Consider the following 115,343-nt stretch of genomic DNA (forward strand, 5'->3'; position numbering starts at 1 on the left):
CTGCTTTAGGGATTGCATTTCAAATTCGTGATGATTTACTTGATGTTATTGGGGATGAAGCATTAATCGGTAAACACACTGGTAGTGATGAAAAGTTAAATAAATCAACTTATGTATCCCTATTGGGATTATCTGGTGCTAGAAAAGCTTTTTATGAGAAATGTGATGAGGCAAAAGAAGCGTTGAATCAAGTCAAATTAGAGTTAAAACGCCCAATAATTGATTTGACAATATTAGATGAAATACTAAAAGAATTGAAGGAAATAGAATGAAAGAAAAAGTAGGAAAAGAACGTGTTGATGTTCTTTTAGTGCAACAAGGACTGTGTGAAACAAGAGAAAAAGCAAAACGGACAGTCATGGCTGGTTTAGTTTGTGATGAAAAAAATATTCGTTATGACAAGCCTGGAGAAAAAATTCCGATTGCAACTGAACTTAGATTAAAAGGACAAGTAATGAAATATGTGTCTCGTGGTGGTTTGAAATTAGAAAAAGCAATTGAAGTATTTAATATTGATTTTTCAAACCGAACCTTATTGGATATTGGGTCATCAACTGGAGGATTTACTGATGTTGCCTTACAAAATGGGGCGATGATGAGTTACGCTTTGGACGTCGGCTCTAATCAACTTGCATGGAAATTAAGACAAGATGAACGTGTTGAAGTCATGGAAAAAACGAATTTTAGATATGCTAAGTTATCGGATTTTAAATTAGGTCAACCAAATATTGCCACAATTGATGTTTCGTTTATTTCATTAAAATTGATTATTCCAGTCTTACGAAACATCATTTCGGAAGATGGAGAAGTTGTGGCATTGATTAAACCACAATTTGAAGCAGGAAAAGAACAAGTGGGAAAAAAGGGAATTGTTCGAGATAAAAAAGTGCATATGGATGTATTAAATAAAATGATTAGTATGATGACGGAATCTCAATTTGACGTAGTGAAGTTAGACTATTCTCCAATTACTGGTGGGGAAGGGAATATAGAGTTTCTTGCTTACTTAAGACCTTGCCAAACAACCGGAAATTATTTGGGACGTGAAATAATAGAAGAGTTAGTAGAAAGAGCCCACAATCACTTGAATGAATAAGAGAGGTCAGGCTGAGTATGAGAAAATCCGAACGACAAAAACTAATAAAAAAAATAATATTTGAAGAAAATGTTGGGAAACAAGAAGAGTTAGTTATAATGTTAAAAGATCGGGGTATACCTGTCACACAAGCAACTGTATCAAGGGACATTAAAGAATTAAATTTAATTAAACAAGTTGATGAAAATGGGGTTTTTAAATATTTTTTACCTAAAAATGACACAGCTGAAAAGCGTCGTTTAGAAAAAATGATGGGAACATCATTTATCAGTATTGATACGATGGACAATTTAGTGAATCTTCAATTAGAGCCTGGAGTTGGGGTGATTATTGGTAAGTTAGTCGAATTTGTTTATGAAGAAAGTTTATTTACTGTTGTATCTAACGATGATAAATTACTCATTATTACGCGAACCCATGAACAAGCGCGTATGTTAGAAAGAGAAATTTTATCTATGACATAATGGAGTGATGACTGATATGATTCAAGAGTTAACAGTTCAGGATTTTGCGATTATTTCTAATTTAACAATTCCTTTTCGAGAAGGTATGACCGTCTTAACAGGTGAAACTGGCGCGGGAAAATCAATTATTATTGATGCAATGGGACTTATTGCTGGTGGTAGAGGATCAATTGATTATATACGAGATGGGGCAGAAAAGTGTCGTATTGAAGGGTCTTTTTTTGTGTCAGATAATGAAGATGTAGCAACTTTTTTAGAAAAAAATGGAATAGAGCCATCAGATGGACAATTGGTGATACAGCGTGAAATTTATCGTACTGGACGAAATAATTGTCGCATTAACGGACAACTTGTTACTACAAAAATATTACGAGAAATAGGACCATATATAGTAGATATTCATGGTCAAAATGAACATCAAGAATTAATGCATGTTTCTAATCATTTGCATTTATTAGATCAATATGGCATGAAACAATTAGGTAATGAATTAACAGTTTATCAAGAAAAATTTAAGAACTACATGTCTCTTAAAGAGCACGTCAACCATTTATTAAATAATGAAAAAGAATTTGCTCAACGAATGGATATGTTAACGTTTCAGTATAAAGAAATAGAATCCGCACAGTTGACGGATGGAGAAGAAGAAACATTAATTGAAGAACGACGTAAATTAATGAATTTCCAAAAAATTATGGATTCATTAAAGAAAACCTATCAATATTTAGATAATGAAGAATTAAATGCTGTCACATTAAGTGGTGCTGCGATGACTGAAATGGAACAAATAGAAACGATTGATGAGGAGTATTCTGAAACAACAGAACTATTAAGAACAGCTTATTATTCCTTGCAAGAAGCAACCGGGAGAGTTAGTAGTTCTTTGGAGCAGCTAGAGATGGATGATGAGCGACTGATTGTCATTGAAAATAGACTAGATGTCATTAGACAGTTGAAAAGAAAATATGGTGATAGCGTTGGTGAAATATTAGAATACTTTAAAGGTATATCAGAGGAATTGTCGGAAGAATTAGGAAATACAACGGATGTTAATAAATTAACAGAGAAATTAGAACAGGACAAAAATGAGTTAAATAAATTAGCTAAAAATATTAGTCAAATACGTCGTAGTGTTGCAAACGTATTAGAAAAAAATATCATGAAACAATTAGCGAGCCTTTACATGGAACAAGCAATCTTTAAAGTTGATTTTATAGAGACTGAATTAACAATAAATGGACTAGATAAAATTGAATTTTATTTATCTACTAATGTTGGTGAATCTCCTAAGCCATTAACAAAAATTGTTTCAGGTGGAGAATTATCTCGTATTATGTTGGCTTTAAAAACTATTTTTTCTGCCACACAATCAGTGACAAGTATTGTATTTGATGAGGTAGATACGGGCGTTAGTGGAAGAGTAGCTCAAGCAATTGCTGAAAAAATTCATCAAATAGGAAAATATTCGCAAGTTCTTTGTATTACCCATTTGCCACAAGTTGCAGCTATTGCCGATACGCAATATTTTATTAGAAAAGTAGTTAAGGATAATCGTACGCAAACAATCGTTAATGAATTAACAAAAACCGAAAGGGTCAATGAAATAGCAAGAATGTTATCTGGTGCAGATGTTACTGAGTTAACCAAAGAGCATGCTAAGGAATTATTAGCTTTAGCAAAAAAAGGCCACTAACTGATTAAATGTTAGTGGTCTTTTTTAGTTAAATAATTCCTAAGGCTGCTAAAGAGGTTAAAACTAAGCCGCCAATTGTTACAATAAGCATAATCCATATTACAACTTTAGTTATTTTATTAAATGTTGATTGTGGTTTTTTATCCATTATGTTGTATTCACTCCAATATTATAGTTATTATGCTATATTTTACAATGAGATTTATAAAAATAGCAAGAAAATCAATAAAATGTAAAAAAATGCTTAAATAAATTGAAAGACAGCAGAGTAATGCTTATAATAGAATTAATTAAATGTCTACGAAGGGATAAAAAGAATGCCAAATTTTACAGTTGCACTATTTTTTTGGTACTTATTTCCAGTTATAGTGATTATTGCAAGTAATTTACTTGTAAAAAAAACAAATATTGATAAAAAGTATGGTATAAAAACACCGGATATAGCAACACCGTTCTTTTTTATAGGGCTTCACTTTGTATCCGTAGGAACGTTAGGTAAAAGCTTTTTAGCATATGTCTTTTTAATGATTTTTTTCATAGGGATGATTGTTGCAATTATGCTTGCTTATTATTTTCATGATATCAATTATCGACGCTATTTTAAGATTTTGTGGCGGATTGCTTTTTTAGTAACATTAATGATTTATGTTGTTTTGATTATCGGTAGTATTATTTTATTTTTAAAACGTTAGTATGCATCTTCTATTAGGTAGAAGATGCTTTTTTGATAATTATTTAAAATCTATGATAAATTATAATTTTTTTTATAAGAATGTGGTAGAAAGTGGGGTAATGTGGTAGACTGAAATTATTGAGTGGCGTTGTGAGGTGACCTAGTTATGTTTATGGGAGAATTCCAGCATAATATTGACTCAAAAGGACGTCTAATCGTTCCCTCTAAATTAAGAGATTCTCTTGGTGAACGATTTATTGTTACCAGAGGAATGGATGGCTGTTTATTTGGTTATACACTAGAGTCTTGGTCTCGCCTAGAAGAGAGTATGAAAAACATGCCACTTACTAAAAAAGATGCTAGGACATTCGTTCGATTTTTTTATTCCGCAGCAACAGAGTGTGAAATAGATAAGCAAGGACGTATTAATATTCCTATTAAATTAAGACAATTTGCAGGATTAGAAAAACCTTGTATCATTATAGGGGTATCCGATAGAATCGAAATTTGGAGCGAAAATCGCTGGTTAGCATTTTCTAAAGAGGCTGAAGAAAATTTTGATGATATCGCAGAAAGCCTTATTGATTTTGGAATATAAGTAAAAATGGAGAATGAAAATGTCAGAAACATTTAAACATATTACTGTTCTATTAAAAGAAACAGTAGATGGATTAAACATAAAATCAGATGGAATATATATAGATTGTACATTAGGTGGTGCTGGGCATAGTCAATATCTGTTGTCCCAGTTATCCAATAAAGGCCATTTGTATGCCTTTGATCAAGATGAACGTGCAATTGAACACGCTAAAAAATTTTTATTAGATGAAGTAGAACAAAATAAAGTAACGTTTGTTAAAAGTAATTTTCGTTATCTAAAAGAAAAAATGAATGAATTAGGTGTCCAACAAGTAGATGGAATTCTTTATGATTTGGGTGTGTCATCACCTCAGTTAGATGAAGCAGAAAGAGGATTTAGCTACCATCAGGATGCACCATTAGATATGAGGATGGACCAAACAAATTATTTAACGGCTAAAGAAGTTGTAAATGAATATACTTATGAACAATTAGTTAAAATATTCTTTAGATATGGTGAAGAAAAATTTTCAAAACAAGTGGCTCGCTTGATTGAAAAACGACGGATTGAAAAACCAATTGAAACAACGGGAGAGCTAGTTGAAATTATTAAAGAAGCTATACCAGCACCTGCTAGACGAAAAGGTGGACATCCAGCTAAACGTATTTTTCAAGCGATTCGTATTGAAGTAAATAGTGAGTTGGATGTTATTAGTGAAACACTTGAACAAGCCATTGATTTACTGAAACCAACTGGTCGAATTAGTGTCATCACATTTCATTCATTAGAAGATAAGCTAGTGAAAAACATTTTTAAGGAATACAGTACACCTCAAGACTTGCCACCTGGACTGCCTATTATACCAGTTGAATATCAACCTGATATAAAATTAATTAATAGAAAACCAATCGTGGCCTCAGATGAAGAGCTTGGGATGAATAATCGATCTCGTAGTGCTAAATTACGTATTATCGAAAAAATAGCTCCTGAAAGGGTGGATTAACATGTCTCTGCCAGAAAAGCAAAGTCCATTTACATATAATGATTCTCCAGTTAACTCACCTGTTAGTAAGGAGAATAGTACATTGGAAGAAGTGCAACCCCCAATAATTCCACAGAGTAAATTGAAAAAAGTGACTAAATTAGAAAAGTTTATTTTCACTGTATTTATTGCAACATTTTTATGCTTGGCGGTTGCAACTATTCGAATGACAACCTATATTAACCGTGAGGAAGAAGCTATTTCTTCTCTTCAGGCAGATAGCAAACAGATGCAACAAGATATTGAAACTCTTGATCAAGAGAAAAATGAGTTGCAACGAACTGAACGTTTGAAAAAAATTGCCGAATCTGCTGGAATGCAAATGCGTGATGAGAATATAAGGAAAATAAAATGATGAAAAAAATAAAAGAATTTTTTAGAAAAATAAACAAAAAAATACAAGAAAAAAGTTTAACACCAGCAGGCAATAGAAAAAAAGTGGGGGTTATCCTGTTTTATGCTTCTATTGCTGTTTTTGTTTTAATTTCTTTACGTTTCGTTTACATCATAACAGTTGGTAAGGTCGGTTCGCAAAGTCTTGATTCTGAAAGACAAAAAATATATCAAGGAAGTAGCGTTATAAAAGCAAAACGTGGAACCATTTTCGATCGTAATGGGCTGCCACTTGCTGAAGATGCTACTTCTTATTCGTTATACGCAGAACTTGACAAAAACTATAAAGGGATTAATAACGTGGAGCTTTTTGTGCATGATAAAGATCATGATAAAATTGCTGATATTTTAAATAAGTATACTGGAATTGATAAAAAACTTGTTTTAGAACAATTAACACCTAAGAAAAATAAAGACGGTAAGTTAATTACTAATGTAGAATTTGGTTCTAAAGGAAAAAATCTAAGTTTAGAAACTAGAAACAATATTGAGGAAGCATTAAAAAAAGAGAATATTACTGGTATCTATTTTAAGGAGCACCCTGACAGATTATATCCGAATGGAAAATTTGCTTCTTATTTCATAGGATATGCACAACCAGAAGATACGGATAAAGAAAATAGTAAATTAAGTGGTAAAAATGGACTAGGTATAGAAAATACCTATGATAATGTGTTAAAAGGAGAGGATGGATTTAAGTACTATCAAAAAGATAGCAAGGGAAATGAACTTCCTGGGACAGAAGTCATTGATAAAAAAGCTAAAGATGGACAAGATATTTATACAACGTTAGATACTAACTTACAAACAAGGCTAGAAGATGTGATGGATAGTGTGAATGAAAAAGCTAAACCAGAGGATATGACAGCTATTTTAATGGATGCTAAAACTGGTGATATTTTAGCAGCGTCACAACGACCAACTTTTGATCCACAAACAAAAGAAGGATTATATAAAGAAAAAGGGCAACCTGATCCTGTTTGGGAAAATTTACTTGTTCAACGACCGTTTGAGCCTGGTTCTACGATGAAAGTTTTTACTGTTGCAGCAGCCATTGATTCGGGAAAATTTCCATATAATGAGACATTTACCTCAGGACGAACTCAGTTATATGATGCCACAATTAGTGATTGGGTACCGGCTGGAAAAGGACAGTTGACGTATAGACAGGCATTGGCTTGGTCAAGTAACGTTGGTATGGTTAATTTGGAACAAAAAATGGGTTCAATATGGCCAGAGTATTTGGAACGTTTTGGATTTGGTCATTCAACTGATTCTGGATTACCGCTTGAGGCAACAGGAAGTATTAGTGATAAAAATCCTGTTGATATGGCAATGACAGCTTTTGGACAAGCTATTTCTGTGACAAATATGCAGATGATGCAAGCATATACAGCTATAACAAATGAGGGTAAAATGTTAAAACCGCGATATATTAAGAAAATAGTGGATAAAGATGGAAAAGAAAAAGAAATTAAAACAGAAGTGGTAGGAGAACCAATAAAAGCTGCAACAGCAAAAACAGTTCTTGAATACATGCAAGATACTGTCAATGACGAAATATATGGGACTGGGTATGGTATTTATAATATTGATGGTGTGAATGTTTCTGCGAAAACAGGAACAGCCCAAATATTTGAAAATGGCCAACTTTTAACAGGAGCCAATGATTATATTTATTCAGTAGTTCAAATTGCACCAACAGAAAATCCAGAATATATCATGTACGTTACAATGAAAAAACCAGTGATTACTGGTGAATTCGGGTCACCATCAGAATTAATTTCAGAAATATCAAACGGTATGTTAAAACATGCTTTTAAGGTAGATACCACAACGGATAAAGGAGAATAACATGAACGGAGTAGAATTATTAATACCATTATCATTGGCAGTGGCTTTTGTATTGATGGTTATGCCACTATTTATAGGTTATTTTAAAATGAAGAAAATGGGACAAGCGATTCGTGAAGAAGGTCCTGAAGGTCATCTTGCAAAATCAGGGACACCAACTATGGGAGGAGTTGTTTTTTTAATAAGTATTTTGTTAACTTCTCTTATTGTTGGTGCTTGGCAAAAAGAAATGACATTTTCTTTTTGGAGTATTTTATTTATTTTGTTTTTATATGGACTATTAGGATTTCTTGATGATTTCATTAAAGTGTTTAAAAAAAGAAATTTAGGATTAAATTCAACACAAAAATTAATTGGTCAAATTATTGGTGGGATTATTCTTTACGCTGTGATGAAATCAAATAGTGTAACAGATGAATTATTTATCCCATTGATTGGAAATGTTAATTTTGGCTTTTTATATGGATTGTTTGCTGTGATTTGGTTGGTCGGATTTTCAAATGCAGTGAATTTAACAGATGGTATTGATGGTTTAGTATCTGGTTTAGGTATGATTTCTTTTGGAACCTATGCTATTATTGCATACAAACAAGAACAATTTGCTATTGAATTGATTTGCCTAGCAACTGTTGGAGCGCTTTTTGGCTTTTTAATTTTTAATAAAAAACCAGCAAAAATTTTTATGGGAGATGTTGGTTCTCTTGCTTTAGGTGGTATGTTAGCCACTATTTCTATTTTACTTCATCAAGAATGGACACTTTTATTAATCGGTTTAGTGTATGTTATAGAAACACTTAGTGTCATGTTACAGGTAGCATCATTTAAATTAACAGGCAAACGTATTTTTAAAATGTCTCCAATACACCACCATTTTGAATTAAGTGGTTGGTCAGAATGGAAGATAGACATTGTTTTTTGGATAGTAGGATTAGTGATGTCAGCATTGACATTGGGCATTTTATATAATTAAGGAGATATCAAGGATGAAACAGTCAAAGCGTTATGCAAATGAAAAAATTTTAGTATTAGGGTTAGCTAGAAGTGGTGTTGCCGCTGCTAAGTTATTGCATGAATTAGGGGCATTTGTTACAGTCAATGATGCGAAAAAATTAGAAGATAACAAAGAAGCTCAAGAATTATTAGAAGCAGGTATAACAGTTATTACTGATAGTCATCCTTTAGATCTTCTTGATGAAGGATTTTCTCTTATTGTGAAAAATCCTGGGATTCCTTACACGAATCCTATTCTCGAGAAAGCAATAAAAAAAGAAATTCCAATTATTACAGAGGTGGAATTAGCGTATCAAGTCTCAGAGGCACCTTTTATTGGCATTACAGGAACAAATGGTAAAACAACAACAACAACCATGATTAAGCAAATATTTGATACGTATCAACCTAATAAGGCACTTTTAGCTGGGAATATTGGTTTTCCAGCAAGTGATGTTGTATTAAAGGCTACAGAAGATAATGTATTAGTAACAGAATTATCGAGTTTTCAACTAATGGGAATTGATGAATTTACGCCTGAGATAGCAGTTATTACTAATATTTATGAAGCTCATATTGATTATCATGGCTCAAGAGAGGAATACGTTAAAGCTAAATGGCGCATTCAAAAAAATATGACAGAGAATAATACATTAATTTTAAATGCTGATTTACCTGAAATCGTTAAATTATCCAAACAATCTAAGGCAACCGTGATTTATTTTTCAGTATCTAGAAAAGTTAATGGAGCTTATTTGGAAAAAGATTGGTTAATGTATCAAGGTGAAAAAATTATAGAATTAAATGAATTAGGTGTTCCAGGTTCGCATAATGTTGAGAATGCTCTAGCAGCAATTTGTGTAGCAAAAGTTTCAAATATAGATAACGAGTCAATAAAAAAAAGTTTGTCACTCTTCTCAGGTGTTCCTCATAGAACAGAGTACATTGGGACATATAATGGAATCAAAATATACAATGATTCAAAAGCGACTAATATTTTAGCTGCTAAAAAGGCAATTAGTGGATTTGATAATGAAAAATTAGTATTAATTGCTGGAGGGCTTGATAGAGGAAACTCTTTTGATGGATTTATACCAGCTATTGAGCAACTAAAAGCTATTGTATTATTAGGCGAGACAAAAGATAAATTAAAAGAAGCAGCCAAAAAGGCGCAAGTATCAGAAATTATTTGTGTTGATAACATGAAAGAAGCAGTGAAAGAAGCCTTAAAAGTTGCACAGTCAGAGGATACGATTCTTTTGTCGCCGGCATGTGCTAGTTGGGATATGTATCCTAACTTTGAAACTCGTGGAGAAGAATTTGTAGCAGAAATAACTAAACAAGTAGGGAATTAATGATGAGAGTACTAGTATCAGGTGGAGGAACAGGTGGACATATTTATCCAGCTATTTCTATCGTTCGTTATATTAAAGAAAAATACCCAGATTCAGAATTTTTATATATTGGAACAGAAAAAGGGCTAGAAAGTCAGTTAGTGCCTAATCAAAATATTCCATTTAAAACAATTGAAATTCAGGGGTTTTATAGATCACTAACGTTAAAAAATTTTAAAACAGTGTATTTATTTTTAACAAGTATTAAGCAAGCTAAAAAATATATTAAGGAATTTCAACCTGATATTGTGATTGGAACAGGTGGATATGTTTGTGGATCGGTTGTTTATGCAGCGAGTAAATTAAATATTCCCACAATTATTCATGAACAAAATAGCGTGGCGGGTATGACGAATAAGTTTTTATCAAAATATGTTGATAAAGTAGGAATTTGTTTCACTGATGCAGCCGAGTATTTTCCAAAAGAAAAAGTTGCACTAGTAGGGAATCCTCGAGCTCAAGAAGTGATGATGGTAGACAAAAAAAAGGTGTTAGAGGGGTATGGTTTGGATTCTGATAAGCCCACTATCGTTATCTTTGGTGGCAGCCGCGGAGCTCAAACGATTAATAACGCGATGAAAGAAGCATTACCACTATTTAAAGGAAAACCATACCAGGTATTATATGCTTCTGGGACTATTTATTTTGATGAGTTTAAAGAAAAAGAAGAGCTAATTAAGCAATTAACTAATGTAACAGTAGTGCCATATATTGATAATATGGTTGACGTTTTAATCAATGTAGAAGCACTAGTTGGGAGATCAGGTGCGACTAGTATGGCAGAAATTACGGCATTAGGATTACCTTCGATATTGGTTCCCAGTCCTAATGTTACGGATGATCATCAAACGAAAAATGCAAAAAGTCTTGTTGATAATCAAGCAGCATTGATGATTAAAGATAGTGAATTGACAGGAAAATTATTGGTTGAACAAGTGGATAAATTAATGTTAGATGATCAATATAGACAAACTATGGCAAAAGCATCAAAAGCTGAAGGGATTCCTGATGCAATGGATCGCTTGTATGGTTTGATTCAGGAACTAACCTAATTTAAGGAGGGCTAGTAAGGGATGTCAAACAAAAAAGAGGATGATAAAGGGGAAAATCGAGGTAATCATCGATTGATAAAATCATCAAAAAAAGAATTGAAAGATAGTAATAAACAAGGAACACTTTCTACGAAAAGGAAAACAATCAATAAACTATCTCCATTTCAAGGTTTAACTCCTAATGAGGAAAAACGTCTAACTAGAAGATTAACGAGTATTTTAATTACCTTAACAGTGGGAATACTTATTACTCTTTATATTATTTCTCCTTTAAGTAAATTACAAAATATAGAAGTGACTGGAATCGACAAAGCAGATAGTCAAAAAATTATAAAATCAAGTCACCTTAAATTAGGTGATGGATTATGGCCTCAGTATTTTAATAAATCAAAGGATATGAAAAGAGTGATAAAGGAAAATCCAAGAATCAACACAGCGACATTAAGGATTAAACAATTTAATCATTTTGATATACATGTAACAGAATATGAGGTCCTGGCTATTTTATTAAGAAATAATAAAATGTATCCTGTTTTATCTAATGGAAAAATTTTGAGTGAAACAGCAAAAGAATCAGAAAAAAAATTGCCACAGTTAATTGATTTTAAAGAAGGAGAAGGATTGGATTCATTTTTGACATCATATGAAAAATTTTCGCCAAAAATGAAATCAGAAATTAGTTCTATTGAGTCACAGGCCACTCAAAAAAATCCTTTTAGAATTAAATTAAATATGAAGGATGGCAATCAAGTAATTGGATTATCAACAACAATTGCGGATAAATTAGTTTTTTATGACAAAATTTCGGCAGAAATGAAGTCAAAAGGTGTTATTGATATGGAAGCGGGTAAAACAGGGATATTTTCATATCCTTTAGAAACACAAAATAGCGACTCAAGTGAGGGGTTATCGGACGAAAACTCAATGGAGAGTGTAAATAATGGTTTTTAACGTTCAGAAAAAAAACTAGCAAATATAGTATTCTTCTTTATTTCATAGTACTATTTATGATAGAATAGTGTGAGGTATTATGCATATAATAAAGGAAGACTTTGTTAGAATTATAGGAGGGAAGACCTTTCATGGCAAAAACAGGAATATATGTAAGTCTTGATATCGGTACAACATCAATAAAAGTTGTTGTAGCTGAGTACATAGAAAATCAAATTAATATTATTGGCGTAGGAAATGCAAAATCAAAAGGATTGGATCGTGGTATTGTTATCGATATAGACAAAGCTGTTCAATCCGTTCAAAGAGCAATTAAACAAGCAGAAGAAAAATCAGGTGTTCAAATTAAAAGTGTTAGTGTAGGTATTCCTGCTAATCTTTTAGAAGTAGAAAAATGCGAAGGCATGATAGCTGTTAATAATGAATCAAAAGAAATAACTGACAAAGATGTTAAAAATGTGGCATCAGCAGCAGTTGTTCGTTCAACACCTCCAGAACGTCAAGTCATTACTTTAGTTCCTCAAGAATTTAAAGTAGATGGTTTTGAAGGAATAAAAGATCCAAGAGGTATGATTGGTGTTCGTCTAGATATGAAGGGATTATTATATACTGGACCTAAGACAATTGTTCACAACATTCAAAAATGTGTTGAAAAAGCTGGATTGGTGATTGATGAAATGGTCATTGCTCCTTTAGCTTTAGCTTCATCTATTCTTTCGGATGGAGAAAAAGATTTTGGAACAACTATTATTGACATGGGTGGTGGACAAACAACTACCTCTGTGATGTATGAACGTGAATTAAAATTTTCACACGTTGAACAAGAAGGTGGAGAGTTTGTAACCAAGGATATTTCTGTTGTTTTAAACACATCATTAACTAATGCGGAAGCGTTAAAAATCAACTATGGATATGCTTATCCAGAAAGAACTTCACCGAATGAAGAATTTCCTGTTGATGTCATTGGTAAAAATGAACCTGTCAGAATTGATGAACGCTACTTGTCAGAAATTATAGAAGCGCGTGTTGAACAAATTTTTTCAAAATCAAAAATGATGTTAGATAGCATTGATGCACTTAATTTACCAGGTGGTGTTATTTTAACTGGTGGAGCCGCAAGCTTGCCAGGAGTAGTCGAGTTAGCAGCGGATATGTTTGGAACAAACGTTAAATTGTATGTTCCAAATCATATGGGATTACGTAATCCTGTATATGCTAATGCAATTGCTATTGTTGAGTATGTCGCACAACTTGATGAGGTTTATCATGTGACTAAATTAGCCGTTACTGGTGATAAAAAACGAACAGCTAAACCTGTTCGTGACATTTCAGTAGAGACTAAACAACATGAAAAAGCTGTACAACAAGCACAAGAACCTGTTACAGATATGTCTGTCAATGAACCTGTAAAAGAGAAAGAAGAAGGTTTTGGCGGTAAAGTAAAAGGTTTCTTATCCAATATATTTGACTAATAGTCTAGGAGGAAACAAATAATGGAATTTTCATTAGATAATACTGTAAATACTGGCGCGGTAATTAAAGTTATTGGTGTCGGTGGCGGTGGCGGTAACGCAGTAAACCGTATGATTGATGAAGGAGTAAAAGGCGTAGAGTTTATCGTTGCAAACACAGACGTTCAAGCACTACAACATTCTAAAGCAGAAACTGTCATCCAACTAGGACCTAAATTTACAAAAGGATTAGGTGCTGGATCGTTACCAGATATTGGCGAAAAAGCTGCATCTGAAAGCGAAGATTTAATTGCTGAAGCATTAAAAGGTGCTGATTTAGTATTTATTACTGCTGGAATGGGTGGTGGTACCGGTACAGGTGCAGCACCTGTAGTAGCTGGAATTGCTAAAGAACAAGGAGCTTTAACAGTCGGTGTTGTGACACGTCCGTTTAGCTTTGAAGGTCCAAAACGTAGTCGTTTTGCAGCTGAAGGAATTTCAGCTTTAAAAGAAAATGTGGATACTTTGGTAATCATTTCTAATAATCGTTTATTAGAAATCGTTGATAAAAGAACACCAATGTTGGAAGCTTTTAGAGAAGCTGACAATGTATTACGTCAAGGTGTACAAGGGATTTCTGATTTAATTACATCTCCTGGCTATGTCAATTTAGACTTTGCAGATGTTAAAACAGTGATGGAAAATCAAGGAACCGCTCTAATGGGAATTGGTGTTGCAAATGGAGAAGATCGTGTGATTGAGGCTACTAGAAAAGCTATTGCCTCTCCGTTGCTTGAAACATCTATTGAAGGTGCTGAACAAGTGCTATTAAATATCACTGGTGGGGCAGATATGACTTTATTTGAAGCACAAGATGCGTCTGAAATTGTAGCGAGTGCCACAGGTGGAGATGTAAATATTATTTTAGGAACATCAGTTAATGATCAATTAGGTGATGAGATTGTTGTTACTGTCATTGCAACAGGAATTGATCCAGGAAAAAAAGAACGTCAAGCGATGGGAAGAAATAATGTGACTACACCAAATGGAATGGTTCAACAGAGACAAGCAAGATCAGTTCAAGAACCTATTCGTGAAGTTCCAGAAATGGATTCATCACGCACAGCACAAACAAGTGCATTTGGTGATTGGGATTTAAAACGTGAACCATCGACTCGTCAAGTCCCAGATGAAACACAGTTTGAAACAATTGACAGAAAAGATTATGATAATGCTAACCAGGATTCTGATCATCCTTTAGAAGCGGAAGATGAATTAAGTACACCACCTTTCTTTAGAAGAAAAAAATAAGAGGTGACTTAGATTGGTCCTGCAAAAACTGGAACAAAACGTTGAGTCAATTCAACAAGATGTTGAGCAAGCTTGCCAAATCGGTCAAAGGTCAGTCGATAGTGTGACTGTCATTTGTGTCACTAAATCAGTTGACAAAGAGACAACAAAACAAGTTGTTAATTTAGGATTTGAACATTTAGCTGAAAATAGGATGGAAAAATTGTTAGAAAAGCAAGAGTATCTATCAGATAATAAACAGATTAAATGGCATTTTATAGGAAATTTACAACGGCGAAAAGTTAAATCAGTCATTAATAATATTGATTACTTTCATGCATTAGATAAAATATCATTGGCTGAAGAAATACAAAAAAGAGCAATAAAACAAATTAAGTGTTTTGTTCAAGTAAACGTTTCTGGAGAGATTTCCAAACAAGGAATCTCTCCGGAAAATTTAATAGATTTCATTAAGGATTTAAAAGATTTTGATAGAATTGAAGTTATTGGTTTAATGACCATGGCTCCTATTGATTCAAATCTTAACGAATTATCTCAGTATTTTGACCAATTAAAATTATTACAAAACAAAGTTGCAACAGAAAAACTTGACCATGCACCATGTACAGAATTAAGTATGGGTATGAGTCAAGATTTCATACCAGCTATAGAATCTGGAGCAACTTTTGTAAGAATTGGTTCGAGATTTTTCGAATCTTAGGGGAGAGGTGATAGAGTGAAGTTATTCAATAAAGCTGGTGAAAGATTTTCCGATTTTTTTGGCGTTTCTGATGATGAAAGTGATGCATTTGTTGATGAAGAAGTGACGATTGATGAAGAATCATCTGTTCTTGAGCCAGAACCTAATATTAGAGAAACAAATAATTTAGAGGATGCGCTTGATGATGTTGCTAGTATGAATCATGCTATCAGCCATAATGAAGAAGAACCAGAAAAAAATGTTAAAATTTCTGCAACAGAAAACCAGTATACTAATAAAAAAGTAGTTGAAATGAATACCTATCAACCTACCTCAAATGGAAATAAACGTATGGTGGTTGCTAGACAACATAGAAAAGTATCGGTTTATGAGCCTAGAGATTACATTGATTGTAAACAAATTGCTCAAGCTTTGTTTAGAAAAGAGATTATTATTTTGTCTTTTAAATTAATGAATGAAAGCTCTGCCAGGCGTGTTGTAGATTTTATGACAGGGACTGTATATGCTATTGATGGAGATATTCAACGCTTAGGAGATGAAATGTTTATCTGTACTCCTGCCAACGTAGATGTCGATTCAAGCATTACTCGAAATATCATAACAAACCATTTAACAGAATATTAAGGATGTGTTAATTTGATTATAGCTTTAATCTCTAAAGCCATAACCCTATATACTTATGTTTTAGTGATTTATGCTTTATTATCATGGTTTCCTGGGGCGTATGATTCAAAAATTGGTCAATTTATCATACGAATTTCAAGACCATATTTAAGTATGTTTGATCGCTTGAATTTGAGTATTGGTCCAATTGATTTTACAATTATTGTTGCAATATTTGTTTTACAATTAGCTGGACAAGGTTTAATTTTAATATTAGCAAGATTAGTTTATATGATTTAAAGAATGGATGTGAGTTTTTTGCAAGCTAATGTGTATCAGCATTTTCGCAAGGACGAACATCCTTTTATTGATACTATCGGTAATTGGATGGAACAAGTTGAGATGCAATACGCACCCGTTGTAACTGAATTTTTAAACCCACGTGAGATGTTTATTTTAAAGACATTGGTAGGTAAAAGAGACGATATTTTATTGTCTTTTTTTGGAGGATTTGAAGATTCTGAGAGAAAATGTGCCATACTTTATCCAAGTTATTACAATCCTAATGAAACAGATTATGAAATCTCAGTTTATGAAATAAAATATCCTATTAAGTTTGGTAAATTAACTCATGGAAAAATTTTAGGAACATTAATGAGTACTGGAATAAAAAGAGAATTCATTGGAGATATCATAACAAATGGAGAACAATGGCAAGTTTTTATAAAAAAATCTATTTCTAACTATATTACTCAACAAGTTGACAAAATTGGTTCATTTGGAGTAAAATTTGACGAAGTAGGTTGGCAAGATATTTTACAACCGACTGATGAATGGTTAGATGAGACTCTAACAATCTCTTCACTTAGAATTGATAATATTATTTCAACAGTATATAATGTATCTAGACAACGTGCTAAACTGATTGTAGAATCAAAGAAAGCTAAGGTCAATTGGACCGAAGTAGAGCGTGTTGATTTTCCAGTAGATTATTTAGATATTGTGTCAGTTCGAGGACTAGGAAGAGTTCAACTATTAGAAACACTAGGGAATACTAAAAAAGATAAGATAAGATTAAAAATTAGAGTTTTAAGAAAGTAGCAAGGAGTGTAAAAATGGGAATTAAACCAATTGATATTACGAATAAAAGTTTTAATAATAAATTTAAGGGATATGATCGTGATGAAGTAGATGACTTTTTAGATCAAATCGCTTTAGAAGTTGAAAAATTAACCCAAGAAAATCGTTCTTTAGAAAAAGAAGTAAAACAGGCAAATGATAAATTAAGTTATTTTAATGAATTAAAAGATTCATTAAACCAATCAATTATTGTAGCTCAAGATACTGCGGATAAATTAAAAGAAAATGCTATTAAAGAGTCTGATTTAGCAATTCAAAAAGCTCAAGCTCAATCTGAAGACATTTTAGCACACGCTAATAAAATGTCTGATGAGTTGATTTCTGGTGCGGCAAATAAAGCAAATCAAATTTTATCTGAAGCAAGTGAACGTGCTCGTCAATTGGCTGTTGAGACAGATGATTTGAAAAAGAAAACCCGTGTTTTCCATAGAAACTTAAATGTATTATTAGAATCACAGTTACAAATTGTGCAAAGTGATGAGTGGGATGAAATCCTTAAACCATTTGGTGCTTATGTTGACAGTAGCCATCAAGCATTTAAAGAAGTATTAGATGCTGTTGAAGCAGCAAATGGTCTTGAAGCAACTTCACCAGCTATTAATATTAAACCTAATTTTGATAATGTATCTCAATCAAAAACAGATATTAAGGTAAGTGCGACACAAGAAATGCCTAATCAGCCTGTTCAGCAACAAAAAGAAGAAAAAAGTGAAGAAACAAAAAAATTAAATAAAGTGGAACGTTCATCACGTTCAAAAGTTAAATAATAAAGTTAGATGTAAAATAGAAAAGCTTAATTTATTCTGAAAGTGAGTTAGGGATAGTGGAAACCTAGTGAGACACTGAATTAAGAAAGATCCTTTACAAAAAAGAAATCTGAAATTATAGTAAGATTTCTCGGTGAGAATCGTTACAATCTACAGGAGAGTATAGACTTATGTCTGTACTGAATTTTGGGTGGTAACACGATAGCTTCGTCCCTTTTTAAGGGACGAAGCTTTTTTGTATATAAAAATAAAATAAGTGAGGATGATAGATAAAATGAAAATGAAAGAAACGCTTCATTTAGGAAAAACAAGCTTTCCAATGCGTGGAAACTTACCAGTAAGAGAAGTTGAATGGCAAAAAGAATGGGAAGAAAAAGATATTTATGGTCAAAGACAAAAATTAAATGAAGGGAAACCAACTTTTATTTTACATGATGGTCCTCCATATGCTAATGGAAATATCCATTTAGGACACGCACTAAACAAAGTAAGTAAAGATATTATTGTTCGATTTAAATCAATGTCAGGTTTTCGTGCCCCATTTGTTCCAGGTTGGGATACACATGGCTTACCAATTGAACAAGTATTAACCAAAAAAGGTGTTAAACGCAAAGAAATGCCTAGAGCAGAATACTTAGAAATGTGTAAAGAATATGCACTTAGCCAAGTTGATAAACAACGTAATGATTTTAAACGCTTAGGTGTATCAGGAGATTGGGATAACCCATACATTACTCTAACACCAGATTATGAAGCAGCTCAAATTCGAGTATTTGGAAAAATGGCTGAAAAAGGATATATCTATAAAGGATTAAAACCAATTTACTGGTCTCCATCTAGTGAATCTTCGTTAGCAGAAGCAGAAATTGAATACAAAGATGTAAAATCAGCCTCTATTTATGTTGCATTTGATGTGAAAGATGGAAACGGAGTATTAGATAATGATACGAGTTTTGTTATTTGGACAACCACACCTTGGACTCTTCCAGCAAATTTAGCGATTAGTGTAAATCCCGAATATGTTTATGTCGTGATTGAAGCAGATGGTAAAAAATTTGTCGTAGCAAAAGAGTTACTTGAAACAGTGACAAAAGAAATTGGTTGGGAAACTGTTTCAGTTATTAAAGAGATTAAAGGGGCAGAGCTAGAAAATCTGACAGCTCAACACCCATTTTATGATAGAGAATCACGTTTGATTTTAGGTGATCATGTAACTCTTGATGCAGGGACTGGCTTGGTTCATACGGCTCCTGGACACGGGGAAGATGACTACATTGTATCTCGTAAATACGGTATCGATGTTATTTCACCTGTAGATTCTCGAGGATGTTATACAGATGAAGCACCTGGATTTGAAGGTATCTTCTATGATAAAGCTAATCCAATGATTACTGAAATGCTAGAAAAAAGTGGTCATTTATTAAAATTAGATTTCTTTACTCATAGTTACCCACATGATTGGCGTACAAAAAAACCTGTTATTTATCGTGCAACGCCACAATGGTTTGCATCAATTGATAAATTTAGAGGCGATATTCTATCTGAAATTGAAAAAGTAGATTGGATTATTCCTTGGGGGAGAACGCGTCTATATAACATGGTTCGTGATCGTGGCGATTGGGTTATTTCTAGACAACGTGCATGGGGTGTACCATTACCTGTCTTTTATGCAGAAAACGGTGAGGCGATTATTACACCAGAAACAACAGAACATGTGGCGAATTTATTTGCAGAACACGGGTCAAAAATCTGGTTTGAAAAAGAAGCCAAAGAATTATTACCAGAAGGATTTACTCATCCTGGTAGTCCAAATGGCGAATTTACAAAAGAAACTGATATCATGGATGTTTGGTTTGACTCTGGTTCATCACATGAAGCAGTGTTAAGAGGCAGAAGTGATTTATCATTTCCAGCTGACTTGTACTTAGAAGGATCTGACCAATACCGTGGATGGTTCAACTCAAGTATTACAACAAGTGTGGCAATTAATGGCGTTGCACCATATAAAGCAGTTCTTTCTCAAGGATTTACATTAGACCCACAAGGACGTAAACAAAGTAAATCTTTAGGAAATACGATTGAGCCAAATAAAGTAACCAATCAAATGGGTGCAGATATTTTAAGACTTTGGGTCTCAAGTGTGGATTATGAATCAGATGTGAAAGTGGATATGAATACGTTAAATCAAATTGCTGAAGTTTATCGTAAAATTCGTAATACAATGCGTTTCTTATTAGCAAACACATCTGATTTTGATGTGAATAAAGACCGTGTTGAATATGATGAATTACGTTCGGTTGATAAATATATGATGATTCGCTTAAATGATACAATCAAAACTATTCGTGATAAAGGGTATGACAATTATTCATTCTCGACTGTTTATAAGAGTCTAGTTAACTTCTGTACAAATGACTTGTCAGCATTCTATTTAGATTTTGCCAAAGATGTTGTCTACATTGAAGCAGGAGATAATCATGAGCGTCGTGCAATGCAAACTGTCTTTTATGATATTTTAGTGGCTTTAACAAAATTAATGACACCAATTTTACCATTTACGTCAGAAGAAATTTGGTCTCATTTACAAGAAGAAGAAGAATATGTGCAGTTATCTGAGCTTCCTGGTTATGACACTTATCCAGATCAAGATTCAATCATGGAATTATGGGATGGATTCATGGAAGTGAGAACACATGTCTTAAAAGCTTTAGAAGAAGCTAGAAATAATAAATTAATTGGTAAATCATTTGAAGCAAAAGTGACTATCTATCCAAATGAGCCAACTGCTATGTTGTTAGATGCATTAAATACTAATTTGGCACAAGTATTGATTGTTTCAGATTTAGTTGTTGAAAAATCAACAACTGATGTACCAGAAACTGCTATGAAATTTAATGATGTCTCTATTTTAGTGGAACCTGCTCAAGGTGAAACGTGTCAACGTTGTCGTGCAATCAAAGAAGATGTAGGTAGTCATCAAGAATTACCGACATTATGTAATCGATGTGCTGAAATTGTTGAAGTAAATTATCCTGAAGCTGTAGCAGAAGGCTTAGAGTAAAACTAAATAAATAAGCCTCAAATTATCAGTAGATAGTTTGAGGTTTCTTTATGAAAAGTTAAGGAATTTAAATAAGGGAGAAGTATGATGAAAAAATTAAATTGCTTGGTGTTAAGTGCAACGATTTTAGTGACATTAACAGGTTGTGGAAGTGGTAAAAAGAACCAAACAGTAGAGTCAACGCAATCAAGTGCAACTGTTAATATCACACTAAAGGAAGATCATAAAGAAATTGATTCAAAAGAAGTTAGCGTGAAAGATGAGACTGTTTTATATAATGTATTGAAAGATAACTATGATATTGAAGATACAAAAGGGTTTATCACATCCATTGACGGTTATAAACAAGATGAAAAAGAAAATAAGTATTGGTTATATACAGTCAATGGTAAACAAGCTGAAAAAGGGGTTCAAGAAACAACAGTATCTGATGGTGATAATATTGAGTTTGATTTATCTAAATTGGATTAATAGGAGACTAACTTGAAGCATATTAACACACAATCATTAACAATGATGGCTTTACTGACAGCATTTTGTGTAGTCGGTAGATTATTAATGGTTTTTATACCAAATGTTCAACCGATTACGGCAACACTTATTTTAGTGACACTTTATATGGGAAGACTTGAAGCAATTGTGATTAGTTCGCTTTCTATTTTAATTACAAATTTTTATTTAGGTATGGGAGTTTGGACAATTGCCCAAATAGTATCTTTTTGGTGTGTCATTTATCTAGTAGTCCTATTAGATAAATGGACTAACGTAAAAAATAACAAGGTATTACAACTTATTTTGTGCCTGATATCCGGTCTAGGGTATGGCTTTCTCATATCGGTGATGTTAGCACCGATATTTGGCGTAACAAACTTTTGGGCATATTATGTGACTGGTATGAGTTTTGATATCATGCATGCTTTCGGAACAATGTTTTTTTATATCTTATTAAAGAGTCCTTTTATTTATCTAATGAATAAAGAAATGAAAAAAAGAGGTAGCTGAGCTATCTCTTTTTTATTTGGTCGATGATCGAATAACTAAGTCTTGCGTAATGGGAATAGGTGAAAAAGTTAAGTTTTTTAATTCACTATAAAGATAGTTAAAACAATTGGTCGCTTGAGTTTCTAAATGACAGTCGACGGTAGTTAAGTGAATAATTTCGCTGATAGCGTTATTATCAAAACCCATAATACCAATATCTTTAGGGATAGAATAATCTAAAAGCTGCAATTCAGAGATACATTCAGCCGCAATGAAGTCGGTATAAAACACAAGGCAGTCAGGTCTATTTGATGTTTCATGCCATTTTTTTGCAATGTTTCGTCCAATTTGATAAGGTTTAGTGTTTAAAAAAATCCATTCCTCTTTTTTTTCTAGCTCTGGGTGTTGCTCATAAAAATAATCAAGAGCATTGATTCGAGCAAGGGTATTTTTATTATTTTTATAACCTAAAATGTGCCCGATATTTTTATAACCTCTGCTAAGTAAAAATTCAAGAGACATTAGATAACTGTCGTACTGATTGACATAAGATGAATAAATATCAGGAGAATCAATTCGATGCCAAGTCGAGATGGGGCCAAATTTTCGATAAGGTTTAATATCATCCCAAGAGTTACTTCTAGTGAATATAAAGACAGCATCCACTTGCTTATATTTCATTAAATTTAACGCATCTATTTCCTTTGCTTTATCTCCACCAGTAACATATAAGTTGACATAGAAATCATATGTTAATGCCGTTTTTGTGAAAGCATTTAAAAAGATACTGGTATATTGATTAAAATCATAGGAGATGAAGGCAATTGTTTTTGTTAAACCAGCTTGTAGATTTCTTGCGATCATGTTGGGAATATAACCAAGTTCGTCCATGGCTTTTTCAATTTTGAATCTTGTTGCTTCGCTAACATATCCTTTATTTGAAACAACGCGAGAAACAGTCGATTTTGAAACACCTGCTTTTTTTGCTACATCAATAATTGTTGTCATATAAAGACCTCCATTTACAAAAATTATACCAAAAAAAACTTGACATGGGAATGTTCCCACAAGATAGAATGAACATACAAACAATATAAGGAGGAAATACAATGGGATTTAGACAAGATTTTTTATGGGGTGGCGCAACAGCAGCCAATCAATGTGAAGGAGCATATCGTGAAGATGGTCGAGGATTAGCGAATGTGGATTTAGCTCCAGTTGGACCAGATCGTGCAGCAGTTATTACTGGAGAGATGAAAATGTTTGAATTTGATGAACATCATTTTTATCCAGCCAAAGAAGCCATTGATATGTACCATCGTTACAAAGAAGATATTGCGTTATTTGCAGAGATGGGATTTAAAACATATCGCTTATCCATCGCTTGGTCTCGTATTTTTCCAAAAGGTGATGAAAATGAACCAAATGAAGCAGGTTTAAAATATTATGAAGACTTATTTAAAGAATGTAAAAAATATGGGATTGAACCATTAGTTACGATAACTCATTTTGATTGTCCAATGCATTTAGTTGAAAAATACGGTGCATGGAGAAGCCGTGAATTAGTCGGTTTTTATGAAAATCTGTGTCATGTTATTTTTAATCGTTATAAAGGTTTAGTAAAATACTGGTTAACGTTTAATGAAATTAATATGATTTTACATGCCCCATTTATGGGAGCAGGGCTTTATTTTGAAGAGGGTGAAAATAAGGAACAAATCAAGTACCAAGCTGCTCATCATGAATTACTAGCTAGTGCGATTGCCACAAAAATTGCCCATGAAGTTGATCCAGAAAACAAGGTAGGATGTATGCTTGCTGCAGGAGCAAACTATGCTTATACTAGTAAACCTGAAGATGTTTGGGCGTCAAGAAAAGCTGATAGAGAAAACTATTTCTTTATTGATGTTCAATCTCGTGGGGAGTACCCGTCTTATGCGCTAAAAGAAATGGAACGAAAAGGTATTACCTTACCAATTCAAGAAGGCGATTTAGAATTATTGAAAGAGCACACTGTTGATTTCGTGTCATTTTCTTATTATTCATCAAGATTGCAATCGACGGATCCAGCGGTGAATGAACAAACGAGTGGTAATATCTTTGAGTCACTTAAAAATCCTTATTTAGAGTCAAGTGAGTGGGGATGGCAAATTGATCCACTAGGATTAAGAATCACGTTGAATGATTTATACGATCGCTATCAAAAACCATTGTTTATTGTAGAAAATGGATTAGGTGCTGTGGATACACCAGATGAAAATGGTTATGTTGTAGATGATTACCGTATTGAGTATTTAGCAGAGCATATCAAAGCGATGAGAGATGCCGTAGAAATTGATGGGGTTGATTTATTAGGCTATACGACTTGGGGATGTATTGATTTAGTCAGTGCGGGTACTGGTGAAATGAAAAAACGTTATGGATTTATTTATGTAGATCGTGACAATGAAGGAAATGGAACACTTAATCGTAGTAAGAAAAAATCATTTGATTGGTATAAAAAAGTCATTGCAACAAATGGAGAAGATTTGAGCAATAGCTAATTGTTAAGAAGGCTTCAGATTTTTTCTGAAGTCTTTATTTAAATAAAGTACATTTATTGTTTACAAGAAAGCGGAAACATGTTATTATCTGTATGTAAAGGATTGTAACTGCTAAGCAGGCAAGACCTAAATTGAATGAAATAGTGAACGACAAGATTAGTCTCAGTATATATCTGGGCTTAGTTTGCGTAGACTATTTTAGTCAGTTTAGGTCTTTTTTGCATTTAAAAATGTAAGGAGGAATTATTATGGCAAAGCTTTCTAATAGAGAGTTAGCGACACAAGTTTTAGAATTAGTTGGAGGAAAGGAAAATGTGAGTAGTGTTGTTCATTGTGCAACACGCCTACGATTTAAATTAAATGATGAATCGATTGCTAAGACTGAAGAGATAAAAAAAATACCAGATGTTATCCAAGTCGTTCAAAGTGGAGGTCAATATCAAGTTGTAGTAGGAAGTAGAGTATCAGATGTCTTTAATGAATTACTAGATGTATCTGGGCTTGGAGAGCCAACAGAAGAAGAGAAAAAAGATAGTAACATTTTTAATAAATTTGTTGATATTATATCAGGTGTTTTTACACCATTTTTAGGAGCACTGGCAGGAACTGGAGTATTAAAAGGGCTATTATCTATTTTATTATTGACAGGTGTTTTAACAGACAAGTCAGGAACTTATCAAATTCTTTATGCAGCATCAGATGGGTTAATGCAGTTTTTACCATTTGCAGTGGCCTTTACTGCTGCTAAAAAATTTAAAACAGATCCTTTTATTGCCTTATCAATAGCAGGAGCTCTATTATACCCATCTATCACACAAATGGCAGGAGAGCAAGCGTCTCTTTCATTTTTAGGAATTCCAGTTATTATTAGTCCAACAGGATACATGCAAACAGTGATTCCAATTATTTTATTTGTTTGGTTACAAAAATATATTGAGAAATTTATGAAAAAAATTATTCCTGAATTTTTAAAAATTATTTTAGTTCCAATGTTTACTATTATGATCATGGTACCGTTAACTTTTGTTGCAATAGGGCCTTTAGGTACAATTATTGGAACAGGATTAGGAACAGCTTATACAGCAGTCTTTAATTTTAGTCCTATATTAGCAGGTGCAGTTATGGGTGGCTTATGGCAAGTGTTTGTAATGTTTGGGATGCATTGGGGTCTTATTCCAATAGGATTGAATAACTTAACACAATATGGTTTTGATACTTTAACACCAATGTTATTGGGAGCTGTTTTAGCTCAAGCAGGAGCTGCTTTTGCGGTATTTTTGAGAACAAAGAATGAAAAACGAAAAGCATTGGCACTTTCAGGAACGTTGACTGCTGTTTTTGGTATTACTGAACCGACTGTTTATGGTGTGACTTTACCTCTAAAAAAACCATTTATCGCTGCTTGTATCGGTGGAGCGGTTGGTGGAGCAGTTATCGGCGGAGCTGGTGTTAAACTATTTGCTAGTGGTCTAGTGAGTATATTATCAATACCTGGCTTTGTGAGTACGATTGAGGGTGTTGAATCAAACGTTATGATGGGAATTATTGGAGGTATTGTATCGATTGTTGTGGCATTTGTTATGACATTGGTTATTGGTTTTGATAAAGAAGTAGAATCAACTGATGAGGAATCAAATAATGTATCATCTGGTACATCAAGTCAATCAGGATCACGAGAAGAGTTAGTTTCTCCTGTAACAGGTGAGGTTGTTCCATTATCTGAAGTCAAAGACGAAGTATTTTCTTCTGGTGCGTTAGGAAAAGGTATCGCTATTAATCCAACTATCGGTGAGTTATATGCACCAGCAACAGGAGAAATTACCACTGTATTTCCAACAGGGCATGCAATAGGTATGATAACAAATGATGGTTCTGAGATACTGATCCATATTGGTATGGATACTGTTGAGTTAGACGGAAAAGGATTCGATATTAAAGCTAAGCAAGGGGATAAAGTAAATCAAGGTGATTTATTAGGATACTTCGATATTGATTATATTAAAGAAGCAGGAAATCCTGTTGTCACGCCAATAGTAGTTACAAACTCAGATCAGTTTTTAGATGTCCTTACATTAGATCAAAAAGATATTGTATCAGGAGAAGAATTATTAGTGGTAATCAAATAACGATGTTTTTATGGTATGGTAATTAATTCTGTAAAAAAACATTTATAGGATGTATAATAAAATGAGGATTGATGACAATATCACTGATTTAAGAAAAGGACACAAGAGATGATTATAAAAAAAATTTTAAATAATAATGTGGTAATTTCTGATAATAAAGAATCTCAAGAAGTTGTTGTGATGGGCAAAGGTATTGCGTTTAATAAAAAAGTTGGAGATAAAATATCTTTAATTGCTATTGATAAGATGTTTGTTAATCATTCAGGAAGCGAAAGACAAGAGATGGAAAAATTGGTCGAAAAAATACCACCTGATATCATCGAAGTATCTAAAGAGATTATGTTATTAGCAGAAAAAGAGATTGGTTATAATTACTCTGAGAAATCTTATTTAAGTTTGACGGATCATTTGTTTTATGCTATAGAACGGGCTCGCGAGAAGATTTCACTTCCTAATCCATTATTATTTGATATAAAAAAATTTTATCCCAAAGAATTTAAAGTTGCTTTAAAAGCGGTTGAAATTGTGAAGGATAAGCTAAATGCGGACATGACAGAAGAAGAGGCAGGTGTGATTGCACTACATTTAGCTAATAGTGTGACAGATTATCAAGATATGGCAACAACAATGAAAAACACAGAGATTGTCAAAAATATATTAAATATTGTTAGACGATATGTTGGATACGAGTTTGATGAACACTCAACAAACTATCAAAGAATGGTGACTCATATTCAATTTTTTGTTCAACGAATAATAAATAATGAATTAAGTGAGGAAACAGATGATTTTTTGTATGAATTAGTTCAATCAAAATACCCAAAAGCCTTTCAATGTAGTTTAAGGGTGAAAGACTATCTTTTAACTAAGTATGATGTTCCCATTAATCAATCAGAAATAATCTATTTAACGATTCATATCAATAAGGTAATGGATGATAATAAAGGATAAAGAAGGAATACAAGTATTTATTCTTTCAGATTGAAGACAAACTAACTACCCATGTCTTACTATTTCAACATTAATAGTCACTCCGTTTCTCTATTTTATCAAAAAAGACAAAGTATCGAAATTTGTCAATACTTTGTCTACAGTCTAAGTAGTCTCTTATATTAAGAGACTACTTTTTTATTTTCTATTCGTTAATCTAATGAGTTATCTGGTGGGATATTTTTTTCTAGTGCTTGAATTTCTTGTTCTAAAATGTTAATATCCTGTTTCTTTTTAGCTAAGGTTTCTTTCTTTTCTTCTAAGGTTTCTTCTTTATCTTCTAATGGTGATTTTATTAGATAGTTCCATAAGATAGCAAACAGCGTTCCAATAAATGTATCAATGACACGGTCGATAGCATATGTAAAAGAGCTAGTTTTGGGAATAGAGAAGCATAAGAACAATAATGTCGCGACACCACCAATAATTCCTTTTTGATTTTTTAAACGAGTCGAGACAGTAATGGTGACTAAAACAAAAAATGGCACAAGGAAGATTTCTCCAATGGATTGATTAGGGAGTTTTAGTAAACAAATATAGTATAAAATTCCAGCAATTCCGCCAATGGTGTTGCCAAGTATTCTTGATTTTCCAAAACTCATGGTGGTTGACATATCTTCACGTAAAGCAAAAACAGCAGCTAGTGTGGCTACCATTGGGGAACCACGATGTGTTAAGTGAAAAAAAATAATGCAACACATAACAGCAATTGAGGTTTTAAGTGTTCGCAAGCCAATTCGATATTTTCCAATAACCATCTGATGAGCATTCTCCTATTTATTATGATTTGTCGGAACGGAACGTTGGTAATCATTTATTAATTTAGTGGTATACGACATATTTTGTAACGTTTCATTTGTGACGATTAAAGTTGCACCATTTGCTCTATCAATAGCAGAGAATAAAGCATCGGCTGTCTCATTTGCTACGTCATCATATAATTTTTTTTCTTGTGATAAACTAGTTTCAATATAAAGCTGAAGAGATTCAATATTATTGATGATAATCTCTAAACTACCCTGAATTGACACTAATTTAGTATTATCTACATCAACTGCCTTTTTGGAAATAATATTTTTTAGTTCTTTATTATAGGACTTAATTAGTTTATTATCTTTTTTTAAAGTCGATAATAATTTTTCACGTTCTTCATAACTTTTATTTAGACTGCTTGTTTCATTACCTAAAATATTGGTTATTTTTTTTTCATGGATATCTTTATCATAGGTTGTTGAAAAATTTTCAATAAGTGTATTTAAAGAGGAAATAGTTGCTTTTTCTTCTTTTAGTTGTTGATTGATATTTTTTGTGACGGTGACTGATTGATCCAATTCTTGTGTAATACCGCACGCACTTAAAGTAAACAAAAATAAAAATATGACTAAAAATGGTTTAATACGTGTCATAGAGTAACCCTCCTCAATATATCCCTATAATAAACGAAAGAGAAGTATTTTTCTAGTATTTGACGGGAAACAAATTTTGACTTTAAATAGAGTAAGGATAAAGTGTGAAAAGAGGAATAATATGAAAATTGGATTACGTACCATAAAAACTGCTTTAACAGCATCTATCGGGATTTGGTTAGCAAGCTATTTGGGGTTTAAATACGCCTCAACAGCAGGGGTCGTGGCGATTTTAAGTGTGACAAATACGAAACGTTCATCTGTTAAGATAGGACTTGGTAGGCTGTTAGCATTTATGCTAGCAACAATTATGGCTTATTTCTGGTATCACGTAATAGGATATAATCCATTAGCCTATTGTTTGCTATTATTATTTTATATTCCGATTGCTGGTAAATGGAAAATGCCTGAAATTGTCCCAATCAATTCAGTTCTAATGACTCATTTTTTAAATGAAAAATCAATGGCTCCGTGGTTAGTTTTTAATGCATTTGGTTTGTTGTTTATCGGGGTGACCTTAGCACTTATTGCTAATTTACATATGCCTAGTGTAAAAGAAGATATCGAAGAAAATAAACAGGTAGTTGATAAAACAATCCAAAAATTATTGATGCAGTTTTCAGAGATGCTTTATAGAAAAGATGTAGAAAATGAATGTAATGCTTTACTTGAAGGATTATCTAAATCGATTAAACAGGGAAAGCAATTATCAAAACGTCATATGGAAAATCAGTTGTTATCACAAGATGAGTATTACTTAAGTTATTTTGATATGAGATTACGTCAATTTGAAACATTAGAAGATATGAATGAGTTAATTAAACAAATTGATGTCGATAAAGATGTCGCAGAAAGTGTGGAAACGTTACTATTAAATATCGCAGAAACTTATGCTGAAGACAATAATGCGTTATCTTTAAAAGAAGATGTATTAGAAGTATTCCAAATGTATGAAACAAAATCATTACCAACATCACGAACAGAATTTGAAAACCGTGCGAAATTATATCAATTGTTATTACAAATTCAAACATTTATTGATATTAAAGTAAACTTTAGTCAAATGAATGAAAAAATGTTGTAGTTTTTCTAAACTTGTCTGGGTAAATGATGTATTTGATTCAAAAGTTTTATTAAATATAGTAGAATGAAAAGAGATATTATATTATTTAGTTGATTTAATAGATAAGAAAGAGGATGACGTATATGCATCAAGCAATGGTTAATATTATGTTAGATCGTATAAGAGATCAATTTATTAGTGAAGACACCTTTTGTAAAAATATTTTAGAACTACCTATAGAGATATGGTCAGATTGGAAAAAAGGTTTAGTACAGTTACCAAATGATAAGATGCAAAAGATTAAAAATTTATTTTCTGACTATGAATGGATGTTGATCCAAAAAATTGTCAGTCAGACAATTATGTTTCCAGAAAAAAGAAATTATGCAAGTGTCGAATATAAACGTTTAAAAACAGTGATTGCTAATACATGGATTAAATCAGGTGTAGCAAAAGTTGAATTAATTACCCAACAGCGTTTTAGTGATAGAGAATTGTTAAACGTCCCACAAAAACATGTAGTTGTTCTACGTGTTGTGATGAATTATGGTGAATGGGGATATGATGACATACTAGAATTCTTTATGCCAGGAATTGTCCAACAACAAATAGAGGAATCAAAAGTTGATTTAATTGAATGGCTAGATGAAAATTTGACAGATACTTATGCAGAAGAAAATACTCAACATAAGGGAAATGACTAGTATTCATGGCTAAAAAAATATTCATCGGTATTATCAGTTGTTTTATTGCACTGGGATTATGGGTTAAAGTTGGGGATAACCAAAAAGCAGTAGAAAAAACAACTCAAACAGATCAGATAAAAGAGCCAGTTCAATCTACAGCAAAATCAGATGAGACGTATCCAGGAAACACAACAGATTGGGATCTTATTTTAGTTAATAAAGATAATAAGATTGAAAAAGAACCAACTAATTTAAAAGAATTACCTAATGGTGAAAAAATTGATAGTCGTATCTTTGGTACATTTAATGCAATGGTGAATGCTGCTGACAAAAAAGGATTTAAAATAGTGACTATCTCAGGCTATCGATCCGTAGCAGAACAAAGGGCGATTGTAGAGCGAGACATTGCAAGCTATAAAGCACAAGGCTTTTCTGATGAAGAAGCAAAGAAAAAAGCAATGGAATATTTAACAGAACCAGGATTGAGTGAACATCATACTGGTTTAGCTATTGATATTTTGGATCAAGATTGGTACAACAAAGGTAATATGCTAGAAGGTGAATTTGGTGATACAGATGCTGGAAAGTGGATTGAAGAAAATGCTTGTCAATATGGGTTTATTGTTCGCTATGAAAAAGGTAAAGAGTCAATAACAGGTATTAATTATGAGCCATGGCATATTCGTTATGTCGGTAAAGCTAATGCCTTATATATGAAAAAACACAACTTGTCGCTAGAAGAATATGTTGAAATGATTAAAAAGTAGGTAATTTATGGCGAAAAAATATACAAGAAGATATGGCAATCAACGTAAAGTAACGTTACCCTTAATACTAAGTTTGTTACTTTTAATGGTTGGATTAATTGTTTTTTTATTAAGTCTAAGAGGATTAAGTGATACCACTCCAATGACACAATCAGATGTGTCAAATTCTACAGATAAACAGGCTTTTATTGAAGAAATTGTTCCGGTTGCTAAAGAGATGCAAGCTAGCCATGGTATTATGCCAAGCATTGTTTTAGCTCAAGCTATTTTAGAATCAGATTGGGGAACAAGTGAGTTAAGTGCTAAATATAATAATTTATTTGGTATTAAGTCTTTTAGTGCCAATGATCATTCAGTAAAACTGGAAACAAAAGAGTATAAAGATGGTAAATGGGAAACTATTAAAGCAAACTTTAAAGTATATGCTAGTTGGTCTGATTGTATTAGAGATCATACGTTGTTGTTTGTACAAGGCGTGGATTGGGACCCTTATTTATATCAAGGGGTGTTATTAGCAGATGATTATCAAACTGCAGCTAGAGCTTTACAAGTTGCTGGATATGCTACAGATCCAGGCTATGCTGATAAGTTAATATCTCTCATTGAAGAACATCATTTAAATCAATATGATTGATAAATTGAACTTTAATATTTTGATTAAAGTTCAATTTATTTATGGAGGAGAAATAATTATGAATAGAGAAAAACGTATTGCCCCTGAAATTGTCACAAATTTAAGAAAAGATTTAATCAATGTCCCAAACGTCATTCGAAATTGTTCAGGAATAAGAATTTATGGAAAACGAATTAAATCAATCTGCTATTCAACTGATATAGCTATTATTCGTAATATTGATGCAGATGCTGTGATAGCCGTTTACCCATTTACACCACATCCAACGATTACTAAAGCAATTATTGAAGCAGCAGATGTTCCTGTTTTTTCGGGTGTTGGTGGTGGTTTAACTCAAGGAAATCGCTCAGTTAATATGAGTATGTTTGCAGAAGCAAATGGTTCTCTAGGTGTCGTTGTGAATGCACCTACACCTAAGGAGACAATTTATGATATCTCACAGACCATTGATATCCCCATTATTGGAACAATAACATCGGAATTTACCGACATTGATGAAAAGATTGCAGCTGGTGTTCAGATTTTAAATGTTAGCGGTGGTAAACACACTGCTCATATTGTTCGAATGATTCGAGAAAGATACCCATTATTTCCTATTATGGCAACAGGAGGACCAACGGAAGAATCAATTATGGAAACCATTGAAGCTGGAGCGAATGCTATTACTTATACACCACCTTCAAACGGTATGTTATTTAGTAAAAAAATGCAGAATTATCGAGCAATAGAACGTGAAGAAAGTAATGAAGACTAGCCTTTTTAATCAATTAATTGAATTAATGTATAAATGAACTTAGATTTAGATTTAAATCTAAGAAAAATTCGTGTAGAATATAAAAGGTAGATAAGATAACTATAAAGAATTTATTAAATAGTGACATATTTAGGAGAGAATAAAATGGAATTAAAGAGACAACAAGAATTTGTACAGTCATATCATTATGATGCATTACCTCAAGATCATTCTGAAGAAACATCTATTAATGTAAGTTTAAATCCTTTTGAAATTACAGATGAAATGACCATTGATGCAGAAAACAACTCGATTTTAGGGTTGAGAGTCGAATTTAAAATTATATTAGATAATGTTGCCATTAGTGGTGATGTCGCTCAATTTGTTCAAACAGTAGGTAGAAAAGTAGATAAAATTGAAGATTTAACTTCAGAAGAAGTGAACACTTTGGTACAACCTTTATTCGTTTTGATTGAACGATTAACTTATGAAGTAACCGAGATTGCGTTAGACAAACCTGGTGTACAACTTAACTTTTCTCAAGAAGGCTAAATAAGTCTAAAAAAGTGTTGTGGTCTAACAACACTTTTTTAGTATCATTGTAAGCGAGTTGATAAAAAACGGAGGTAATATAATGAAAAGTGACCAGGGGAAAATTAGTATGCGGTTGTTCAAAAAAGAAAAAAAGAAACCCCGTAAAAAATCAATTACCGTAATAGAAAAAAATCGACCATCAGGATCTATGACCAACCAATTAGAAATATTATTCGATCCTATTTTTTTCTATAAAATTGATAAAAGGTTAACTGTCTTTTTTCGTAGATGGCGTTCTGTGTTATCTATCTATCCAATAGAAAGAGCATTTTATCATATTAATGATAATGGAATAATTAAATTGTACATCTCTTTCAGCGTTTCAGCATTACTAAGTGATATTGAAATTAAACATTTTTTTAAAGCAGTTCAGGAATTATTGACTGCTCCATATAATACTATAGAATCTAGTGACATGGTACAACCTGTTTTTCAGACAGGAAATGAGTCAAATAAAATGAATTTTAATATTTTAGATGATCAAGATAAAATCATTGATACATTACAAAAAAAAGTGGTGGAACAAGACGCTTTAGTGAATCAGTGGAGTAAAGAACGAGATAAAGAACAAAAAATATTAATGGAGCAACTAGATATTATTGAAAAAGAAAATAATGACTTATTGCGGTATGTAGATACTTTTCAAGATAATAAAATACTACCTAAAAAAGAACAATTAGAAGATATTTACCCAACTAAAAATGACGAAAGTCATCAACGTTATTCCATCCTGTCAAACGAATTGACAAATGCTAAACATTTAATTAGCGAGTTGCAACATAACAATAACCTACTCAGTTTAACGTTGAATGAAACATCAAAAAAAAATCGGCAATTAACTATATCTGAAAATAAACAAGTCGATGAAATTAAAGATTTACAGCTAAAATTGACAGAATTAGAGACAGAAAATTCAACATTAAAAAATCTATATCAAAAAGAACAAGATGATAAAGCACAATTAATCAATCAAGCCCAACTTGATATGAAAGAATTTGAGGAAAAAATTGCGGAACAAGAAAGACAGTTAGTATTAGTATCAAATGATTCCTTTAAATTGCAAGCTAAAATTGATGAATTAGTGAGTGAAAAGACAGAATCTGATTTATTAATTGATGAATTAAAAGAAGAAAATCATTCAGTAAAAAATAAATTAGATCAAGAATCAGTTGAAAAAGACAATGTCTTAAGAACGTTGGAAGAACAAAAAAAATCGTATTGGCAATTAGAAAAAAAATTAAAAGAGTGGATTGATAAAAGCCAAGGAATGGAACAACAACTTGAAGAACAACTTAATAAATACGAACTAGATACATCCAGTATGTTAAATGATCTAACTAATTTAAAAGAATTAAATCAGAAATTAAGTGAAGAAAAAAACTATTATCAAAATGAGATGAGACAATTATTAAAAGAGGTTAATCGTTTAAGTGATCGTGTTGCTTACCTCCAACAGTTTGTTGATCAGACTTTAGTTGAAGAACAAGAAGATAACAGCGAAGGGACAGATTTAATAAATGAGGAAAAAATAGAAGAAGAACAAGCAATACGATACGATGAAGATGATATTTTGGACTTATTTCAACAAGCAGATGATGCTGAAGTTGAAGACGTTAAGGTTCCAGTCGAAGAGTACCGGACATATCGGTTATCATTAAAATTTTTGGAGTATCGATGGTATCAAGCTAATATCATGCAAGTCAATGATACTGGTAAAAGTGAACTCAATTGGAGTAAGCATTATATATCTGAAGCGAATGAATTCTTTGTAGAACTAGAAAATCTAGTCAAGATACCATTACTGTCGAAAAAATATGTTATGATGGATAAGGAAATTAAGTTACGCTTAAAAGCGTACCAAGCGTTATCTGCTTATTTAGAGAGACGTTATTTTAAATCAAGTAAACATTTTTTTGATAGGGAGACGGCAGAATAATTATGCAAGATACACAAGTTTTTGATATTTTAGAAAAAGAGTTACCCAATATAAAAAGAAAACAAATCGATACCGTGTTGCACTTATTAAGTGAAGGAAATACGGTTCCTTTTATTGCACGTTACCGTAAAGAACAAACGGGAAGTCTTGATGAAGTAGAAATTCGAGAAATTGAAGAACGCCATGCTTATATTGAGGGATTAGTCAAACGTAAAGAAGAAGTTACTCGATTAATCAGTGAACAAGGAAAATTGACGAAAGATTTAGAGAAAAAAATTAACGCTGCTAAAAAAATGCAACGAGTGGAAGATTTATATCGCCCCTTTAAACAAAAACGTCGAACTAAAGCGACCATTGCAAAAGAAAATGGTCTTGAGCCGCTAGCTGATTGGCTATTGACATTTCCAAGCAATGGGTCCGTTGAAGATGAAGCAGCTAAATACGTTAATGAAGAAGTTAAAACATCTGAAGAAGCTTTATCTGGAGCACATGAAATTATCGCTGAAGTGATTAGTGATGAGCCATCTTACCGTGAATGGTTACGTAATATGACGAAACAAACAGGTCTTTATACCACAAAAGTAAAAGATAAATCATTGGACGAGAAAAGTGTGTATGAAATGTATTATGATTTTTCTGAACCAATGAAAAAAATGGTATCACATAGAGTACTTGCGGCTAATCGTGGTGAAAAGGAAGGTGTGTTGAAAGTTGCGATTGAAATAGATAGCAACCGAGTATACCAGTATTTCGAACGTCACTTAATTAAGAGTGAGACAAGTATTGCAACACCTTATATACGCTCAGCTTATGAAGATAGTTATAAACGATTTATAGGACCGGCAATTGAACGAGAAATACGGAATGAATTGACTGAAAAAGCAGATGAACAAGCCATTACTATTTTTGGTGAAAATTTAAAAAATTTATTATTACAACCCCCTTTAAAAGGGAAAGTTGTATTAGGGTTTGACCCGGCTTATCGCACAGGATGTAAGCTAGCTATTGTTGACCCAACAGGTAAACTATTGGCTGTTCATGTGATTTATCCACATAAACCAGCTAATGCCAAAAAACGTGAAGAAGCTAAGCCGGAGTTCATTAAATTATTAGAGGAATACAAAGTTGAAATGGTGGCAATCGGTAACGGGACGGCTAGCCGTGAATCAGAAGCATTTGTTTCAGAGTGCTTGAAAGAAATGAAACGTCCTGTTTTTTATGTGATTGTTAATGAGGCAGGAGCATCAGTATACTCAGCTAGTGATACGGCACGAGAAGAATTCCCAAATTTACAAGTTGAAGAACGAAGTGCTGTTAGTATCGGTCGCCGCTTGCAAGATCCATTAGCAGAATTAGTAAAAATTGATCCAAAAGCAGTAGGAGTGGGGCAATACCAACATGATGTCTCACAAAAACGCTTAGGAGAAAAACTTGATTTCGTTATTGAAATGGTTGTTAACCAAGTTGGAGTCAATGTTAACACAGCAAGTGCCCAACTTTTACAGCATGTGGCTGGATTAAATAAAACAACGGCAAAAAACATTGTGATTTATCGCGAAGAAAACGGTGAATTTACTAGCCGTACTAGCCTGAAAAAAGTACCACGCCTAGGACCAAAAGCCTATGAGCAATCAATCGGATTTTTACGTATTCCAAATGCTAAAAATATTTTAGATACAACAGGTATTCACCCTGAAAGTTATGGATTAGTAAAACAATTATTAAAAGAACTAGCGATTGATATATCAGAAATTGGGACTGAGGAAACAAATGCGAAATTAGAAAAAGTATCTGTTGAACAAATGAGTGAGACATTATCAGTTGGTAAAGAAACACTAGAAGATGTAATCAGTGCGCTAAGACAACCTGGACGAGATATGCGTGATGATTTAGCTGCGCCCATTTTAAGAAAAGATATTCTCAAAATGGAAGATTTAAAACCCGGGATGCAATTAGAAGGAACAGTCCGAAATGTGGTTGATTTTGGTGCATTTGTGGATATTGGAGTGAAACAAGATGGTTTAGTTCATATCTCAAAATTAAGCCAATCATACATTAAGCATCCAACAGATGTCGTGGCAGTTGGAGATGTTGTGACAGTGTGGATAGTAGATGTAGACGTCCAAAAACAACGCATCACATTGACAATGATTGATCCAACTCAAAAATAAGGAGAATCTTTAGATGAATGATGGTGAATTACAGTCTTTGGTGGAAAAAACGTCTCTAATGTATTTTGGTAAACCATTTTGTCATCAAGCATCATTTAATAAACGGTTAAAAACAACTGGTGGACGGTATCATTTAGACTCCCACCAGTTAGATTTTAATCCTAAAATATTAGTGGTTTATGATGAACGAGTACTGATAGGGATTATTAAGCACGAACTCTGTCATTATCATCTTCATTTAGAGAATAAGTGTTATCAACATAAAGACAAAGAGTTTAAAGAGTTATTAAACCACGTTGCTGGGTTACGATTTACACCACCACTTTGTGAGAAGAAACAATCAAAGTTTTACATGATTGAATGTTGTCAATGTCATAAACAGTTTCAACGAAAGAAGCGTTTAAATTTGGCAAAGTATCGTTGCCAGTGTGGTGGGAAATTAATTTATTTAACAAAATAATAAAAATATAGTGGCGACGACTAAGTATTATATGGTAAAATAATACTACGATTAGCGAGAATGTCGGAATTGGCAGACGAGCAAGACTAAGGATCTTGTGAAGAGTATTCTTCGTGAGGGTTCAAGTCCCTTTTCTCGCATATTGATTGGGTATCAGATCTATTGATCTGGTACTTTTTTTATAGACGAGAAGGAATGAGAAAAGTTGATAGAAATAGGTCTAACCACATTTAAAGAGCATGGGAAATTATTGAACAAATCATTTTTAGCGTTATCTGACTACGCGTCTTTATTTCCAGTGGTAGAAATGAATACCTCTTTTTATGGGATTAAACAACCAACTGTTAGCCAAAAATGGGTAGATGAGACACCTGAAAGTTTTTCATTTAGTGTCAAAGCGTTCAAAGTCATGACGAAACACGCTAAAATAGAAGAGTTTTATCAAAGTGAAGAAGAGATGGATGACGCATTTAAATTGTTTTTAATGCCTTTGATTCAACAAAATCGATTATCAACGATATTGTGTCAGTTTCCGAGTTTTTTTATTTGTAATAAACCAAATGTGGAGTATCTTCGTAAGTTAAGATTACGATTCAAAGAGTTTCCTATGGCAATCGAATTTCGAAGTGGCACATGGTACAACGACTCTGTCAAACAAGATATGATTGAGTTTATGAAACAGTATCACTACACATTAGTGACAGTAGATGAACCACAAGTCACTCATCACTCGGTGCCATTTTTACCTAAAGTAACTACAAAAGATTATGCTTATTTGAGATTACATGGAAGAAATAAACGTTACTGGACAGAAAAATCAGGAGATTGGCGAAAAAAGAGAACGCTCTATCGTTATTCAGATAGTGAGTTAAACGAATTGGCAAAGGACATTAAACAAATAGAAGCTAAAAAAATAGTTGTTGTGTTTAATAATAATTCAGGGGGAGATGCAGGTGAGAATGCCTTAACTTTAAAAAATATGTTAGCCATTGATTATAAAGGGTTGAATCCGACGCAATTAAATTTATTTTAAAAAAATTCACAAAAAGACAAAATTGTTTCTATAATAAACAAATACATTAAATCAACATGCGGTGATATCAATGTTTTTTGTTGATATGAGAGAGTAGCTAAAAAGTTACTCTCTTATTTTTTGTGATAATTTTGCATTTTTCCGTGAGAGCCCTTACTATGTGTGATGTCGATAGGTAGTAACGTATACGTAAAGGAGTCGAAAAAGTGATTCAATTAAAAAAAGTGAGAAAATCATTTGGTGACTTTCATTTAAGAGACATCACTTTAACAATAAATGAAGGCGTTATTTATGGAATAGTGGGAGAAAGTGGTTCGGGAAAGTCCACACTATTAAGTATCTTAAATTTAACTACACCAATTGATGACGGAGAATTAGTTATTGATGGGGTACACTGTGAAACATTGACTAAAAGTCAGCAGCGTATGTTAAAACAGGAAATGGGTATGATTTTTCAGGAGTATCACTTACTAAACAATTTGACGATACTTGAAAATATTCATCTGCCATTAAAATTAAAAGGGATAAAAGATGTTACAAAGGCTATCTATTGGTTAGAAAAAGTAGGTCTTTCAGGATATGAAACAACCTATCCTTCTCAATTAAGTGGTGGGCAAAAACAACGAGTCGCGTTAGCGAGAGCGTTAGTGACAAAACCTAAATACATTTTATTAGATGAAGCAACCAGTGCACTAGATGAGTATAATGCACAGTTGATTTTACAAGTATTGACGGAAGTTCACACAGAGTATCAACCTACCATTATGTTTGTTAGTCACGATTTGGATAAAATTAAAACATTTTGTCAGGAGTGTTTGATTTTAGATAAAGGAAGTATTAGTCGTATTGTCACTGTGATTCATCATAGTAAAGATGAATTGTTGGCATCTTATCCTGAAAAAGCATTCAGGAGGTTAACAACATGACCTCTATATCGCATGCGATGATTTATTTTCCAGAACTAATGTTGGCACTTAGACAGACACTATATATGATTGGTGTCAGTATGATGATTGGGTCATTACTAGGCTTAATAATAGGGACGAGTTTATTTTTATGCCGAGGAAAAGAAACGTGGCAAAAAAAGTTGGTATATCATCTGACCTCCAGTTATGTCAATATTATTCGTTCATTTCCATTTCTATTATTGGTCGTGATGTTAATTCCACTCACTAGAATAATTGTGGGAACAGGATTTGGTCCAAAGTCAGCTTCAGTATCGTTAAGTTTAGTGGCGATTGCCATCTTTGCTAGACTTTGTGAACAAGTACTACTAGATATTCCAAATAGTGTGTTGGTTTTATCTGATTCACTCGGTGTGAGTTTATGGCAAAAAGTGATTCATTTTTTATGGTTAGAAGCAAGAAGTGGTCTTGTGTTAAGTGCCACATCAATGTTAATTAGTTTGGTATCTTATTCGACTGTAATGGGGGTAGTCGGTGGAGGAGGCATTGGAGACTTCGCCATTCGATATGGCTACCAACGTTATGAATATACGGTCATGATGATGGCTATTGTGATGATGATTGTATTGGTTGGGTTAATTCAGTTAGTAGGGTATAAAATAGCAAAAAAATTAGATAAAAGGACGTTGTCATAATGAAAAAAAGTTTAAAGTATTCAGTATTATTAGGGTTAACATTAGGGTTAGTGGCGTGTGGAAAAGCTCAAGAAAGTAAAAAAGAAGACACACCAAAAGAAGATAAAATCATCAAAGTGGCTTCTCAGGCACCACCAATGACTGATATTGTCAATGTAGCTAAAGAAGAAGCCAAAAAAGATGGGTGGGATATTGAATTGGTTCAAGTAACAGATAACATCCAATACAATGAAATGTTAAAGAGTAAAGAAGTAGATGCGAATTTTGCTCAACACAAACCATATATGATGAAATTTAATCAAGAAAAAGATGCAAACTTAGTCGTAATTCAACCAATCTATAATGCAAAAGTTGGTTATTATTCAAAAGACTATAAATCAGTTGACGAGATTCCTGAAAAAGCTAAAATTGCCATTCCAAGTGATGTGTCTAATGAAGGTCGTGCGCTTGCTATTTTAAACGAACAAGGATTGATTACATTAAAAGAAGGTGTTGGTTTTAATGGAACACTGAAAGATATCGAAAAAAATCCAAAAGAACTAGAATTTTTATCAGTTGATTTACTTAACTTAGCCGAAGCTTACAATGAAAAAGATGTTGCAATGGTATACAATTACCCAGCTTATATTGCGAAAATTGGTCTAGCACCAGATGATGCGATTTTATTAGAAAATACAGTAGATGAAAGATTCGCGATTTCTTTAGTCGCTAGAGAAGACAATGAGAAATCTGAAAAAATTAAAGCTTTGAAAAAAGCTATGACAAGTAAATCAGTTAAAGAATATATCGAGAAAGAACATAGTAAAACAGCTATTCCAGCGTTTTAATATGTCCCCACCTTTTATATGATGAAAGGTGGGGTATTTTCTAGTTAAAAACGTGATAAAGGAGAGAAAAGATATGACAAGTGAAACCATCGAATTAATTCAAGGAAAAAATGGGATAGAATTACCATTTGAGTCTGGTAACTGGGTGTTACTAAAAGAAGAAGGCTATTCACCCATCCAAATGTTGGTGGCATCTGTCGCAGGGTGTGGTGCATATGTGTATCAATCGATTTTGAATAAATCAAACATATCGTACACCTTTAAGGCAGTATCAGTGAAGTATACAAGAAATCAAGAAAAACAAAGTAAACCTATTGAAAGTATTGATATGACATTTGAGGTGAAAGTAGCTGATGAAGACCAAGAAAGAGCTCGTCGTGCTTTAAAACTGATTAGTAAACATTGCCCAGTTATACAATCACTTGATCCGGCTATCTCAGTATCTGAGACAATCAAATTTATTTAACTATATTAACTAAGTTTATTATTCTCAACGAAATGAGTGGAAGATATCATCATGACGTTGGGATGTTTTTTATTTATTTCAACTAAATGTCTTATAAAAATGTCTTATGAATAAGTAAAGACATAAAATTTGTCTTTTTAATTGCTAAAATTGAAATAGATAAGTTATACTTGAACAGGAACATGAATCATTAGTAGGCACTTTAAAGGTCAAAGCATGAAAAAATGACTTTTTTAGAATTAACTAGTGATAGAAAGTAGTGAATGTGCTATAATCTTTCTTAGATGTAAATTTTCTAATATATTGATCAATTGTATGAAAAAGAGGTTTTAAGTGTGTTTAATATAGACATTTAGTCCTCGTATTTCTGGTGAGTCGAAAGGGTAGTGGTCACAAACATATATGGAGGAAATTTCATGAATACTAAAACCTGGTTATGGGTATTACTTTTTGTAATTATCCTAGCAGTAGCTGCCTACCTAGTTGCGTTCTTTATGAAGCGCAGAAATCAAGATAAATTGGAGGAATTAGAAAAACGTAAAATTGCGTTATTCGACCTGCCAGTGATTGAAGAAGTGGACGAAGTAAAGAAAATGCACTTAGTAGGACAAAGCCAAAACACATTTAGGGAATGGAACCAAAAATGGATTGATATATCTACCATATCTTTTGCTGAGCTAGAAAGCCTAATTTTTGAAATTGAAAACTTAAATGAGACCTATCGATTAATGAAGGTTAAAGAAGCCATTGTAGAAGCTAATGACATGTTGACTGGCATGGAAAAAGAAGTTGAAGAAATCCGTCAGGGCTTGAAAGAATTACGTGGAAGTGAAGAACGTAACTCCGAAGCTGTTCAAAAAGCTTTAGATGCATATGAGTCAATTAGTAATACAGTGTCTGAAAATCCTGAAAAATATGGTGTCTCTTATAGTGAACTTGAAAAACAAATTCAAAATGTTGAACGCGATTTTACTCAATTTGTTGCATTAAATACAGCTGGTGATCCAATGGAAGCACGTACTGTATTAGAAAACGCTGAAAAGAGAACATACGAAATCCAAAAAATTGTCGAGCAAATTCCACCTTTAGTCGAAACACTAACAAATGTGTTTCCAAAGCAACTAAAGGAAATAAAAGAAGGCTACGAAACATTGAAGAAAGATCACTATGTATTTGAAAATGACGTAGTGGCTGTTAATGTTGAAAAACTAGAAACAAAAGTTGACTCAACATTATCTAATTTAGAAAAATTAGAAATTGAAAATGTTTCAAAATTAAATACTGAAATTGCTAAAGAAATTGATCATTTGTATGACATCATGGAAAAAGAAATTTCTTCAAGAGTTTATGTTAATGACAATAAAGCAAAATTAACAAGCCTATTGGAACATGCCGATAAAAACAATCATTTATTAATGATTGAACTAGATCATGTCTCTCAAAGTTATATTTTAAATAACAATGAATTGGGAAGCGTCAGAGGTTTCCAAGCTCAGATGGAAGAAATACAAAAAGAATTTGACGAAACTGAAGAACAAATGAAAAATAAAGAAGCGATTTTCTCACAAGTTGCTTCTTTTTACCGCGAGAGTCTAGCCCAATTGAAAGACATTGAAAACGGGCAAGTTGAGATAAGTCGTTCTATTAAGGATTTTGCTCCTAGAGAACGTGAAACTATCCAAAAAATTGATGACTATGAATTAGAATTGCGTATGTTAAAACGTTATGTTGAAAAACAACGCTTACCTGGAATACCAAGCAGTTACTTGGAATTTTTCTTTGTAACTGGAGAACGAATTGAAGAACTAAGCCAAGAGCTTAATAAAATTAGAATAGATATGAATCATATCGATCGCTTAGTTGGTGTATGTGATGAGGACATGCGCACGCTTCGTGAAAAAACGAATGAGTTGATTGATAGTGCCGCTTTAACAGAGCAAATGATTCAGTACGCTAACCGTTTCCGTTTCTCTCATCCAGATATAAAACACGCAATTGATCGCAGTTTGAGTTTATTCTCAAGAGAGCATCAATACAAAGATGCTTTAGATGTTATTTCTGAAGCGATTGAACGAATCGAACCAGGAGCAACAGAACGTATTAGAAAATATTATTTTGATAATAAAGAGACAACAGTCTAAGAAAAAAGTCCAAGAAAGCCAAACGTGTTTTCTTGGTTTTTTATTTTGTCATCAGAGAAAGTTGATGATTTAATAGTAGCGCGTTATAATGGGTAAGGAATTTTTAAGAAAGAGTGACGATATGATATATTTTGATAATAGTGCCACAACCATGATTCATCCGCAAGTGTTAGATACCTATAATAAAGTCAGTCAACGTTTTATGGGAAATCCTTCAAGCTTACACCGTTTAGGTCAACAATCATCTGTGTTATTAGAAAAATCACGTGTTCAAATAGCAGATATATTAGGGGTAGAGTCTTCTGAAATCTTTTTTACCAGTGGTGGGACAGAAGGAAATAATTGGGTTATAAAGGGGACAGCGATAGAAAAACGCTCTTTTGGTAATCATATTATCGTGTCGAGTGTGGAGCATCCATCTGTTTCTAATACAGCGAAACAATTAGAAGAACTTGGGTTTAAAGTCTCTTTTTGTCCCGTTGATAGAAATGGCATGATTGATTGTCATGACTTAGAACAATTAATTACTGAAGAGACAATTTTAGTATCAACTGTTGCAGTAAATAGTGAAGTAGGAATGGTTCAACGGATTAAAGAGATTAGTACATTATTGGAAAACTATCCATCGATTCATTATCATGTTGATGCAGTCCAAGCCATCACTAAGTTGTCTGTTGATAAATTTTTAACCCCTCGTGTAGATTTCATGACGTGTTCTGCTCACAAATTTCAAGGGCCAAGAGGAATTGGATTTGTTTATTGGCGAAGTGGAGCAAAATTATCTCCTTTATTGACTGGTGGGGGACAAGAACATAATAAGCGCAGTGGGACAGAAAATACACCAGCGATTGTTGCGATGGCAAAAGCAATGCGTATTGCAACAGATGATCAAGAGATGAAAGAACAAAAAATGCGCCATCTAAAGAATGCCTTAGCAGCAGGATTACAACAGTACGAACATGTGACAATTTTTTCTTCATTAGATGATGACTCATCAGCCCCTCATATTTTAACATTCGGGTTAAAAAAAGTCCGCGGCGAAGTATTAGTTCACGCATTTGAAGACAAAGATATTTATATTTCGACAACGAGTGCCTGTTCAAGTCGTCAAAAAACAGATAGTAGTACACTTCATGCAATGGGAGTGACTCATCGTTTTGCTGAAACAGCCGTTCGTATCAGTTTAAATCATCAGAATACCATAGCAGAAGTAGAGCAATTTTTAGTTATTTTTAATCAATTGTATAACAAATTTTCGAAAATTTATTCGTAAGAGGAGCCCCAAAATGAAAGCAACAGAAATTATGATTCGCTATGGCGAGTTATCAACAAAAGGAAAAAACAGACGCATTTTTATTAACCGATTAGCTTATAATGTGAAACAAAGTTTGCATGCTTACCCAAATGTAAAAGTAAGAGCAGACAGAGACAGGATGCATTTGATTTTAAATGGTGAAGATGATCGATTGGTTATGGAACAATTAAAACCTATTTTTGGTATTCAAAGTTTTTCACCAGTCGTTCGGATAGAAAAAGACACTAAGTTAATTTGTCAAACAGCAGTCGAAATGGTAAAGGATATTTGGAAACCAGGCAAAACCTTTAAAGTACAAAGCAGACGCTCAGATAAAGAATTTATTTGGGATAGTAAAGATATTAATAAAGAAGTAGGAGCTGCTATTTTTCATGGCATAGAAGGCATTGAAGTGAAAATGATTCAGCCAGATATTCGTATGGAAGTAGAAGTTCGTAATGAAGCGGCTTATTTATCTTGTGAAACGATTTATGGCGCTGCTGGGTTACCAGTTGGCTCAAGTGGTAAAGGCATGTTGATGCTATCAGGGGGGATTGACTCACCCGTTGCTGGATATTTGGCAATGAAACGTGGGGTAGAAATAGAGGCAGTCCATTTTTATAGTCCTCCATATACAAGTGAGCAATCATTAAATAAAGCCAAAGATTTAGCCGTTAAATTAACGCCATATGTCGGTCAAATACAATTTATTACAGTCCCATTTACGGAAATTCAAGAAGAAATTAAACGAGGGATTCCACAAGGGTATTGGATGACAGTGACAAGACGTTTTATGTTACGCTTGACGGATAAAATCAGAGAAAGACGTCAAGGGTTGGCGATTGTCAATGGAGAATCACTGGGTCAAGTCGCCTCACAAACGATGCATAGTATGTTAGCGATAAACGATGTGACCACAACCCCAATCATTCGTCCGGTTATTACGATGGATAAATCAGAAATCATTGAAATAGCAGAAAAAATTGATACATTTACTCTAGCGACACAACCATTTGAAGACTGTTGCACAATTTTTGCTCCACCAGAACCAAAAACAAAACCAAAGGTAGACAAAGTTCGAAAATATGAAGAACGATTGGATATTGACGGATTAGTTGAAAGAGCCTTAGAGGGAATTGTCAGTGAAGAAATTAAATCAAGCGACACCTTCTTACAAACTAGTACACAAGAGATGGATGATTTATTTTAAAAAACAAAAAAGAAGTGGATAAGTCCACTTCTTTTTTGTTATGCCCATTCGCCGTTTCTAAAAATAGGAACACGTGAGCCATCTTTTTTGATACCATCAATATTCATTTTATTTGAACCAACCATAAAGTCAACATGAGTTTGGCTACGATTTAATCCTGCTTCTTCCAATTCATCTTCAGTCATTTCAGTACCACCTTCAATATTGAAAGCATAAGCACTGCCTAAAGCCAAATGGTTTGAAGCATTCTCGTCAAATAATGTGTTAAAGAATGTAATACCTGATTGAGAAATTGGAGAGCTATCAGGTACAAGAGCGACTTCACCTAAGCTTTTAGCCCCTTCATCTGTTTCTAGTAATTTTTTCAAAACATCTTCGCCTTTTTCAGCTGTCACATCAACAACTTTTCCATTTTTAAAAGTAAAGACCATATTTTCAATTGTATTTCCCGCATAACTTAATGGTTTGGTGCTTGAAACAACGCCATCAATTCGACGACGATCAGGTGCAGTAAATACTTCTTCAGTAGGCATATTCGCCATGAAACGTTCGCCACGTGCATTTTTACTACCGGCACCTTCCCAATGATGATGTTCAGGAAGACCAATCACTAAGTCAGTTCCTGGAGCAGTGTAATGTAGGGCATCAAATTGTTGAGCATTTAATTCAGCTGCTTTTGTTTCCAACGTTTTATCATGTTTATGCCAAGCGTCAATTGGATCGGCTTCATACATGCGACATGCTTTGAAAATAGCGTCCCATAAAGCATCAACTTGTTCTTCGTTAGAAGACAACTCTGGGAACACTTTTTTAGCCCAGTCACTACCAGCGGCTGCAACAACGGTCCAACTTAATTTATTTGCTTGAGTCGCTTGTCTGAGCGGCATCATTGCCTTTCCGTTAACGGATTGGAAAGTAGCTAAACGTTCTCCATCTACACCAGAGAACGCGTCAGGATTTTGAGAAACCACACTAATGCGACTTGCCCCTTTTTCTACCCAGTCATTGGCTTCTTTTATCTTATAATCAGGGACAGTTGAAATAACGTCATCATCAGCGTGTAAGAAAAATTCTCTGTTGATTGTGTCATCTGACCATTGCACAACAACTTGTTTAGCCCCTAATTTATAGGCTTCTTTTACAATATAACGAGCTAGTGGTGCTTGCTCTACTTGTATATTTAATACCACTGTGTGTGAATCAGAAACATTTACTCCCACTTTAGTGATTAATTCGGCATATTTTTGTAATAAATGATCAAAATTAGTTAAAACCATACTATCATCCTCCAAGTAAATTATTAGTATTATCTTAGCATAGGATGAGTGTTGTAACAAATTTAAAATCAATTCTTGTTTAAAAATAAAAACATAGTCAAAAATTAATTGTTAAAAGATGCTTTTTTGTATCAAAAAAGCCATGTTTTTTTATAGATTAACTTGTTGGATAATAAATTCATGTTATAATAAAATTAAATTAAATAACTTTAGTTTGACACGTATTGTTCGTATTATAAACATATTAAGAACAAAGGAGAGATTTTTGTGGCAAGGAAGAAAACAATTACACGAGAACATATTTTATCAGCTGTATATGAAGTGATTTCAACTGAAGGTTTCAGTGGATTTACAGCAAGAAATATAGCAAATAAAATGAAGACATCCACACAACCTATCTATTTAGAATTTAAAAACATGGATGAGTTACGAACTGTTTTTATTGATAGAGTAACATCAGACATTAGATCAGAAGTATACGATCGCCGATTTACAGGTGATTGCATTGTTGATTTATCGATCAATTATGTTAAATTTGCTTCAGATCATAGCGTCCTTTTTAAGTCATTATTTGTGGATGAACATGAGTGTGGTAACCAATTAAACGAGTTTACCCATGATTTATTTAATGAAAAAGTAGCGAGTGATGAAAAATATAGTAAATTAAGCCATACAGTAAAAGAAGCTATTTTTATAAATTGCTGGGTTATGAGTGTTGGGTTAGCTTCTCTTGCAGCGTCGAAACGAGCTAAACCAAAAAACGAAGAAATTGAAAAGATAATAAAAAACCTGATTGATTTATCGATGAAACACCCAGATGTATCCTTAACAAGATAAAAAAACAGGAAAATTAATTTTCCTGTTTTACTTAATTATTTAATTGTTGCACTAAAGAATCAGCAAAGGCTTCAAGTGCAACAATATCATCTTCTTCGGCAGCTAAGTCAACTTTAACTGACTCAGCGCCTTTTTTTGCGCCTGTTGATTGGAAGGCTTTATCAAATTGGTCTACAACTTGACAAAAACACGGATAAAAAGTATCACCCGAGCCAACGACTCCATATAATTTACCTGTTAAATCTAATTCTAAAAGGTCGTCATAAAAATCAGCAATTTCATCTGGAACAAGTAAGTCATCATAAGTATAACTCCCAACAATGCAAATATCAGCATCAAGAAAGTCATCCGCATCGACTTGTGTACATTCATTAATTTCAACATCAATGCCTTTATCCTCTAATCGCTCAGCAACAATATCAGCAATTTCTTCGGTATTTCCGGTAAGACTAGCATAAACAATTTTAGCAACAGCCATGATTTTCCTCTTTCCTATGATTCATCATCTAAGAAAATTATAACAAATAAATGATAGTTTTCAATAGATTTATCTGTTGCGAGTTTTGTCGAACGGGTGTGTTTATGCTAGAATAAGAAAGCAAAGAATGAAAGGGAGCGAAAATAAATATGATTACATTAAAATCAGCAAGAGAGATAGATGAAATGGAAAAGTCTGGTCAGTTATTAGCTAGTGTCCATGAAGCACTAAGAGATTTCATTAAACCAGGTGTAACAAGCTGGGACATTGAAGTATTTGTCAGAAATATGATTGAAGAAAATGGTGGAATTGCAGCTCAAATCGGATACGAAGGCTATGAGTATGCAACTTGTTGCAGTATCAATGATGAAATTTGTCATGGATTCCCTAGAAAAACCCCATTAAAAGACGGTGATTTAATTAAAGTAGACATGTGTATTGATTTAAAAGGAGCGATGTCTGACTCTTGTTGGGCATATGTTGTCGGTAAATCAACACCTGAAATTGATAACTTAATGGAAGTTACTAAAAAAGCTTTGTATTTAGGGATTGAACAAGCAAAAGTCGGCAATCGTATAGGAGATATTGGTCACGCCATTCAAACGTATGTTGAAGGTGAAAACCTGTCTGTAGTACGAGATTTCATAGGACATGGTATAGGACCAACAATACATGAAGCGCCATCTGTCCCTCATTATGGTCAAGCAGGAAAAGGGTTACGTTTAAAAGAAGGTATGGTTATTACAATAGAGCCAATGGTTAATACGGGAACTTGGCAAATGAAGATGGATAATAATGGATGGACTGCAAGAACGAAAGACGGTGGACTTAGCTGTCAATACGAGCACACAATTGCTATTACAGCAGACGGTCCAAAAATTTTAACACTACAAGACGAATAGGAGCGTTGCACGGAATGGGAAAAATAAAAGAAAAGAAAGATTGGCGATCGTTTGTTAAGGATTTTATGGCGACGTTAAAACAAGCCGATGTTACAATCTATTCCATTGTTGTAACATATTACATGTTATTATCATTTTTCCCACTCTTCATTGTGATTGGTAATATATTGCCCTATTTAAAAATCGATGAGGCCACAATTTATCCTTATATTAGAGAGTTGTTACCACCAGATATCTATCGTCTTTTAAAAGATACGATAGAAGATTTGTTGACTAAGAGTAATGGTGGTTTACTTTCTATTTCTGCGGTAGGAACATTTTGGGCGATTAGTAAAGGTATTAATGGGATTCGTATTAGTTTAGATAAAGCATATGGTGTATCTAAGCAAAAAACGCAAATTATTAGGCGGTTATTATCATTTTTTATGGTATTTTTATTGATGTTAGCTCTATTAGTTTTAATGTTTATAATGGGGTTTGGGCAGGTAATATTGGAGCACCTTCTTCCGATATTAGGGTTACCAGATAACATATTATCAACATTTCAAACACTGAGATGGCCAGTGACCATCTCTGTCTTATTTGTTGTTATGACGTGTCTTTATTATTTTTTACCGAGTGCGAAAATACATTTTAAGACCATTTTATTTGGTGCAGTATTTACAACTATTACTTGGATGATAGTGACCCAAGCTTTTAGTTTATATGTGATACATTTCTCAGGTAAAATATCCAGCTATGGTATTATTGGAGGATTTATCCTTTTTATGTTTTGGCTAAATATTGCTGCTTCGATTATTATTATTGGTGGTGTGATCAATGTTACCGTCGAAAGATTTCTCTATGGACCAATTAACGTAAAAGAAAGTGTTGTTGGAAATTACGTAGAAAGTACGATGCAACGAGTAAAAGAAAAAAGAGAAGAAAAAAAGAAAGAAAACTCAGTTAGTTAATTGAGTTACTCTTTCTTTTTTTTTCGGTCTAACAACTTTTTTTGACGATAAGCTTTGTTTCCAATAAACTTGAGTACATGTAATAAGGGTTGCCTGTTCTCTCCGCTTAGTTCAATTAATTCAATAAATAATTGTAAACCAAGAAGAGACGCAATCGTCAAGAAAATAGTTCCCCATGTATTGGTAAACAAGTATAGAAATGAAATAAGTGAAAAAATAAGAGACATGCAATAAATCATCACAACAGCTCCCCTGTGTGTAAATCCCAATGAGATGAGTCGGTGATGCAAATGCATCTTATCAGCTGATGAAATAGGTTTTTTATTCAATAATCGTCTAATCATGGCAAATACAGTATCTGTCAAGGGAACGCCTAATATAATTAGTGGCGTAATCAATGAAATGAATGTTGCATTTTTAAGCCCTTGTAGTGATAATAAAGAAATTAAAAAACCTAAAAATAAAGCTCCGGTATCTCCAAGATATAACGTTGCCGGATAAAAATTGAAAGGGAAAAATCCTAGCGTGCTCATTAGCAAAATAAAAATGCTAAGTGGGACAACAATGTGTACAGCTCCAGTTGATGCTCCAATATAACCAATAATTCCAATGGTAGTTAAAGCGATGATGGAAACCCCTGATGCTAAACCATCTAACCCATCAATTAAATTAATTGCATTGGTTAATCCTGCAATCCACAAAATGGTAATTGGGTAACTCAGCCAACCAAAATGTATGGTTCCAATATATGGCAAGGTGATAGAGTGCATAATAATGTCAAAGACAAAACAAACATATAATGCCGCTAAAAGAATCCCAATCATTTTTTGTTTAGGTGATATCTCGAAAATATCATCAATTAAGCCAGTGACCACAATAATTCCAGAAGGAATAATTAGATGTAGAGCATAGCTTGTTGGAATAATATCATTAAACAAAAATAAAATGGATAAAGAAAAAGAGATAAAAATAGCTAACCCACCTGCAGTTGGCATAGGTTCTGTATTGATTCGTCTTTTATTAGGTTGGTCAACAGCACCAATAATAAAGGCTAAATTTCGAATTAAAGGCGTTATAAGGAAAGCAAAGAGCATCGTTAAAAATAAACGAAATGATATCTCTAATATAAAGTTCATTCTCTTACCTACTTTCAGAATTCAAACTATATTATAACACGTTCTTTATTTAATAAACAATTTAATTCTAACTATGAAGATTTGTTTAAAAAAGTCTAAATATCCTGATTAGTTTTCCTAAAAAATAAAGATTATGCTATACTGTTTAAGATTGAAATTATTTTTTATTCAAATATGATTAGGAGAAGGATAGAGTGAAAAAAAAGAAAGAAAAAAAAACTCCAAAAAATAAAGAAATACGAGAAGAAAATTATATTTCATTAAATCAACGACGAAATAGAAAAAGAGACACAAAACTTAAACGTAATATGTTAAAAATCAGTAAAGTTTTAGGTATTATTTTATTACTTTGTTTACTAGGAGTTGTTGTTTACGGAGCAAAAATGTTTATAGATGGCAATAAGTTCCTAAATGATGCTTATAAGCCTAGAGACACCATGCAAGTTGCTAATGATAAAATTGACGTTCAAAAGGACCCTATTTCGATACTATTACTTGGTTTAGATGATGATGCTGAGGATACGAGGGGAACTGGTGGAGCTAGAACAGATTCAATGATTTTACTCACCATCAATCCTTCTAAAGAATTAGTCAGTATGGTGAGTATACCGAGAGATACTTACACGCACATTCAGACGAAAAATTTTGACGGGAATGATAAAATAAATGCTGCTTATGCACATGGTGGGATTGAAGGATCGATAGATGCAGTAGAAAATTTATTGAACATTCCAATTAATTATTATGCAACAGCTGATTTTAAAGCATTCGAAGATGTCGTGAATGCAGTCGGCGGGGTAGAAATAAATGTTCCGTTTACTTTAACAGAACAAAATGCACAAGGTAAAAAAGTCGTTGAGTTAAAAGAAGGAAAGCATAACTTAAATGGCGAAGAAGCCTTAGCTTTTGCTAGAACACGTTATGTGGATAATGACGTTGAGCGTGGGAAAAGGCAACAAGAAGTTTTAGAGGCTATTGCACAAAAAGCGATGGCAGTAGGATCGATTGCAAAATATAAAAGTATTTTAAATGCATTGGATGGACATATTACAACAGATATGCCACCTAATCGTATTTTGTCAGTGGCACAATCTGGTTTAACAAAAGATTACAAATTCGATTCATATGTTTTTTCTTGGATGAGTTACATGTATGGTGATCAAAGTATGGTCGGTTTACATAAAGATAGCGTTGATTATATCTCGCATAAATTACGTCTATCACTTAATTTAGAACCGACAGATAATCGAGATGAAGAAGGCTATAAATTTACAACAGATAGCGTTGTTGACCCAAGAACTTATCCACAAGATGGGTATGCAATAGATGATGATTAGGAGTTTAGGGGGCGTTTCCCTTAGACTCTTTTTTAAATTAATGAAGAATGGGTTAAGTTTAGAATGAAATTTTGATAAAATACTAATAATAGTGTAAAATGGTGTAGTTTTAATGAACAGAAAAAGAATAGGATGGGTCAACGTGAATCAAAAAGAAAATCCAAAAGTAGAATTAACGATGATTACCAAAGAATATGATTTGTATAAAAAAAAATCAGATAAAATCAAAGCATTATTTAAATTTTCAGAGAAACGTGTGCCGCATTTCTGGGGACTAAGGGGAATAGATTTGAAAGTCTATCCAGGTGAAGCAGTGGGATTAATCGGAATTAATGGATCTGGAAAATCTACGTTATCAAATATATTAGCAGGAATCATCCCTCAGACAACTGGGCAAATGACAATCAAAGGCGAAACATCCATTATTGCCATTGGTGCTGGGTTGAAACCACAATTAACAGGTCTTGAAAATATTCGTTTAAAGTGTTTGATGCAAGGGTTAACGAATGAAGAAGTTGATGCTATTTTACCGGATATTACAGAATTTGCTGACATAGGGGATTTTGTGAATCAGCCGGTAAAAAATTATTCTAGTGGGATGCGTTCAAGATTAGGTTTTGCGATTGCTGTTCATAATAACCCAGATGTATTAATTATTGATGAAGCCTTATCAGTTGGAGATGATACATTTTATCAAAAATGTGTGGATCGTATTTTACAATTTAAAGCAGAAGGAAAAACAATCTTCTTTGTGTCACACTCTTTAAACCAAGTAAAGAAACTGTGTGATAAAGTCGCTTGGATTCATTATGGTGAATTACGTGAATACGGGGATACAGCAGAAGTTGTTGCCAATTATAATAAATTTATAAAGTGGTTTAGAACATTATCAGAACAAGAAAAAAAAGAGTATCAAGACGATTATAAAGAAAAGCAAAAAAACTTTAGTGTGGATGATCTAAAAAAAATAGCATCTGAACGAGGGCATGGTAAATCCGCTTTAAGAGGTCCTGCTATTGGAACAATGTCACTGTTAACAAAAGTCGTTTTGTTATTTATGATTGTAGGAATTGTAGTATTTGGTACAATTAATATTAGAGGACGCTCTTTTAAATCATATTTTGCAGAAAAACAAACACCTCAAGTCGAGAAACAATTAGCACGAGATATCTCAGCGGAACAACTTTATGAAACGTTTATTGATTAGTTCGATTAAAGAAATATACAGTTGGTTGATACGCCTGTTGTCTAATAGTAATCGACAAAATGAGGTAGTAGAACAAGTGTGCTATTTAATGAGCTTCCCTAATAATGATCAAGGCTTAATTGAAGCAATCCAACGACATTACCCAATCGTTGTGTTGTATAGTAAAAGTTGTAAAGATGAAGCGAAACTATTAGAGAAAAAGGGTGTATCCATTTATTGTTTAGACACGATTAATGGGTTAATTAATGGTATGAAGCAATTATCCATAAGTAAGATCATTGTAGCAGATAATTATTTTGCTTGTTTAGGGGACATCACGTTTAAAGAAACGCAAACCGTGTACCAATTATGGCATGCTACTGGGGCAATCAAACAATTTGGGTTAGAAGATAAAGCAGCGATGAAACGCTCAAAAAAAGATAAAGAGCGATTTAAACGTGTTTATAATGCGTTTGATTATGTTTTTGTAGCATCCAAAAAAATGGGTGAGGTTTTTAAACGAAGTTACGGTTTTTCTGATGAACAAATTCTTTTGACTGGCTTTTCTCGGACAGATCATTTAGTGAATGGGACAAAGACAAATAACCAGAAAGATAAGCGCCATATTTTATATTTACCAACTTATCGTGACAGGATTCCATTGGAAAAGTGGTTGCTAGATATAGAAGGTGTGTCCAAGCAATTAAATGAACATGATCTCTTGCAAGTTAAATTACATCCACATGTTAAATTAACACAAGAGATGACAATGGAGAATGTTGAGTGGATTTCATCAAGTCAATCTGCAGATGACTATATTAAACAATCAGATGTCCTGATAACAGATTATTCTTCAGTGGCATTTGACTTTACTGTGGCTAATCCAGATAAACAATTAATTATGTATTGGCCTGATGAAGTGATTTATGAAGAAATAACAGGCATACAAAAAGGGATAAAGCAAGACTTTCCACAAAAAGTTGTTTATACACCAACAGAATTATTAGAGCAGTTAAATAGTAATCAACCAATAGATAACCAAAGATTTAATCAATTATGGAATACTTATAATGATGGTAAGGCAACCAGTCGGGTAGTAGGAGAGATCAAAAAGGTAATGGATGGAGAAAAATGACAAAAAAGGTAGAGTATATTTTAGATACACCAGTTGATCAGTTAAAAATGTCAGATATTGAACGTGATATGTCTTGGTATTTTGACCATCATCAAAAAATGGTGTTAGCCAGTATTAACCCTCAAATTATTTTAATGTCTGAAAAAAATAGATGCGTGAAATCATTTATTGAGCATGCGACCCATCGCTTTGCTGATGGTATTGGTGTAGTTAAGATGTCAAAATGGACAAAAGGAAGCATTAAAGAGCGGGTTGCTGGGATTGATGTGATGGCAAGTGTGTTAGAATTTTGTGCAGCAAATAAAAAATCAATCTTTTTATATGGTGCTAAACCATCTGTTGTGGCACAAGCTGCTAGAAATATTCAACTAGACTATCCTGGAGTTATCGTGGCTGGGTGGTTGGATGGTTATCAGAAAAAAAGTAGTGGTGAAGTAATTGATATGATAAATAAAACACATTCAGATGTGTTATTTGTTGCCCTTGGCTCACCTAAACAAGAAGAGTGGTTACAACGCTATATGCCACAATTAAATGCGACTGTTTTCCAGACTGTTGGAGGAAGTTTTGATGTTTATAGTGGAACGGTAAAGCGAGCGCCTGAAGTATTTATTAAAACAAATTTAGAGTGGTTGTATCGCTCAGTAAGTAACCCGAAGCGCTTAAATCGTATTTTTCAAGTACCTTTGTTTGTCACGAAAGGATTAGTGTGGCATTTAAAACAAAGTAAACAGTAAGGAGAGCAAAAACGTGAATGACGTAAAGACCGTAATTACAGAACAATTTAAAAATTTTGGGATTATTCGTCGTATTTCTAAATATGAAGAAAAAGCCACTTATCAAAGTCACTATCTTGGATTATTGTGGCAAGTATTAAATCCAGCCATTCAAATAGGGATTTATTATCTAGTTTTTGGGCTTGGAATGAAGCGAAAGGATATTGATGGCATACCATATATTATTTGGATGCTTGTAGGGATTATCGCTTGGTTCTTTATCAATAGCTCAATATTAGGAGAATCCAATAGCATCTATAAGCAAATAGGAATGGTCTCAAAGATGAAATTTCCAGTCAGTATTTTACCAACTGTTAATATGGCAAGTAACTTTAAAAGCTATCGTTGGATGATGTTAATTTTGCTTACTTCGATGTTTGCTGCTGGGATTTATCCTAATATTTATTGGATTCAGTATTTTTATTATCTATTTTGTATGTTGGCGTTTTTATTTGCGTTTGGTATTTTGAATTCGACCATTTCAGTCTTGATAAGAGATTATCATATTATGCTTCAATCTATTCTGCGTTTGTTGTTCTATTTATCTGGCCCAATTTGGGAATTTCAGCGTATTTTTGCCGGAACAAAACATGCATGGGTGACGAGGTTGTTAGAATTAAATCCTATTTATTATATTATTGATGGATTTAGAGACTCGCTATTATATGGTCGTTGGTTCTGGGAAAAAGGTGTCCAAACAATCTTTTTCTGGTTGGTTGTTGGGGTATTGCTTATTTTAGGGTCGCATATTCATATGAAATTTAGAGCACGATTTATGGACTTTATGTAAAAGGAGATTACCATGAAAAAAATAATAGAAACAGTGATTTCAATATGGTTTAAACTATTGGGCAAATTACCGAAAAAAAATCTGGTCTACTTTGAAAGTTTTCATGGTAAGCAGTTTAGTGATAATCCTAAAGCCGTTTATGATTATTTAAAAAAAGAAGACGCAACACTTGAACTAGTGTGGGGAGTAACGCGTGGATATGAGGAAACCTTTATCAAACAAAAGGTTCCTTACATCTCACGTTTTTCTTTGCACTGGTTTTTTGTTATGCCACGAGCAAAATTTTGGGTAATCAATACAAGAACACCATTATGGTTAAGTAAGGGTAAGCAGACAACCTATATCCAAACATGGCATGGCACACCATTGAAACGTATTGGAGTAGACATAGAGGAAGTTAATATCCCTGGTTACACAAAAGAGAGTTATGATCAAGAATTTTTACAAGAGAGCAAACGCTGGAACTATCTAACCTCTTCAAGTGATTACACAACAGCACACTTTAAACAGGCTTTTGGCTTTACAGGTGAGATGATTACAAAAGGATTTCCAAGAAATGATCAGTTGGTTAACAGAAAGTCTCACGAATCAAAAATAATGGAAATGAAACGTCAATTAGGTATTGATAACGATAAAAAAATCATTTTATATGCACCCACTTGGCGTGAAACTGATCATAAGACAGCCAATGGGTACGAGTTTAGCATCGAGTTTCCGTATGACAACTTTATAGAGACATGTGGTGAAGATATGATATTGCTTGTTAGAATGCATTATTTAGTTGCTCAAACGCTAGATACCTCGAAATGGCCAAAAGATAAATTGATAGATGTTTCTGTAGGGTATGATATGAGTGATTTATTGTTGGTGAGTGATGTATTGATTACAGATTATTCATCTTGTATGTTTGATTTTAGTCTAACAAATCGTCCCATGCTATTTTTCATGCCTGATTCAACACAATACGAACAAGATATCCGAGGATTTTATCAACCGATTCAGTCTTTGCTACCAGGTCCAATCATAAAGGAACCAGATAAATTAATCGAACAGTTAAAAAATTTAGGTACAATAGATTATAATAAGCAGTATGAAACCTTTAAGCAAATGTTCTGTAACAAAGAAACTGGAACATCAGCTCAATCTATTATGAAGATAATAAAAAAAGAAATGAGTGAATAACTATGGCTGTACTATCTAAAATGAAAAGGATTGCTCAACCGTTAGTCAAAAGAAAACTATCTCCTATCGGAAAACGAGTGGAAACATACACCCATTATTTTATTAATGAATCAGTCGATAAAAAGACGATTTTTTATGAAAGTCGTGATGGAAAATCTCTAACAGATTCTCCACTTGCTATATGTCTGTATATATTAAAAAAAGATGTGGAAAAACAATATACCCATATATGGAGTATTCAGTCATCTGAAGAGATGTCTTATTTTATGAATCGTTTTAAAGAATATGATAATGTGTTGTTTGTTGAAAGAAATTCTGATGAGTATTTAAAGTGGCTGACGAAAGCAGAGGTATTAATCAATAATGCCACCTTTCAGTCATTTGTGACGATTAAAGAAGAACAGACTTATATCAACACATGGCATGGAACACCATTAAAAACAATGGGGTTTGATATACCGGGAAACCCCAGTGGTGCTAGAAATGTGGTTCGCAATTTTTTCATGGCCGATGTTTTGCTTAGCCCAAATGCTCATACAACTAATATGTTTTTAGATAGTTTTAGATTAAGAAATAACTATCAAGGCGTGATCTTAGAAGGTGGGTATCCAAGGATGGATGCAACCTTTAGTCATGACCATGATCATTTAATTCGGTCATTACATGAAAGAGGTGTGAACCTGGATTTAAGTAAAAAACTATTACTCTATACACCAACATGTAAAAGTGGGGAAGTGTCTTACACCGAACAAGAAATTCGTCAGATGATTAGTGAGACAACTATTTTGCGAGATCAATTTGGTGAAACCTATAACATTTTAATTAAAGTTCACCCATTTATTTATGATAAAGCCAAAAAGGAAAAAGCGTTAAGTGCCTATTTAATCCCTGATGGAATTGACACAAATGAATTACTATCACTAGTAGATGTGTTAGTAACAGATTATTCAAGTATCTTTTTTGATTTCTTGGTAACCGATAAGCCGATTATTTTTTATTGTTGGGATGATGACTTATACAGTCATGAACGCGGTAAATACTTTGATTATGATGAATTACCTGGTCCTGTTGCCTTTAACTTGGATGGGTTAATCAATATTATGAATCATTTAGAAAAAAGAATCGAAGACACTCGTTGGAACTATGAGCGATTTAAACGATTATATGTATCTTATGATGATGGAAATGCAACACAACGTTATGTTGATTATTTATTATTTAACCAACCACTATCAGAAAAAATCAAAGAAATTCGCCAGAATCCAGATAAGCAAAAATTGCTTATTTATCCTGGAGGCCTACGAAAAAATGGGATTACGACAAGTTTTTTAAACCTTTTATCAACCATTGATTATGAAAAATATGCTGTGACGTGTTTATTGGGTAATCCAACCATACAAGATCAAATAGAGTCTATTCAACGTATTCCAAAAGAGGTATCGTTACTATTTAATTTTGGTGAACCTAGTTATACGATGGGGGAAAGCTACCAAGATTTGTATTATCGCATGCGTGGTGTCAATCCAAAGAAAAAAGAAAAATTCCCATTACATATTTATCAACGGAATATCAAGAGATTACTAGGAAAAAATAAATTTGATGTAAGTATTGACTTTAGTGGCTATAGCTTGCATTGGACAAAAAATATCCTAGCAGTCGACTCAGCGATGAAAGTCTGTTACTTACATAGTGATATGTTGGCTGATATGAATCGCGAGGTAAATGGTAAAAAAATTCACTATATCAATGTTAAAGGGATTATTAGTGTGTATGATTTTTATGACAAGTTAGTATCCGTGTCTAGTGTCATTCGTGATGTTAATAAGCAAAACTTGTCCAGCTATGCTGATGAATCGAAATTTGTGTATGCAGAAAATCTATTAAATATTCCACATATTTTAGCAACCGAGCCAGAACAAGTGTCAACTCACTCAAAACCGACACAACGATTATTTAGAGAGGCATATTTAAACAATCCATCAGAACCATTGGTGATTTTTGATACCAGACCTGATAGTCAATATGCTAATAATACAACAAGGGTATTATCAAAAGCTGAATTAACAGTATTGGGTAGATTTGTGTATCAAGAAGAAAGTTATGTGAAAATTAGTCAAGGTGATCGTTACATAGGTTGGATTAAAGAAAGGCATGTGACGTTGTTAGCTGATAGTATCCAATCAGAACACATCCTTTATAAACTCTCTAAGTTACAAGGTGGGGAGCATCATAAGTTATATACGCATCCTTTAGGATTAAGTGACAGTAAGATAATTTGTTCATTAAATCATTTTGATCGTTTATATGTATTGGTAACAAAAAAAGTGATCACTCATACCGGAACCAGTTATGAATTATCCAACGGGAAAGAACCACTTGGATGGGTGAGTCCATCCGCCATTAGAGAGATGAGTTCAGTGGCGATGTTTCAACGTCAACTAACTAAAAAATGGTTAAATACCTTGTTTTCAACGGTTAATAGAAAGCGACTTGATGATTTGACTTCGTTATCAAGACAGTACCCGATTAACGAATTAGCTCAGTTAACCAACGTGACAAAAGCATATGAACAGCCCGATAGTGCCGCTCAAACCACTCAATTAGACATTGGCACATCAGTGATTTTACAATCAAAAAATAGTCAAACTGGTTGGGTGAAAGTTAAATTAGAAAATGGTCTGTCTTATTTTATAAAAGAAGCCGAGTTATCTGTTAGAGTGTCTCACGATCCGTTTATTTTGTTAAAAGAGCCACAATGTTTTCCAGCAATCGTTCAGACATCAGAAGTGGTTATTTATGCCTCACTTGATGACGTATTGACACATAAAGGCTTGCTCTCACGTGTGCCAAAAGAAGTACGTGTGATTCAACGAGCACAAACCAATCAATCCAACACGTTTTACCAAATTCAACTTAAAAATAAACAAGTTTGGATAAGGAAAGACCATGTAACTTACGATCTATCAAAAGGCGTGATGAATAATGAAGGGACTTTTTTTGAATACCCTAATACCGTCAACGAGCCAACCTTTGTGACGGTCGGACGACTATCACAAGAAAAAAATCAAGCTCTCCTCATTGAGTCATTTAAATTATATTATGAGACATATAAAAAAGGGCATCTTTATCTAATTGGAGATGGTCCTGAACGAGAAAATTTAATGAATCAAATTAAACAATATCATTTAGAAAAAGTTATAACCATGATGGGACAATTAAATCAACCTTATCTTTTTATGACCCATTGTGATGTATTTGTTTTAACGTCTTCTTATGAAGGGCAATCCATTGTATTACTTGAGGCACTGACATTAAAAATGAACGTGGTGTCAACTGACATACCGGCTTGTAGACAAGTATTAGGGAATGGTAAATATGGTATGTTAGCAAAACAGAATGATGCTGAAGGTGTATTTAACGCGATGGAAGCCACTCTTATGAAGAAGAAACGGTTTAAATCATTTAATCCGAGTCACTATAATAAAAAAGCAATGTTGGCTTTTTATGATATTATTAACAAAAAATCTGAATAAAATAACATGTTTTGGTATAAATATGATAGTTAAGTCGAAATTTCTACAATTAAAATCCATTCCTTGTGATATAATGTTGTTATGAAAATAATTAGAAAAAATGAAAAGCAAATAATTTGGAGGAAACAATGGAAGAAACAGTGAGTTTAGATGAGATTTTTCAACTTTTAAAGAAAAAATTGGCGTTGATTATTAGTATGTTAATCTTAGGAACAATTATATCGACAGTCGTGACATTATTTGTTATTACCCCTAAGTATAGTGCTACCACCCAATTAGTGGTGCAAACTAAAGGATCCGACTCAAATATAAATACGGATAAGATTAATTCCAATTTACTACTTATCAACACCTATAAAGATTTGGTAAAAAGTAAAGTTGTTACAGAAAAAGCTAAGGATCAGCTAGTTAAAGATGGGATGACTGGTATTTCAGAAGATTTCTTATCACATGCTATTTCTGTTGAGCAAAATCAAAATTCACAGCTCTTTTCAATTAAAGCTGTGACGACTGATCCTATTAAATCTGCCACGATCGCCAATACTGTTTCAGAAATCTTTCAACAAGAAGCTGTTGTGATGACTGATACAGATAAAGTATCCATTGCATCAAAAGCCATCCCGAATAACCAGCCTATTTCACCAAATAAAAAAGTGAATATAGCAATTGGCGCTGTTCTAGGTTTAATCGTAGGGGTGATGTTAGCTTTATTATCAGAATTATTTAATCGTACAGTAAAAACAGAGGACTATTTATCAGAGAAACTAGGATTACCAGTCTTGGGGATTATCCCGTTGATGAGTGATCGTGAGATGAATGAAATCCGTAAATTACAAAGTAATGCCTTTGTAAATGAAGAAATGTTTTTTGAAGTAAATGATTTGTATAAAGAATCATTAAATACAGAAGTTGATGGATTAGATGCTGATCTATATAGGGCACGCTTTGAATCAAACGATGAAATATCTGATTAATGAGTGAAAAGGAGAACATAATGAGTCAAAAGAAAAGAACAAATCGAAAAAAATCAGGAAAAATGGAGTCACCTCAGCCTTCAACCTTATTTACATTAATTGAGCCAAACTCCTCTATTTCTGAGCAATTTAGAACCATTCGAACTAACATCCAATACTCACAATTAGGAAAACAAACAAAAAGTGTAGCTATTACATCTGCTGGACCTAGTGAAGGAAAGTCAACAACAGCAGCCAATTTAGCTGTTATGTTTGCTAAACTTGGATTAAAGACATTATTAGTTGATGCAGATATGAGACGACCAACAACTCATTTAACGTTTGAACTGGACAATGGTACGGGGCTTAGCAATTTATTAAGTTTAACACAATTATCTGTTAGTGAAGTGGTACAAGAGACAAATATTCCTTATCTTGACGTGATGACAAGTGGGATTAGAGTACCTAACCCATCTGAATTATTAGCTAGTCCTCGAATGAAAAAACTCATCAGTGTATTAGATGAGTTATATGATTTTGTTATTTTTGATATGCCACCTGCCTCAACTGTGACAGACGTTCAATTAGTATCTCCACACTTAGATGGTGTCGTGGTTGTAGTAAGAAAAGAAGTAACCGATAAAAAAGCACTAAATCGATCCATTTATCTACTGGATAAAGTTGATACAACCATTTTAGGGTGTGTTTATCTGGACAAAGTAGAAGTCAACTATGCAAACTACTATTATAGTTAAAAAGGAAGGAAAAGGATTATGGTTGTTGATTTACATTGTCACATATTACCAGGCATAGATGATGGGGCACAATCGATGGAAGATTCTTTATTCATGGCACGAGCTGCTGTGTCTGAAGGTATCTCTCATATCCTTTGTACACCACACTACAATAATGGTCATTATCTTAATAAAAAGGCTGATATCATCGAGCAGGTTGCCGCGTGTCAGAAAATACTTGATGAGCAAGGGATACCATTGACATTATTTGAAGGTCAGGAAGTGCGTATTTCACCTGATTTATCCCGTCGAATAGTGAAAGATGATATCTTATTTGCTGACTTAAATGATCAGTATTTGTTGATAGAGTTCCCGTTTTCAACTGTCCCAGATTATAGTGAATCAGTTTTATCTGATTTATGCCAGCAAGGTTATCGACCAATTATTGTGCACCCAGAGAGAAATAATATCTTTTTAGAACAACCTAAAAGATTGCAACCCTTTATTGATATGGGGTGTTTGTCACAAGTGACAAATGGTAGTTATATTGGTCAGTTTGGGAAAAAAATTCAACGCGTGACAAAACAAATGATTAAACAAAATTATGCTCATATGTTGTCATCAGATGCGCATAATGTATCAACACGTGGTTTTTATACAAAAGCGGCTTATGATTTACTAGAGAAAGAATTTGGTAAAGAAAAAAGAAACGCATTTGTACAAATAACAAAAGATATTGTTAATGGAGAACAGGTAGAGGTAGCACCCATTGTATCAGCAAAAAAACATTGGGGATTTTCTTAAAAAGGTTAAGGTGGTCGTTGTTGTGAGTCGAAAAGTCAAAATGTCTATACTGATTGGTGTGGACGTAAGTATCATTATTTTAGCTAATATAGTTGTTAGTTTTTATACCAATTTTTTATACCAAATAAATGATCCTATCCCACTAAGGGTTATAGGATTACATCTTGTCTTGTACTTATTATTTGGGTCGGTGTTTAAGGTGTTTAATCGACTAACCAGATACACAAGCATTAACGGTATTCTATCCATCTTTTTCGCTGTGAGTGCTTCAAGTATGTCGGAGTACATCATATTAAGTTTTGTTCCGTCGTCTTCTATCGAGCACTTACAAATATTATTAGCTTATTTTATTGTTCTACTAGCTATCACCAGTTCAAGGGTCGCTTGGCGATTAATCGTGGATTATTTAAACATGTATCATTATAAAGGTGTTAAAAAATGTGACAATGCCTTTATTATTGGTGCGGGAGATGGTGGCGAGCTACTGTACAATACTGTACGTTATAAATCCTCTCAGTTAGGATTAAACTTCAAAGGATTCATTGATGATGACGTCAATAAAAAAAATACTTACTTATCTGGATTAAAAGTGGTGGGTTCCATTGATGAGTTACCTATGCTTATAAAAGAATATGACGTAAAAGTTTTAACCGTCGCGATTCCTTCTATGACTGCGACACAATATGAGCATTTATTAGATGTGACACGAGATTTAGAGGTGACTATCAACGCCATTCCTTCTATTGAAGAGTTGGCCATGGGGGAAGTCTCTGTGACTAAGTTACGTGACATTGATGTGGTTGATTTATTAGGAAGAGATGAAGTCACATTAGACATGGATTCTATCAAGAATCAATTAGCCAATAAAACTGTCTTAGTAACAGGTGCTGGCGGATCGATTGGTTCAGAGATTTGTCGACAAGTCATGGCTTTTTCGCCAAAAAAAATCGTGTTATTAGGTCATGGTGAAAACTCTATTTATTTGATTGAAAAAGAATTAAGACAACATTATGCCGATAAAAACACAGAAATCGTTCCAGTGATTGCTGATGTGAGAGATGCTAAACGTATTTTTGAAGTCATGAGCACGCATAAACCTTTTATTGTGTATCATGCTGCCGCACATAAGCATGTGCCTTTAATGGAGTATAATCCAGTGGAAGCATTAAAAAATAATATTTATGGAACAAAACACGTAGCAGAAGCTGCTTTAGCCAATGATGTTACCAGTTTTGTTATGGTCTCAACAGATAAAGCAGTGAAACCACCTAATGTTATGGGGGCCACCAAACGTATCGCGGAGATGATCGTGACGGGATTAAATGGCAAAGGGACAACCAAATTTTCAGCCGTGCGATTTGGTAATGTGCTTGGAAGCAGAGGAAGCGTTGTGCCACTCTTTAAAGAACAAGTCGCAAAAGGGGGGCCTGTGACTGTCACAGATTTTCGTATGACACGCTACTTCATGACCATACCAGAAGCTAGTCGCTTGGTTATCCAATCAGGAACATTGGCAAAAGGTGGCGAAATCTTTATCTTAGACATGGGAGAGCCAGTGAAGATAGTTGATTTAGCTAAAAAAGTCATCAAACTAAGTGGCTATACAGAAAACGAGATACAAATTATCGAAAGTGGGATTAGACCTGGAGAAAAACTCTATGAAGAGTTACTAGTCGATAAAGAACGCTCGAAAGAACAAGTCCATGAAAAAATATTTGTAGGAAATGTCAATGGCTTTACCTATGATGAAGTCATGAAAAAATTGAAAGAGTTACCAGAGGATTACACAGCATTAGCAAAAGAGCTAGTATTATTTGCGAATCAATCAAGTGAGGAGTAGTAAAATGAAAGAGTATGAGAGAATTTATTTATCATCACCCCATATGAGTGATGAAGGCTATGAGCAAGAATATGTGAAAGAAGCTTTTGATACAAACTGGGTTGCCCCACTTGGGAAAAATGTTGATGGTTTTGAACAAGAATTAGCTGACTATGTAGGAATCGATCATGCAGCTGCCTTAAGTTCAGGAACATCTGCTATCCACCTAGCGTTAAAAGCTGTTGGCGTAACAGAGGGTGACATCGTTTTTTGCCAAAGTTTAACTTTTTCTGCAACTGCTAATCCGATTATTTATGTAGGAGCTACGCCTGTTTTTATAGATAGTGATAGAAAAACTTGGAACATGGATCCACAAGCACTAAAGAAAGCCTTTGAAAAATATACGCCTAAAGCAGTTTTAGTTGTTCATCTTTATGGTCAATCGGCAGATTTAGATGAAATAAAAGCATTATGTGATGAACACAATGTCGCGTTGATTGAAGATGCTGCAGAGAGTCTAGGTACTCTTTATAAGGGAAAACATACAGGAACTATAGGTGATTATGGTATTTTCTCTTTTAATGGGAATAAAATTATCACTACATCAGGTGGTGGTATGCTTGTTTCAAACAATGAAGAAAAAATAAAAAAAACACGTTTTTGGGCTACACAAAGTAGAGACCAAGCAAGACACTATCAACATTCAGAGATTGGTTATAACTATCGTATGAGTAATATAGTCGCAGGTATTGGTCGAGGGCAATTAAAAGTACTAGATGACAGAGTTGAAAAGAAAAGACAAATATTCTCATTATATAAAGAGCATTTAGGAGAGTTAGATGGTGTTATCTTTCCAAATGAAAATGAGTTTGAGTATTCAAATCATTGGTTAACACCAATGTTAGTTACAAAACATGTGACACCAATTGAGATTATGGAAGCTTTGGAAAAAGAACATATTGAGAGTAGACCAATATGGAAACCAATGCACCTACAACCAGTTTTTTCTTCATATGATTATGTTGGTGGCAATGTGTCAGAAGAATTGTTTAATCAAGGAATATGTCTACCGAGTGATACCAAAATGAGTGTAGAACAACAAATGAGAGTCATTAACATTATAAAAGAAGTATTTGGAGAGAAAGATTTATGATAAAGGAAACATTCTATGTTAAGTATATGAAACGATTTTTAGATATAATAATATGTTTAATAATATTTGTAATATTACTACCTGTTTTTTTTGCTATTTATTTTGTAATAAGATTAGAATCAAAAGGAAATGGTTTATTTAAACAAGAGAGAATTGGAAAGCATGGTAAAGTATTTGAAATATATAAATTTCGTACAATGGTACCTAACGCAGAAAAAATTGGTGATGGTCTTTTTATAAAATCTGATACAGATACAAGAATTACAAAAGTTGGTAACATTCTTAGGAAAACTAGTTTGGATGAATTGCCACAACTTATTAATATCATAAAAGGTGATATGTCGATAGTCGGTCCAAGACCACCGGTTACCTACTATCCTTATCAAGGATATGAAAATTATCCATTAGAAGCTAAGAGAAGATTTGATGTGAAACCTGGTTTAACAGGACTCGCACAAATAAAATATAGAAATTCCGCATCTTGGGAAGAAAAAATTATTGTTGATATAGAATATGTAAAAAATGTATCATTTAAATTAGATACGGAAATAATATTTAGTACAGTTTGGCATGTTCTTAAAAGTGAAGACATATATAGGAATTATTAAATATTTAAGAGGGGACTGAAATTTGATGGATATATATTTTAAAGAAAAATATGGTTCTCTATACGAAAGTGAATCTCAAAGTTCAATAGAAAACTATAAGTATCAAAATGCATATGGAACCATACAATACTTATTTTTGAAAAAAAAGATACCTATTATGTTATCTGATGAGCAAAGTTATTATGATATATCTACACCATATGGCTATGGTGGACCTATTATTATAGATACACAAAATAAACAGGCGTTAATAGATGGCTTTAATACCGAGTTTAATAAATATTGTTTGGATAATAATATTGTATCTGAATTTATTAGATTTCATCCGATAAAAGAAAACGCTTTGGATTTTATGAGGATATATAATCCAATAAAAGATAGAATGACTGTGGGAACCTGTTTAAAATATAAAGAAAATTTTTTTGCAAAAGAGTTTTCGAAATCTACAAGAAAAAGAATTAGAAGTATCTTGAATAACCCAGATATCAGATATACTTTGGAAGTTTCCCCTTGTAATTTAAATGATTTTATAACCATATATTATTCAACAATGGATAGGAATAATGCAGGAGATTTCTATTATTTCGATGATGATTATTTTAAAAAATTATTATCTAATTTTAAGAATGATATTTTATTATGTAAAGTTTATTACAAGGATAAAATAATAGGAAGTAGCTTGAATTTATTAAGTGATAACGTAATACATGTTCATTTATCTGGGACGGATACGAAGCATTTATTTTTATCACCTGCATATTTAATAAAATATGCCGTAGCCGAATGGGGAGTAGAAAATAATTATGAATTAGTTCATTATGGAGGTGGAAAAACTAATAAAGATGATGATAATTTATTGGCTTTTAAAAAGAAATTCTCCAAGAACACGTCATTTGATTTTTATATAGGAAAAAAAATAAGGAACAGAGTAATTTATGAAATGTTGGAGAAGGAAGTATCGAGTACCGATAGTAGTTTTTTTCCATCATATAGACAGAATTAGCTTAATTATAGTTGAGAGAGGTAATATTTTGAAAAAGGACATTTGGATTTTTAATCACTACGCAACAAGTATGTTCAAAAATAAGGGTGGACGCCATTATTCTTTAGCTCTTGAGTTAAAAAAAAGAGGATACAATCCAACTATTTTTTGTGCCAATACATTGCATAATTCTTTAGAAAAAGTTAATAATATAAAAAATGATAATTATTATATTGAAGAATTAAATGGAGTAAAATTTGTTTTTATAGATACAGTTCCTAGTTGTAAAAATAATATACAGAGAGTTAAAAATATGTTTAAATTCTATTATAACTTAAATAATCAGTATAAAAGAATTATGGATAGTGTCGGGGCTCCTGATATTATTTATGCATCTAGTGTACACCCCCTAACATTGGTATCAGGGATAAAAATTTCAAAGAAATTAAATATACCTTGTATCTCAGAAATTAGAGACCTTTGGCCAGAAGCTATTTTTGAGTTTACTAAAATCAAAGAAAAAGGTTTTATAGGAAGTTTATTGGTGAAAGGGGAACATTGGATTTATAAAAAATCAGACTCTTTGATATTTACCAAAGAAGGAGATACTGATTACTTAAAGGAAAAAGGATGGTTTGAAACTCAAGGAGGAAAAATAGATGCAGAAAAATGCTATTATATAAATAATGGTGTTGACATACATGATTTTGATAATAATAGTTCAAGAAATACAATAGAAGATGAAGATTTACATTCAGATAAGTTTAATATAGTATATTCAGGTGCTATTAGGCCTGTTAATGATGTGTCAAAACTAGTTAGAATAGCTAGATTGCTGAGAGAACATGATGATATTCAGATATTAATTTATGGTTCTGGAAATGACTTTGAAAGAATAGATAATATGATAAAGGAATTTAATCTGAATAATATTATACTAAAGGGCAGTGTTGAAAAGAAATATATTCCTTATATATTAAAAAATAGTAATCTAAATATTTTAAATTATTCTCAAGAAAAATTTAATTGGAGTAGGGGGAATAGTTCAAATAAGTTGTTTGAATATTTTGCTTCAGGAAAGCCAATTATCTCTACTGTAAAGATGGGATATTCTCCAATAAAAAAATATAATTGTGGTTATGAATTTTTTGGTGACAGCAATGAAAAAGAAATAACTAATAAAATTTTAGAAGTAAAAGAGATGTATGATAAAGATATATCAAGATATAATGAATTATGTAATAACTCAATAATGGCAAGTAAGGAATTCGACTATTATGTCCTGTGCGATAAACTGATTGATGTAATAGAGAATACTAATAGGAGTTAAAGATGACACAAAAAAAAAATAAGATAAATTCAATACTTTGGTGTTTAGTAATATATATACAGTATATTATGATGCCAGTTGAATCTGTTTTTGGGTTAGTGTTTGTAAAATATTTAGTTGTTTTAGGATCTGTTTTAATTAGTATAATTATTAATGGGATCAGAATAGATTTTTTAAAAATATTTTCATTTTTATCTGTTTTATTTTTATTAGATTTTATAATTTTTAAAAATGTGGAAACTTTTAATTTTTTTTATATAAGTATGTTTTCCTCTAGTTTAATAATGCTTTTTTTTACGATGAATTTGAAAGATATAAAGCTTTTTTTTGGAGTATATTATAAATATTCATTACTTACATTATTTAGTGTTTTGCTATATATTGTTATCTCAAAGGGGAATACGAGTAGTACAATTAGTTATATGGCTATTGGGAATGTTCTTAGTTTTATTAGTATACCATTAAGCTTTAGATTATACTTTATAGAAGACAAAAAATTTAAAAATCATTTGTTATTGATTTTTTTATTAATATTATCGGTTTTTTTTGCTAATAGAATGTCAATGATAACAATTTTTTTAATTTATCAAGTACCAAAGTTTTTCTTATATAAAAGTAAAAAAGAAAATATAAAAATGTATTTATTTACATTAATAGAAACTATTTTGCTACTTATTTGTATTTTAAATATAGATTTAATACTTAATTTTATTTTACAGTTCATTAATGGAAATACCTCATACGTATTAATAAAATTAGAAAGAATGATTAGTGATTCTGAAGGACTTATACAGGGTATAATAAATTCATCATCAGGTAGAGATATATTATATGATAAAGCTGTGGATTCTATTATATCTTCATATGGTTTTCCCCAGGGAATTTCAGGATTTAATGTCGTTGGTAGTTCAGGTATAGTTTTTTATTATCCACATAATGTTATTTTGGAGTTATTAATAAATTTTGGTGTGTTTGGAATTCCTATTATATTATACTTTTTGTTTAGACTTTATCAAAAATATGTTCAAAGTGATGAAAATCTAAAATTCTTTATATTATGTTTTTTTATTTTTTCTTTTAGTAGATCATTAGTTAGTTCATCTATATGGTTATCACCGTCTTTATGGACTTGTTTTGGAACTCTTTATATTAATAGTAATAAAAAGAATAGGAAAAAATTATGAAAAAAAAATTTATAAAAGATGTTATGTTAAATACAATTTCTAATTTCTTATTACTAGCAATAGTTCAGTTGGTAATATTTCCGTATTTTAACATGACTTATGGTTTCGAAAAATTTGGTGAAATCACTGCTATATATGGCTTAAATAGTATATTTTTAGTATATTTGGGAGATTCTTTAAATAATGTGAAAATAATTCATCAAAAAACGTCTGGAGATAATTTTAATATACTATCTCTTTTTGCTGTGTCAGTTTCACTAATACTATCTCTAATAGTCTTTAATATATATGGTATAGGATTACAAAAAGTAGATATTATTATTTTTTCAATTGCTACTTCTTTAGGTGTTTTTCGAGTGTATTTAGGTTCAAATCTTCGGATTAAGTTAAATTATATTAACATACTATTAACTAATATTTTTGTTTTTTTGGGCTATGTTATAGGATTATTTGTTTTTAAATTAACACATTATTGGAGTTTAATCTTCTTTATAGGTGAACTATCAGGGGTATTATTTTTAATAAAAAAAACAGACTTTTTTAAACAAAGCTTTAAATGGAATGCTGAAAGAAAAATTGTAATGAGAGACTATTTGAATTTAAGTACTTCTTATGGAATTAATGGAGTTTCTAATTATTTAGATAGAATACTTATTATACCTATACTTGGTGCTACATCTATGTCAGTATTTTATGCAGCTAGTGTTGTGTCTAAAATAATAATCATGCTTTTAGGCCAATTTAATACAGTATTTTTAGCTTATTTTATGAAAAGAAAAAAAGAAATTAATCGAAATAATATTCTAAAATTTCAATTTTTATTATCAATATTACTATTAACTTTATATTATCCAATACTATTTGTATCTAAAATATCTATTAAAATTTTATACGGCAATATGTATGATAAAACAATGGATATATTACCATTTATTACTTTAGGTATATTATTTTATAGTATGGCTAATTTTCTCAAGATATTTATTTTAAAATATTTTGATTTGAAAATTCAATTAAATATACAAATATTTTATACAGTACTATATGTAATTTTTGCATTTATTTTTAGTAGTAACTATGGTTTAAAAGGATTTTCAATATCATATTGTATTATGGGACTAATTTCAACGATAATGTATGTAATGGTTATTATATTTTTTAAAACTAAGGAGAATAATTAATGATTAACGTTATAGGTTTAGGATATATAGGATTACCCACTGCACTAATGCTAGCAGCTAGTGGTAATAATGTGGTGGGCACAGATGTAAATAAAGGTTTAGTTAAAACTTTAAATGAGGGAAAAACAACATTTGAAGAAGAGGGATTAGATGAATTATTTCAAGAGGCTCTTTCTAAAGGTATTAAATTTAGTAATGATTATCAAGTAACGGATAAATATATCATAACTGTGCCAACACCTTATGATAAGGATAACAAAAAAATTGATCCGGTATATGTTATAAAAGCAGTACAAACTGTTTTAGAAAATTGTTTAGAAAACACATTATTGATCATTGAATCAACTGTATCTCCAGGAACGATTGATAAATATATTAGACCTTTGATTGAAGAGTCTAAATTTACAATTGGAGAGACAATTCATTTAATACATGCTCCAGAAAGGATACTACCTGGTAATATGATTCATGAGTTAAGATATAATTCCAGAACAATTGGTGCAGATAATCTTGATAAAGGACAAATGGTAAAAGAAATTTACCAAACTTTCTGCGAAGCAGATATAGCTGTTACAGATATCAAAACAGCTGAAATGAGTAAAGTAATAGAAAATACATTTAGAGATATTAATATAGCGTTTGCTAATGAACTAGCAAAAATTTGTGATTTTGATGATATGGATGTTTATGAAATTATAAAAGTAGCTAATATGCATCCACGTGTCAATATATTAAATCCTGGACCTGGAGTAGGTGGACACTGTATCTCAGTTGACCCATGGTTCTTGGTAGGTGACTATCCAGAATTGACTAATATTATTACAACAGCTAGACATATAAATGATTCTATGCCAGATTATGTACTAAAAAAAGTAGCTCAAATTATGAAAGAAAAGAATATCTCTGATTTTTCAAAAGTAGGAGTATATGGATTAACATATAAACCGAATGTTGATGATACGAGAGAAAGTCCAACTTTACAAATGTTTGAATCAATGGAACGTCATTTATCTAAACCGTTAAAATCATATGATCCAATGGTAAAAAATAAAATTGTTGAAAATCAAGTGATGGACTTTAATGAATTTATGGATGGCCTCGAACTAGTTATCATAATGGTAGGTCATAAACACATTATTGAAAATAGCGATAGGTTAGATTCTGTAGTAGTATATGACACTCAAAATATTATTCCAGAAGCTATTACATTATAGAGGAGAATATAATTGAAAAAAGTTAAGGTTATGTCAGTTTTTGGTACAAGACCAGAAGCAATCAAGATGGCTCCTCTTGTTTTAGAGATAGAAAAACATGAGGATTTAGAATCAGTTGTTGTGGTTACAGCACAGCACAGAGAAATGTTGGACCAAGTTCTAGAGATATTTAAAATAAAACCTGATTACGATTTAAATATCATGCAAGCAAATCAAACACTATCAGATATTACCAGTCGTGCATTAGTGAAATTAGATGCAGTAATCAAAGAAGAAAAACCAGATATTGTATTAGTTCATGGTGATACAACAACAGCTTATGCGGCAAGTCTAGCTGGATTTTATAATCAAGTGAAAGTAGGACATGTGGAAGCAGGTCTTAGAACATGGAATATTTCGTCACCATTTCCAGAAGAAGCAAATAGACAGATGATTGATGTATTAAGTGATTTATATTTTGCACCAACTCAAAATAGTGCAAATAACTTAATTAATGAAGGAAAAGATTCAGCTAAAATTTCAATTACTGGTAACACAGTGATTGATGCATTAAGTGAAACAGTTGAAGATAATTACAACCATGATGCATTAAAAAATATAGGTGAAGATGACAAATTAATTTTAATGACAATGCATCGTCGCGAAAATCTAGGTCAACCTATGAGAGAGGTCTTTACAGCAGCAAGAGAAGTTGTAGATAAATATGAAGACATTCATTTGGTTTATCCAGTACACCTTAACCCTAAGGTAAAAGAATTAGCCAATGACGTTTTAGGAAACCATGAACGTATTCATTTGATTGAGCCACTAGATGTATTTGATTTTCATAATTTCTCATATAGAAGTTACTTTATTATGAGTGATTCCGGTGGTGTTCAAGAAGAAGCACCATCATTTAATGTTCCAGTTCTTGTATTGAGAGATACAACCGAACGTCCAGAAGGTGTAGAAGCAGGAACATTAAAACTAATCGGAACAGATTATGACATTGTAAAAGAAAATATGATTGAATTATTATCTAATGAAGAAACTTACAAAAAAATGTCAAATGCAAAAAATCCTTATGGTGATGGCTTGGCAAGTAAACGTATTGTGAATGAAATTAAAAAATATTTTGGATTAAAAGTTGAAGAGTTGCCTTTATTTAAATAAACAAAATCCCCCCACAAGAAGTCTATCCGATTTCTCGTGGAGGGGTATTTTTTTATCCTAATCTATCTTTCTAACATAATCCTTGTGAAGTGTAACAAATACCTTGCGATGATTATAGAGTATACAAGCATGCGTTGTTGTTTTGGTGTGGCAAATTTGCTCAATATCAAAGACAGTACTTTTGGAAAAGTGCATGCCAGATGCTTTTTTAAAGGATTCATCTGCTTGAATGACGAGTGTTCTTAATGCTTCAAATCGTGTTCCTGTTGTGTGATAAGCGTCCTTTTGTTGGGTGATGGTCTTTTTGGGTGTAGCATATTGTTGCCAAGCAAGTTTATCTCCGTAAAAATAGCTTGTATCAACAGGTGTACTGGTATATTGCCACATGGCATAGCTTGGCCATTGTTTAACAACAGGTGTGTGTTGAGAGTATTTGGCAACCCATAAGCCATAATCATCAGCTACGACATCCAACCAATCATCAGAGTTTGCATCACTTTCATTCATATAGATGAGAGGTTTCACGCCTGTTTGTTTATAGACGTAATCTAAAAATTCTTTGGCTTTTTGTGCGCCTTGTTTACCATATTCTTCATAATCAAGAACAAGGATCGCTTCACCTAGATAGCCTTTGATATGTGTTAAGAAAAAGTCTGCTTGTTTGATGACATCATTTTGATCTAGAAAATGATACACACCATAAGGTTTATTTAGTTTTTTGGCTTGTTGGACAAAAGTGTCACATGTATCATCAATAAAATAAGTGCCTTCTGTTGCTTTGAAGATAAAGGCATCGGCTTTTAGTGTATCGAGTGACATACCACGTTGATGGTTTGATAAATCAATGACTTTTAACATATAAAAACTCCTTTCTGGTATAAGAAAAGACGACGTTTGTGGTAAACGTCGTCTAACAGGTTAGAACAACTCTGTAATAATTGTTTCACTATAGTGTGCTGATTTTGGTGTCACGTATAATTTTTTACCATTTGATTCAAACAAATCAAGTGTGGCGATGATAGTCATGGCTTCTTTTACTTCATCTTTTGTTAAATCTTGTTTGGCTACTTTGGGTACTAAGGTAGTTTTTTTATTGTCTTCATTTAAAAAGTTTAAGTTTAATTTTTTCATGGGTGTTTCCTCCTAGTCAGTTTGAGTGAGTGATTAAATGTCATAGTGGTGTGTATCAACGATTGCTAGTTTTTCTAATGGTTCATCAGTTGGTGCAAGGTTATTGAAGACATCACTTAAATCTAAAATGCTCTCATCAGAAGCGTCTTCGATTAAATTGGCAAGAGTTTGTTTACGTGGTTTATTGTCTCCTACTGCTTTAAATGATAAGATGGCTTTTTTACTGTCAAATAGTTTTTCCATGATAGTCACGTCCTTTTTGTTTTTTTGTAAGTCGCGCGCCTTACACTTATATAAACGTTTCCCAACTCAAAAGTGTCACACCTTTTTTTCAATTTTTTGATATTTTTTTCTTACACCATCTCGCCAACGATAAACCGTTTGTCTGGCGACGTGGTGTTTTTTAGCGATTTGACTAATGGTTAATTGCTCAAAAAAGCGATCGTTTAAAAAATGGGTTTCGTCTTTAGATAAAAGAGCCAGTAGCTCATGATATAAATCAGACGCGACCAGACAGCAGGTCATATCCTCTTCTTGAGGGATTGACTCAAGAAAGGACTCTTCGATGACATCTTTATCAAAGCGTCGCTGTTCTTTTCTGATAGCATCTAATGTTGCCCAATAAATTTTTTGGTACACAAATGGGCGAAATGGTGGGTGATTTTCCACATCCGTCTGATAGTGTCTATGTGCTATAAGTAATTCAATTCTTGCTCGTTGTAAGTAATCATCAAATTCTGGATGTGTCGGTGTGATGTGACATTTCTTTAATGCGCCTAAGATCAATGAATGATAGGTAGTAAATAGTTGTTCTTCCATTGTTATTATCCTCTCAAAAGTTAATCATTTGGCTAGCCACTGTGAGTATAGGGAAAATGCGTCAATAACGAAAAAACCAATTTTTGAATTTTTTGCGTAAAATCATTTAAAAATGTATGAAAACGGTTTAAAAATAAATAGGATATGTTAAAATAATAAACGATAAAAGAACAAAATATAGGAGAGAAGCGAATGAAAACTGAAGGCAGAAAACGATTAATATATGAAGCATTAGCGCATGGAGATTCAATCACACTAAACGATTTATATAACAAATTTTTACCTTGTAGTGTCAAAATGGGGCAAACTCATTTGTCAGAAGATATTTATTTTATTCATGATATTTCTGATTTGGGATTGGCATATAAGACCCTTCTTTTTTCATCGACGTCACTTCCTATTTTGACAACCTCAAATACTCAAATGTTGATGAGTGAGTATAACGAAAGAAATCAACGTATTTTCCAAAAAGTCATACATACAGTAGCGTTATACGATGACTTTAGTCAAAAACGATACAAACAACCTATGATTGATAAATGTTGTCTGTTTGTGCCGTTAAACGGATCAGTTAGGAAGGATACTAGCTTTTTTAACATTATGTACATTGAAACGTGTCATCAAATTAGTAAAGGTGTAACGATGATTAATTTTTCTAATTATTTAAGCATCGAGATAGATTATGAGTGTAAATCATTGCTCTCACGTATTCATGAGGCGATGAGACATTATATGTTATATTTTTATCCTGAGATGTCCCAAATGTTAGATGAAGTGGTTGAAGAAAGAGGTCGATTTATCGAGTATCATTTTGATAATGTGACGCGTCTGTTGCCCCCCATTGATAGTAAACGATTGGATAGATGTCGTCATACGGTTGATTATTTTTTGACTGTCCAACAACGCCATCAAACGTTGACGATTCACGAATTTATAGAAGAATACGATAGTTATTGGGATAAAATATAATAAAAATATGATATAGTAAAAAGATGCAAGGGGGCTAAAAGAGATGGAAGTCATTCAAAGCATCAAAAAAGAAAAAACAGGGTATCTTTTAACAACCAAAAGTGGATTGACGATGACGATTTCAGAAGATTCACTCGTAAGGCATCGTCTCCTTAAAGGCAGTGAGGTATCAGAAGAGTTATTAAATCGAGTAAAAGAAGAAGCAAGTTTTGATATAGGGTATCAAAAAGCACTAAATTACCTAAGCTATCAATTACGGAGCGAACAAGAAATAACAGATTATTTAAAAAAACAAGAGATTAGTTTCCCACAAATAGTCAAGATTATGGATAAATTAAAAGAATTATCCTTATTAAATGATCAAGTATTTGCTGAAAGTTATGTTCGCACAGCCATTAGAACCACTGATAAGGGCCCTCAAGGTGTCAAAGAGTTTTTAATGAAAAAAGGGGTAGATGGTGGAACGATTGATGACGCATTGAGCTTATTTGATCACACTCATCAGTTGGTTTTAGGAAAAAGATTAACAGAAAAAATGTTGCGAAAATATCAACAAAAAAGTCAAAAAGAGCGTGTGAATAAAATTCGTCAACAATTATTTATAAAAGGATTTCACGCTGATGTGATTTCTCAATTAATCGACGAGCTAGATTTTGATGAGGAAGAAGATGAATATGGCTTATTAGTGAAACAAGGAGATAAATTATGGCGTCGTCATGAGCGATTGGATACACGAAAAAGGCATCAGAAGATAACACAAAGTTTATATCAAAAGGGCTTTTCATTTGATGATATTAATCGTTATATAGAAGAAAAAGAGATGGAGTTAGAGTAAAAAAATGAGTAAAGAGATAACTTGGACACAAGAAAAAACAGCCAGTTTTCAAGAGGATTTATTAACGTGGTATCATCTTGAAAAAAGAAACTTACCATGGAGAGAATCAACAGATCCTTATAGAGTATGGGTGTCTGAGATTATGTTGCAACAAACACAAGTTGTCACTGTGATTCCTTATTTTAATCGGTTTATGGAGTGGTTTCCAACAATTGAAGCGTTAGCCAATGCTAATGAGGATAAATTGTTAAAAGCGTGGGAAGGACTGGGGTATTATTCACGTGTCAGAAACATGCAACATGCGGCAAAAGAAATAGTAGAAACGTTTGATGGAAAGATGCCAAATAAAATAGAGGATATTTTATCTTTAAAGGGAATTGGACCTTATACAGGTGGAGCGATTGGGAGTATTGCATTTTCATTACCAGAGCCAGCAATTGATGGAAATGTGATGCGAGTCTATAGTCGCTTATTTTGTTTGGCTGATGATATTGCGTTACCTAAAACACGAAAAGTATTTGATCGTTATGTAAGAGACACCATGTCTCAAAGTGAGCCGGGCGATTTTAATCAAGCCTTAATGGATTTAGGTGCTACGATTTGTACACCAACTAAGCCATCGTGTGATACTTGTCCTATACAAGCATACTGTGAAGCAAAACAAACGAATACGATATCTAAATACCCAGTGAAGAAGAAAAAAGAAAAAGCAAAACCTCTTTATTATGTAGCCGATATTTTACAAAATGATACAGGCGCTTTTTTATTGGAAAAACGACCATCAGATGGGTTGTTAGCTGATATGTGGACTTTTCCAATGAGGGAAGTAACGAAAAAGGATTACGATCGTTTCTCACAAATTTATGACTCACAGGATATATCGACAGGTGTAGTAGCTGAGCAATTGAGTTTATATGATGAAGCAGACAATGTAAACGGTAAAAAGCTTTTAGGAATTGTAACACATATCTTTAGTCATCGAAAATGGCATATATTAGTGGTTCAAGATGAGCTAAAGGGGCTAAATAATACTCATCTAACTAATCAAGAGTGGAGTTATTTAGACGAATTTCCGCAGTACGTTTTTCCAAAACCGCAACAAAAGATGGTGGAACTACTAAAGAAAAGTATGAATAACTAGTGATATAATAGAGGAAGGTATGCTATAATAATTCTGATATTGGTGTTAAATAATAAATTTAATGCCCATGTGAAAAATTGGCAATTATTGTCAAAGAAAGCAGGATTAAATAGTGATGCGTGTTCCTAAAGAGGGAGAGTTTATCACGATCCAGAGTTACAAGCATGACGGAAGTTTACATCGAACTTGGCGCGACACAATGGTCCTAAAAACAAGTGAGTGTTCGATAATTGGCATGAATGACCACACACTTGTGACAGAATCAGATGGACGCCGATGGGTGACGCGTGAACCTGCTATTGTATATTTCCATACAAAATATTGGTTCAACATAATTGCTATGATACGAGAGAAAGGAGTTTCCTACTATTGTAATCTTGCCTCACCTTATGTCTTGGATGAGGAAGCTTTAAAATATATTGATTATGACTTGGATATAAAAGTGTTTCCTGATGGAGAAAAACGCTTATTAGATGTTGATGAATATGAAGATCATCGAAGACTAATGAATTACCCAAACGAAATTGATATTGTTCTTAAAGAAAATGTGAAGATTTTGGTAGACTGGATTAATGAAGGAAAAGGTCCTTTCTCTGATGAATACGTCGATATTTGGTATAAACGGTATCAACAATTATCAAGAAAATGAAGCAACTGTCTGTTTCGTAAATTCAGGGTTTGATAAGCAATGAAGAGGTTAACAAAAAACGATGAGAGAGCGTCATCGTTTTTTGTTATTTTTTTGTTTTTGAAACGAAAAAAATAACCATTTTGTTTGAATTTATTATGTTATACTTTTTACAAGATGAATAAAGGAGGGTATTTAAGTGAAGAAAAAACTATCTATCCTATTCTTAATAAGTGCCGTTCTTTGTGTTGGTCTGATGATAGTGAAGTTGTCTCATTCAGACAATTTTGCCTCTGAAAAAATTATTCGAGAAGTCATTGAGCCAGAAAAGAAAGTAATGACAATACCAAAGGAAGCATCTATTAATTATAGTAAAAAAAGACAAGTTATGTCGATTAAAGAAATGTAAGGGGTTATAAAAATAAACAAGACAAAGAGAGACTCTTTGTCTTGTTTATTTTTATATTGTTTTTTTCATATATTGGTGTTCAATAGTTGCTTCCCGATATGTATCACCAAAGGATTCGTATCCTAGTGAACGATAGAAATCAAAAGCATGCAGCTGTGCACCTAAAATAAGAGTAGAGACATTGTATTGCTTTGCGACATCTTCTACATAAGTCATAAGTTGTTTGCCTACTCCTTTTCCTCTTGCTTCTTTATCGACAGCCACACGTTGTACTGCCATAGTGGTTTTATCAATTGGTAGTAATCGGACGGTTCCTAAAGGTTTTCTATTTTTATCATATAAGACACAATGAATGGCTAACTCCTCATCAGCTATCTCAATAGATTTAGGAATGTTTTGCTCTTTTACAAAAACATTTAATCGAATGTCTTTTGCATCATGATAAATAGTAGAGTGAAGATCATTTGTATGAAGCAGTTGTGACATATTTTTGTCTCCTTTATGTGGTTTGTATAATTTTATCAAATTAGCAGTTTTTTTTAAACAAATAGATTATAATAAACATACGTGAATTTAAATAAAGTGAGGGGACTATATGTTACAAAAATTAAAATCGTCTAAACTAATGTTTTGGTCACTTGAATTACTTATTATAGCAACGTTAATTTTAGTAGGAACACAAATTAACTTTTTATTCAAACCGATAGGGACCTTATTTACTACCATGTTTTCACCAATTATTATATCAGGTTTTTTATTTTATTGTGTGAACCCAATTTTATTATTTATGTTAAAAAAAGGGGTTAAAAGAACATGGGCTGTAGCCATTATTATGCTATTTTTAGTGGGCATAGTGCTATTACTTATTATGTCTGTGATTCCTAATTTGATAAAACAGATAACCATGTTGACTAAATCAGCACCAGATTTTTATGTGGCAATTGAAAAAACAATTAATGAAGTTGCTCATCATCCCGTGATGAAGAATGTGGATATTCAACAGTATTTAGAACAATGGAATATTTCGTTTGGGAATATTGTCAAAACAACTTTATCTAGTCTAGGAAATGGATTAGGTTCATTTATTTCTTCTATGGCAGGGATTGTTATGATTATTTTCACTGTTCCGTTTATCTTGTTTTACATGTTAAAAGATGGGGATAAATTTTTACCAAATGTGATTCGCTTTTTCCCGGAAACACATAGGAAAGAGATGACAGGATTACTTATAAAAATGAGTCAAACCATCTCAAAATATATCAGTGGTCAGATGATAGAGTGTTTATTTGTTGGCGTGGCAACCAGTGTAGGGTATATGTTAGTTGGTGTCAATTACGCCTTTTTATTTGGTGTCATAGCTGGACTATCTAACATGATTCCTTATATTGGACCGTATATTGGGTTAGCACCTGCACTGTTTGTTACGGTATTTACTGATCCTGTTAAAGCCATTCTAGCCTGTATTGTGGTGTTGATTGTTCAACAAATTGATGGAAATATTATTTATCCAAATGTTATAGGAAAAAGTTTGGACATTCATCCTCTTACTATTATTATTATTTTGCTAGTGGCAGGAAATATCGCAGGTCTTTTAGGAATGATTTTAGGTGTTCCTTTTTATGCAGTGTGTAAAACAATAGTCGTTTATGTCTATGATATGATTCAATTAAATAAACGTATAAAAAAAGAAAATACTCCCGTTAAATAATATGGGGGTATTTATCTTTTATATTGAATTTAACTGTTATTTATGATACGATTTTCGGAGGAATATTAAAAAGAACGAATAAATGTTAGGAGAGAAAAGCTTATGAACGCTGACCCTGAGAGTCAGTCTATTTTTATCAATATTATTATTTTGGTTGTTTTAACGTTACTTAATGCGTTTTTTGCTGCTGCGGAGGTTTCCGTTATTTCGGTAAATAGAAACAGATTGGAAAATAAGGCTGAAGAAGGAGACAAAGCATCCATTAAATTGCTGGGTCTAATCAATGATTCAGGAAATTTTTTATCGACTATTCAAGTAGGGATTACGTTAGTTACTATCTTGTCAGGGGCTTCTTTGGCAAATTCTTTTGCTAGAGAGTTAGCACCTGTTTTTGGTGATGTTGCTTGGGCAAAACAAGCATCACAAGTGATTGTACTAGTGTTATTAACGTATATTTCTATTGTATTTGGGGAATTATATCCAAAACGAATTGCTTTAAATAAACCTGAAGCGGTTGCTAGATTTGTAATGGGACCTATTTCATTGTTAGGTAAAGTGATGAGACCGTTTGTATGGTTATTATCAAGTTCAACAAATCTCTTAAGTCGTATTACGCCAATGAAGTTTGATGATGAAAAAGAACGTATGACTCGTGAAGAAATGGCCTATATGCTAACTAATGAAGGGGTCTTAGATTCTGATGAGTTGGAAATGGTGCAAGGTATTTTTGGATTAGACACTACAATGGCTAGAGAAGTAATGGTACCACGTACTGATGCTTTCATGATTGATATTCACGACTCAGCAGAAGATAATATTGATAAAGTATTAGGAAACAATTTCTCAAGAATTCCAGTTTATGATGACGATAAAGATAAAGTCATCGGGATTCTACATTTAAAAAACTTACTAAAAGAAGCCAGAGAAAAAGGATTTGAAAATTTAAATCTGTTGAATGTGATACATGAACCATTATATGTACCCGAAACGATTTTTATTGATGATTTATTAAGAGAATTAAAGAAAACACAAAATCATATGGCTATCTTATTAGACGAATATGGTGGTGTATCTGGTTTAGTAACGTTTGAAGATTTATTAGAGGAGATTGTTGGTGAGATTGACGACGAATCAGATGAATTAACGATTGATCATTTATTAAAACAAGTAAGTGATAATCAGTATCTCATTGAAGCACGTATGTTAATTAATGATTTTAATGAAAAATTTGGAACAAATATTTCGATGACAGATGTTGATACAATGGCTGGATTTATGATTACTGAATTGGGAGTGATTCCTGAAAAGGATGAACGCTTAACCATTCATGTCGATCATATTGATTTGACAACGTATAAAGCAGAAGGAACACGATTGTTAGAAATACTTGTGACAATCAATGACGTTGAAGAAGAGGAAGATGACAAATATTATAAATCACGTGATGATGATTAATAGACAGTGAGGGATTACCATGAGAAAAGTGATTACATATGGAACATTTGATTTGTTGCACTACGGACATATTAACTTACTACGTCGTGCAAAAGCACAAGGTGATTATCTGATTGTTGCTTTATCTACTGATGAATTCAATTGGAATGAAAAACAAAAAAAGTGTTATTTTTCATATGAAAAAAGAAAAATGTTGTTAGAAGCAATACGTTATGTGGATTTAGTTATACCAGAACAAGCGTGGGACCAAAAAATAACCGATATTGACGAATTTAAAGTGGATGTATTTGTGATGGGAGACGATTGGAAAGGTCAATTTGATTTTGTGAAAGAAACAGGAGCAGATGTTGTCTATCTTGAGAGAACTCCTGAAATTTCAACAACACAAATTAAAAAAGATTTGAATAAGAGATAAAAAATAAAAAGATAAATGATAAAATAGATCTATCATTTATCTTCAGACTGTAGACAAACTAATTACTCATTAAGAGTAATTGGATTGTCTTTTTTATATTCTATGATTAATTTAAGTAAATAATTAAAAATAGAGCCCTCTAGGTCTCTTGATTTAAGTATTTTTGCTAATTTTTTTATATTAAGACATGCGAAAGTAAGCCCAATTTTCATGTGCATTTTTTCTTTTCCTATTAAGTTGATATAACGTAATCCATGGAATTCTTTGGCTGTTCCAAATAATCTCTCAATCGTCTGTTTACGATTATTATAGATAGATTTCATTCCAAGGGAATGACGTATGTCCTCACATCGTTCCATATCTTCTTCCCATAAATGACGTTGGACTTGTTTTCTCTTATCCTTTGATTGCGTACATCTATCTATTAAAGAACACGTCATACAATCACGAGGGTTACTTTTATACTCTCGATAACCATCTCGATTAGTTGTCGTATAAGTTAGTGTTTTCATATTGGGACAAATATATTGATTATAGTATTCGTCGTAAACATAATCATATTTTTTGAAAAAACCTTTCTTGGTCATGGGTCTTTTATATGGAAAAATAGGTGTTAAGATGGTCACTCCTTTTGGACCTCGAAATATTTTATTAACTTATCTGATGTTAAGTGTTTCTTTAGGAATACTATGGGCTAATTTATCAAAAAATATCGAGAGTAGTCATGTTAACAAGTTAAATAAACTAGTTAAAGGAATGATAATATGCTGCAGTTTGTTCTATGTTTCATTGTATGCAATTAACGCTTTTGAGAACAATCGTAGAATCAAGCTTATAAAACAGGCAGATGAATCTAATCAATCAGTTGTAGAAATCAGAAGACTACCTTTCTCATTTTTAGGTCAACAGCTTGATAATATACCTATGGGAAATAGACAAGATGAGTATAAAGAATATTATGATATTTCAAAGAATATTGAAATAAAAATTGTAAATAGAACAATGCCATTACCATGGAAACAGACAAATAATTAAAAACTAGTTACTTTTTGTACTAGTTTTTTCTTGTTTAATCTGTAAATAAGTATTAAAAATTAGATGCTGATTAACACGTTTAAAGTATATTTTATATAGGTAAAAAGAAAGTATCATTAGATTAATATGTATGGTACAATTTATTAATGACAATGATTAAATCAGTAAAAGATAGTCTATTAATGTCTTGTTTTAATTGTGTACGTTTGAGAAAAGAATTAATAAATTATATCAATACAAATTTATATTTATTATCAACAAATTTGTTAAAAGTAAAGCCCAACCTAATAGATAAGGGAGGCTTATTTTATTGGATATATTGTGAGGAGAATATATAGATGAAGGTTTTAATTATAATACCTGCATATAATGAAGATGCAAGCATTTTATCAACGATTAGATCAATTGATAAATATAAAAGTGAGAATCATTCTTTGGTTTTGGATTATGTTGTTATTAACGATGGCTCAACCGATAATACAGCTCGTATTTTGTCAGAACATGGCATTTCTAGTATTCATTTAATTAGTAACTTGGGTATAGGTGGAGCAGTTCAAACGGGCTATCTTTACGCATTTTACAAAGATTATGATATAGCTGTACAATTTGATGGAGATGGTCAACATGATATTAGTTCCCTTAAAACTTTGATTAACCCGATTATTAATGGAGATGTCGACTTTACGATTGGGTCGAGATTTGTAGAAGGATCACCATCAAAATTTAAAACATCATTATTTAGACGTATGGGAATAAATTTAATTTCATTTTTTATTAAATTTAGAACAGGAGAAAAAATTTTAGATGTTACATCAGGTTATAGAGCTGCTAATAAGGAAATTCTTGAATACTTTTCTAAAAATTATCCAAGAAAATACCCAGAGCCTGAAACAAATGCCATTTTAATAAAAAAAGGTAAACGAGTAGAAGAGGTTGGTGTTAATATGTTTGAACGTAAAGAAGGAAAATCTTCTATCACTCCGTTTAAATCAGTGCGATATATGGTTGAAGTATTAACATCAATAATACTATTATCAGATAAGGGGGAATAAATAAAGTGGAAGCTTTATATTTATCAATGATCTTTTTTTCTTTACTTTTTTTATTTTTTGTAATTAGGTCTATAAAAAAATCGACATTTAGTTTAGAGTATTCTTTACTGTGGTTAACTGTTGCAATCATTATGGTAGTATTCGCAATTTTTCCTAAATTACCTGAATATTTAAGTAGTCTATTAGGATTTGAAACAATGTCTAATTTTATATTAGTTATGGCTGTATTATTTAGTCTACTGCAGCTAATTTCAATGACGAAGCAGATTACAAAACAAAGTAATCAAATAAAAAAATTGATACAAGAAGTATCAATTTTAAAAGAAGAATTTAAAAATAAGGAGAGAGATAAATGATACTTTTTTTTATTTATGTTATTTTATCATCATCAGGAATAATTTTATTTAAATTAGGTTCTACAGACTTATCAATTAAAATTATTAACAATCAATTGAATATGAATTTTCCAGGGTTAAGTATTTTAGGGTTATTTTGTTATCTTATAAGTTTTGTTTTATGGATGATTATTATTTCAAAATCTGATGTTAGTTTTATAGTTCCCTTGGGGTTAGGACTTACTAATATCTTAATACTAGTAGGATCTTCTGTGGTATTAAAAGAGGAAATAAGTCTTTATGGTATCATAGGTATTGTATTAATACTTGCAGGAACGTTACTGATTAATAAATAATCAAAAAAGTGAAGGAGAAGGTAAAATGATTGAAAAAACACCACAATTTTTCATTAATTGTTTGTGGAAGAATAAATATCTTATTTTGATATCAGTTATCATAACCATAATAGGAACTAGTTACTCTACAAATTTCAATAATATTTACTGGAAATTTGTTGTGGTAATATTTGGGGTTTCAGTGATTCCACTTTTACTAATATCTAATGTAAAGATTGAGAAAATAGTGTTTGTAACTATCCTGTTTTTTGGTTCTTTCTTAGTTATTTTTTCCCCAGTTTTTGATAGTTTGGACGAGCCAGCACATTATGGTAGAGCGTTATATATATCTGAAGGAAATTTTAAGCTTTATAATGACAATGATAAATTAGCTATTTCAAAAGATTATGATAAACTGACAAAGATGACAGAATACAATGGTATTAATCGACTAGATCCCAAGGTAAATTTTTTCCATAGTAATTTATTCAGCATGAAAAGTGATACAAGTAAAAAAGTTGAATCGAAAATAAAAGCAACTAGATCATATAGTTCATTTGTATATTTTCCAGGAGCTTTTGGATTATGGTTCGGAAAAATGATTTCGAATGGCAATTTAGGAGTTATGTTTTATTTAGGGAGATTCTTTAATCTTTTGATGTATGCTATTATGGCTTTCTTTGCTATTCGAATAGCAAGTAAGTGGAAAATACTATTATCAGTCTTTGCTGTGCAACATTTTCCAATATATTTATCCGCCTCTTACAATCAAGATGCATTCTTTTATGGACTATCGTTATTAATTGTTGCTAAGTATATTCAGCTATTTGATAAAGAGGAAACAATAAGTTATAAAGATGTTGTGACAATATCGATTATGTGTGGACTTATGGCTTTTACAAAGCTACCATCCATCATGCTTATAGGCTTAATGCTTTTTATTCCAATAAGTAGATATGAATCTAAAAAAGTTTATTTCAGTAATTTCGTTGCTATATTTATTATAATTATTGAAGGCTTGTTGTGGAGTAGGCATTACTCTAGTATAATGCCGACAGATTTGCCTAAATCTGTTAATGAAGCACAACAACTGCAGGTTATATTAAGCCAACCTTTAATGTTTTTAAAATCACTTTTATCAAATAGTATGAAAACGGTCCTTCAACTTAAACAATATTTTACATTTGGTTGGTCATTTAAATATTCGGAACTTGCGTATATACTTTATTTATTATTTATAGGATCTGTTGTATTTATGTACCCAATAAGATTAAGGCACAAAATTGGTAATTGGTTTAAACTAGCAATTGTTGGTGTATCCACAGGTATTATTTTGTTGACTAATATTATTATGTATATATCTTTTACAGGCGTTGGTGAAACAGAAATTAGAGGAGTACAAGGAAGATACTTTTTTGGGATATTTGTTTTGAGTATATTTGTTTTTAATTTATCAGAAAAATTATTTACAGTAGATGAATTTGGTAGGCAACCATATTTTAATGAAGAAAAGTATAATAGAATTGTATTATTTGTTTCAATATTATTTTTAGTATGGATGTGTACAATGCGAGTTGGAGCATATTATTAAAAATCTAAATAAAGGTATTAATATGGAAAGGATTTAAAAATGGCTTTATATGGACTAAAAAGAAAATCTAAGAGTGATTTTAATAAGAAAAAAAGTGAGTATTATGGTGCAAATTATGAGTCAGCTGTTATAGATGAAGATATGATTGTCTATGAGTCAAGGGATGGAAAATCAATAGTTGATTCGCCCTATGCAATTTTTTTATCATTAGTTAATGATAAACGTTTTTCAAATTTTAAACATGTTTGGGTGATTAACCCTAATGTTCCATTTATTAAAGAAAGTATTCCACAGGATTTACGAAAAAAAGTGATATTTGTTGAACGAACTAGCTTAGAGTATGTAAAGGTACTACTGACAGCGAAGTATTTGATTAATAATTCGACATTTGAATCTTTTTTTGTTAAGAAAAACGAACAAGTTTATATCAATACATGGCATGGTACTCCCTTAAAATATATGGGATTTGATATTCCTGGAAATCCTAATCATTCACAAAATGTTTTGAGAAATTTCTTAATGGCAGATTACATTTTATCTCCTAATGCTCATACTTCGGATATTTTTATTAAAAGTTACAAACTTGAAGGGATTTATCCTGGTAAAATTTTAGAAGGTGGATACCCAAGAATTGACTTTACTCTTCATTCTAACAAAGCAGATGTAATAAATAAGATAGAAAATTATGGGGTTACATTAACTGGAAAGAAAATAATTTTATTTTGTCCAACTTGGAAGGGACAGTCTGTTCATAAGGCGACAGATGATATTGATCAAATTGTTGAAGAAACATTGCAATTAGCTAATCAGTTTGAAGATGAGTATGATGTATTAGTTAAAGTTCATCCTTTTATTGCAGATAAGGTGCTAAAAGATGGTCGGATAAATCAACATTTAGTATCGAATTTAATCGATGCTAACGAAGTTTTGGCTATTACAGATATTTTAGTGACTGATTATTCTAGTATATTTTTTGATTATTTGGTAACAAATAAACCCATTATTTTTTATGCGTGGGATCGAGACTTATATCAGATAAATAGAGGTATGTACTTAGAAGAAAGTGAGTTGCCTGGTCCAACTGCTGAAACATTGCGAGATTTATTTGACTGTATTAATCATGTTGAAGAATCTCATAAAGAATACCAAAAAGTATATAAATCTTTAGCTAAAAAGATGGTTCCATATGATGATGGAAAGGTAACAGAAAAGTATATTGCACGTATTTTTGAAAATATAAAAACAAAAGATATTAAAGAGTATCAAGTTGATTCTGATAAGAAAAAAATATTATTATTTCCAGGAGCTATGAAAAGCAATGGAATAACATCTAGTGCGTTGAATTTGATAAACAACATTGATTATAGTGAATACGATGTAACAGTTATATTGAACTCTCGAAGTCCTATAGAATCTGTGAAAAATATTAAAGAAATTAATAAAAATGCACGTTTGATTTTTAGGTTTGGTCATGCCATTCTAAGTAGGGAAGAAGAAAAATTAAATAATAATTTTAATGTAAATGGATTACCTAAAGATGATAGGGAAATTTACCCTGAACAAGCTTATAAGCGAGAAATGGCACGCTTAACTGCTAATTTATCCTTTGATGTATCGATAGATTTTAGTGGGTATAGCTATTTTTGGGGACGACATATTTTATCAGCTAATGCTAAAAAATATGTTGCATTTATGCATAATGATTTAGTAGCTGACTCCATGAGAGAAGTAAATGGTAAAATGCCACAATATAATGATTTAAATGCTTTGTTCTCAATTTATTTTATGTTTGATAAATTATTAAGTGTATCACCAATGACAAGAGATGTCAATTTAGAAAAATTGGGAGATTATGTAACAAAAGAGCAAATGTCTTATGTTTACAATACAATTAATATTGATCAAATACTTGGTAAAAAAGAATCCATAATGAAGAAATCTGATAACGAGTTAGTAGTTGTGAGAAAACCACTTCAAGCGTTAAATGATGCCTTACTAGATGTCTATAAAAATTTACCGGATTTAGAGCTAAATGTTTCGTTTAGTTTTTCATTACAATTAGATGATAAAGTAACTCAACATGCAACATATAAGTTGGGTGAAAAAATATATGTTAAAGTAAGTGTTAATGATACTTATATAGGATGGATTGATCAAAGTTATGTTAAAGAAAAAGAATTCGAATTATACAATGTTAAACCGTATCATACTATATCAACTGCATCATATCCTTTAAAACAACCAATTTGGAATCAAATTCGTAAAAATAATGAAACAGATGAAATAATAACCTATATTGGATATTTTAAAGATAGATATATTGAAACTGATAAAATAGCCAAGACTAGTGGAGGACGTTATGTCAGAGTAAAATATAATGGAAAAGTAATCGGTTGGATGTCTCCTCGACCTTTAAAAAGAACTCATAAAATTTCTTCTATTTCGCCGTTAAAACTTTATTTCAATAATAAGTTGAAGAAAAAGGAATTGGCTTCTCCTGTTGTTTATACATCAAAGATAGAAAGAGTTAGGTTGTATGGGAAACTAAATACAACTCAGTCAATAGATATCTATAATGAGCCTAAAGGAACAACAAATAGTGTCGTTATTAGTACTTCGGAAAATTATGTAGATGAAATACTTTTAATTGATAAAATCGCTTGGATGGGACAAGAACGCTATTATAGTATTTCTTTAAGTACTAATGAAAAAATTGGTTATATTCAAGCAGAGTTCGTTGATGAGTTATCAGAGGAAACTTATAAAATATTGAAAAGAAAAGAAGCACAGGATAGAATTGAAGCTTTTAGTTTGCCTAAGGTGGATTTGAGTTATCAAAAAGTTCCAGATTTTGATGATTCTTATTATAATATTGTAAACATGGGTAGGCTATCTCCTGAAAAAAATCAAACACATTTAATTGAAGCTTTTGCAAAATTTAATCAGGATGTACCAAAAAGTCGATTGTTCATTTTAGGAAAAGGTCCTTTAGTTTCTTCTTTAATAGAAACAATTAAAACACAAAATATGCTTGGAAAAGTTTTTTTATTAGGCCATATTAAAAATCCATTTAATTTTATTAAACGAACTGATTTATTTGTTTTACCTTCTTATTATGAAGGGCAACCAATGGTATTGTTAGAATCAATGGTTTTAGGGCTTAATATATTAGGTTCTAATATTCCTGCTAATATTAATGTGATTGGTAAAGACGAAGAATATGGTTTTTTAACTGATGGAACAGAAATAGAGGATATTTATAAAGGGTTCCATCGAATTTTTCAGTTTAAAGGTAAATTTAAAACATTTGATTATGTTAATTACAATAAAAAGACAATTCAACGTTTTTATAAAGAGATTGATCCAAATAATAAATAAATTATTTAAAGACGAGGCTGGCCCAAAAGTAATTTATTAAATAAAAATCACCAAACTAATAAAACAGAAATCCCATGAAATCAATATTTTAATAAACTGATTTCACGGGATTTTTTCTATTTTAAGACTTCTGGGTCAGCCTCGTCTTTTTTATAATTTTATATTAAAAATTAACCCACAAATAAAAAAATAATTGAATGTAAGCCTATTCTTTATAAAGTCCACATTGACAGTGTTTTAAGGGAGCTATAAAATAAGTTCAGACGTTTAGTAAGCAAGGGTGTAACGTCAAGAATTGGAGGAAAATAAGTTGGGAATGACTGTGTTCAATGAAACAATCGTATTGATTTTTTTTATGTTTGTCGGTGTCTGGTTAAATAAGCGGGATAAATATTCACCGGGAGCCAATATTTATATTGGTTATTTACTGACAACAGTTGCTTTACCTGCGGCCATTATTAATAGTTTTCAAGTGGATAAAAGTGACCGGTTATTAGTTATGATGAAACAAACGGCTATTTATACATTTATTATGATTGTGGCGACATTACTTATTACGTATTTAATTGCAACTTTGTTTAAGAAAAAAGAGATGTTACGAAGTTTGTGGGTAGTAAGTTTAACTTTCTCTAATATCTTATTTATTGGTATTCCTATTGTTGGTAAACTTTATGGAGAAGTTGGATTGATTGTATTAGTTGTTTGTAATACTGTAACAAGTTTGTTTTTATTCACGGTAGGGATTATGTTTTTATCAAATAGTCGAGAAATCAGAATTCGAAGTATTTTGACCACACCAGCTATTTTAGCAGCTGTAGTCGGTTTTGTGTTGTTTATGTTTGGTGTAAAATTACCAAAACCAATTCATACTTTTAATGTTGATTTGTCGATTATGACGGCATCTTTATCAATGATTATCAATGGTAGTTTGTTCTCGCAAGTAAAACTAAAAGAGTTGTTCTTTGATAAAGATAATTTACAATTTCTATTTGTTAGAGCGATTATTATACCCATTATTTTTATTCCAGTATTGAAATTCTTTATCACAGATCCAATTATTTTAGGTGTTTTAGTGCTGCTTGCTTCAATGCCAGTGGGTTCACTGGATGCTATTTTGGCAGAAGAGTATGCTGGTGAAGGAACAAAAGTATCACAATATATTGCATTGACAACTGTCACAAGTATGGTAACATTACCAATTATTATGTCATTAATATAAACAAAAAAAGTATCTGAGAGGATGCTTTTTTTGTTTATATGGTATAATTTTTAAAACTGAACGTGGAGGAAAAAGAAGTGATTTATACACGATTAGCCAAAAGAGAAGATGTTCCACAAGTTATGACAATTATAGAAGAGGCAAAAGAGGTATTGAGGAAAACTGGAAGTCCTCAATGGCAAGAAGGTAAGCCTGATGAGTCGCTAATTTATTCAGACATAGAAGAAAATTATGGTTATGTGTTAGTTTATAATAACGATATTGTAGGATACTTGGCGATGATTAATCAAGAAGATAAAGACTATAGCGTATTAGCTAACTGGATACAAACTAATGATTATGTTGTGATACATCGGGTAGCCATTTCTTCAGACTATCAAGGACGTGGACTAGCCTCTTATTTCTTTTCAAATAGTATTAGTATTGCACTAAGTCAAGGGTACAAATCTGTTAGAATTGATACACATCGAATGAACACAACGATGCAAAATTTATTGAAAAAATTTAATTTTATTTATAGAGGGCTAGTGTTTGTTGATTCAGATATAGATAGAGAACGATTAGCTTATGAATTAATGATGACATCATAAAATAAAAGATTGTTAATTGGAATAAAAATTTGCTAAAATCGATTGATGATGTCAATCAATCGATTTTTTACGGGAATGGGAGGTGCTTAAATGAACGTGACAATAGTTGGGGGGTCTTTCGCTGGCGTTTATTGTGCCATAAAAGTGAAAGAATTATACCCTTCATTTGATGTATTATTAATTGAAAAGAAGGAAAAGATAGGATATATCCCAAGTGGTTTATCTATGCTATTAAACGGTGAAATTGATACTTTAGATGAAGCCTATTTCATGACAAAAGAGGAACTTGAAGAAAGTGGTATCATAGTGTTAACTTCTACGGAAGTGATATCATATGATTTATCGAACAAAATGATACAAACTTCTAATGGCATTAAACTGTTTGATAAATTGGTGTTGGCAACTGGTTCTTCACAAAAATCATCTAAGATGTTTGATGAATTTAGTGATATCAAAACATATAAAGATAGAGAATCAGCAGAAATAACTTTAAAATCTCTTACTGAAGTACAAGAAGTTGTTGTTATTGGAGCTGGGCAAGCAGGTATGGAATTAGCAAGCGGATTAATTCATCATGGAAAAACAGTTCATGTGATTGAAACGATGGATTATCCTTTGTATAAATATTTTGATAAAGATTTTTTGGAATCGTTTTATACGACAACAGGAAAAATTGAAGGCTTGACGTTTTACTTTAATGAAACTGTCAAGCAAATTGACGACTCAACACTTCTTTTTTCTAGTGGCAATGCGATAGACATTAAAGAGAAACTAGTGTTAAGCGCTAATAGTGTGAGACCAGAGTTATCTATTTTTGATAATCAATTAAAATCTAATAGCGATAATACTATTTTCGTAGATGATTATCTAGAAACATCTGTTCAAGATGTGTTTGCTGTAGGAGATTTGATTCAAGTGCCAAGTTTTATTTTTCAAACTAATGTGTACGCACCTCTGATTGTTAATGCTGTTCAGACAAGCTTAACTTGTGCTAAAAATATGATAGAAAAAAAAGAAATACTCAGACCAATGCTGAAGACGATTGGTGTAAAGTTATTTGATTATTATTTAGCTAGTACAGGATTAATGGAGTCAGAGGCTTTTTTATATGATGAGAGAGTAAAAAGTGTCATGATGACGTTACCTATATCAACTATTTATAAAAAAGATGTTACAGTGAAACTAGTATATAATGCCTTAACGTATCATTTGTTAGGCGTTCAACTTATTTCAAAAGAGCCTGTACTAGATAAGATTAATACCTTCGCCTTAATGATTAAAGAAAAAATAGATATTAGGACATTAAATCAACTACCGCATTTTTATCATGCAGTCTTTGCAAATACATCTCTGAGTTTCGGCGATGCGTTTGGAAAAGGAGATGACTTGAGTGAAATTTGAGGATCTACTTGAAAAAAAAGAGGCGAAGCAGTTAATGTTGTTAAAGCATTTGCTATTAAAGGATAGCATGTCACAAATCAGTACATTAGCAAAAGAACTTGATATTACAAAATCATCTCTTGAAACATACATCGCTGATTTAGTTTGGATTAATGATGAATACAAAGGACTAGCAACCTTAACTTATGATGGATACTTGGTGTCTTTAGAGTTAGCTCCAAGTTTTTCATTAGAAATGATTGAACTTAACTTATATAAACAGTCAATCAAGTATCAAATTATGAATTATTTATATCATCATTTTGATTACTCAACAGCGGCTCTGACCACACGTATTGGTATTAGTGAATCTACTCTTTTTAGAAAAATAAAAGAATTAAATATCTTATTAAAAGAATTTAGATTAACTATTTGGCAAGGAAAGTTGATTGGAGAAGAAAGTCAGATACGATATTTTTACTATTGTTTTTATTGGTATTTAGATAATTACGCACAAAAAGATATTCCCTTCAAGCAACAATCATTAATTCAGGCAATTCAGAGGGGATTGGGTGTCTCTTTTTCAGAAGAAAACATGAAACGAATCAATTTGTGGCTACTTATCTCCAAAAAAAGAATTAGTTTTATATCACCTATTTACACAGAATTAAAAGAAAAAATGATTCCTTATGAACAAGATTATTTGTTTTTAGAACTAAAATCGATTGTATTACGTCTGTTGGGGCATTATGCTGTTGAGGTAGATGAAGAAGAAGCTATGATTCATTTTAGTTTTCTTATGAGTTTTCAAGTGCTTTCTCAGCAAGACTACCACCAGTATGCCATTATTAGATCAAAATTGACACCTGTGGGATTAGTGGATACGTATATTTTAGAATCTTTGATATTATATTATACGCCACTTAAATTATCTCACCAATTAGAAAGTCAAATTAATTACTATTTATCTCGTATTCATTCAAGATTATATTTTTTTTATGGAATGATTGAATCCTTATCTAGAGAGTATATTTTAGAAACGGAGAAAGAATGGTCAGGACATGTGATTTATCCTTTAGTTGAGAGCTTATTTGACTCAGTTGAAGGGGACTATGTTGGGTTTTCAAGCGAGAATAATGCTCAGTTGATTGCACATTCTAAATTACAATATTTACACGTCATCGCTTTAATCGATAGTCATATTAATAAAAATGTTAAAATAGGTGTGAAATTATTATTAGAGGATGTTTACCAGGAAGTGTCCACTACACGATTAATAAAAAAACTTAACTGTTTAAATGGAGTTAGTTGTAGTAAATATAAAGATAATCAATCTTTTGATTTAATTATTACTAACAAACCATTGACGCATATAAATACTGAAGTTTATTTACTTTCAGAATTAGGGACAAGCTATGATATGGCTCATATTATACAACTTATTAGGAACATATCAACTCGTAAAATGAAAAAAGATATGACTGTTAAAAAAATTCAATTATAATTGGTATAACTCATGTTCGCTATAGAGATAACTTGAAACAGTCAATAATTTTTAAAATTAAATAATTATTGACTGTTTGTATGATCAAAAAAAAGGTAGAATGAATTCATCAAAAAGAAAACGCTATCTTAAGTGTTTGGGAGGAATTATCAATGACAGAAAAATCTTATATTATGGCGATAGACCAAGGGACAACAAGTTCTAGAGCAATTATTTTTGATAAAGCAGGAAATAACGTAGGCAGTTCTCAAAAAGAATTTACCCAAATTTTTCCTGAATCTGGTTGGGTAGAACACAATGCAAATGAGATTTGGAATTCAGTACAGTCAGTTATTGCCGGCGCGTTAATCGAGTCAGGCGTTCGTCCAACGCAAATTAAAGGTATAGGTATTACAAATCAACGTGAGACAACAGTCATTTGGGATAGAAAAACAGGTAAACCAATCTATAATGCCGTTGTATGGCAATCAAGACAATCTGCACCATTAGCTGAAAAATTAAATGAAGACGGTTACGCAGATATGATTCATAAAAAAACTGGTTTAGTCGTTGATGCTTACTTCTCGGCTACAAAAGTTCGTTGGATTTTAGATCATGTAGAAGGAGCACAAGAAAGAGCTGAAAAAGGTGAGTTAGCCTTTGGAACAATTGATACATGGTTATTATGGAAGTTAACAAACGGAGCGTCTCACGTAACAGATTACTCAAATGCTGCTAGAACAATGATGTATAACATTCATGACTTAGAGTGGGATGACGAAATATTAGAATTATTAAACATTCCAAAATCACTATTACCAGAAGTAAAAAGTAACTCAGAAATTTACGGTTATACTCAAAGTTTCCACTTCTATGGTAGTGAAGTGCCAATCGCTGGTATGGCAGGGGACCAACAAGCTGCATTGTTTGGTCAATTAGCATTTGAAGAAGGATCAATTAAAAATACTTATGGAACTGGTGCATTTATCGTCATGAACACTGGTGAAAAACCACAATTATCCAATAATAAATTACTAACAACAATTGGTTATGGTATTAATGGAAAAGTTTATTATGCGTTAGAAGGTAGTATTTTTGTTGCTGGATCAGCTGTTCAGTGGTTAAGAGATGGGTTACGTATGATTGACTCATCGGCAGAATCAGAACAATTAGCAAATGATTCAACAAGTGATAACAGTGTATATGTCGTACCGGCCTTTACAGGATTAGGCGCACCATACTGGGATCCAGATGCTAGAGGAGCAGTGTTTGGCTTAACACGAGGTACAACTAAAGAAGATTTTGTTAAAGCAACACTACAAGCCATTGCGTATCAATCAAAAGATGTTATTGATACGATGCAAAAAGATGCTGGTGTGAACATTCCATTAATTAAAGTAGACGGTGGAGCAGCAAATAATAATTCTTTATTACAATTCCAAGCAGATATATTAGATATTAATGTTCAACGTGCTTCAAATCTTGAAACAACCGCATTAGGTGCTGCTTACTTAGCTGGTTTAGCAGTTGGCTTCTGGAAAGACTTAGATGAATTAAGAGAATTTACCCAAGAAGGTGACATCTTTACTCCTCAAATGGGTGAAGAAGAACGTACTGAGTTGTATGACGGATGGAAAGAAGCAGTCAAAGCAACACAACTATTCAAGAGAATTAAATAATACAATATAAGGACTGATGACAATGAGTTTTTCTTTAAAAACAAGACAAGAAAGTATTAATTATTTAAAAAATCATTCGGTTGATGTATTAATTATTGGTGGTGGTATTACAGGAGCGGGTCTGGCTTTACAGACCGCTGCTTCTGGTATGACTACAGCATTAGTTGAGATGCAAGATTTTGCTGAAGGAACATCTTCACGTTCGACTAAACTAGTACATGGAGGTATTAGATACCTTAAAACATTTGATGTTGAAGTGGTATCAGATACAGTGAGTGAACGGGCGAATGTCCAAAAAATAGCTCCTCATATCCCAAAACCTAATCCAATGTTATTACCAATCTATGATGAACCAAACAATACCTTTTCTCTATTTTCTTTAAAAGTAGCAATGGATTTATATGATAATTTAGCACACGTTACCGGAACAAAATATGAAAATCGTGTACTAACAAAAGAAGAAGTATTGGAAGTTAGCCCTCATCTAAATCAAGACAAACTTCTTGGTGGTGGTATTTATCTTGACTTTAAAAATAATGATGCCAGATTAGTGATAGAAAATATTAAAAAAGCACATGAAGATGGGGCTCATTTATTAAGCAAAACGAAAGTGATAGGATTGATTTATGATGATCATCATAAAATATCAGGCGTTCATGTAGAAGATGTGTTAACTGGAGAAACGTATGACATTCATGCTGATGTCGTAGTGAATACAACTGGACCTTGGAGTGATACGATTCGTGGGTTATCAAAAGATCAGACTGTAACAAACCAAATGAGACCAACTAAAGGGGTTCATTTAGTGGTTGATTATGATAAGTTACCTGTGACACAACCAGTCTATTTTGATACAGGGTTATCTGATGGTCGAATGGTCTTTGTCATACCAAGAGAGAATAAGACATATTTCGGCACAACGGATACCGATTATACAGGAGATTTGGTGCACCCAACAGTGACACAAGAAGATGTTGATTATCTGTTAAAAGTTGTTAATAATCGTTTCCCTAAACGAGATATTACTTTAGAAGATATAGAAGCAAGTTGGGCAGGATTGAGACCGCTTTTATCTGGAAATGCGGGTTCAGATTATAATGGTGGATCAAAAGCATCGTTGTCAGATGAAAGTTTAGAGTTAGTCATTCAATCTGTAAAAGATTTTGAAGCAGGGATAGGGTCAAAAGAATCCATTGAACAGACCATTAAAAAAGCTAAGACAAGTAGTGGTGAAAAAGAGGTATCTGCTTCTTCTGTGTCACGTGGAAGTAGCTTAGATGTGACAAAAGATGGATTAGTGACATTAGCAGGTGGAAAGATTACCGATTATCGCTTGATGGCAGAAGGAGCACTAAATTTGATTGCTTCAATTTTAAAAGAAAACTTTGGTAGAGAGTATCATTTGGTTGACTCTAAGCGTTATCCTGTATCAGGTGGAGAATTTGACCCAACAAAAGTCGAAGAAATGACTGAAGTATTTACAAAATTAGCTATAGAACAAGGCTTGAGTAAAGAAGAAGCTAGTGATTTAGCTAATCTTTATGGAGCAAATATAAATAAAGTCTTGTCATATGATAAAGTTGATTTTATGGGATTAACCAAAGCAGAATCGATGAGTTTAATGTATGCGCTTGAAGAAGAGATGACATTAACGCCAGTTGATTATGTGTTACGACGTACAAATTATTTGTTATTTAAACGTGATCGCTTAGAGAAGATAAAAGAGGCTATTATAAATGCTATGTCTCAATATTTTGAGTGGAGACAAGAAGAAGTGAGCAATTATACAAAAGAATTAGATAATGCAATGTCAGAATCATTTTTATCAGACTTGAAAATAGAAGGGTGAGTTAAATATAATGGACGCAACGAGTTTACAAATTTTTAGTGAGTTTTTAGGAACATTGATTTTGGTATTACTTGGTGATGGTGTAGTAGCTGCTGTTAGTTTAAATAAGAGTAAAGCTCAAGGAGCTGGATGGGTTGCTGTAACACTAGGATGGGGAGCAGCTGTAACGATCGCAGTTTATATTTCTGGATTTATGGGGCCGGCTCATTTAAATCCCGCTGTGACATTAGGATTAGCAATAGCAGGTGATTTTTCTTGGAATTTAGTGGCACCATTCTTTATCGCACAAGTTTTAGGTGGTATAGTAGGAGCAATTTTAGTTTGGATTACTTATTTACCACATTTTGAAGCAACAAAAGATGAAGCAGCTATTCTTGGAACATTTGCAACAGGACCAGCGATTCGTAATTATACATCAAATGTTGTGACTGAAGCAATTGGAACATTTGTTTTAGTGTTTGGTTTGTTAGCATTTGGACAAAATACATTTGCAGACGGATTCAATCCAGTTGTTGTTGGAATATTAATTTTATCACTTGGCCTGTCTCTAGGAGGTCCGACAGGATATGCAATTAATCCAGCTCGTGATTTGGGTCCACGTATTGCGCATCAGATGTTGCCCATCAAAAATAAAGGTGGGTCTGATTGGTCATATTCTTGGGTACCAGTTGTAGGGCCATTAGTGGGTGGCGCGTTAGCTGCTGGTTTATGGATGATGATTCCTTTATAGAATAAAAAGTATTAAAGTTGTTAGATTGAGCTTGTCTCATCTGACAACTTTTTTTAATTAAAAAAACACTTCTTTTTTTTTTGTTATTAACTTGTGTTATTTTTCTAAATAATTCATAATATACATATAAAAGTGTTATTTATTAAATGTGACAGATCTCAGATGAAAATAGATCGTTAAGGGGACAGGAAAATGAAAAAAATTACACCGTATTTATTATTATCGACTTTAGTATGTCAAAGTCTATCTGTAGGGACCATTGTCCAAGCAAGGGATCTTCATAAGGTAGATAGTGAATTAATAAATCAAGAAGTAGCAGAAACAACTGATAGTACAACTGAAATGGTACCAAGTAATGACACTGATACTGTGGTAGAGGATGTACCGAAAAACACACCAGAAGAAAAACCAGAAGAAAAACCAGAAGAAAAACCAGAACAAAAACCAGAAGAAAAACCAGAACAAAAACCAGAACAAAAACCAGAACAAAAACCAGAACAAAAACCAGAACAAAAACCAGAACAAAAACCAGAACAAAAGCCAGAACAAAAACCAGAGCAAAAGCCAGAACAAAAGCCAGAACAAAAGCCAGAACAAAAACCAGAACAAAAACCAGAACAAAAACCAGAACAAAAATCCGAACAAAAACCAGAACAAAAGCCAGAACAAAAACCAGAACAAAAACCAGAAGAAAAACCAGAGCAAAAATCCGAACAAAAACCAGTGGTTAGTTATCCTGCTCAGTCAGAAGCTACTTATTTTGGTGATGCCAGTCAAATAACTAGTAATAAAGAAAATTCACCAATTCATTTTGCAGTCACAAAAACAACACAAGAGTTCATTAATGAGATAGGTGAATCTGCTAGAAAAATTGGTCAAGAATATGACTTATATGCTTCAGTCATGATTGCACAAGCTATTTTAGAATCTGGAAGTGGTCAAAGCTCTTTATCAGCTTATCCAAATTATAATTTATTTGGTATAAAAGGTGAATATAAGGGCGAATCAGCTTCTTTTTATACATTAGAAGATAATGGTTCTGGTCAATTATATGGTATTCAAGCAAAATTTAGAAAATACCCTTCAACAAAAGAATCTCTTGAAGATTATGCAAAATTAATGAAGTCAGGACTAGCATCTAATGAAAACTTTTATAAAGGAGTCAGTAAAAAGGAAGCTAAGTCATATAAAGAAGCAACTGCTTTTTTAACAGGAAAATATGCGACAGATACACGTTATGATGAAAAATTAAATTCTTTAATTAAAACATATGATTTAACTTATTTTGATCAAGCAGTGAAAAAAGGTAAGCGTGTAACAAAACATAATAAACAAGTAGATACTTATGAAATTATGAATCCAGAATCAAAGAAAAAAGCCATCTTTACATTACCATTGGATGAAAAATACATTATTTCAAGCCCATTTGGACAAAGGGGAAGTGAACATCATGATGGAATCGATTTAGCTATTGCTGCTAATACACCTGTACTTGCTTCTAGTGATGGTGTGGTTGTTGGAACAGGATTTGATCCGTCTGCAGGAAATTATGTGATTATCAAACATTTAAATGATTTATACACAAATTATTTCCATTTAAATTCAATTAGTGTGTCTCTTGGAGAAAAAGTAACAAGTGGTAATATTGTTGGATTAGTTGGTAGCACTGGAAATTCAACAGGAAGTCATTTACATTTTGGGATAAGTACAGATATGTGGAAACATTATTTAAACCCAACATCATATTTTGACTTTTAATTAAATGTGAATAGATAGCCGTTTATTATAGGTTATCATTTTCAATTTTGACTAAATAGTAGTAGACTAACCATGTAATAATAAATGTGCTATTTTAGGAGGAGATTTATATGACAAACTATGATAAGAAAGAAGAAAAAGTATTAGATGATATTGCTAAAGTAATGGAAAAATTAGACAAATACTTAGATGAAGAAGTTAGTTTAGAAGATACTCCTGATAAAAAATACGAAATTAAAAAATGGTATGTGCAACGTAGAGCATTACATGAGATTAAACGTCTATTACATGATGTGGATAAATATGATAAGTATGAAGCAAAAGAATTAGAACAGTTTGAAAAAGATTTTGAAGGATTAGGATTAGATGTAGAAACAGTTGCGTTTATCACTAATTACTTCTAAAAAGAAAATGAGAATCCCCCGAGAAGCTATTCTCGGAGGATTTTTTTAGTTTAATTTAGTAAGATATTTCATCGCAATGTTACAAGCTAAATCTTTATCCACTGTTGATAATAACCATATTGCTGAAAGTATATATGCTTTATCTAAGTATATATACTTTGTTCAGGTGTTAAGAGGGTCTTATTAGTTGGTGAAAGAGCAGCGGATAAAACATCCTCAGGGTGATCATTGTGAACAAGAACTCCACCTGTACCAATAATTGTCGTGAAGAGTCGTAAATCCTTGCCATATTGATGATAAATCGTACGAGAAGGTGTTTGCTCTTTTATATAGTAGCCAGCGTGACGATTAATCGCTGTTTTAATGGCGATTTTTGCAATAGTGTTATCCATGATTTTTTCTTCTATAGTATCAGCAATGTATTCAGGGTGTTGACTTCTAAAATGACATTTTTCTTTAATCGTTTCCTCGTCAAAAGAAGTATAAGTAGCAAATGATTGATAAGAGGTACTTTCTAATAAACTATTAGCAGAGTAACGCATTCCTAAATCTCCTTAGACAGTTCTCTTACTAAATGGTTCTTCTAATCCATCAAATTGGACGTTTTTTTGTTGTTTTTTGCCGCTATCAATGGAGTGGATATCCGTCGTGGCTCCACCTACATCAACAATAAGAATATTTCCAAAACCTTTATTTTTTTTCGTTCCTTTCGATAAAAGCTCTGCAGCGTATAAAACAGAGGATGGGGTAGGAATAATATCGTTAGATAATGAAGCTTGTATGTCACCCATTCCTTTTGCTTTTACGATATTATGAATGAATATTTGACGTAATATTTTTCTAGTTGGTTCAGTATTTAGTTGATTGATTTGCGGCATTACATTTTCTGTAAAACGGAAATTAACACAAAATTGTTTAAAAAGCGCTTTTATTTCTGGATAAGTTTCTCCATTTCCGGCTACTACGACGGGTACTTTTAAAGAAAGTTCGGTTAATAATGTAGCATCTTTTAAAATATTTTTTCATTTCCTCCATTTGTTCCCCCACTTAAAAGGATAACGTCTGGTTGAAGTTGTTCTATTTCTTCTATATCATGAGGCTTTAATCCATAACTGTAGACTTTTAACACTCTAGTACCAGCACCTAAAGCCGCTCGTTTAGCAGCTTCTGCGGTTAAAGTAGGAGATAAACCGATAGCGACTATTTTAACCCCTCCCTTAGCTGAGGAACAAGCTAATACTTTATCTATATGAGGTTTGTTTACACCAGAAAACAAATCGTTATAGGCTTGGTTGTATCCATCTAATACATTTGTTTCAACTGTCGTATAGGCTTTGCTAGTTGTAATAATGTCTTGTTTCACATCATCAATCGCAGTCAATTTAGTGTAGGTACTTCCAAAATCTGCTAGTAAGTATATCGTCATTTTTATCACCTCTAAAAAAATTTTTTGTTATTTAATTATTTTTTTAACATAATTTTTTTATCTAATAATCGTCAAAACTCTTTTTTAAAAACGATGAAATTTTAATGAGTAAAACTAGAATAAAAAATCATTTTATTTTTGATAAGGTATTTAAATTGTCAATATGATAAAAAACTTCTGTTGAAAAACTAGGTTTACAATACAATAAGTATTGACATGACAATGATTTTATAACTCTTTATCTTATTCAACGGCAAATTTGTCAAAAAAAGGTCAAAAGATTAAGACTAGAAAAAACGATTTTTTTAACTTGGTTTTTTTTAGTAAATAAAATAAAAAAATTGTATAAAGAATGATCATTACTAATTATTTCACACGTTGTCTTTTTATATAAAAGTATTGTTGACTTGTTATTTAAAGGGTGCTATTCTTTGGATGTCGATTGAAAGCGCTACCTAATAAGTTGTGCTTTATTTTAACAAAAGTAAGGGAGTGAAAAAAAGAAGTAAATTCTTACTTTTTATTATAAAAGTAGGTTATAGTATCTGTACATAGTTTTTACGTGTATCAAACCATAAATTGAAAGGATGTTGTTTATAATGGCAAAAATTATTGAATGTGTCCCAAATTTTAGTGAAGGTAAAAATGAAGAAGTAATTAACGGATTAGTTTCAGTGGCAAAAAGTGTCGGTGGAGTGACGTTGTTAGATCATTCTTCAGATAAAAGTCATAACCGTAGTGTGTTTACACTTGTTGGGGATGAAGATGGTATTCAAGAAGTTGCTTTTCAATTAGTTAAATATGCAAGTGAAAATATTGACATGACAAAACATACAGGAGAACATCCTAGAATGGGTGCAACCGACGTTGTTCCATTTATCCCGATTAAAGATGTAACGTTAGAAGAATGTATCGACATTTCGAAAAAAGTAGCAAAACGCATCAACGATGAATTAGATATCCCAATTTTCTTATATGAAGAATCAGCATCTGCCCCAACTCGTAAAAACTTGGCAAAAGTGCGTAAAGGACAATTTGAAGGCATGCCAGAAAAATTAAAAGAAGAAGAATGGGCGCCTGATTTTGGTGAAAGAGTTATCCATCCTACAGCAGGAATTACAGCAGTTGGAGCAAGAATGCCATTAGTAGCCTTCAACGTCAACTTAGATACTGATAACATTGATATTGCTAACAAGATTGCTCGTATCATTCGTGCTTCTGGTGGTGGATTTAAATATTGTAAAGGTATTGGGGTTATGTTAGAAGATAGAAACATCGCTCAAGTTTCTATGAACATGGTTAACTTTGAAGGAACGCCACTTTACCGTACATTTGAAACAATTCGTTTTGAAGCAAAACGTTATGGCGTAAATATTATTGGTAGTGAAATCATTGGTCTAACACCAGCAAAAGCATTGATTGATTGTGCCGAATACTACCTACAAGTAGAAGACTTTGATTATGGTAAACAAGTATTAGAAAATCATTTATTAAATTAAGGAGCTGCTAAATATGAAATTAGTCGAATTAACAGTGAGTGAATTTGTTGAAACATTGGGATCAGATGCTCCCGCTCCTGGAGGAGGATCAGCAGCGGCATTATCTGCAACAATGGGAATTTCTTTAACAAAAATGGTTTGTGAATTAACAATTGGTAAAAAGAAATATGCTGAATATGAAGATGACATTAAATTAGTGTTCGATCAAACAAAACAACTCCAAAAGAATTTACTTGAAGCAATAGATAAAGATACAGAAGCATTTAACGCAGTTTCAGCAGTGTTTAGTATGCCAAAAGAAACAGATGATGAAAAAGCAGCTAGACGTGCGGCTATGCAATTAGCTTTAGAAGGAGCAGCTAAATCACCATTTGATATGATGAAGTTAATGTTAGAAGCACTTGAAGTGACAAAACGTGCTATTGGAAAATCAAATACTAATGCAGCAAGTGACTTAGGTGTTGCAGCACTTAGCTTAAAAGCTGGGATTCAAGGCGCATGGCTGAATGTTTTAATTAATTTATCAGGTATCAAGAATGAAGAATTTGTCGCGTCTTATCGACAAGACGGTGAAGCATTATTAGCTAAGGGTTGTTTATTAGCAGATGAAATTTATGAGGAAACATTAAAAGTCGTTTAAAAAAGATGTTAATTAATTAAATGGAAGGGTTGAAGAAAAAGTTATGGCACATTTATCAGATATCGAAATCGCAAATTCAGTTGAAATGAAACCAATTAAAGAGGTAGCGGCTCCATTAGGATTAAAAGAAGAGGATTTAACACTTTATGGTAATTATAAAGCGAAATTAGATGCTCGTGAATTAACTAGGCTAGAAAATGAAAAAGACGGTAAATTAATTTTAGTAACAGCTATTACACCAACTCCAGCTGGAGAAGGAAAAACAACCACATCTGTTGGGTTAGCTGATGCCTTTACTAAATTAGGTAAAAAGGCAATGATCGCTTTACGTGAACCATCATTAGGACCAGTATTTGGTGTGAAAGGTGGAGCAGCAGGTGGTGGACATGCTCAAGTTGTCCCTATGGAAGATATTAACTTACATTTTACTGGTGACTTCCATGCGATTGGCGCAGCAAATAATTTATTAGCTGCTTTGATTGATAACCATATTCATCATGGTAATGCCTTAGGCATTGATAGTCGTAACATTACATGGAAACGTGTTGTTGACATGAATGACCGTCAATTGCGTCATATTGTGAATGGATTACAAGGACGCGTCAATGGTGTTCCTAGAGAAGATGGTTATGATATTACTGTAGCATCAGAAATTATGGCTGTGTTATGTTTATCAAATGATATTGATGACTTAAAAGAAAAATTGAAAAACATGGTAGTAGCATATAATTTTGAAGGAAAACCAGTTACTGCTGGCGATTTGAAAGCAGAAGGTGCAATGGCAGCTTTACTTAAAGATGCGATTCATCCAAACTTAGTTCAAACATTAGAACACACACCAGCCATTATTCATGGTGGACCATTTGCCAATATTGCACATGGATGTAACAGTATTATTGCAACAAAAATGGCGATGAAATACGCAGATTACGCGATCACAGAAGCTGGCTTTGGAGCAGACTTAGGTGCTGAAAAATTCATCGATATTAAATGTCGTTTAGGAAATATCAAACCTGATGCCGTTGTATTAGTCGCAACAATTCGAGCTCTTAAAATGCACGGTGGCATTCCTAAGAAAGAATTAGAACCAGAAAACGTAGAAGCCGTTGTTAAAGGATTAACTAACTTAGACAAACATATTGAAAACATTCAAGACGTTTATGGGTTACCTGTTGTTGTAGCAATCAACAAATTTCCATTAGATACAGATGCTGAAATCGAAGCAGTTGAAAAAGCATGTAAAGAGCGTGGCGTAGAAGTTGTTTTATCTGACGTTTGGGCTAATGGTGGCGAAGGTGGTATTGAGTTAGCTGAAAAAGTCATGGAGTTAGCAGAACAAGATAATAGTTTCAGCTACGTATATGACTTAGAAGATTCAATAGAAGAAAAATTAACTAAGATTGTACAAAAGGTTTATGGTGGTAAAGGAATTGAATTAACTGCACCGGCTAAAAAACAATTGAAACAATTAGAAGAATTGGGTTACGATAAGTTGCCTATCTGTATGGCGAAAACGCAATACTCATTCTCTGATGATGCGACACTTGTTGGTGCACCAAAAGACTTTACGATTACGATTAAAAATCTCAAAGTATCTGCTGGTGCAGGTTTTATCGTAGCGTTAACTGGCGCAGTTATGACAATGCCAGGACTACCAAAATCACCTGCATCTGAAAGAATTGATATCGATGAAGAAGGTAACATTACTGGATTGTTCTAAAAGGTAGAGGAAAAAATATGTCGTATCATTTATTTAAACAGAATGATCATCAAACATCTCGTTGGAGTGGAGGAGAAACGATCCAAGTGTTTCTCTACCCACCAACGGGTAAGTATGAGCCTGGAAAATTTGACTACCGTATTTCTACGGCTTCAGTAGAAATCGAAGAAAGCACATTTTCAGCATTACCTGGCTATAAGCGTTTGTTGATGTCATTGAATCATCCATTAGAACTGACACATGAATCAGAATCGTTTACTGTTAATAAAAAAATGAAACCGTTTGAAGTTGATGCGTTTGATGGAGCAGATAAAACAAAAAGTGTCGGGAAATGTCAAGACTTTAACGTTATCTTTAAACCAACCTACACTAGTGAAATGTCTGCTGTTTCAACTATTCGTGATAGACAATTATTACCTTGTGTTCGATACTTTTACTATATGTTGGTTGATGGAGTCATGACGTATATAGACCAAGAAGAAAAACATGTTGCCAAGTTGGAAGCCGGAGATTGTGTCATGGTAGAAGAGAGTCGTACGATTTCGATGATTAGTATAGAATCTCATCAACCACAACAATCACCAGCAACTGTCGAAGTTGTTGTTTGGAAAAATGAAAAGTCGCTCTAATAAAAATAATTTGGATAGGAAGCATTTTTATATATTAAAAATGAACAAATTATGTTAACGATCAGATGATCGGAAAGGGGCCCCTTATGATTACCGAAACAAAAACACCGGTTGATGAGATTAAATTAACCGAAATAAACTCAGAAAGTTCAAAATTTAGTTTAGGCGGTGCAACACTTTACGGTATTAATGCAGTAGTTGGTTCAGGTATTTTCTTATTACCACAAACAATTTATCGAGATTTAGGACCAGCTTCTCTATTAGCCATGGTATTTGATGCGGTGTTGGTGTTACTTTTGGCAGTATGTTTTGCTGAAGTGGCGTGTTATTTTGACAAAAATGGTGGTGCGTTCCAATATTCTAAATCAGCTTTTGGTGATTTAGTTGGATTTATCGTTGGACTATTAGGTTGGTTTGTAACGATTATCGCTTGGTCAGCAATGGCAGCAGGATTTGCCAAATTATTAATTGTTACAATACCTGCATTAGAAGGGCATAATAAAGCGATTAGTGTTATTTTAGTGATATTATTATCTATTATTAATAGTACCGGACTTAAAACATCCAAAATTTTTACCATCAGTATCACGATCGCAAAATTGATTCCTATTATTGCGTTTACCTTTATGAGTATTTTCTTTATTAAAAATGGTTTTGACGCTGGTAACTTTACACCATTCCTACAACTAAAAGAAGGTATGACGTTATCTAAGGCTATGGCCGGAACATCAATGACAGTATTTTATGCGTTTATCGGATTTGAAGCGTTACCAGTTGTAGCTGGTGAGATGAGAAATGCGAAGAAAAATGTTCCAAAAGCAATTATTGGCTCAATTAGTATCGTATCAATTCTTTACTTCATGATTATCGCTGGAACCATTGCGATGCTTGGAGTGGGGATTTTAGAAACAAATGCGCCTGTACAAGATGCCTTTGCTATGATGATAGGACCTGCTGGTAGATGGATTATTTCCATCGGGGCACTTATTTCAATTCTTGGATTAAACGTTGGGGATTCAATGATGATTCCTCGTTATGGAGCAAGTATTTCTGATGAAGGTTTACTACCAAAAATCGTTTCTAAGAAAAATAAAAAAGACGCACCTTATGTAGCCATTATCATCTCTTGTGTATTGACTTGTTTATTATTATTAAGTGGAAGTTTCGAACAATTAGCAGAATTAAGTGTTGTGTTTAGATTTATTCAATATATCCCAACAGCAATCGCCGTTATTTTCTTACGTAAGAAAAATCCTGGTGTGGAAACAGCCTTTAGCTTACCATTTGGTCCAGTGATTCCACTACTTGCTGTAGCAGTTAGTGTGTGGATGCTTGTCATGGGAGCAAACAGTAAGAGTTTAATTGCTGGAGGTATTGGTATCATTATCGCTGCAATTTTCTATTTCGTATTGAATGGTAAAAACGCAAGTAAAGCGAAATAAAGGGTTAAAGAGTATTGAATGAGTGAAGTGAGTTGTTAAGTTGAAAATGAGTTTAGGAGGAAGCAATAATGACTGAAGTAATTACATTAACAGGTAATGATTTAACATTGGAACAAGTGGTAGAGGTAGCAAGAAAAGGTGCAACAATTACGTTATCACAAGAAGCAATCGAGGCAGTGAATGCTTCAAGAAAAATTATTGATGATATTGTCGACAGTAAAAAAGTAACTTATGGTGTCAATACTGGATTTGGTTCCCTTGTTAAAGTAAGTATTCCACAAGAAGAAACTAGACAATTACAAGAAAACTTAATTCGTACTCACTCAAGTGGATTTGGTGATCCTTTAGGAGAAGATGAAGTACGTGCTATTATGTTAATCCGTATCAACTCTTTATTAAAAGGCTATTCAGGTATTCGTTTAAGTACCATTGAAACCTTAATGGCTATGTTAAATAATGGCGTTGTACCACATATTCCAGAAAAAGGATCTTTAGGAGCTTCAGGAGATTTAGCACCATTATCACATATGGTGTTACCAATGTTAGGATTAGGGCGTGCTTATTACAATGGTGAATTATTAGAAGGTAAAGAAGCAATGGCTCGTGCTGGTGTTGAAGTGATTCACTTAGAAGCAAAAGAAGGTTTGGCTTTAATTAACGGTACAACAGTTTTAACCGCTATCGGAGCATTAGCAACACATGATTCAATCGAGTTATTAAAACTTTCAGACATTGCCGGAGCATTATCATTAGAAGTACACAATGGTATTGTAAATGCCTTTGATGAAGAGTTACATATTATTCGTCCTCAAAGTGGGCAACTTGCAACAGCGAAAAATATTCGTCACATGTTAGAAGGAAGTACCTTAACAACGCAAGCAACAGCTGAACGTGTACAAGATCCTTACACATTACGTTGTATGCCTCAAATTCATGGTGCAAGTAAAGATACTGTGGCTTACGTGAAGAAAAAAGTGGAAATCGAAATTAACTCTGTAACAGATAATCCAATTATCACTCGTAGTGGAGATGTTATTTCAGGAGGTAACTTCCACGGTGAACCAATGGCACAACCATTTGACTATTTAGGAATTGGTTCTGCTGAAATTGGTAACGTGTCTGAACGTCGTGTTGAACGTTTGGTAAATACTAACTTAAGTGGTTTGCCTTCATTCTTAGTGAAACATCCAGGCGTTAACTCAGGATTTATGATTACACAATATGCTGCAGCATCATTAGCATCAGAAAACAAAATCTTATCACATCCAGCAAGTGTGGACTCAATTACATCTTGTGAAAACCAAGAAGACTTTGTCAGTATGGGAACAACAGCAGCTAGAACTGCTAGAGATATTACGAAAAACTCTCGTCGTATCGTCGCAACTGAAATGATGGCAGCATGTCAAGCTATTGACTTCATTAAAGACCGTGGTGTATTAGGTAAAGGAACTCAAGTAGCGTATGATGTCTTTAGAAAATATGTGAAATTCATTGATTTAGATAAAGATATTGAAATGTATGACGAATTAGAAAAAGCCACAGATGTATTAATCAATGGCGAATTATTAAAAGCTGTTGAAGAAGTTGTAGACTTAGATATCGAATTTGATTTTAGAAAATAAATAAACCACTTATAAAGCTCTGAATTGATTAAGATTCAGAGCTTTATTTTTAAATAAGTCGTGATAACTATTGAGTATCGAATCAATATTATGTAGTATGAATATAACGAGAAAAGGATGGTGTATGACGATGAAATATCAGAAACCAAAAGGAACAAACGATATTTTACCAGGTGAATCAGAAAAATGGCAGTTTGTAGAATCAACTGCACGTGACGTATTAAAAAAATATGACTTTCATGAAGTCAGAACGCCAATGTTTGAACATATTGAAGTTATTACACGAGGTGTTGGTGAGTCAACAGATATCGTGACAAAAGAGATGTATGATTTTAAAGACAAAGGTGATCGCCATATTACGCTTAGACCTGAAGGAACTGCTCCATTAGTTCGTTCATACGTTGAGCATAAATTATTCGGACCGGAACATCAAAATCCGTTTAAAGCTTTTTATATTGGCCCAATGTTTCGCTATGAACGCCCTCAAGCAGGACGTTTACGTCAATTTAACCAAATGGGGATTGAAGTATTAGGTAGTAGTAATCCAGCAACAGATGTTGAAGGGATTTTAGTCGCACTAGATTTCTTTAAACGTTTAGGCGTGACACATACTCAATTAGTGATTAACTCACTTGGAACAAGAGAAAATCGTATGGTTTATCGCCAAGCATTAATTGATTATTTAGAGCCTTTAAGCGACCAATTAAGTGATGACTCAAAACGTCGTTTACATACTAACCCACTTAGAGTATTAGATAGTAAAGATAAAAAAGATAAAGAAATTGTCGAAAATGCACCGTCAATTTTAGATTATCTAGATGAAGAGTCAAATGCTTTCTTTACTGAAGTGAAATCATTACTTGATGCAATGGGTGTGGAGTATGTAGTCGATCATAGAATGGTTCGAGGTCTTGACTACTACAATCACACCGTATTTGAAATTATGAGTAATGCGCCAGGATTTAATGGTGCGATTACCACAATTTGTGCTGGTGGACGTTATGATGGATTGGTTTCAGAGTTTAATGGACCAGATAGTCATGATTCAGGATTTGGGTTTGGTATGGGGATTGAACGTGTCTTAATTACAATGGATGCTGAAGGAGTAGAAATACCTGCAGCAAACAACGTGGATGTATATGTTGTTGGTCTAGGTGAAGAGACAAACTGTGAAAGTTTAAAATTAGCACAAGCAGCAAGACAAGCTGGATTTGTTTGTGAACGTGATTTTCTAAATCGTAAAGCCAAAGCACAATTTAAATCGGCAGATAAATTAAATGCCAAACTTGTTTTAATTATTGGTGAATCAGAATTAGCAGAAAAAGTTGTTCGTGTAAAAAATATGGTGACAGGTGAAGAGACAACCGTTTCATTAGATGATATTTATACATCCTTTAGCAATGTTTACAACAACATAATAGGGGAGTAAACGTATCTTTGGAGGAGACTTACTATGAAACGATTTAGCAAGGACTCTAGTACCATTGCTGATTATACTCGTAAATTAACGGTTATATTTTTATACGCGTTATTATACGCGATTGCTTTGAACATGTTTTGGCATCCAGCTTCAATCTATACTGGTGGAATCACTGGTTTTTCTCAAATAGTAAACACTGTTTTTGACAAATGGTTTGGCGTTAATTGGTCAATATCGGTCATTTATTATTTGATGAATCTACCATTTTTAATTTATGGTTGGAGAAAAATGAATAAAGAAATTGTCATTTTTACTTTAATAAGTGTGACAGCCGCATCCCTTGCAATTAGCATTGTACCTGAAATTGTACTAACTAAAGACCCAATTATCTGTGCACTGTTTGGTGGGGCCATTGGAGGGAGTTCTCTAGGATTAGCTTTAAAAAATGGTGTTGCTACAGGTGGACTTGATATTGGGATTATTGTGATTCGACGCAAGACAGGGCGTAGTATCGGCTCAATTTCGATGGTAATCAACGGGATTATTGTAATAGCAGCAGGCTATCTATTTGGTTTTCCGTATGCTTTTTATAGTTTGCTATCCATTATTGTGAGTGGAAAAGTGACTGATTTTATTTTTACTAAACAACAAAAAATGCAAGCTTTAATCATTACTAGACAGCCTGAAAAAGTGATCGCCGAACTTAAGGTGCGATTACTTCGAGGTGTGACGATTTTAAATGAAGCAGAAGGAGCGTATGATCACCGTGAAAAAGTGGTTCTTTTGACGGTTATTACACGTTATGAAATGCCATTATTGGAAGAAGCAATCAAAGAAGCGGATAATGAGGCCTTTGTTAGTATCTCAGAAAATGTCCACACAATTGGAAAATTTGATGATTTTGAATTTTAAATCAATAGAAAAGCCACTTAGCGATTTGCTAGGTGGCTTTTTATAAACTCATTTTCACATGACAGGTAAAAATAAGACTTACACAAGTTGTCGATTTTTTGAAACCAATTCTCCATTTTTATAAACATCTTTGACTAAGTTTGTTGCAAAGAAATATAATGGATAATCAATATTTGGTGCATCAAATACGGCA

General features: G+C 32.7%; 110 protein-coding genes, 1 tRNA gene and 2 pseudogenes (2 of these 113 running past the window's edge). 97 read left to right on the forward strand and 16 right to left on the reverse strand.

Annotation, left to right across the window (positions count from 1 at the left end; genetic code table 11):
* The 4 genes in view from MN581_RS04700 to recN are tightly spaced (at most 17 nt apart) and all read left to right on the forward strand, a layout consistent with a single transcriptional unit that may run on beyond the window.
* Nucleotides 1–272, forward strand: the 3' portion of a protein-coding gene (locus MN581_RS04700; RefSeq protein WP_158559376.1) for a polyprenyl synthetase family protein. Its footprint begins 628 nt before the window's first position; 272 of the gene's 900 nt are visible here — the last part of the coding sequence; its start codon lies beyond the left edge, outside the window; its stop codon occupies nucleotides 270–272.
* Nucleotides 269–1,096: a TlyA family RNA methyltransferase gene (locus tag MN581_RS04705; protein ID WP_117972534.1), complete on the forward strand. Its 828-nt coding sequence runs from the start codon at nucleotides 269–271 to the stop codon at nucleotides 1,094–1,096. The genes MN581_RS04700 and MN581_RS04705 overlap by 4 nt, the downstream gene beginning before the upstream one ends.
* 17 nt (nucleotides 1,097–1,113) lie before the next feature.
* Nucleotides 1,114–1,560: an ArgR family transcriptional regulator gene (locus MN581_RS04710; RefSeq protein ID WP_117972535.1), complete on the forward strand. Its 447-nt coding sequence runs from the start codon at nucleotides 1,114–1,116 to the stop codon at nucleotides 1,558–1,560.
* Between the two features lie 16 nt (nucleotides 1,561–1,576).
* Complete coding sequence (gene recN / locus MN581_RS04715) at nucleotides 1,577–3,253, forward strand: DNA repair protein RecN (protein ID WP_117972536.1); 1,677 nt, start codon at nucleotides 1,577–1,579, stop codon at nucleotides 3,251–3,253.
* Nucleotides 3,254–3,281: 28 nt separating this feature from the next.
* Here recN and MN581_RS04720 read toward each other — a convergent pair whose 3' ends face one another.
* Nucleotides 3,282–3,404, reverse strand: coding sequence for a DUF4044 domain-containing protein (locus tag MN581_RS04720; protein WP_117972537.1), 123 nt, complete (start codon nucleotides 3,402–3,404; stop codon nucleotides 3,282–3,284).
* A gap of 166 nt (nucleotides 3,405–3,570) precedes the next feature.
* Here MN581_RS04720 and MN581_RS04725 point away from each other — a divergent pair, with 166 nt between their 5' ends.
* The 19 genes from MN581_RS04725 (at nucleotide 3,571) to MN581_RS04815 (ending at nucleotide 22,217) form a co-directional block, all read left to right on the forward strand.
* Nucleotides 3,571–3,945 (forward strand): DUF3397 domain-containing protein, encoded by a 375-nt coding sequence (locus MN581_RS04725; RefSeq protein ID WP_117972538.1) that lies wholly within the window; start codon nucleotides 3,571–3,573, stop codon nucleotides 3,943–3,945.
* Between the two features lie 147 nt (nucleotides 3,946–4,092).
* Nucleotides 4,093–4,524: a division/cell wall cluster transcriptional repressor MraZ gene (gene mraZ / locus MN581_RS04730; protein WP_117972539.1), complete on the forward strand. Its 432-nt coding sequence runs from the start codon at nucleotides 4,093–4,095 to the stop codon at nucleotides 4,522–4,524.
* Nucleotides 4,525–4,543: 19 nt separating this feature from the next.
* A complete protein-coding gene (rsmH, locus tag MN581_RS04735; RefSeq protein WP_241699283.1) occupies nucleotides 4,544–5,509 on the forward strand; it encodes a 16S rRNA (cytosine(1402)-N(4))-methyltransferase RsmH in 966 nt (321 codons plus the stop codon).
* Nucleotide 5,510: 1 nt separating this feature from the next.
* Nucleotides 5,511–5,903, forward strand: coding sequence for a cell division protein FtsL (locus MN581_RS04740; RefSeq protein WP_117972541.1), 393 nt, complete (start codon nucleotides 5,511–5,513; stop codon nucleotides 5,901–5,903).
* The gene (locus MN581_RS04745; RefSeq protein ID WP_117972542.1) at nucleotides 5,903–7,795 is read left to right on the forward strand and encodes a penicillin-binding protein 2; all 1,893 of its coding nucleotides are present in this window, start codon (nucleotides 5,903–5,905) and stop codon (nucleotides 7,793–7,795) included. The genes MN581_RS04740 and MN581_RS04745 overlap by 1 nt, the downstream gene beginning before the upstream one ends.
* Nucleotide 7,796: 1 nt before the next feature.
* Nucleotides 7,797–8,765, forward strand: coding sequence for a phospho-N-acetylmuramoyl-pentapeptide-transferase (gene mraY / locus MN581_RS04750; protein WP_117972543.1), 969 nt, complete (start codon nucleotides 7,797–7,799; stop codon nucleotides 8,763–8,765).
* 13 nt (nucleotides 8,766–8,778) lie between these two features.
* A complete protein-coding gene (murD, locus tag MN581_RS04755) occupies nucleotides 8,779–10,140 on the forward strand; it encodes a UDP-N-acetylmuramoyl-L-alanine--D-glutamate ligase (protein ID WP_117972544.1) in 1,362 nt (453 codons plus the stop codon).
* A 2-nt stretch (nucleotides 10,141–10,142) separates the two neighbouring features.
* The gene (gene murG / locus MN581_RS04760) at nucleotides 10,143–11,231 is read left to right on the forward strand and encodes an undecaprenyldiphospho-muramoylpentapeptide beta-N-acetylglucosaminyltransferase (RefSeq protein WP_117972775.1); all 1,089 of its coding nucleotides are present in this window, start codon (nucleotides 10,143–10,145) and stop codon (nucleotides 11,229–11,231) included.
* Between the two features lie 21 nt (nucleotides 11,232–11,252).
* Nucleotides 11,253–12,182: a cell division protein FtsQ/DivIB gene (locus tag MN581_RS04765; RefSeq protein WP_117972545.1), complete on the forward strand. Its 930-nt coding sequence runs from the start codon at nucleotides 11,253–11,255 to the stop codon at nucleotides 12,180–12,182.
* 131 nt (nucleotides 12,183–12,313) lie between these two features.
* Nucleotides 12,314–13,654 (forward strand): cell division protein FtsA, encoded by a 1,341-nt coding sequence (gene ftsA, locus MN581_RS04770; protein ID WP_117972546.1) that lies wholly within the window; start codon nucleotides 12,314–12,316, stop codon nucleotides 13,652–13,654.
* A 21-nt stretch (nucleotides 13,655–13,675) separates the two neighbouring features.
* Entirely contained in the window at nucleotides 13,676–14,944 is a 1,269-nt protein-coding gene (gene ftsZ / locus MN581_RS04775; RefSeq protein WP_117972547.1) for a cell division protein FtsZ, read from the forward strand.
* Nucleotides 14,945–14,957: 13 nt separating this feature from the next.
* The gene (locus tag MN581_RS04780; RefSeq protein ID WP_233519156.1) at nucleotides 14,958–15,644 is read left to right on the forward strand and encodes a YggS family pyridoxal phosphate-dependent enzyme; all 687 of its coding nucleotides are present in this window, start codon (nucleotides 14,958–14,960) and stop codon (nucleotides 15,642–15,644) included.
* Nucleotides 15,645–15,659: 15 nt separating this feature from the next.
* Complete coding sequence (gene sepF, locus MN581_RS10155) at nucleotides 15,660–16,268, forward strand: cell division protein SepF (RefSeq protein WP_117972548.1); 609 nt, start codon at nucleotides 15,660–15,662, stop codon at nucleotides 16,266–16,268.
* Nucleotides 16,269–16,283: 15 nt separating this feature from the next.
* Nucleotides 16,284–16,547 (forward strand): YggT family protein, encoded by a 264-nt coding sequence (locus MN581_RS04790; RefSeq protein WP_199500889.1) that lies wholly within the window; start codon nucleotides 16,284–16,286, stop codon nucleotides 16,545–16,547.
* Between the two features lie 18 nt (nucleotides 16,548–16,565).
* Entirely contained in the window at nucleotides 16,566–17,348 is a 783-nt protein-coding gene (locus tag MN581_RS04795; RefSeq protein ID WP_117972549.1) for a YlmH/Sll1252 family protein, read from the forward strand.
* Between the two features lie 14 nt (nucleotides 17,349–17,362).
* The gene (locus tag MN581_RS04800) at nucleotides 17,363–18,154 is read left to right on the forward strand and encodes a DivIVA domain-containing protein (RefSeq protein WP_117972550.1); all 792 of its coding nucleotides are present in this window, start codon (nucleotides 17,363–17,365) and stop codon (nucleotides 18,152–18,154) included.
* 274 nt (nucleotides 18,155–18,428) lie between these two features.
* A complete protein-coding gene (gene ileS / locus MN581_RS04805; protein ID WP_117972551.1) occupies nucleotides 18,429–21,215 on the forward strand; it encodes an isoleucine--tRNA ligase in 2,787 nt (928 codons plus the stop codon).
* Between the two features lie 87 nt (nucleotides 21,216–21,302).
* On the forward strand, nucleotides 21,303–21,686 hold the full coding sequence (locus MN581_RS04810) for a DUF4430 domain-containing protein (protein WP_233519157.1): 384 nt from the start codon (nucleotides 21,303–21,305) through the stop codon (nucleotides 21,684–21,686).
* Nucleotides 21,687–21,698: 12 nt separating this feature from the next.
* Nucleotides 21,699–22,217 carry a hypothetical protein gene (locus MN581_RS04815; RefSeq protein ID WP_233519158.1) on the forward strand — a complete coding sequence of 173 codons (519 nt, stop codon included), beginning with the start codon at nucleotides 21,699–21,701 and terminating at the stop codon, nucleotides 22,215–22,217.
* 12 nt (nucleotides 22,218–22,229) lie between these two features.
* Here MN581_RS04815 and MN581_RS04820 read toward each other — a convergent pair whose 3' ends face one another.
* The gene (locus MN581_RS04820; RefSeq protein WP_117972553.1) at nucleotides 22,230–23,204 is read right to left on the reverse strand and encodes a LacI family DNA-binding transcriptional regulator; all 975 of its coding nucleotides are present in this window, start codon (nucleotides 23,202–23,204) and stop codon (nucleotides 22,230–22,232) included.
* Nucleotides 23,205–23,305: 101 nt separating this feature from the next.
* Here MN581_RS04820 and MN581_RS04825 point away from each other — a divergent pair, with 101 nt between their 5' ends.
* From MN581_RS04825 to MN581_RS04835, 3 genes are all read left to right on the forward strand, one after another.
* Complete coding sequence (locus MN581_RS04825; RefSeq protein WP_241699284.1) at nucleotides 23,306–24,739, forward strand: 6-phospho-beta-glucosidase; 1,434 nt, start codon at nucleotides 23,306–23,308, stop codon at nucleotides 24,737–24,739.
* Between the two features lie 248 nt (nucleotides 24,740–24,987).
* Nucleotides 24,988–26,865 (forward strand): beta-glucoside-specific PTS transporter subunit IIABC, encoded by a 1,878-nt coding sequence (locus MN581_RS04830; RefSeq protein ID WP_241699285.1) that lies wholly within the window; start codon nucleotides 24,988–24,990, stop codon nucleotides 26,863–26,865.
* Nucleotides 26,866–26,973: 108 nt separating this feature from the next.
* Nucleotides 26,974–27,816, forward strand: a complete 843-nt coding sequence (locus tag MN581_RS04835; RefSeq protein WP_241699286.1) for a PRD domain-containing protein — start codon at nucleotides 26,974–26,976, stop codon at nucleotides 27,814–27,816.
* A gap of 191 nt (nucleotides 27,817–28,007) precedes the next feature.
* Here the strand turns inward: MN581_RS04835 and MN581_RS04840 are convergent, their stop codons facing one another.
* Together MN581_RS04840 and MN581_RS04845 are read right to left on the reverse strand one after the other, a co-directional pair.
* Nucleotides 28,008–28,613, reverse strand: coding sequence for an aromatic acid exporter family protein (locus MN581_RS04840; protein WP_117972557.1), 606 nt, complete (start codon nucleotides 28,611–28,613; stop codon nucleotides 28,008–28,010).
* Between the two features lie 15 nt (nucleotides 28,614–28,628).
* A complete protein-coding gene (locus MN581_RS04845) occupies nucleotides 28,629–29,261 on the reverse strand; it encodes a hypothetical protein (protein ID WP_117972558.1) in 633 nt (210 codons plus the stop codon).
* A gap of 121 nt (nucleotides 29,262–29,382) precedes the next feature.
* Between MN581_RS04845 and MN581_RS04850 the strand changes: the two genes are divergently transcribed.
* The 18 genes from MN581_RS04850 (at nucleotide 29,383) to thiI (ending at nucleotide 46,876) form a co-directional block, all read left to right on the forward strand.
* Entirely contained in the window at nucleotides 29,383–30,345 is a 963-nt protein-coding gene (locus MN581_RS04850; RefSeq protein ID WP_117972559.1) for an aromatic acid exporter family protein, read from the forward strand.
* A gap of 122 nt (nucleotides 30,346–30,467) precedes the next feature.
* The gene (locus tag MN581_RS04855; protein WP_117972560.1) at nucleotides 30,468–31,028 is read left to right on the forward strand and encodes a hypothetical protein; all 561 of its coding nucleotides are present in this window, start codon (nucleotides 30,468–30,470) and stop codon (nucleotides 31,026–31,028) included.
* 5 nt (nucleotides 31,029–31,033) lie between these two features.
* Nucleotides 31,034–31,777 carry a M15 family metallopeptidase gene (locus MN581_RS04860; RefSeq protein ID WP_241699287.1) on the forward strand — a complete coding sequence of 248 codons (744 nt, stop codon included), beginning with the start codon at nucleotides 31,034–31,036 and terminating at the stop codon, nucleotides 31,775–31,777.
* A 7-nt stretch (nucleotides 31,778–31,784) separates the two neighbouring features.
* Complete coding sequence (locus tag MN581_RS04865; protein ID WP_117972562.1) at nucleotides 31,785–32,411, forward strand: glycoside hydrolase family 73 protein; 627 nt, start codon at nucleotides 31,785–31,787, stop codon at nucleotides 32,409–32,411.
* Nucleotides 32,412–32,469: 58 nt separating this feature from the next.
* Nucleotides 32,470–33,165 (forward strand): hydrolase, encoded by a 696-nt coding sequence (locus tag MN581_RS04870; RefSeq protein ID WP_241699288.1) that lies wholly within the window; start codon nucleotides 32,470–32,472, stop codon nucleotides 33,163–33,165.
* 144 nt (nucleotides 33,166–33,309) lie between these two features.
* The gene (locus MN581_RS04875) at nucleotides 33,310–33,696 is read left to right on the forward strand and encodes a DUF1149 family protein (protein ID WP_117972564.1); all 387 of its coding nucleotides are present in this window, start codon (nucleotides 33,310–33,312) and stop codon (nucleotides 33,694–33,696) included.
* A gap of 82 nt (nucleotides 33,697–33,778) precedes the next feature.
* A complete protein-coding gene (locus MN581_RS04880; RefSeq protein WP_241699289.1) occupies nucleotides 33,779–35,674 on the forward strand; it encodes a hypothetical protein in 1,896 nt (631 codons plus the stop codon).
* Nucleotides 35,675–35,676: 2 nt separating this feature from the next.
* Nucleotides 35,677–37,845, forward strand: coding sequence for a Tex family protein (locus tag MN581_RS04885; RefSeq protein ID WP_117972566.1), 2,169 nt, complete (start codon nucleotides 35,677–35,679; stop codon nucleotides 37,843–37,845).
* A gap of 13 nt (nucleotides 37,846–37,858) precedes the next feature.
* The gene (locus tag MN581_RS04890) at nucleotides 37,859–38,305 is read left to right on the forward strand and encodes a SprT family protein (protein WP_241699290.1); all 447 of its coding nucleotides are present in this window, start codon (nucleotides 37,859–37,861) and stop codon (nucleotides 38,303–38,305) included.
* A 54-nt stretch (nucleotides 38,306–38,359) separates the two neighbouring features.
* Nucleotides 38,360–38,445, forward strand: a tRNA-Leu gene (locus tag MN581_RS04895).
* Between the two features lie 65 nt (nucleotides 38,446–38,510).
* Nucleotides 38,511–39,338 (forward strand): DUF72 domain-containing protein, encoded by an 828-nt coding sequence (locus tag MN581_RS04900; RefSeq protein WP_241699291.1) that lies wholly within the window; start codon nucleotides 38,511–38,513, stop codon nucleotides 39,336–39,338.
* Nucleotides 39,339–39,544: 206 nt separating this feature from the next.
* Nucleotides 39,545–40,264, forward strand: a complete 720-nt coding sequence (locus tag MN581_RS04905) for an ATP-binding cassette domain-containing protein (RefSeq protein ID WP_241699292.1) — start codon at nucleotides 39,545–39,547, stop codon at nucleotides 40,262–40,264.
* Complete coding sequence (locus tag MN581_RS04910) at nucleotides 40,261–40,938, forward strand: ABC transporter permease subunit (protein ID WP_117972570.1); 678 nt, start codon at nucleotides 40,261–40,263, stop codon at nucleotides 40,936–40,938. The genes MN581_RS04905 and MN581_RS04910 overlap by 4 nt, the downstream gene beginning before the upstream one ends.
* Entirely contained in the window at nucleotides 40,938–41,765 is an 828-nt protein-coding gene (locus MN581_RS04915; RefSeq protein ID WP_117972571.1) for a MetQ/NlpA family ABC transporter substrate-binding protein, read from the forward strand. Before MN581_RS04910 ends, MN581_RS04915 begins: the two co-directional genes overlap by 1 nt.
* A gap of 73 nt (nucleotides 41,766–41,838) precedes the next feature.
* Nucleotides 41,839–42,231 carry an OsmC family protein gene (locus MN581_RS04920; RefSeq protein ID WP_117972572.1) on the forward strand — a complete coding sequence of 131 codons (393 nt, stop codon included), beginning with the start codon at nucleotides 41,839–41,841 and terminating at the stop codon, nucleotides 42,229–42,231.
* Between the two features lie 416 nt (nucleotides 42,232–42,647).
* Nucleotides 42,648–44,372 (forward strand): septation ring formation regulator EzrA, encoded by a 1,725-nt coding sequence (locus MN581_RS04925; protein WP_117972573.1) that lies wholly within the window; start codon nucleotides 42,648–42,650, stop codon nucleotides 44,370–44,372.
* Between the two features lie 121 nt (nucleotides 44,373–44,493).
* Nucleotides 44,494–45,645 (forward strand): cysteine desulfurase family protein, encoded by a 1,152-nt coding sequence (locus MN581_RS04930; protein ID WP_117972574.1) that lies wholly within the window; start codon nucleotides 44,494–44,496, stop codon nucleotides 45,643–45,645.
* A gap of 13 nt (nucleotides 45,646–45,658) precedes the next feature.
* Nucleotides 45,659–46,876, forward strand: a complete 1,218-nt coding sequence (gene thiI / locus MN581_RS04935) for a tRNA uracil 4-sulfurtransferase ThiI (RefSeq protein ID WP_117972575.1) — start codon at nucleotides 45,659–45,661, stop codon at nucleotides 46,874–46,876.
* A 38-nt stretch (nucleotides 46,877–46,914) separates the two neighbouring features.
* Here the strand turns inward: thiI and MN581_RS04940 are convergent, their stop codons facing one another.
* Nucleotides 46,915–48,153 carry an aminopeptidase gene (locus MN581_RS04940; RefSeq protein ID WP_117972576.1) on the reverse strand — a complete coding sequence of 413 codons (1,239 nt, stop codon included), beginning with the start codon at nucleotides 48,151–48,153 and terminating at the stop codon, nucleotides 46,915–46,917.
* 267 nt (nucleotides 48,154–48,420) lie between these two features.
* Between MN581_RS04940 and MN581_RS04945 the strand changes: the two genes are divergently transcribed.
* Nucleotides 48,421–48,990, forward strand: a complete 570-nt coding sequence (locus MN581_RS04945) for a TetR family transcriptional regulator (protein WP_241699293.1) — start codon at nucleotides 48,421–48,423, stop codon at nucleotides 48,988–48,990.
* Between the two features lie 31 nt (nucleotides 48,991–49,021).
* Here MN581_RS04945 and MN581_RS04950 read toward each other — a convergent pair whose 3' ends face one another.
* Nucleotides 49,022–49,468 (reverse strand): flavodoxin, encoded by a 447-nt coding sequence (locus MN581_RS04950; RefSeq protein ID WP_241699294.1) that lies wholly within the window; start codon nucleotides 49,466–49,468, stop codon nucleotides 49,022–49,024.
* A 149-nt stretch (nucleotides 49,469–49,617) separates the two neighbouring features.
* Here MN581_RS04950 and map point away from each other — a divergent pair, with 149 nt between their 5' ends.
* Both map and MN581_RS04960 read left to right on the forward strand, forming a co-directional pair.
* Nucleotides 49,618–50,370, forward strand: coding sequence for a type I methionyl aminopeptidase (map, locus tag MN581_RS04955; protein WP_117972579.1), 753 nt, complete (start codon nucleotides 49,618–49,620; stop codon nucleotides 50,368–50,370).
* Nucleotides 50,371–50,384: 14 nt separating this feature from the next.
* The gene (locus MN581_RS04960) at nucleotides 50,385–51,323 is read left to right on the forward strand and encodes a YihY/virulence factor BrkB family protein (RefSeq protein WP_117972580.1); all 939 of its coding nucleotides are present in this window, start codon (nucleotides 50,385–50,387) and stop codon (nucleotides 51,321–51,323) included.
* Nucleotides 51,324–51,328: 5 nt separating this feature from the next.
* Here the strand turns inward: MN581_RS04960 and MN581_RS04965 are convergent, their stop codons facing one another.
* Nucleotides 51,329–52,459 carry an MraY family glycosyltransferase gene (locus MN581_RS04965; protein WP_117972581.1) on the reverse strand — a complete coding sequence of 377 codons (1,131 nt, stop codon included), beginning with the start codon at nucleotides 52,457–52,459 and terminating at the stop codon, nucleotides 51,329–51,331.
* Nucleotides 52,460–52,653: 194 nt separating this feature from the next.
* Here MN581_RS04965 and MN581_RS04970 point away from each other — a divergent pair, with 194 nt between their 5' ends.
* The 19 genes from MN581_RS04970 (at nucleotide 52,654) to wecB (ending at nucleotide 75,512) form a co-directional block, all read left to right on the forward strand.
* On the forward strand, nucleotides 52,654–53,796 hold the full coding sequence (locus MN581_RS04970) for an LCP family protein (RefSeq protein ID WP_117972582.1): 1,143 nt from the start codon (nucleotides 52,654–52,656) through the stop codon (nucleotides 53,794–53,796).
* A 112-nt stretch (nucleotides 53,797–53,908) separates the two neighbouring features.
* Entirely contained in the window at nucleotides 53,909–55,003 is a 1,095-nt protein-coding gene (locus MN581_RS04975) for an ABC transporter ATP-binding protein (RefSeq protein WP_117972583.1), read from the forward strand.
* Entirely contained in the window at nucleotides 54,984–56,117 is a 1,134-nt protein-coding gene (locus tag MN581_RS04980; protein ID WP_117972584.1) for a CDP-glycerol glycerophosphotransferase family protein, read from the forward strand. Before MN581_RS04975 ends, MN581_RS04980 begins: the two co-directional genes overlap by 20 nt.
* Nucleotides 56,114–56,854 carry a WecB/TagA/CpsF family glycosyltransferase gene (locus MN581_RS04985; protein ID WP_117972585.1) on the forward strand — a complete coding sequence of 247 codons (741 nt, stop codon included), beginning with the start codon at nucleotides 56,114–56,116 and terminating at the stop codon, nucleotides 56,852–56,854. The genes MN581_RS04980 and MN581_RS04985 overlap by 4 nt, the downstream gene beginning before the upstream one ends.
* 13 nt (nucleotides 56,855–56,867) lie before the next feature.
* Nucleotides 56,868–57,683 carry an ABC transporter permease gene (locus MN581_RS04990; protein ID WP_117972586.1) on the forward strand — a complete coding sequence of 272 codons (816 nt, stop codon included), beginning with the start codon at nucleotides 56,868–56,870 and terminating at the stop codon, nucleotides 57,681–57,683.
* 12 nt (nucleotides 57,684–57,695) lie between these two features.
* Nucleotides 57,696–58,865 carry a CDP-glycerol glycerophosphotransferase family protein gene (locus MN581_RS04995; protein ID WP_241699295.1) on the forward strand — a complete coding sequence of 390 codons (1,170 nt, stop codon included), beginning with the start codon at nucleotides 57,696–57,698 and terminating at the stop codon, nucleotides 58,863–58,865.
* A 2-nt stretch (nucleotides 58,866–58,867) separates the two neighbouring features.
* Nucleotides 58,868–62,398 carry a CDP-glycerol glycerophosphotransferase family protein gene (locus tag MN581_RS05000; RefSeq protein ID WP_241699296.1) on the forward strand — a complete coding sequence of 1,177 codons (3,531 nt, stop codon included), beginning with the start codon at nucleotides 58,868–58,870 and terminating at the stop codon, nucleotides 62,396–62,398.
* 128 nt (nucleotides 62,399–62,526) lie between these two features.
* Complete coding sequence (locus MN581_RS05005) at nucleotides 62,527–63,372, forward strand: Wzz/FepE/Etk N-terminal domain-containing protein (protein WP_241699297.1); 846 nt, start codon at nucleotides 62,527–62,529, stop codon at nucleotides 63,370–63,372.
* Nucleotides 63,373–63,392: 20 nt separating this feature from the next.
* Entirely contained in the window at nucleotides 63,393–64,106 is a 714-nt protein-coding gene (locus MN581_RS05010; RefSeq protein ID WP_241699298.1) for a CpsD/CapB family tyrosine-protein kinase, read from the forward strand.
* Between the two features lie 18 nt (nucleotides 64,107–64,124).
* Nucleotides 64,125–64,889 carry a CpsB/CapC family capsule biosynthesis tyrosine phosphatase gene (locus MN581_RS05015; protein WP_241699299.1) on the forward strand — a complete coding sequence of 255 codons (765 nt, stop codon included), beginning with the start codon at nucleotides 64,125–64,127 and terminating at the stop codon, nucleotides 64,887–64,889.
* Between the two features lie 40 nt (nucleotides 64,890–64,929).
* Nucleotides 64,930–66,729 (forward strand): nucleoside-diphosphate sugar epimerase/dehydratase, encoded by a 1,800-nt coding sequence (locus MN581_RS05020; RefSeq protein ID WP_241699393.1) that lies wholly within the window; start codon nucleotides 64,930–64,932, stop codon nucleotides 66,727–66,729.
* Nucleotides 66,730–66,733: 4 nt separating this feature from the next.
* Nucleotides 66,734–67,861, forward strand: a complete 1,128-nt coding sequence (locus MN581_RS05025) for an aminotransferase class I/II-fold pyridoxal phosphate-dependent enzyme (protein WP_241699300.1) — start codon at nucleotides 66,734–66,736, stop codon at nucleotides 67,859–67,861.
* Nucleotides 67,858–68,469, forward strand: coding sequence for a sugar transferase (locus tag MN581_RS05030; protein ID WP_241699301.1), 612 nt, complete (start codon nucleotides 67,858–67,860; stop codon nucleotides 68,467–68,469). The genes MN581_RS05025 and MN581_RS05030 overlap by 4 nt, the downstream gene beginning before the upstream one ends.
* 25 nt (nucleotides 68,470–68,494) lie before the next feature.
* Nucleotides 68,495–69,472 carry a GNAT family N-acetyltransferase gene (locus MN581_RS05035; protein WP_241699394.1) on the forward strand — a complete coding sequence of 326 codons (978 nt, stop codon included), beginning with the start codon at nucleotides 68,495–68,497 and terminating at the stop codon, nucleotides 69,470–69,472.
* A 28-nt stretch (nucleotides 69,473–69,500) separates the two neighbouring features.
* A complete protein-coding gene (locus MN581_RS05040) occupies nucleotides 69,501–70,781 on the forward strand; it encodes a glycosyltransferase family 4 protein (protein WP_241699302.1) in 1,281 nt (426 codons plus the stop codon).
* Nucleotides 70,782–70,783: 2 nt separating this feature from the next.
* Nucleotides 70,784–71,965, forward strand: coding sequence for a hypothetical protein (locus tag MN581_RS05045; RefSeq protein ID WP_241699303.1), 1,182 nt, complete (start codon nucleotides 70,784–70,786; stop codon nucleotides 71,963–71,965).
* On the forward strand, nucleotides 71,962–73,146 hold the full coding sequence (locus MN581_RS05050; protein ID WP_241699304.1) for a hypothetical protein: 1,185 nt from the start codon (nucleotides 71,962–71,964) through the stop codon (nucleotides 73,144–73,146). The genes MN581_RS05045 and MN581_RS05050 overlap by 4 nt, the downstream gene beginning before the upstream one ends.
* Complete coding sequence (locus MN581_RS05055) at nucleotides 73,146–74,360, forward strand: nucleotide sugar dehydrogenase (protein ID WP_241699305.1); 1,215 nt, start codon at nucleotides 73,146–73,148, stop codon at nucleotides 74,358–74,360. The genes MN581_RS05050 and MN581_RS05055 overlap by 1 nt, the downstream gene beginning before the upstream one ends.
* A 12-nt stretch (nucleotides 74,361–74,372) precedes the next feature.
* Complete coding sequence (gene wecB / locus MN581_RS05060; protein WP_241699306.1) at nucleotides 74,373–75,512, forward strand: UDP-N-acetylglucosamine 2-epimerase (non-hydrolyzing); 1,140 nt, start codon at nucleotides 74,373–74,375, stop codon at nucleotides 75,510–75,512.
* 57 nt (nucleotides 75,513–75,569) lie between these two features.
* On the opposite strand, the gene MN581_RS05065 is transcribed toward wecB, so the two are convergent.
* The 4 genes from MN581_RS05065 to MN581_RS05080 form a co-directional block, all read right to left on the reverse strand.
* Nucleotides 75,570–76,370 carry a GH25 family lysozyme gene (locus tag MN581_RS05065; protein ID WP_241699307.1) on the reverse strand — a complete coding sequence of 267 codons (801 nt, stop codon included), beginning with the start codon at nucleotides 76,368–76,370 and terminating at the stop codon, nucleotides 75,570–75,572.
* Between the two features lie 60 nt (nucleotides 76,371–76,430).
* On the reverse strand, nucleotides 76,431–76,643 hold the full coding sequence (locus MN581_RS05070) for a DUF2922 domain-containing protein (RefSeq protein WP_241699308.1): 213 nt from the start codon (nucleotides 76,641–76,643) through the stop codon (nucleotides 76,431–76,433).
* A gap of 33 nt (nucleotides 76,644–76,676) precedes the next feature.
* Nucleotides 76,677–76,886 carry a hypothetical protein gene (locus MN581_RS05075; RefSeq protein WP_117972591.1) on the reverse strand — a complete coding sequence of 70 codons (210 nt, stop codon included), beginning with the start codon at nucleotides 76,884–76,886 and terminating at the stop codon, nucleotides 76,677–76,679.
* Nucleotides 76,887–76,961: 75 nt separating this feature from the next.
* Nucleotides 76,962–77,462, reverse strand: coding sequence for a sigma-70 family RNA polymerase sigma factor (locus MN581_RS05080; RefSeq protein ID WP_241699309.1), 501 nt, complete (start codon nucleotides 77,460–77,462; stop codon nucleotides 76,962–76,964).
* 192 nt (nucleotides 77,463–77,654) lie between these two features.
* Here MN581_RS05080 and MN581_RS05085 point away from each other — a divergent pair, with 192 nt between their 5' ends.
* The 5 genes from MN581_RS05085 to MN581_RS05105 all read left to right on the forward strand — a co-directional run bounded on the left by MN581_RS05085 (nucleotide 77,655) and on the right by MN581_RS05105 (nucleotide 81,444).
* Complete coding sequence (locus MN581_RS05085) at nucleotides 77,655–78,431, forward strand: competence protein ComK (protein WP_241699310.1); 777 nt, start codon at nucleotides 77,655–77,657, stop codon at nucleotides 78,429–78,431.
* 43 nt (nucleotides 78,432–78,474) lie between these two features.
* Nucleotides 78,475–79,266, forward strand: coding sequence for a recombination regulator RecX (gene recX, locus MN581_RS05090; RefSeq protein WP_241699311.1), 792 nt, complete (start codon nucleotides 78,475–78,477; stop codon nucleotides 79,264–79,266).
* Between the two features lie 4 nt (nucleotides 79,267–79,270).
* Nucleotides 79,271–80,407 carry an A/G-specific adenine glycosylase gene (gene mutY / locus MN581_RS05095; RefSeq protein ID WP_241699312.1) on the forward strand — a complete coding sequence of 379 codons (1,137 nt, stop codon included), beginning with the start codon at nucleotides 79,271–79,273 and terminating at the stop codon, nucleotides 80,405–80,407.
* A 115-nt stretch (nucleotides 80,408–80,522) separates the two neighbouring features.
* On the forward strand, nucleotides 80,523–81,056 hold the full coding sequence (locus MN581_RS05100) for a DUF402 domain-containing protein (protein WP_117972596.1): 534 nt from the start codon (nucleotides 80,523–80,525) through the stop codon (nucleotides 81,054–81,056).
* Between the two features lie 178 nt (nucleotides 81,057–81,234).
* Nucleotides 81,235–81,444, forward strand: a complete 210-nt coding sequence (locus MN581_RS05105; protein ID WP_241699313.1) for a hypothetical protein — start codon at nucleotides 81,235–81,237, stop codon at nucleotides 81,442–81,444.
* 51 nt (nucleotides 81,445–81,495) lie between these two features.
* Here MN581_RS05105 and MN581_RS05110 read toward each other — a convergent pair whose 3' ends face one another.
* The gene (locus MN581_RS05110) at nucleotides 81,496–81,930 is read right to left on the reverse strand and encodes a GNAT family N-acetyltransferase (RefSeq protein WP_241699314.1); all 435 of its coding nucleotides are present in this window, start codon (nucleotides 81,928–81,930) and stop codon (nucleotides 81,496–81,498) included.
* A 109-nt stretch (nucleotides 81,931–82,039) separates the two neighbouring features.
* Here MN581_RS05110 and MN581_RS05115 point away from each other — a divergent pair, with 109 nt between their 5' ends.
* From MN581_RS05115 to tagD, 3 genes are all read left to right on the forward strand, one after another.
* Complete coding sequence (locus MN581_RS05115; protein ID WP_241699315.1) at nucleotides 82,040–83,152, forward strand: AI-2E family transporter; 1,113 nt, start codon at nucleotides 82,040–82,042, stop codon at nucleotides 83,150–83,152.
* Between the two features lie 102 nt (nucleotides 83,153–83,254).
* Nucleotides 83,255–84,607, forward strand: a complete 1,353-nt coding sequence (locus tag MN581_RS05120) for a hemolysin family protein (RefSeq protein ID WP_241699316.1) — start codon at nucleotides 83,255–83,257, stop codon at nucleotides 84,605–84,607.
* Between the two features lie 19 nt (nucleotides 84,608–84,626).
* Nucleotides 84,627–85,022, forward strand: coding sequence for a glycerol-3-phosphate cytidylyltransferase (gene tagD, locus MN581_RS05125; protein ID WP_117972601.1), 396 nt, complete (start codon nucleotides 84,627–84,629; stop codon nucleotides 85,020–85,022).
* 58 nt (nucleotides 85,023–85,080) lie between these two features.
* On the opposite strand, the pseudogene MN581_RS05130 reads toward tagD, so the two are convergent.
* Nucleotides 85,081–85,639 (reverse strand): annotated as a pseudogene (locus tag MN581_RS05130) (transposase); the annotation flags it as partial.
* 1 nt (nucleotide 85,640) lies between these two features.
* Here MN581_RS05130 and MN581_RS05135 point away from each other — a divergent pair.
* The 15 genes from MN581_RS05135 (at nucleotide 85,641) to MN581_RS05205 (ending at nucleotide 103,840) form a co-directional block, all read left to right on the forward strand.
* On the forward strand, nucleotides 85,641–86,057 hold the full coding sequence (locus MN581_RS05135) for a hypothetical protein (RefSeq protein WP_117972602.1): 417 nt from the start codon (nucleotides 85,641–85,643) through the stop codon (nucleotides 86,055–86,057).
* A gap of 338 nt (nucleotides 86,058–86,395) precedes the next feature.
* On the forward strand, nucleotides 86,396–87,109 hold the full coding sequence (locus tag MN581_RS05140; RefSeq protein WP_117972603.1) for a glycosyltransferase family 2 protein: 714 nt from the start codon (nucleotides 86,396–86,398) through the stop codon (nucleotides 87,107–87,109).
* 5 nt (nucleotides 87,110–87,114) lie between these two features.
* A complete protein-coding gene (locus MN581_RS05145; RefSeq protein WP_241699317.1) occupies nucleotides 87,115–87,465 on the forward strand; it encodes a DUF2304 domain-containing protein in 351 nt (116 codons plus the stop codon).
* Nucleotides 87,462–87,800, forward strand: coding sequence for an EamA family transporter (locus MN581_RS05150; protein ID WP_117972605.1), 339 nt, complete (start codon nucleotides 87,462–87,464; stop codon nucleotides 87,798–87,800). Before MN581_RS05145 ends, MN581_RS05150 begins: the two co-directional genes overlap by 4 nt.
* Before the next feature lie 25 nt (nucleotides 87,801–87,825).
* Nucleotides 87,826–89,370: a DUF2142 domain-containing protein gene (locus MN581_RS05155; protein WP_117972606.1), complete on the forward strand. Its 1,545-nt coding sequence runs from the start codon at nucleotides 87,826–87,828 to the stop codon at nucleotides 89,368–89,370.
* A gap of 39 nt (nucleotides 89,371–89,409) precedes the next feature.
* Entirely contained in the window at nucleotides 89,410–92,748 is a 3,339-nt protein-coding gene (locus MN581_RS05160; RefSeq protein WP_241699318.1) for a CDP-glycerol glycerophosphotransferase family protein, read from the forward strand.
* Between the two features lie 316 nt (nucleotides 92,749–93,064).
* Nucleotides 93,065–93,967: an AEC family transporter gene (locus tag MN581_RS05165; protein ID WP_233519167.1), complete on the forward strand. Its 903-nt coding sequence runs from the start codon at nucleotides 93,065–93,067 to the stop codon at nucleotides 93,965–93,967.
* Nucleotides 93,968–94,044: 77 nt separating this feature from the next.
* On the forward strand, nucleotides 94,045–94,557 hold the full coding sequence (locus tag MN581_RS05170) for a GNAT family N-acetyltransferase (protein WP_117972609.1): 513 nt from the start codon (nucleotides 94,045–94,047) through the stop codon (nucleotides 94,555–94,557).
* Between the two features lie 90 nt (nucleotides 94,558–94,647).
* Nucleotides 94,648–95,958: an FAD-dependent oxidoreductase gene (locus tag MN581_RS05175; RefSeq protein ID WP_241699319.1), complete on the forward strand. Its 1,311-nt coding sequence runs from the start codon at nucleotides 94,648–94,650 to the stop codon at nucleotides 95,956–95,958.
* A complete protein-coding gene (locus MN581_RS05180) occupies nucleotides 95,948–97,441 on the forward strand; it encodes a helix-turn-helix domain-containing protein (protein WP_241699320.1) in 1,494 nt (497 codons plus the stop codon). The genes MN581_RS05175 and MN581_RS05180 overlap by 11 nt, the downstream gene beginning before the upstream one ends.
* A gap of 152 nt (nucleotides 97,442–97,593) precedes the next feature.
* Nucleotides 97,594–99,099 carry a glycerol kinase GlpK gene (glpK, locus tag MN581_RS05185; protein WP_241699321.1) on the forward strand — a complete coding sequence of 502 codons (1,506 nt, stop codon included), beginning with the start codon at nucleotides 97,594–97,596 and terminating at the stop codon, nucleotides 99,097–99,099.
* 22 nt (nucleotides 99,100–99,121) lie between these two features.
* Complete coding sequence (glpO, locus tag MN581_RS05190; protein ID WP_241699322.1) at nucleotides 99,122–100,948, forward strand: type 1 glycerol-3-phosphate oxidase; 1,827 nt, start codon at nucleotides 99,122–99,124, stop codon at nucleotides 100,946–100,948.
* A gap of 10 nt (nucleotides 100,949–100,958) precedes the next feature.
* The gene (locus tag MN581_RS05195) at nucleotides 100,959–101,678 is read left to right on the forward strand and encodes an MIP/aquaporin family protein (protein WP_117972614.1); all 720 of its coding nucleotides are present in this window, start codon (nucleotides 100,959–100,961) and stop codon (nucleotides 101,676–101,678) included.
* A 192-nt stretch (nucleotides 101,679–101,870) separates the two neighbouring features.
* Nucleotides 101,871–103,436, forward strand: coding sequence for a glucosaminidase domain-containing protein (locus MN581_RS05200; protein WP_241699323.1), 1,566 nt, complete (start codon nucleotides 101,871–101,873; stop codon nucleotides 103,434–103,436).
* A gap of 110 nt (nucleotides 103,437–103,546) precedes the next feature.
* Nucleotides 103,547–103,840 carry a hypothetical protein gene (locus tag MN581_RS05205; protein ID WP_117972616.1) on the forward strand — a complete coding sequence of 98 codons (294 nt, stop codon included), beginning with the start codon at nucleotides 103,547–103,549 and terminating at the stop codon, nucleotides 103,838–103,840.
* A gap of 143 nt (nucleotides 103,841–103,983) precedes the next feature.
* Here MN581_RS05205 and MN581_RS05210 read toward each other — a convergent pair.
* Nucleotides 103,984–104,856 (reverse strand): annotated as a pseudogene (locus MN581_RS05210) (glutamate mutase L).
* Nucleotides 104,850–105,266, reverse strand: a complete 417-nt coding sequence (locus MN581_RS10160; RefSeq protein ID WP_347247402.1) for a glutamate mutase L — start codon at nucleotides 105,264–105,266, stop codon at nucleotides 104,850–104,852. Before MN581_RS10160 ends, MN581_RS05210 begins: the two are co-directional and overlap by 7 nt.
* Nucleotides 105,267–105,865: 599 nt before the next feature.
* On the opposite strand from MN581_RS10160, the gene ftcD reads away from it, so the two are divergent.
* The 8 genes from ftcD to MN581_RS05250 all read left to right on the forward strand — a co-directional run bounded on the left by ftcD (nucleotide 105,866) and on the right by MN581_RS05250 (nucleotide 115,150).
* Complete coding sequence (gene ftcD / locus MN581_RS05215; RefSeq protein ID WP_117972620.1) at nucleotides 105,866–106,765, forward strand: glutamate formimidoyltransferase; 900 nt, start codon at nucleotides 105,866–105,868, stop codon at nucleotides 106,763–106,765.
* A gap of 13 nt (nucleotides 106,766–106,778) precedes the next feature.
* The gene (locus MN581_RS05220) at nucleotides 106,779–107,405 is read left to right on the forward strand and encodes a cyclodeaminase/cyclohydrolase family protein (RefSeq protein WP_241699324.1); all 627 of its coding nucleotides are present in this window, start codon (nucleotides 106,779–106,781) and stop codon (nucleotides 107,403–107,405) included.
* A 43-nt stretch (nucleotides 107,406–107,448) separates the two neighbouring features.
* Nucleotides 107,449–109,125, forward strand: coding sequence for a formate--tetrahydrofolate ligase (locus MN581_RS05225; RefSeq protein ID WP_241699325.1), 1,677 nt, complete (start codon nucleotides 107,449–107,451; stop codon nucleotides 109,123–109,125).
* A gap of 17 nt (nucleotides 109,126–109,142) precedes the next feature.
* Nucleotides 109,143–109,754 carry a HutD family protein gene (locus MN581_RS05230; protein ID WP_241699326.1) on the forward strand — a complete coding sequence of 204 codons (612 nt, stop codon included), beginning with the start codon at nucleotides 109,143–109,145 and terminating at the stop codon, nucleotides 109,752–109,754.
* 86 nt (nucleotides 109,755–109,840) lie between these two features.
* Nucleotides 109,841–111,196 carry an APC family permease gene (locus tag MN581_RS05235; protein WP_241699327.1) on the forward strand — a complete coding sequence of 452 codons (1,356 nt, stop codon included), beginning with the start codon at nucleotides 109,841–109,843 and terminating at the stop codon, nucleotides 111,194–111,196.
* 68 nt (nucleotides 111,197–111,264) lie between these two features.
* Nucleotides 111,265–112,818: a histidine ammonia-lyase gene (gene hutH, locus MN581_RS05240; protein WP_117972625.1), complete on the forward strand. Its 1,554-nt coding sequence runs from the start codon at nucleotides 111,265–111,267 to the stop codon at nucleotides 112,816–112,818.
* 130 nt (nucleotides 112,819–112,948) lie between these two features.
* Complete coding sequence (hisS, locus tag MN581_RS05245; RefSeq protein WP_117972626.1) at nucleotides 112,949–114,247, forward strand: histidine--tRNA ligase; 1,299 nt, start codon at nucleotides 112,949–112,951, stop codon at nucleotides 114,245–114,247.
* A 24-nt stretch (nucleotides 114,248–114,271) separates the two neighbouring features.
* On the forward strand, nucleotides 114,272–115,150 hold the full coding sequence (locus tag MN581_RS05250; protein WP_117972627.1) for a YitT family protein: 879 nt from the start codon (nucleotides 114,272–114,274) through the stop codon (nucleotides 115,148–115,150).
* 78 nt (nucleotides 115,151–115,228) lie between these two features.
* Here the strand turns inward: MN581_RS05250 and hutI are convergent, their stop codons facing one another.
* Nucleotides 115,229–115,343: the end of an imidazolonepropionase gene (hutI, locus tag MN581_RS05255; protein ID WP_117972628.1), read on the reverse strand. 1,151 nt of this gene lie beyond the right edge of the window; the window shows 115 of its 1,266 coding nt (coding positions 1,152–1,266); its start codon lies off the right edge, out of view; its stop codon occupies nucleotides 115,229–115,231.

This window comes from Vagococcus sp. CY53-2 (assembly GCF_022604695.1).
Taxonomy (GTDB): Bacteria; Bacillota; Bacilli; order Lactobacillales; family Vagococcaceae; genus Vagococcus.

Coding starts and splice junctions, on each gene's coding strand:
- MN581_RS05055 (WP_241699305.1), top strand. CDS start 73,146: ATGATTAACGTTATAGGTTTAGGATATATAGGATTACCCACTGCACTA.
- MN581_RS04925 (WP_117972573.1), top strand. CDS start 42,648: ATGAATACTAAAACCTGGTTATGGGTATTACTTTTTGTAATTATCCTA.
- MN581_RS05075 (WP_117972591.1), bottom strand. CDS start 76,886: ATGGAAAAACTATTTGACAGTAAAAAAGCCATCTTATCATTTAAAGCA.
- MN581_RS04980 (WP_117972584.1), top strand. CDS start 54,984: ATGAAACGTTTATTGATTAGTTCGATTAAAGAAATATACAGTTGGTTG.
- MN581_RS05175 (WP_241699319.1), top strand. CDS start 94,648: ATGAACGTGACAATAGTTGGGGGGTCTTTCGCTGGCGTTTATTGTGCC.
- glpK (WP_241699321.1), top strand. CDS start 97,594: ATGACAGAAAAATCTTATATTATGGCGATAGACCAAGGGACAACAAGT.
- glpO (WP_241699322.1), top strand. CDS start 99,122: ATGAGTTTTTCTTTAAAAACAAGACAAGAAAGTATTAATTATTTAAAA.
- MN581_RS05020 (WP_241699393.1), top strand. CDS start 64,930: ATGTCTATACTGATTGGTGTGGACGTAAGTATCATTATTTTAGCTAAT.
- MN581_RS05235 (WP_241699327.1), top strand. CDS start 109,841: ATGATTACCGAAACAAAAACACCGGTTGATGAGATTAAATTAACCGAA.
- MN581_RS05200 (WP_241699323.1), top strand. CDS start 101,871: ATGAAAAAAATTACACCGTATTTATTATTATCGACTTTAGTATGTCAA.
- recN (WP_117972536.1), top strand. CDS start 1,577: ATGATTCAAGAGTTAACAGTTCAGGATTTTGCGATTATTTCTAATTTA.
- MN581_RS05225 (WP_241699325.1), top strand. CDS start 107,449: ATGGCACATTTATCAGATATCGAAATCGCAAATTCAGTTGAAATGAAA.
- MN581_RS04800 (WP_117972550.1), top strand. CDS start 17,363: ATGGGAATTAAACCAATTGATATTACGAATAAAAGTTTTAATAATAAA.
- MN581_RS04725 (WP_117972538.1), top strand. CDS start 3,571: ATGCCAAATTTTACAGTTGCACTATTTTTTTGGTACTTATTTCCAGTT.
- MN581_RS05110 (WP_241699314.1), bottom strand. CDS start 81,930: ATGTCACAACTGCTTCATACAAATGATCTTCACTCTACTATTTATCAT.
- MN581_RS05205 (WP_117972616.1), top strand. CDS start 103,547: ATGACAAACTATGATAAGAAAGAAGAAAAAGTATTAGATGATATTGCT.
- map (WP_117972579.1), top strand. CDS start 49,618: ATGATTACATTAAAATCAGCAAGAGAGATAGATGAAATGGAAAAGTCT.
- hisS (WP_117972626.1), top strand. CDS start 112,949: ATGAAATATCAGAAACCAAAAGGAACAAACGATATTTTACCAGGTGAA.
- MN581_RS05050 (WP_241699304.1), top strand. CDS start 71,962: ATGAAAAAAAAATTTATAAAAGATGTTATGTTAAATACAATTTCTAAT.
- ftsA (WP_117972546.1), top strand. CDS start 12,314: ATGGCAAAAACAGGAATATATGTAAGTCTTGATATCGGTACAACATCA.
- MN581_RS05155 (WP_117972606.1), top strand. CDS start 87,826: ATGATTGAAAAAACACCACAATTTTTCATTAATTGTTTGTGGAAGAAT.
- MN581_RS04845 (WP_117972558.1), bottom strand. CDS start 29,261: ATGACACGTATTAAACCATTTTTAGTCATATTTTTATTTTTGTTTACT.
- MN581_RS05030 (WP_241699301.1), top strand. CDS start 67,858: ATGATAAAGGAAACATTCTATGTTAAGTATATGAAACGATTTTTAGAT.
- MN581_RS04740 (WP_117972541.1), top strand. CDS start 5,511: ATGTCTCTGCCAGAAAAGCAAAGTCCATTTACATATAATGATTCTCCA.
- MN581_RS04960 (WP_117972580.1), top strand. CDS start 50,385: ATGGGAAAAATAAAAGAAAAGAAAGATTGGCGATCGTTTGTTAAGGAT.
- MN581_RS05250 (WP_117972627.1), top strand. CDS start 114,272: ATGAAACGATTTAGCAAGGACTCTAGTACCATTGCTGATTATACTCGT.
- mutY (WP_241699312.1), top strand. CDS start 79,271: ATGAGTAAAGAGATAACTTGGACACAAGAAAAAACAGCCAGTTTTCAA.
- MN581_RS04920 (WP_117972572.1), top strand. CDS start 41,839: ATGACAAGTGAAACCATCGAATTAATTCAAGGAAAAAATGGGATAGAA.
- MN581_RS05220 (WP_241699324.1), top strand. CDS start 106,779: ATGAAATTAGTCGAATTAACAGTGAGTGAATTTGTTGAAACATTGGGA.
- MN581_RS05015 (WP_241699299.1), top strand. CDS start 64,125: ATGGTTGTTGATTTACATTGTCACATATTACCAGGCATAGATGATGGG.
- MN581_RS04870 (WP_241699288.1), top strand. CDS start 32,470: ATGAATAGAGAAAAACGTATTGCCCCTGAAATTGTCACAAATTTAAGA.
- MN581_RS05010 (WP_241699298.1), top strand. CDS start 63,393: ATGAGTCAAAAGAAAAGAACAAATCGAAAAAAATCAGGAAAAATGGAG.
- MN581_RS05150 (WP_117972605.1), top strand. CDS start 87,462: ATGATACTTTTTTTTATTTATGTTATTTTATCATCATCAGGAATAATT.
- tagD (WP_117972601.1), top strand. CDS start 84,627: ATGAGAAAAGTGATTACATATGGAACATTTGATTTGTTGCACTACGGA.
- MN581_RS05065 (WP_241699307.1), bottom strand. CDS start 76,370: ATGTTAAAAGTCATTGATTTATCAAACCATCAACGTGGTATGTCACTC.
- MN581_RS04835 (WP_241699286.1), top strand. CDS start 26,974: ATGATTATAAAAAAAATTTTAAATAATAATGTGGTAATTTCTGATAAT.
- murD (WP_117972544.1), top strand. CDS start 8,779: ATGAAACAGTCAAAGCGTTATGCAAATGAAAAAATTTTAGTATTAGGG.
- murG (WP_117972775.1), top strand. CDS start 10,143: ATGAGAGTACTAGTATCAGGTGGAGGAACAGGTGGACATATTTATCCA.
- MN581_RS05085 (WP_241699310.1), top strand. CDS start 77,655: ATGAAAACTGAAGGCAGAAAACGATTAATATATGAAGCATTAGCGCAT.
- MN581_RS05005 (WP_241699297.1), top strand. CDS start 62,527: ATGGAAGAAACAGTGAGTTTAGATGAGATTTTTCAACTTTTAAAGAAA.
- ftcD (WP_117972620.1), top strand. CDS start 105,866: ATGGCAAAAATTATTGAATGTGTCCCAAATTTTAGTGAAGGTAAAAAT.
- MN581_RS05230 (WP_241699326.1), top strand. CDS start 109,143: ATGTCGTATCATTTATTTAAACAGAATGATCATCAAACATCTCGTTGG.
- MN581_RS10160 (WP_347247402.1), bottom strand. CDS start 105,266: ATGACGATATACTTACTAGCAGATTTTGGAAGTACCTACACTAAATTG.
- hutH (WP_117972625.1), top strand. CDS start 111,265: ATGACTGAAGTAATTACATTAACAGGTAATGATTTAACATTGGAACAA.
- MN581_RS04890 (WP_241699290.1), top strand. CDS start 37,859: ATGAATGATGGTGAATTACAGTCTTTGGTGGAAAAAACGTCTCTAATG.
- MN581_RS05120 (WP_241699316.1), top strand. CDS start 83,255: ATGAACGCTGACCCTGAGAGTCAGTCTATTTTTATCAATATTATTATT.
- MN581_RS04745 (WP_117972542.1), top strand. CDS start 5,903: ATGAAAAAAATAAAAGAATTTTTTAGAAAAATAAACAAAAAAATACAA.
- mraZ (WP_117972539.1), top strand. CDS start 4,093: ATGTTTATGGGAGAATTCCAGCATAATATTGACTCAAAAGGACGTCTA.
- recX (WP_241699311.1), top strand. CDS start 78,475: ATGGAAGTCATTCAAAGCATCAAAAAAGAAAAAACAGGGTATCTTTTA.
- MN581_RS04850 (WP_117972559.1), top strand. CDS start 29,383: ATGAAAATTGGATTACGTACCATAAAAACTGCTTTAACAGCATCTATC.
- MN581_RS04940 (WP_117972576.1), bottom strand. CDS start 48,153: ATGGTTTTAACTAATTTTGATCATTTATTACAAAAATATGCCGAATTA.
- MN581_RS04855 (WP_117972560.1), top strand. CDS start 30,468: ATGCATCAAGCAATGGTTAATATTATGTTAGATCGTATAAGAGATCAA.
- MN581_RS04710 (WP_117972535.1), top strand. CDS start 1,114: ATGAGAAAATCCGAACGACAAAAACTAATAAAAAAAATAATATTTGAA.
- MN581_RS04880 (WP_241699289.1), top strand. CDS start 33,779: ATGAAAAGTGACCAGGGGAAAATTAGTATGCGGTTGTTCAAAAAAGAA.
- MN581_RS05195 (WP_117972614.1), top strand. CDS start 100,959: ATGGACGCAACGAGTTTACAAATTTTTAGTGAGTTTTTAGGAACATTG.
- MN581_RS04705 (WP_117972534.1), top strand. CDS start 269: ATGAAAGAAAAAGTAGGAAAAGAACGTGTTGATGTTCTTTTAGTGCAA.
- thiI (WP_117972575.1), top strand. CDS start 45,659: ATGAAAGCAACAGAAATTATGATTCGCTATGGCGAGTTATCAACAAAA.
- MN581_RS04860 (WP_241699287.1), top strand. CDS start 31,034: ATGGCTAAAAAAATATTCATCGGTATTATCAGTTGTTTTATTGCACTG.
- MN581_RS05000 (WP_241699296.1), top strand. CDS start 58,868: ATGGCTGTACTATCTAAAATGAAAAGGATTGCTCAACCGTTAGTCAAA.
- MN581_RS05080 (WP_241699309.1), bottom strand. CDS start 77,462: ATGGAAGAACAACTATTTACTACCTATCATTCATTGATCTTAGGCGCA.
- ftsZ (WP_117972547.1), top strand. CDS start 13,676: ATGGAATTTTCATTAGATAATACTGTAAATACTGGCGCGGTAATTAAA.
- MN581_RS04885 (WP_117972566.1), top strand. CDS start 35,677: ATGCAAGATACACAAGTTTTTGATATTTTAGAAAAAGAGTTACCCAAT.
- MN581_RS05100 (WP_117972596.1), top strand. CDS start 80,523: ATGCGTGTTCCTAAAGAGGGAGAGTTTATCACGATCCAGAGTTACAAG.
- MN581_RS04910 (WP_117972570.1), top strand. CDS start 40,261: ATGACCTCTATATCGCATGCGATGATTTATTTTCCAGAACTAATGTTG.
- MN581_RS04875 (WP_117972564.1), top strand. CDS start 33,310: ATGGAATTAAAGAGACAACAAGAATTTGTACAGTCATATCATTATGAT.
- MN581_RS04915 (WP_117972571.1), top strand. CDS start 40,938: ATGAAAAAAAGTTTAAAGTATTCAGTATTATTAGGGTTAACATTAGGG.
- MN581_RS04840 (WP_117972557.1), bottom strand. CDS start 28,613: ATGGTTATTGGAAAATATCGAATTGGCTTGCGAACACTTAAAACCTCA.
- MN581_RS04950 (WP_241699294.1), bottom strand. CDS start 49,468: ATGGCTGTTGCTAAAATTGTTTATGCTAGTCTTACCGGAAATACCGAA.
- MN581_RS05070 (WP_241699308.1), bottom strand. CDS start 76,643: ATGAAAAAATTAAACTTAAACTTTTTAAATGAAGACAATAAAAAAACT.
- MN581_RS04930 (WP_117972574.1), top strand. CDS start 44,494: ATGATATATTTTGATAATAGTGCCACAACCATGATTCATCCGCAAGTG.
- MN581_RS04820 (WP_117972553.1), bottom strand. CDS start 23,204: ATGACAACAATTATTGATGTAGCAAAAAAAGCAGGTGTTTCAAAATCG.
- MN581_RS05025 (WP_241699300.1), top strand. CDS start 66,734: ATGAAAGAGTATGAGAGAATTTATTTATCATCACCCCATATGAGTGAT.
- MN581_RS05165 (WP_233519167.1), top strand. CDS start 93,065: ATGACTGTGTTCAATGAAACAATCGTATTGATTTTTTTTATGTTTGTC.
- MN581_RS04765 (WP_117972545.1), top strand. CDS start 11,253: ATGTCAAACAAAAAAGAGGATGATAAAGGGGAAAATCGAGGTAATCAT.
- MN581_RS05045 (WP_241699303.1), top strand. CDS start 70,784: ATGACACAAAAAAAAAATAAGATAAATTCAATACTTTGGTGTTTAGTA.
- MN581_RS04865 (WP_117972562.1), top strand. CDS start 31,785: ATGGCGAAAAAATATACAAGAAGATATGGCAATCAACGTAAAGTAACG.
- MN581_RS05135 (WP_117972602.1), top strand. CDS start 85,641: ATGGTCACTCCTTTTGGACCTCGAAATATTTTATTAACTTATCTGATG.
- MN581_RS04975 (WP_117972583.1), top strand. CDS start 53,909: ATGAACAGAAAAAGAATAGGATGGGTCAACGTGAATCAAAAAGAAAAT.
- MN581_RS05140 (WP_117972603.1), top strand. CDS start 86,396: ATGAAGGTTTTAATTATAATACCTGCATATAATGAAGATGCAAGCATT.
- MN581_RS04985 (WP_117972585.1), top strand. CDS start 56,114: ATGACAAAAAAGGTAGAGTATATTTTAGATACACCAGTTGATCAGTTA.
- MN581_RS05115 (WP_241699315.1), top strand. CDS start 82,040: ATGTTACAAAAATTAAAATCGTCTAAACTAATGTTTTGGTCACTTGAA.
- rsmH (WP_241699283.1), top strand. CDS start 4,544: ATGTCAGAAACATTTAAACATATTACTGTTCTATTAAAAGAAACAGTA.
- MN581_RS05160 (WP_241699318.1), top strand. CDS start 89,410: ATGGCTTTATATGGACTAAAAAGAAAATCTAAGAGTGATTTTAATAAG.
- MN581_RS04830 (WP_241699285.1), top strand. CDS start 24,988: ATGGCAAAGCTTTCTAATAGAGAGTTAGCGACACAAGTTTTAGAATTA.
- MN581_RS05035 (WP_241699394.1), top strand. CDS start 68,495: ATGGATATATATTTTAAAGAAAAATATGGTTCTCTATACGAAAGTGAA.
- MN581_RS04965 (WP_117972581.1), bottom strand. CDS start 52,459: ATGAACTTTATATTAGAGATATCATTTCGTTTATTTTTAACGATGCTC.
- mraY (WP_117972543.1), top strand. CDS start 7,797: ATGAACGGAGTAGAATTATTAATACCATTATCATTGGCAGTGGCTTTT.
- MN581_RS04995 (WP_241699295.1), top strand. CDS start 57,696: ATGAAAAAAATAATAGAAACAGTGATTTCAATATGGTTTAAACTATTG.
- ileS (WP_117972551.1), top strand. CDS start 18,429: ATGAAAATGAAAGAAACGCTTCATTTAGGAAAAACAAGCTTTCCAATG.
- MN581_RS04825 (WP_241699284.1), top strand. CDS start 23,306: ATGGGATTTAGACAAGATTTTTTATGGGGTGGCGCAACAGCAGCCAAT.
- MN581_RS04810 (WP_233519157.1), top strand. CDS start 21,303: ATGAAAAAATTAAATTGCTTGGTGTTAAGTGCAACGATTTTAGTGACA.